Origin of the sequence: Chitinophaga vietnamensis (assembly GCF_902167635.1) — a bacterium.
Lineage (GTDB): Bacteria > Bacteroidota > Bacteroidia > Chitinophagales > Chitinophagaceae > Chitinophaga > Chitinophaga vietnamensis.
The window spans coordinates 519,044-634,386 of the sequence record NZ_CABHMS010000003.1 but is presented as its reverse complement, the minus strand read 5'-3'; the positions used below and the strand labels follow the sequence as shown (position 1 = coordinate 634,386).

General features: G+C 50.2%; 81 protein-coding genes (2 of these 81 running past the window's edge). 47 read left to right on the top strand and 34 right to left on the bottom strand.

Features of this window, described 5'->3' with window-relative positions:
- The 3 genes from FPG75_RS10645 to FPG75_RS10635 all read left to right on the top strand — a co-directional run.
- Window positions 1-387: the 3' portion of a 23S rRNA (pseudouridine(1915)-N(3))-methyltransferase RlmH gene (locus FPG75_RS10645; RefSeq protein ID WP_143306755.1), read on the top strand. Its footprint begins 87 nt before the window's first position; the window shows 387 of its 474 coding nt (coding positions 88-474); its start codon lies off the left edge, out of view; its stop codon occupies window positions 385-387.
- 29 nt (window positions 388-416) lie between these two features.
- Window positions 417-1,022, top strand: coding sequence for a rhomboid family intramembrane serine protease (locus tag FPG75_RS10640; protein WP_143306754.1), 606 nt, complete (start codon window positions 417-419; stop codon window positions 1,020-1,022).
- A 114-nt stretch (window positions 1,023-1,136) separates the two neighbouring features.
- Entirely contained in the window at window positions 1,137-1,823 is a 687-nt protein-coding gene (locus FPG75_RS10635) for a class I SAM-dependent methyltransferase (RefSeq protein ID WP_201747933.1), read from the top strand.
- A 47-nt stretch (window positions 1,824-1,870) separates the two neighbouring features.
- Here FPG75_RS10635 and tilS read toward each other — a convergent pair whose 3' ends face one another.
- Together tilS and FPG75_RS10625 are read right to left on the bottom strand one after the other, a co-directional pair.
- Window positions 1,871-3,214: a tRNA lysidine(34) synthetase TilS gene (tilS, locus tag FPG75_RS10630; RefSeq protein WP_143306753.1), complete on the bottom strand. Its 1,344-nt coding sequence runs from the start codon at window positions 3,212-3,214 to the stop codon at window positions 1,871-1,873.
- Between the two features lie 17 nt (window positions 3,215-3,231).
- On the bottom strand, window positions 3,232-3,543 hold the full coding sequence (locus FPG75_RS10625) for a tetratricopeptide repeat protein (protein ID WP_143306752.1): 312 nt from the start codon (window positions 3,541-3,543) through the stop codon (window positions 3,232-3,234).
- Window positions 3,544-3,666: 123 nt separating this feature from the next.
- Here FPG75_RS10625 and FPG75_RS10620 point away from each other — a divergent pair, with 123 nt between their 5' ends.
- From FPG75_RS10620 to ispE, 4 genes are all read left to right on the top strand, one after another.
- The gene (locus FPG75_RS10620; RefSeq protein ID WP_143306751.1) at window positions 3,667-4,407 is read left to right on the top strand and encodes an electron transfer flavoprotein subunit beta/FixA family protein; all 741 of its coding nucleotides are present in this window, start codon (window positions 3,667-3,669) and stop codon (window positions 4,405-4,407) included.
- Window positions 4,408-4,457: 50 nt separating this feature from the next.
- Complete coding sequence (locus FPG75_RS10615) at window positions 4,458-5,429, top strand: electron transfer flavoprotein subunit alpha/FixB family protein (RefSeq protein ID WP_143306750.1); 972 nt, start codon at window positions 4,458-4,460, stop codon at window positions 5,427-5,429.
- 227 nt (window positions 5,430-5,656) lie between these two features.
- A complete protein-coding gene (locus FPG75_RS10610; RefSeq protein WP_143306749.1) occupies window positions 5,657-6,256 on the top strand; it encodes a bifunctional nuclease family protein in 600 nt (199 codons plus the stop codon).
- Between the two features lie 63 nt (window positions 6,257-6,319).
- Window positions 6,320-7,147 carry a 4-(cytidine 5'-diphospho)-2-C-methyl-D-erythritol kinase gene (gene ispE, locus FPG75_RS10605; protein ID WP_236654211.1) on the top strand — a complete coding sequence of 276 codons (828 nt, stop codon included), beginning with the start codon at window positions 6,320-6,322 and terminating at the stop codon, window positions 7,145-7,147.
- A gap of 3 nt (window positions 7,148-7,150) precedes the next feature.
- Here ispE and rplT read toward each other — a convergent pair whose 3' ends face one another.
- Together rplT and rpmI are read right to left on the bottom strand one after the other, a co-directional pair.
- On the bottom strand, window positions 7,151-7,495 hold the full coding sequence (gene rplT / locus FPG75_RS10600) for a 50S ribosomal protein L20 (RefSeq protein WP_111593818.1): 345 nt from the start codon (window positions 7,493-7,495) through the stop codon (window positions 7,151-7,153).
- Window positions 7,496-7,540: 45 nt separating this feature from the next.
- Complete coding sequence (rpmI, locus tag FPG75_RS10595; protein WP_143306748.1) at window positions 7,541-7,738, bottom strand: 50S ribosomal protein L35; 198 nt, start codon at window positions 7,736-7,738, stop codon at window positions 7,541-7,543.
- A 432-nt stretch (window positions 7,739-8,170) separates the two neighbouring features.
- Between rpmI and FPG75_RS10590 the strand changes: the two genes are divergently transcribed.
- The 3 genes from FPG75_RS10590 (at window position 8,171) to FPG75_RS10580 (ending at window position 24,173) form a co-directional block, all read left to right on the top strand.
- Window positions 8,171-21,463, top strand: coding sequence for a T9SS type B sorting domain-containing protein (locus tag FPG75_RS10590; protein ID WP_143306747.1), 13,293 nt, complete (start codon window positions 8,171-8,173; stop codon window positions 21,461-21,463).
- Window positions 21,464-21,554: 91 nt separating this feature from the next.
- Complete coding sequence (locus FPG75_RS10585) at window positions 21,555-21,848, top strand: phosphoribosylpyrophosphate synthetase (protein ID WP_143306746.1); 294 nt, start codon at window positions 21,555-21,557, stop codon at window positions 21,846-21,848.
- Between the two features lie 66 nt (window positions 21,849-21,914).
- Window positions 21,915-24,173, top strand: coding sequence for a glycoside hydrolase family 20 protein (locus FPG75_RS10580; RefSeq protein WP_143306745.1), 2,259 nt, complete (start codon window positions 21,915-21,917; stop codon window positions 24,171-24,173).
- A 174-nt stretch (window positions 24,174-24,347) separates the two neighbouring features.
- On the opposite strand, the gene FPG75_RS10575 is transcribed toward FPG75_RS10580, so the two are convergent.
- The 3 genes from FPG75_RS10575 to serA all read right to left on the bottom strand — a co-directional run bounded on the left by FPG75_RS10575 (window position 24,348) and on the right by serA (window position 28,106).
- Complete coding sequence (locus FPG75_RS10575; protein ID WP_143306744.1) at window positions 24,348-25,898, bottom strand: S41 family peptidase; 1,551 nt, start codon at window positions 25,896-25,898, stop codon at window positions 24,348-24,350.
- A gap of 36 nt (window positions 25,899-25,934) precedes the next feature.
- Entirely contained in the window at window positions 25,935-26,732 is a 798-nt protein-coding gene (locus tag FPG75_RS10570; protein WP_143306743.1) for a hypothetical protein, read from the bottom strand.
- Window positions 26,733-26,870: 138 nt separating this feature from the next.
- The gene (gene serA / locus FPG75_RS10565; RefSeq protein ID WP_143306742.1) at window positions 26,871-28,106 is read right to left on the bottom strand and encodes a phosphoglycerate dehydrogenase; all 1,236 of its coding nucleotides are present in this window, start codon (window positions 28,104-28,106) and stop codon (window positions 26,871-26,873) included.
- A 312-nt stretch (window positions 28,107-28,418) separates the two neighbouring features.
- Between serA and FPG75_RS10560 the strand changes: the two genes are divergently transcribed.
- The gene (locus tag FPG75_RS10560) at window positions 28,419-29,636 is read left to right on the top strand and encodes a serine hydrolase domain-containing protein (RefSeq protein WP_236652761.1); all 1,218 of its coding nucleotides are present in this window, start codon (window positions 28,419-28,421) and stop codon (window positions 29,634-29,636) included.
- 85 nt (window positions 29,637-29,721) lie between these two features.
- Here FPG75_RS10560 and FPG75_RS10555 read toward each other — a convergent pair whose 3' ends face one another.
- Window positions 29,722-30,702, bottom strand: coding sequence for a cation diffusion facilitator family transporter (locus FPG75_RS10555; protein ID WP_143306741.1), 981 nt, complete (start codon window positions 30,700-30,702; stop codon window positions 29,722-29,724).
- 186 nt (window positions 30,703-30,888) lie between these two features.
- Between FPG75_RS10555 and FPG75_RS10550 the strand changes: the two genes are divergently transcribed.
- Both FPG75_RS10550 and FPG75_RS10545 read left to right on the top strand, forming a co-directional pair.
- Window positions 30,889-31,467 carry an HD domain-containing protein gene (locus tag FPG75_RS10550; protein ID WP_143306740.1) on the top strand — a complete coding sequence of 193 codons (579 nt, stop codon included), beginning with the start codon at window positions 30,889-30,891 and terminating at the stop codon, window positions 31,465-31,467.
- A 27-nt stretch (window positions 31,468-31,494) separates the two neighbouring features.
- Window positions 31,495-32,013: a hypothetical protein gene (locus FPG75_RS10545; protein WP_143306739.1), complete on the top strand. Its 519-nt coding sequence runs from the start codon at window positions 31,495-31,497 to the stop codon at window positions 32,011-32,013.
- Window positions 32,014-32,079: 66 nt separating this feature from the next.
- On the opposite strand, the gene infC is transcribed toward FPG75_RS10545, so the two are convergent.
- Together infC and thrS are read right to left on the bottom strand one after the other, a co-directional pair.
- Window positions 32,080-32,757: a translation initiation factor IF-3 gene (gene infC, locus FPG75_RS10540; protein ID WP_143306738.1), complete on the bottom strand. Its 678-nt coding sequence runs from the start codon at window positions 32,755-32,757 to the stop codon at window positions 32,080-32,082.
- Window positions 32,758-32,925: 168 nt separating this feature from the next.
- Window positions 32,926-34,866 (bottom strand): threonine--tRNA ligase, encoded by a 1,941-nt coding sequence (gene thrS, locus FPG75_RS10535; RefSeq protein ID WP_143306737.1) that lies wholly within the window; start codon window positions 34,864-34,866, stop codon window positions 32,926-32,928.
- Window positions 34,867-35,043: 177 nt separating this feature from the next.
- Here thrS and FPG75_RS10530 point away from each other — a divergent pair, with 177 nt between their 5' ends.
- Together FPG75_RS10530 and FPG75_RS10525 are read left to right on the top strand one after the other, a co-directional pair.
- Complete coding sequence (locus FPG75_RS10530) at window positions 35,044-35,664, top strand: phosphatase PAP2 family protein (protein WP_143306736.1); 621 nt, start codon at window positions 35,044-35,046, stop codon at window positions 35,662-35,664.
- A gap of 262 nt (window positions 35,665-35,926) precedes the next feature.
- Window positions 35,927-36,316 carry a hypothetical protein gene (locus FPG75_RS10525; RefSeq protein WP_143306735.1) on the top strand — a complete coding sequence of 130 codons (390 nt, stop codon included), beginning with the start codon at window positions 35,927-35,929 and terminating at the stop codon, window positions 36,314-36,316.
- 50 nt (window positions 36,317-36,366) lie between these two features.
- Here FPG75_RS10525 and FPG75_RS10520 read toward each other — a convergent pair whose 3' ends face one another.
- Both FPG75_RS10520 and FPG75_RS10515 read right to left on the bottom strand, forming a co-directional pair.
- Window positions 36,367-38,727 carry a TonB-dependent receptor gene (locus FPG75_RS10520; protein WP_143306734.1) on the bottom strand — a complete coding sequence of 787 codons (2,361 nt, stop codon included), beginning with the start codon at window positions 38,725-38,727 and terminating at the stop codon, window positions 36,367-36,369.
- Window positions 38,728-38,852: 125 nt separating this feature from the next.
- Window positions 38,853-39,437: a DUF3347 domain-containing protein gene (locus tag FPG75_RS10515; RefSeq protein ID WP_143306733.1), complete on the bottom strand. Its 585-nt coding sequence runs from the start codon at window positions 39,435-39,437 to the stop codon at window positions 38,853-38,855.
- Between the two features lie 113 nt (window positions 39,438-39,550).
- Between FPG75_RS10515 and FPG75_RS10510 the strand changes: the two genes are divergently transcribed.
- The 5 genes from FPG75_RS10510 to FPG75_RS10490 all read left to right on the top strand — a co-directional run bounded on the left by FPG75_RS10510 (window position 39,551) and on the right by FPG75_RS10490 (window position 45,730).
- Complete coding sequence (locus tag FPG75_RS10510) at window positions 39,551-41,533, top strand: ABC-F family ATP-binding cassette domain-containing protein (RefSeq protein ID WP_143306732.1); 1,983 nt, start codon at window positions 39,551-39,553, stop codon at window positions 41,531-41,533.
- Between the two features lie 11 nt (window positions 41,534-41,544).
- Entirely contained in the window at window positions 41,545-42,231 is a 687-nt protein-coding gene (locus FPG75_RS10505; RefSeq protein ID WP_143306731.1) for a response regulator transcription factor, read from the top strand.
- Between the two features lie 20 nt (window positions 42,232-42,251).
- Complete coding sequence (locus FPG75_RS10500) at window positions 42,252-43,643, top strand: HAMP domain-containing sensor histidine kinase (protein ID WP_143306730.1); 1,392 nt, start codon at window positions 42,252-42,254, stop codon at window positions 43,641-43,643.
- Window positions 43,644-43,714: 71 nt separating this feature from the next.
- On the top strand, window positions 43,715-44,416 hold the full coding sequence (locus FPG75_RS10495) for an efflux RND transporter periplasmic adaptor subunit (protein WP_161596752.1): 702 nt from the start codon (window positions 43,715-43,717) through the stop codon (window positions 44,414-44,416).
- Between the two features lie 9 nt (window positions 44,417-44,425).
- Window positions 44,426-45,730, top strand: coding sequence for a carbohydrate porin (locus FPG75_RS10490; protein WP_143306728.1), 1,305 nt, complete (start codon window positions 44,426-44,428; stop codon window positions 45,728-45,730).
- Between the two features lie 296 nt (window positions 45,731-46,026).
- Here FPG75_RS10490 and trhO read toward each other — a convergent pair whose 3' ends face one another.
- On the bottom strand, window positions 46,027-47,052 hold the full coding sequence (gene trhO, locus FPG75_RS10485) for an oxygen-dependent tRNA uridine(34) hydroxylase TrhO (RefSeq protein ID WP_143306727.1): 1,026 nt from the start codon (window positions 47,050-47,052) through the stop codon (window positions 46,027-46,029).
- Window positions 47,053-47,760: 708 nt separating this feature from the next.
- On the opposite strand from trhO, the gene FPG75_RS26305 reads away from it, so the two are divergent.
- A complete protein-coding gene (locus tag FPG75_RS26305; RefSeq protein ID WP_262712049.1) occupies window positions 47,761-47,883 on the top strand; it encodes a hypothetical protein in 123 nt (40 codons plus the stop codon).
- Window positions 47,884-47,947: 64 nt separating this feature from the next.
- Here FPG75_RS26305 and FPG75_RS10480 read toward each other — a convergent pair whose 3' ends face one another.
- From FPG75_RS10480 to FPG75_RS10465, 4 genes are all read right to left on the bottom strand, one after another.
- Window positions 47,948-50,467, bottom strand: a complete 2,520-nt coding sequence (locus FPG75_RS10480) for a DUF5686 and carboxypeptidase regulatory-like domain-containing protein (RefSeq protein ID WP_143306726.1) — start codon at window positions 50,465-50,467, stop codon at window positions 47,948-47,950.
- 78 nt (window positions 50,468-50,545) lie between these two features.
- Entirely contained in the window at window positions 50,546-50,905 is a 360-nt protein-coding gene (locus tag FPG75_RS10475; protein ID WP_143306725.1) for a hypothetical protein, read from the bottom strand.
- 97 nt (window positions 50,906-51,002) lie between these two features.
- On the bottom strand, window positions 51,003-52,187 hold the full coding sequence (locus FPG75_RS10470) for an O-succinylhomoserine sulfhydrylase (RefSeq protein ID WP_143306724.1): 1,185 nt from the start codon (window positions 52,185-52,187) through the stop codon (window positions 51,003-51,005).
- A gap of 21 nt (window positions 52,188-52,208) precedes the next feature.
- Window positions 52,209-52,628, bottom strand: a complete 420-nt coding sequence (locus FPG75_RS10465) for an OsmC family protein (protein ID WP_143306723.1) — start codon at window positions 52,626-52,628, stop codon at window positions 52,209-52,211.
- 164 nt (window positions 52,629-52,792) lie between these two features.
- On the opposite strand from FPG75_RS10465, the gene metX reads away from it, so the two are divergent.
- A complete protein-coding gene (gene metX / locus FPG75_RS10460; protein WP_143306722.1) occupies window positions 52,793-53,806 on the top strand; it encodes a homoserine O-acetyltransferase MetX in 1,014 nt (337 codons plus the stop codon).
- A gap of 123 nt (window positions 53,807-53,929) precedes the next feature.
- Window positions 53,930-56,821 carry a TonB-dependent receptor gene (locus tag FPG75_RS10455; protein ID WP_143306721.1) on the top strand — a complete coding sequence of 964 codons (2,892 nt, stop codon included), beginning with the start codon at window positions 53,930-53,932 and terminating at the stop codon, window positions 56,819-56,821.
- A 182-nt stretch (window positions 56,822-57,003) separates the two neighbouring features.
- Here the strand turns inward: FPG75_RS10455 and ychF are convergent, their stop codons facing one another.
- Window positions 57,004-58,107: a redox-regulated ATPase YchF gene (gene ychF, locus FPG75_RS10450; protein ID WP_143306720.1), complete on the bottom strand. Its 1,104-nt coding sequence runs from the start codon at window positions 58,105-58,107 to the stop codon at window positions 57,004-57,006.
- A gap of 83 nt (window positions 58,108-58,190) precedes the next feature.
- On the opposite strand from ychF, the gene FPG75_RS10445 reads away from it, so the two are divergent.
- The gene (locus tag FPG75_RS10445; protein WP_143306719.1) at window positions 58,191-59,423 is read left to right on the top strand and encodes a nucleoside recognition domain-containing protein; all 1,233 of its coding nucleotides are present in this window, start codon (window positions 58,191-58,193) and stop codon (window positions 59,421-59,423) included.
- 185 nt (window positions 59,424-59,608) lie between these two features.
- On the opposite strand, the gene FPG75_RS10440 is transcribed toward FPG75_RS10445, so the two are convergent.
- From FPG75_RS10440 to FPG75_RS10420, 5 genes are all read right to left on the bottom strand, one after another.
- The gene (locus tag FPG75_RS10440; protein ID WP_143306718.1) at window positions 59,609-61,015 is read right to left on the bottom strand and encodes a SusD/RagB family nutrient-binding outer membrane lipoprotein; all 1,407 of its coding nucleotides are present in this window, start codon (window positions 61,013-61,015) and stop codon (window positions 59,609-59,611) included.
- A 12-nt stretch (window positions 61,016-61,027) separates the two neighbouring features.
- Window positions 61,028-64,165, bottom strand: coding sequence for a SusC/RagA family TonB-linked outer membrane protein (locus tag FPG75_RS10435; RefSeq protein WP_143306717.1), 3,138 nt, complete (start codon window positions 64,163-64,165; stop codon window positions 61,028-61,030).
- Between the two features lie 108 nt (window positions 64,166-64,273).
- Window positions 64,274-64,771 carry a PH domain-containing protein gene (locus FPG75_RS10430; protein ID WP_143306716.1) on the bottom strand — a complete coding sequence of 166 codons (498 nt, stop codon included), beginning with the start codon at window positions 64,769-64,771 and terminating at the stop codon, window positions 64,274-64,276.
- 45 nt (window positions 64,772-64,816) lie between these two features.
- Window positions 64,817-65,119 carry a thiamine-binding protein gene (locus tag FPG75_RS10425; protein ID WP_143306715.1) on the bottom strand — a complete coding sequence of 101 codons (303 nt, stop codon included), beginning with the start codon at window positions 65,117-65,119 and terminating at the stop codon, window positions 64,817-64,819.
- A gap of 193 nt (window positions 65,120-65,312) precedes the next feature.
- The gene (locus FPG75_RS10420; RefSeq protein WP_143306714.1) at window positions 65,313-66,833 is read right to left on the bottom strand and encodes a bifunctional GNAT family N-acetyltransferase/carbon-nitrogen hydrolase family protein; all 1,521 of its coding nucleotides are present in this window, start codon (window positions 66,831-66,833) and stop codon (window positions 65,313-65,315) included.
- 156 nt (window positions 66,834-66,989) lie between these two features.
- On the opposite strand from FPG75_RS10420, the gene FPG75_RS10415 reads away from it, so the two are divergent.
- Both FPG75_RS10415 and FPG75_RS10410 read left to right on the top strand, forming a co-directional pair.
- Complete coding sequence (locus FPG75_RS10415) at window positions 66,990-68,195, top strand: glycosyltransferase (RefSeq protein ID WP_143306713.1); 1,206 nt, start codon at window positions 66,990-66,992, stop codon at window positions 68,193-68,195.
- Between the two features lie 52 nt (window positions 68,196-68,247).
- Window positions 68,248-68,658, top strand: a complete 411-nt coding sequence (locus tag FPG75_RS10410) for a helix-turn-helix domain-containing protein (protein WP_143306712.1) — start codon at window positions 68,248-68,250, stop codon at window positions 68,656-68,658.
- Here FPG75_RS10410 and FPG75_RS10405 read toward each other — a convergent pair.
- A complete protein-coding gene (locus FPG75_RS10405) occupies window positions 68,627-71,653 on the bottom strand; it encodes a PKD domain-containing protein (protein ID WP_143306711.1) in 3,027 nt (1,008 codons plus the stop codon). The two genes, FPG75_RS10410 and FPG75_RS10405, sit on opposite strands and share 32 nt — an antisense overlap.
- A gap of 376 nt (window positions 71,654-72,029) precedes the next feature.
- Between FPG75_RS10405 and FPG75_RS10400 the strand changes: the two genes are divergently transcribed.
- Together FPG75_RS10400 and FPG75_RS10395 are read left to right on the top strand one after the other, a co-directional pair.
- Window positions 72,030-73,370 (top strand): lipopolysaccharide biosynthesis protein, encoded by a 1,341-nt coding sequence (locus FPG75_RS10400; protein ID WP_161596751.1) that lies wholly within the window; start codon window positions 72,030-72,032, stop codon window positions 73,368-73,370.
- Between the two features lie 7 nt (window positions 73,371-73,377).
- On the top strand, window positions 73,378-74,235 hold the full coding sequence (locus FPG75_RS10395) for a beta-1,6-N-acetylglucosaminyltransferase (RefSeq protein ID WP_143306709.1): 858 nt from the start codon (window positions 73,378-73,380) through the stop codon (window positions 74,233-74,235).
- Window positions 74,236-74,371: 136 nt separating this feature from the next.
- Here FPG75_RS10395 and FPG75_RS10390 read toward each other — a convergent pair whose 3' ends face one another.
- From FPG75_RS10390 to FPG75_RS10360, 7 genes are read right to left on the bottom strand one after another with little or no spacing between them, the layout of a single operon-like run.
- Window positions 74,372-75,109: a class I SAM-dependent methyltransferase gene (locus FPG75_RS10390; RefSeq protein WP_143306708.1), complete on the bottom strand. Its 738-nt coding sequence runs from the start codon at window positions 75,107-75,109 to the stop codon at window positions 74,372-74,374.
- Entirely contained in the window at window positions 75,106-76,263 is a 1,158-nt protein-coding gene (locus FPG75_RS10385) for a glycosyltransferase family 4 protein (RefSeq protein ID WP_236652759.1), read from the bottom strand. Before FPG75_RS10385 ends, FPG75_RS10390 begins: the two co-directional genes overlap by 4 nt.
- Window positions 76,264-76,265: 2 nt before the next feature.
- Window positions 76,266-78,167, bottom strand: coding sequence for an asparagine synthase (glutamine-hydrolyzing) (gene asnB / locus FPG75_RS10380; protein ID WP_143306707.1), 1,902 nt, complete (start codon window positions 78,165-78,167; stop codon window positions 76,266-76,268).
- The gene (locus FPG75_RS10375; protein WP_143306706.1) at window positions 78,155-79,078 is read right to left on the bottom strand and encodes a glycosyltransferase family 2 protein; all 924 of its coding nucleotides are present in this window, start codon (window positions 79,076-79,078) and stop codon (window positions 78,155-78,157) included. The genes asnB and FPG75_RS10375 overlap by 13 nt, the downstream gene beginning before the upstream one ends.
- A complete protein-coding gene (locus tag FPG75_RS10370) occupies window positions 79,065-80,297 on the bottom strand; it encodes a glycosyltransferase (protein WP_143306705.1) in 1,233 nt (410 codons plus the stop codon). The genes FPG75_RS10375 and FPG75_RS10370 overlap by 14 nt, the downstream gene beginning before the upstream one ends.
- A gap of 1 nt (window position 80,298) precedes the next feature.
- Entirely contained in the window at window positions 80,299-81,453 is a 1,155-nt protein-coding gene (locus FPG75_RS10365; protein WP_236652758.1) for a sugar transferase, read from the bottom strand.
- Window positions 81,454-81,484: 31 nt separating this feature from the next.
- Window positions 81,485-81,877 carry a response regulator gene (locus FPG75_RS10360; protein ID WP_161596750.1) on the bottom strand — a complete coding sequence of 131 codons (393 nt, stop codon included), beginning with the start codon at window positions 81,875-81,877 and terminating at the stop codon, window positions 81,485-81,487.
- Between the two features lie 449 nt (window positions 81,878-82,326).
- On the opposite strand from FPG75_RS10360, the gene FPG75_RS10355 reads away from it, so the two are divergent.
- The 10 genes from FPG75_RS10355 (at window position 82,327) to FPG75_RS10310 (ending at window position 101,689) form a co-directional block, all read left to right on the top strand.
- A complete protein-coding gene (locus FPG75_RS10355; RefSeq protein ID WP_161596749.1) occupies window positions 82,327-83,565 on the top strand; it encodes a glycosyltransferase family 39 protein in 1,239 nt (412 codons plus the stop codon).
- 12 nt (window positions 83,566-83,577) lie between these two features.
- Window positions 83,578-84,759: a glycosyltransferase family 2 protein gene (locus FPG75_RS10350; protein ID WP_143306702.1), complete on the top strand. Its 1,182-nt coding sequence runs from the start codon at window positions 83,578-83,580 to the stop codon at window positions 84,757-84,759.
- 413 nt (window positions 84,760-85,172) lie between these two features.
- The gene (locus FPG75_RS10345) at window positions 85,173-92,171 is read left to right on the top strand and encodes a fibronectin type III domain-containing protein (RefSeq protein ID WP_161596748.1); all 6,999 of its coding nucleotides are present in this window, start codon (window positions 85,173-85,175) and stop codon (window positions 92,169-92,171) included.
- Window positions 92,172-92,558: 387 nt separating this feature from the next.
- The gene (locus FPG75_RS10340) at window positions 92,559-94,757 is read left to right on the top strand and encodes an exopolysaccharide transport family protein (RefSeq protein WP_143306700.1); all 2,199 of its coding nucleotides are present in this window, start codon (window positions 92,559-92,561) and stop codon (window positions 94,755-94,757) included.
- A 3-nt stretch (window positions 94,758-94,760) separates the two neighbouring features.
- A complete protein-coding gene (locus FPG75_RS10335) occupies window positions 94,761-95,804 on the top strand; it encodes an acyltransferase family protein (RefSeq protein WP_143306699.1) in 1,044 nt (347 codons plus the stop codon).
- Window positions 95,805-95,910: 106 nt separating this feature from the next.
- Window positions 95,911-97,335: an O-antigen ligase family protein gene (locus FPG75_RS10330; RefSeq protein WP_143306698.1), complete on the top strand. Its 1,425-nt coding sequence runs from the start codon at window positions 95,911-95,913 to the stop codon at window positions 97,333-97,335.
- A 21-nt stretch (window positions 97,336-97,356) separates the two neighbouring features.
- Window positions 97,357-98,076, top strand: a complete 720-nt coding sequence (locus FPG75_RS10325) for a TolC family protein (protein ID WP_143306697.1) — start codon at window positions 97,357-97,359, stop codon at window positions 98,074-98,076.
- Window positions 98,077-98,080: 4 nt separating this feature from the next.
- Entirely contained in the window at window positions 98,081-99,751 is a 1,671-nt protein-coding gene (locus FPG75_RS10320) for a hypothetical protein (protein ID WP_143306696.1), read from the top strand.
- Complete coding sequence (locus tag FPG75_RS10315; RefSeq protein ID WP_143306695.1) at window positions 99,741-100,898, top strand: acyltransferase family protein; 1,158 nt, start codon at window positions 99,741-99,743, stop codon at window positions 100,896-100,898. Before FPG75_RS10320 ends, FPG75_RS10315 begins: the two co-directional genes overlap by 11 nt.
- Window positions 100,895-101,689 (top strand): hypothetical protein, encoded by a 795-nt coding sequence (locus FPG75_RS10310; protein WP_143306694.1) that lies wholly within the window; start codon window positions 100,895-100,897, stop codon window positions 101,687-101,689. The genes FPG75_RS10315 and FPG75_RS10310 overlap by 4 nt, the downstream gene beginning before the upstream one ends.
- Window positions 101,690-101,768: 79 nt before the next feature.
- Here FPG75_RS10310 and metK read toward each other — a convergent pair whose 3' ends face one another.
- The 3 genes from metK to FPG75_RS10295 are packed head-to-tail and all read right to left on the bottom strand — an operon-like array spanning window position 101,769 to window position 105,267.
- On the bottom strand, window positions 101,769-103,025 hold the full coding sequence (metK, locus tag FPG75_RS10305; protein ID WP_143306693.1) for a methionine adenosyltransferase: 1,257 nt from the start codon (window positions 103,023-103,025) through the stop codon (window positions 101,769-101,771).
- Between the two features lie 21 nt (window positions 103,026-103,046).
- On the bottom strand, window positions 103,047-104,402 hold the full coding sequence (locus FPG75_RS10300) for a DUF4270 family protein (RefSeq protein ID WP_143306692.1): 1,356 nt from the start codon (window positions 104,400-104,402) through the stop codon (window positions 103,047-103,049).
- 46 nt (window positions 104,403-104,448) lie between these two features.
- On the bottom strand, window positions 104,449-105,267 hold the full coding sequence (locus tag FPG75_RS10295) for a glycogen/starch synthase (protein ID WP_143306691.1): 819 nt from the start codon (window positions 105,265-105,267) through the stop codon (window positions 104,449-104,451).
- Window positions 105,268-105,377: 110 nt separating this feature from the next.
- Between FPG75_RS10295 and panC the strand changes: the two genes are divergently transcribed.
- The 9 genes from panC to FPG75_RS10250 form a co-directional block, all read left to right on the top strand.
- Complete coding sequence (panC, locus tag FPG75_RS10290) at window positions 105,378-106,247, top strand: pantoate--beta-alanine ligase (RefSeq protein WP_143306690.1); 870 nt, start codon at window positions 105,378-105,380, stop codon at window positions 106,245-106,247.
- A gap of 134 nt (window positions 106,248-106,381) precedes the next feature.
- Window positions 106,382-106,726: an aspartate 1-decarboxylase gene (gene panD, locus FPG75_RS10285; protein WP_143306689.1), complete on the top strand. Its 345-nt coding sequence runs from the start codon at window positions 106,382-106,384 to the stop codon at window positions 106,724-106,726.
- Between the two features lie 46 nt (window positions 106,727-106,772).
- The gene (locus FPG75_RS10280; RefSeq protein WP_143306688.1) at window positions 106,773-107,783 is read left to right on the top strand and encodes a lysylphosphatidylglycerol synthase transmembrane domain-containing protein; all 1,011 of its coding nucleotides are present in this window, start codon (window positions 106,773-106,775) and stop codon (window positions 107,781-107,783) included.
- Between the two features lie 127 nt (window positions 107,784-107,910).
- The gene (locus FPG75_RS10275; protein ID WP_143306687.1) at window positions 107,911-109,320 is read left to right on the top strand and encodes a hypothetical protein; all 1,410 of its coding nucleotides are present in this window, start codon (window positions 107,911-107,913) and stop codon (window positions 109,318-109,320) included.
- An 84-nt stretch (window positions 109,321-109,404) separates the two neighbouring features.
- On the top strand, window positions 109,405-111,555 hold the full coding sequence (gene ppk1 / locus FPG75_RS10270; protein WP_143306686.1) for a polyphosphate kinase 1: 2,151 nt from the start codon (window positions 109,405-109,407) through the stop codon (window positions 111,553-111,555).
- Between the two features lie 170 nt (window positions 111,556-111,725).
- Window positions 111,726-112,622: a Ppx/GppA phosphatase family protein gene (locus FPG75_RS10265; protein WP_143306685.1), complete on the top strand. Its 897-nt coding sequence runs from the start codon at window positions 111,726-111,728 to the stop codon at window positions 112,620-112,622.
- A 61-nt stretch (window positions 112,623-112,683) separates the two neighbouring features.
- Window positions 112,684-113,499 carry a 3-methyl-2-oxobutanoate hydroxymethyltransferase gene (panB, locus tag FPG75_RS10260; RefSeq protein ID WP_143306684.1) on the top strand — a complete coding sequence of 272 codons (816 nt, stop codon included), beginning with the start codon at window positions 112,684-112,686 and terminating at the stop codon, window positions 113,497-113,499.
- 467 nt (window positions 113,500-113,966) lie between these two features.
- Window positions 113,967-115,109, top strand: a complete 1,143-nt coding sequence (locus FPG75_RS10255) for a saccharopine dehydrogenase family protein (RefSeq protein ID WP_143306683.1) — start codon at window positions 113,967-113,969, stop codon at window positions 115,107-115,109.
- 42 nt (window positions 115,110-115,151) lie between these two features.
- Window positions 115,152-115,343 carry the 5' end (the start) of a DUF1338 domain-containing protein gene (locus tag FPG75_RS10250; RefSeq protein WP_143306682.1) on the top strand. The gene runs 699 nt beyond the window's last position, so only the first 192 of its 891 coding nucleotides appear in the window; it begins with the start codon at window positions 115,152-115,154; its stop codon lies off the right edge, out of view.

Genomic DNA, 115,343 nt, shown 5'->3' with positions numbered 1-115,343 from the left:
TATGTTGATTTCGAAGTGAAGTTGATCCCCACGGTGAAACAGGCCGCCAGCCTGTCGGTGCCGGAGCTCAAAAAGCAGGAAGCTAAAATTATTATGGACCTTTTGCAGCCTACGGATTATCTGCTGGCGCTGGATGAAAAAGGTAAGATGATGACCACAGTGCAATTTGCCGATTTCCTGCAACAGCGCACCAATGCCGGCACGCGGCAGCTGATCATCCTGATCGGCGGCGCTTTCGGTATCGATCAATCCCTGCTGCAAAGGGCACAATTGCAACTATCGCTCTCGCCCCTCACCTTCCCGCACCAGCTGGTAAGGCTTATCTTCACGGAACAGCTTTATCGTGCTTACACCGTATTGAACCGCGAAAAATACCATCACCAATAATTATATTTACATCATAATCGAATTGGCCTATGTCTATCAGCCTTATTATTATCATCACCACATCGATCATCTCTTTTACTGCCCTCAATAATTACGAGCAGCTTGGCAAATTGAGCATGCAGCCTTATATGGTAAAGCGTTACCGCCAATACTACCGCTTCCTCACCTCCGGCTTTGTACATGCGGATATACAGCACCTGTTGTTCAACATGCTGACGCTGTATTTCTTCGGCCCGGCGATCGAAGGCGTATTTGAGCAGCTGTTCGGCAACAAGATATTCTTCCTTTTGTATTACCTGCTCGGCATTATCGTTTCTGATATTCCTTCGTATATCCGTCACCGTGACAACAGCTATTATTCGTCGGTAGGCGCCTCCGGCGCTATTTCCGCGATCATGTTCACCGCTATCCTGATCAACCCCTGGGCCACGCTGGGCCTGTATTTCGTGATCAAGATGCCGGCTGTTGTGTACGGCGTATTATTCCTGGCCATCTCCGCGTGGATGTCGCGCAAGGGCGGCGATAACATCAATCACGACGCGCATCTCTGGGGCGCGATCTTCGGATTGGTATTTCCTCTGTTGTTCCATCCGGAGCTGGGACCACGCTTCCTGGATCTATTGCTGCACCGCTAAAGCTATCTACTGCATTAAAAAATAAAATAATATCTAAAATCTCTTTATATTAGTGGTTCCAGGGCCGCCTGGCTATTTTATTACCTACAACTGTCATTAAAACCTAGCCATACTATGTCTTTGAACAGACAAGAGATTGCCACATCCCTGATTCAAAAGCACCAATTCAAAACCTATGTAGAGATCGGTGTATTCATTGGCGCCAACTTCTTCCCTATCAAGGCGGAAAAAAAGATAGCCATTGATCCTGACTACAAATTCAACTGGTTTAAAAAGTTGAAACGCGCGGTGAAGAACCCGTGCAATTTTCGTGCTTCCTACTATAAGATGGAGAGCGATCGTTTCTTTGAAAAGAAAGCCCTGAAGCTCTTCAACACCCGCCGTATTGATGTTTGCCTGGTAGATGGCATGCATGAATATCATTTCGCATTGCGGGATGTGGAGCATACCTTAACGCATCTTGCAGACAATGGCGTGATCATTATGCACGACTGCAACCCCGCAAACGCAGCAGCAGCTTGTTCTTTCAAGGAATGGCAGGCACGTGGCGGGAAAGACAACTGGAATGGCGATGTATGGAAAGCCATCGTGCACCTGAGAAGTACCCGCGATGATTTGAATGTATTTGTGCTCGACTGTGATTTCGGACTGGGCATTGTTACCAAAGGCAAGCCTGATGCCATGCTCTCCTTCACGCCCGCGGAGATCGGGCAATTCAGCTACGCCGACTTTGAACAAAACAGGGCCGCGTGGCTGAACCTGAAGCCGGCATCATTCTTCCATGAATATTTCGGGTTATAATCAGTAAGGGCTGAAAGTGCTTACCACAGCTACTTTCAGCCCTTGTTCTATTTTGCGGAGAGTTGAACGCTTAGCACCTGCGTGGCGCCTGCGCTAATCTTGAAGCGGTCGTCGATACGCATGCCTACTACCCACAGGATGCGCTTTTCGGATTCCAGCACCCACACATTTTCCTTTTGCGGCAATGATAATTTCTGGTCGATGAAGAAGCGGCTCAATTTCTTTTTCTTCGGCATGCCGAGCGGATAGAAATAGTCACCCGTTTTCCATTTACGTAATATCAACGGGAATCGCACTTTGGCGGCATCGAGCCAGGCGATATCGGCGGCGGCAGGAATACTGCCTGCCGTGGCCCGTTCCAGCAGCCTTATTTGCAATTGTCCTCCTTCAAAGTGGAGGTGCGCCGGCGCTTGATCGATCACCAGCAAGGGCGCTGCCGATGTTTGCACCGGTGTGATCAGCAGCCAGGCCCTGTTGCGCACAATGCGATGGGTGGCGGTTTCCACGTAGCGGCCGGATTCGCTGTGCAGCAATGCAAGCACCTGTTCTGTTTGTGCAGGAGAACAGCCGAAACAGCGTAACAGTTCCCAGGCAATAGTTTGCAAGGGTGCTACATGTTGCAGTTTGCGCACGGCGATCATCCAGGTATTGCCACTTTGCACCAACAATTTTTTCCTGTATTGCGCCAAGGATTGCTGGTAAAGGATTTCAGCCTCTTTCAAACGCTGGATGGTAGCGGCCATATTCTTTACGGCGCCGGGATATATCTCCTGTATCCGCGGGATGACCTGATGCCGGAAGAAATTTCGTGTATACTTATCCGTTATATTGGAACTATCTTCTACATAGGAAAGACGATGTAACATGGCATAGGCCAGCAGCGTATCTTTTTCTGCGAACAGCAGCGGGCGGATGATACGTTCCTGCCTGGGTAATATTCCATGCAGGCCCGCAATGCCGGTGCCTTTGGCGAAATTCATGAGCGCTGTTTCCACGCTGTCCTGCAAGTGATGCGCGGTAGCGATATAGTCGTAACCTTGTTCCTGGCGGATGTTCTCCAGCCATTGATAGCGCAGTTCGCGGGCGGCCACTTGTATGCTTACATGATGTTCATCAGCGTAAGCGCTGGTATCAAACCGGGTATGAAAAAAGGGCAGACCGAGTGTAGCCGCCAGTTCTTGTACAAACCGTTCATCGCGCAGCGACTCTGTTCCTCTCAGCTGGAAGTTGCAATGGGCCAGGCCCGCGGCGAAACCAGCCGCTTTAAAAAGGTGCGCCATCACCGTGGAGTCCACGCCGCCGCTAACGGCGAGCAATACTTTCTGTGAAGGATCAAACAGCCGTTGTTCCCTGATATATTCAACAAGATGTGTAAGTAGATATTGCGGCATTGAAATGTTTTGGGTGCTTAATATACCAGGTCTTCATAAGCTGATTGCAGCTCATTATAAGTATGGCGTTCATTGGCGGCTTTTGCCATGGCCATTCCTTTTTCATATACGGCGATGGCGGCGTTGTTATCGCCTGCACGTTCAAGTAATTTGCCGAGATGATAATAAGAACCGGTATAACCAGGTTCGTGCGCCAGCAATTCCTCGAAGAGGCGCCTGGCGGTACCGTCATCGTTCAGTTTGATGTATTCCAGTGCCAGTGCATGTTTCAGGAAGCTATCGTTCGGACTGCTTTCCAGGAATTGTTTAAGTTGTGCGATTCTGTCCATCAATATATTTATAATAATCTTAATAAGATTTACTGACGAAAATCATTCATAGCGCTGCGGTTGGCGTATATTAATTAGATATATTTGCTATTACCGCATTTTTAAACAAAACAGTTTACGGTTATGAAGATTTTAGTTTGTATCAGTAAAACACCCGACACGACTGCAAAAATAGCTTTCACGGACAATAACACGAAATTCAATGAGGCTGGCGTCCAGTTTATTATTAACCCTTATGACGAGTGGTATGCGCTGGTAAGAGCGCTGGAGTTGAAAGAAACGATCGGCGGAGATGTGCACCTGATCACGGTTGGCGGTGCTGATTGCGACCCGGTGATCCGCAAGGCGCTGGCATTGGGCGGTGATGAGGCTTTCCGTGTGAATGCCGACAGTGCCGACAGCTATTACATTGCGTCGCAGATCGCTGCGCATGCGAAAGACAAACAATACGACATTATCTTCACCGGTAAAGAAACGATTGATTACAACGGTTCCGGCATTGGCGGTATGGTGGCTGAACTGCTGGACCTTCCCTATGTTTCCATTGCGGCAAAATTTGAGTTGAATGGCAGCAAAGCCACGATCAACCGTGAAATAGAAGGCGGCGAAGAGATCTGTGAAGTGAGCCTGCCTGTTGTTGTTTCCTGTCAGAAAGGAATGGCAGAAGCCCGCATCCCCAATATGCGCGGCATTATGGCGGCAAGAACAAAACCATTGACAGTAGTAGAACCGGTAACAGCCGATACGCTGACCAGCGTAGTGAGCTTTGAGCTGCCTCCTGCCAAAGCAGGCGTGAGGATGATCAGCCCCGACAATGTAGCCGAGCTGGTAAAACTGCTGCACGAAGAAGCGAAGGTGATCTGATCGAGATGACCGATGGTACACTATTTCATCAATTTCTAATCAATGTATTCATGTCTATATTAATATTCGCCGATCAGGCACAGGGAAAGATCAAGAAAGCCGCGCTGGAAGCGGTACAATACGGCGCTAAAGTGGCCGCGCAACTGGGCACTACCGCTACTGCGCTGGTGCTGGGCGCTGCCGACAGTGCCGAGCTGGCCGCGCTGGGACACTATGGTGCAAAAAAAGTACTGCATGCCGCAGATGCGCGCCTGCACGAAGTAGAGAGCACGGTATATACCAAGATCATCGCGGAAGCAGCTACCAAAGAAGGCGCGCAGGTGATCATCTTTCCACATAACTTTGATGGCAAGGCGATCGCACCGCGCGTAGCAGCACGCCTGAAAGCCGGTCTGGTAGCGGGCGCCATCTCCTACCCTGATACCGCTAACGGTTTCGTGGTAAAGAAAAGCGTATTCTCCGGCAAGGCCTTTGCCAATGTAAGCATCACTTCCGATAAGAAGATCATCTCTATCATACCCAATACTTTCCCGGTGAACCCCGGCACAGAAAGCGCTGCTGTAGAGGCTTTCACGCCGGCGATCAACGATGCCGACTTCAAAGTGAAAGTAGTGAAGACAGAAACGGTGAGTGGCGATATTCCATTGACGGAAGCCGAGATCGTAGTGAGCGGCGGCCGTGGATTGAAAGGTCCTGAAAACTGGGGTATTGTGGAAGACCTGGCCAAGGCGCTGGGCGCGGCTACTGCCAGCTCCCGCCCTGTGGCAGATGCAGGCTGGAGGCCGCATCACGAGCACGTAGGCCAAACGGGGCTTACCGTGCGCCCTAACCTCTATGTGGCCATCGGTATCTCCGGCGCTATTCAGCACCTGGCAGGCGTGAATGGCAGCAAGGTGATCGTGGTGATCAACAAAGATCCGGAAGCGCCGTTCTTCAAAGCGGCCGACTATGGCATTGTTGGCGATGCCTTTGAGGTAGTGCCGAAACTGACGGCCGCCGTGAAGCAATTCAAAGGACAATAATCATTCTCGCAAAGATCGCTAAGGAGCAAAGCAGCAAAGGCGGGCTTCGCCCGCATCCGGGTAATCATCTGCATTACCATTTGCGCGCAAAGCGCCTTTGCTGCTTTGCTCCTTAGCGATCTTTGCGAGAACTACCCTATGTATTAATCATTACAGATTTTTTAGATAAGGAATATTTTTCTAACTTCACGGTCTTACAAACTATTCAGCGACAACGCAAGACAGATATGAGAAAAATAGAACTGGAAATAGTTGCTTTATCGCACAGCATTACGCAGACACATTCATATGCCGTAGTATTGGGAGAGGTAAATGGGTTACGCCGTTTGCCCATCGTGATCGGGGGCTTTGAGGCGCAGGCGATCGCAGTGGCGCTTGAAAAAATGCAACCCAGCCGCCCCCTCACACATGACCTGATGAAGAACTTCATGACCGCTTTCAACATTGAACTGCATGAAGTGGTGATCAGCAACCTCCAGGAAGGTATCTTCTATTCCAAGCTTATCTGTTCCAGCAACGAAGAAACAATAGAAATTGATTCGCGCACTTCTGACGCGCTGGCGCTGGCCGTACGTTTCGGCTGCCCGATCTACACATACGAGAATATCCTCAACAGCGCCGGCATCCTGCTGGACGACCCGGCAGGCAAGAAAGGCAACAAGCCTGTTACTCCTACCATTTCCGAACACGAAAAAGGCGCAGAAGATGATCTGAAAGCCATGAACCTGGATGAGCTGAACCAGCTGCTACAGGAAGTGTTGGAACAGGAAGACTATATCCGGGCCATCGCTATCCGCGATGAGATCAACAGCCGGAAAAGTAAATAGATTTTAATTGATACAGGACGGTGAATGGCGCCACAGATGCAGATCTGCGCGGCCATTACCTTTATGCAAGCACCCAGCAGTATGATCGTTTTTCCCAATTGCAAGATCAATCTTGGATTATATGTTACCGGTCGCCGCGCCGATGGCTTCCACGATCTGGAAACAGTGTTTTATCCCTTGCCGGTCAATGATGCGCTGGAAGTGTTGCCAGCACCGGCATTGCAGTTCAGCAGCAGCGGCATTGCCGTTCCCGGTGATGCGGCAGATAACCTGTGCCTGCGCGCCTTTCACCTGCTGCAACAGGATTTCCCGGACTTGCAGCCGGTTCAGATACATCTGCACAAGCATATCCCGATTGGTGCCGGTCTTGGCGGAGGCTCTGCTGACGCGGCTTTCATGTTACAATTACTCAATAACAAATTTCAACTCGGGCTGGATGAGCAACAGTTGATTGCCTATGCTGCGCAGCTGGGCAGTGATTGTGCGTTCTTCATTCCGAATAAACCTTGCTATGCTACCGGCCGCGGCGAAGTGCTGGAGCCAATAGCACTGGACCTTTCCGGCTATTCGTTCCTGCTGGTATACCCGGGCATACACGTTAATACTGCCTGGGCTTTCAGGCAGATGACGCCGCAAATGCCCGCGCATCCATTGAAAGAGATGATACAGCTGCCGGTGGCAGATTGGAAAGAAGTAGTGAAGAATGATTTTGAGGCGCCGGTGTTCAGCGCGCATCCGGTGCTGGGGAGTATCAAGGAAAAAATGTACGAAGGCGGTGCGATCTATGCAGCGATGAGTGGCAGCGGCTCTGCGGTGGTGGGCATCTTCCCTAAAAACAAAATAGCTGACATCCTGTGGGATGCCAGCTACCGGGTATTTACAATTAAGTAAGTCTTACTTTACAGAAGCAACCAGGCTTTTGAAAGTTTCTGGTTCGTTCATTGCCAGGTCAGCCAGAACTTTTCTATTCAGCTCAATACCTTTACCGGCTAATTTGTTCATGAACACAGAGTAGGTTAATCCTTCTGCTCTTACTGCAGCGTTGATACGAGCGATCCACAGCTGACGGTAGTTTCTTTTCTTCAGTTTACGACCTACATAGCTATAAGTGAGTCCTTTTTCGAGAACGTTCTTCGCTACTGTGTAAACATTTTTCCTTTTGCCGTAAAAACCTTTGGCTTGCTTTAAGATCCGTTTTCTGCGGGCTCTTGAAGCTACGGCGTTAACTGAACGAGGCATTTTGTCTTTTTTTTCTCAGGTTATAAAATTCGATTTACTTGTAGATTAGCGCAGGCAAAGCATTCTCTTCACCAGGTTCAGGTTAGCTTCGTGAACCAGCGTACTGCCTCTCAGGCTACGTTTTCTTTTGGTAGCTTTTTTGGTCAGTAAGTGACTTTTGAAGGCCTTGAACCGCTTAATCTGTCCGTTCCCGCCAATTTTGAACGTTTTCTTTGCACGGGAATGTGTCTTGAATTTAGGCATCTTACATCAAATTTGGTCTGCAAAGGTAGGGAAAATAAATCAAAATGCACAGCCCCACTGAAATTATTACCCCTCCCCACCCCAATGTGGATAACTTTTTCAAGCTTTTTCTAATCTTGTTTAAATAATTGACAATCAATTTTAACATATCTATAATATATCCCCAATTTGCCCTCCTGTCATATTACATTTAGTATCACTTTTTTTATTTCTGCATATTATCATTAATTTTAATCTTAAAATATTCACATATTTTAGCCATATCATGCTTAAATACCGGTCGCCTATGAAAACATTTTACACTCCTGTACAGTCAAGCCAGACGAAGGCTTTCAGTCATTTTTACCGATGTAAACGGTTGAGGAACACCAGGCTCTGAACGCCAAAAGCGCTATCAGCCTAATACTTTTTTCACTTAACCAGACTACACCTATGAAACGACTAATAGCCCTCCTATCACTTGTCTTCGCATTTGTGCTATGTACTCATAGCGTACGGGCGCAGACGGCGTTCATTAACTCACCTGATACCATCTGTGCCGGTAGCTTTGCTACGCTCAATGGTCTTATATGGGAAAACAGTGTTACTGTTTCCAAAATGACCTGGAGCGTGAACAATTCCGGTAACATGACCTTCATAGCGGGTAACCTTGGCACCATGTATCCGAACGACGGTAGCCTGAATAATGGTTATCCCGGTGTAACCGCCATGACGGTAAGGATCGACACCGTGGGTACCTATACCTTCCAGGTAGTGATTACCGATACCAAGGGAAGAACCTATACTACCTCTCATAAAATAGTGGTAAGAGATTGTACCATCAATCAGTGTAACAGCAATATCAAATCGAATGGTGTGGGCTTTGTGGAAGATTTTGGTACCGTGCCGATCGGCGGCCCCAGGCAGCGCAGCCCTTATGTAGACGGCGCTACCAACCCATACCTGTTCTCTCCTTCTGGTGATCCGGCGGATAACTACTATGCTATTTATTATACCTCGCAACTGAAATCCGACTGGGTCGATTTCGGTGACCATACACAAAATGGCGATGGCGTTACCACGCTCGGTGGTATGCTGGTATGTAATTCTTCCATCGAGAAAAAATCATTCTATAGAAGACAGGTAGATGGCCTCTGTCCGGGCTCCAATTATAACTTCTATGCCTTCTTCTTAAATATCAACAGTGCGCAAACCATCAACAGTATTTGCGCACGCGCATCTGATACCAAACCTAACGGTTATCACTATGCAGGTGTAACCTTCGTGGTGAAGGACCTCAGTGGTACCATCCTGAAAACATACAATACGGGCGACGTATCCATGAACCTCGCCGGCCCTCAATGGCAACGTTATGGCGGTACCTTTAAAACCACCACTGGTAGCGTTATCGTGGAGATTGTCAATAATAACTATGGCGGTTGCGGTAATGATATCGCGATCGATGATATTACCTTTGAATATTGTCCACCGAAATTCGTTACCCAGGTAGATGGCGTGCCTAACCTCACCACTGCCCGCGTGTGCGAGGGTGCGCCACTGTCGCTCACCGCGCAGTTCCTGCCGGCCGATTACTTTACCAACCCGATATATCAGTGGCAGATGAGCACCGACCAGGTAACCTGGACGACGATCACCAACGGGCCTAACGTAACAGGCGCCACCACTTCCAACTTACAGATGGGAAAAGGCTTCCTGGTGGGCAATCCGCTGGATTCGGTGTATCGTTATTTCAGGATGTCGGTAACAGAAAGCGGTAACCCTTCCACTTGCGCCGCGCCATCGATGACGATCAAAGTGACGATACTACCGGCGCCCAAGGTGACGGTATCGTCGGGGGAGGTCTGTCTTGGCGATGCCGTTACGCTAACGGCATCCGGCGGTTATTCGAAATACAACTGGGTGGTATCACCGCCTTACAGCGGCCCGAGCTACACCACTATCCCTACTACCACCACCACCTACCAGGCGGCGGGTATTGCTGTTTATGGTAATAATAAAACCTGTACCGATACCGGTCAGGCCACCGTTATCGTAGATACGTTACCGATAGTGAAGATCACCGCCACACCGCCCGCTATCTGCGCAGGCCAGGCAGTATCACTTTCAATCCCGAACTCCAATGCGCCATTTGATATTGTGTGGAGTTCCGGCGCTACTACGTATGCAAACAAGACCGTTACACTTGGTAATATCACGCTGAACACGCCTGGTACCACTACTTTCAATGTGCAGGTAACGAATAAGAAGTGTGTGGTGAAAGATCAGTTAGATGTGCAGGTATTCTCGCAGCCTACGGCTACAGCCAATCCGGACCTGGCAAATTGTAATTCCGGCACTTTCACAGTAACCGGTAATACGCCACCGACGGGACAGACAGGTGTATGGACCTTCCTTAACGGCGTGAACAAAGGCGCGCAGATCACCAATCCGAATGCTACTTCCACCACGGTGACCAACGTGCCGTCAGGAGATTCCGTAAAAGTAGTATGGACAGTTACCAACAGCGGTAAAACAGATTGTGTGGCTGCTGATACCATACGCTTGTGGAATGTACCGGCACTTACGCCGGCACAGGCGATGACGCCGATCGTGCAGTGTGGCGCCGCCAACAACAGCTTCAACCTGAATGCCACAGCGCCTGCGAGGGGCGAAAGCGGCAAGTGGACAGCGTTCGACGCCAACAACAATCCGGTTACTACCGTTATATTCGCAGATGCTACTAAATACAATACCGTAGCAACTGTCCCGAACACAACGATGCCGGCATCGTTCAGATTATTGTGGACGATCACCAATGGCGTATGTACCAACGTGGATACCGCTTCTGTATGGATGACGCTGAAAAAAGCGCCTACCGTGCAAGTGAGCACCACATCGGTTTGTAGCAATAGCAGCACATTTGATGTGAACTTCAGCAATGTGACCGGCACTATCAAGCAATATAGTGTTGCTGTGAATACCGGTTCAGCAGCTGCCAGGCAGATGCCGGCCTTCACCACTATAAACGGCAACTGGCCTGCCGCTCCGGCTACCAAGATCACCTTGCCATTACCAGCCAATACTCCATCCGGCAAATATGATTTTGTACTCTCTGTAAAAGAAGATACACTGCTAGGATGTACTTACAGTGTGCCATTCTCTCTTTCAGTAGAGACGCCATCGCAGACGCCTACGAAGGTGAAATCCAGCATTGATAGTATTTGTAAGTCGGGCAGCGCCACCCTCACTGTTACCGGCCAGCTGGGTACTGATTCCAACAATGTAGTTAACGCGAAATGGAAATGGTATACAGGTGCTTGTCCGGGCAACCCTGGCAGCGTGGCCGTAACACCCGCCACCAGCAATGCTGACGGTTCTATCGTCACCTTCAATAATATTACCGCCACTACTACTTACTATGTACGTGCAGAAACCAATGCCGGCGGCGCTTGCGGCGCCAGTGGCTGTGCATCTGCCCTGGTAGTGGTGATACCGCAACCGAATATTGCAGCTACCGGAGGTAATCTGGCCGCTTGTAACCAGACAGGCGGTTTTACGCTGAACGGTAACGCCACAGGCGTAGCGGGATTAAATGGTATGTGGACCTCTCTCAACCCGAGAGCGGTGATCACTAACCCTACCTCTCCTAACGGTACGGTGACGGTGCCAGTTGGCGATACTGCAACATTGGTATGGACGATTGCGAGTCCGCCCTGCCTGACCACCAGCGCGACTACCTTCATCAATAACTATGCAGTTCCGGCTGTGAGAACCGCGGGTACCAAGCAGGAAGTATGTAATCAAACTACTTTCACCATGAATGCCGGTGCGCCTACCGAAATCGGCGCTGTAGGTACCTGGACCGCGAATCCGGCTGCGGGTGTGACTATTACCAATATCAATGATCCGAAAACAACGGTAACAGTGCCAGCAGGCAGCGATGTGAAATTCACCTGGAGCATTGCCAATCCGAAGTGTTCGGCCAATGGTGTAGATACCGTTCATATCATCAACTATGTAACACCAGCCAAACAAACTGCCGGTACTAAACAGGAAGTTTGTGATCAAACTACCTTTACTATGAACGCCGGTGCTCCTACTGAGTTTGGCGCGATTGGTACATGGACTGCGAATGTGACTACTGGCGTTACCATCACAGATATACACAATCCGAAAACAACGGTAACGGTGCCAGCTGGCAGTGATGTGAAATTCACATGGACTATCACCAACCCGAAATGCGCCGCCAATGGTGCAGATACGGTGCATATCATTAACTATGTAACACCGGCCAAACAAGGTGCAGGCAGCAAACAGGAAGTTTGTAACCAGACTTCTTTCACCATGAACGCCAATGCACCTACGGAGTTTGGTGCGATTGGTACCTGGACTGCCACTCCTGCTGCGGGTGTAACTATCACCAATGTAAACGATCCGAAAACAACCGTAACGGTGCCGGTGGGCAGCGATGTGAAATTCACCTGGACTATCACCAACCCGAAATGCGCCGCCAACGGAGCTGATACCGTACATATCATTAACTATGTAACACCAGCTAAACAAAGCGCAGGCAGCAAACAGGAAGTTTGTAATCAAACTACCTTCACCATGAATGCCAACGCTCCTACCGAGTTTGGCGCGATTGGTACATGGACTTCGGATGTGACCACTGGCGTTACTATCACGGATATACACAATCCGAAAACAACAGTAACCGTTCCGGCTGGCAGTGATGTGAAATTCACTTGGACCATCACCAACCCGAAATGCGCCGCCAACGGAGCTGATACGGTGCATATCATTAACTATGTAACACCAGCCAAACAAGGCGCAGGCAGCAAACAGGAAGTTTGTAACCAAACATCCTTCACCATGAATGCCAACGCTCCTACCGAGTTTGGTGCAATTGGTACATGGACTTCAAACGTAACTACTGGCGTTACCATCACGGATATTCACAATCCGAAAACAACCGTAACTGTTCCTGCCGGTAGCGATGTAAGATTCACATGGACCATCACTAACCCGATCTGCGCAGCAGTAGGTGCCGACACCGTTCATATCATTAACTATGTAACGCCGGCCAAACAAGGTGCAGGCAGCAAACAGGAGGTTTGTAACCAAACATCCTTCACCATGAACGCCAACGCACCTACCGAGTTTGGCGCAATTGGTACATGGACCTCGGATGTAACTACTGGCGTTACCATCACAGATATACACAATCCGAAAACAACGGTAACCGTTCCTGCTGGCAGCGATGTGAAATTCACATGGACTATTAGCAACCCGAAATGTGCCGCCAATGGTGCAGATACGGTGCATATCATTAACTATGTAACACCAGCCAAACAAACTGCGGGCAGCAAACAGGAAGTTTGTAACCAAACTACCTTCACCATGAACGCCGGCGCTCCTACCGAGTTTGGCGCAATTGGTACATGGACTTCAAACGTAACCACTGGCGTTACTATCACGGATATACACAATCCAAAAACAACGGTAACCGTTCCTGCCGGCAGCGATGTGAAATTCACCTGGACTATCACTAACCCGAAATGCGCCGCCAACGGAGCTGACACCGTACATATCATTAACTATGTAACACCAGCCAAACAAGGTGCAGGCAGCAAACAGGAAGTTTGTAACCAGACATCCTTCACCATGAACGCCAACGCTCCTACCGAGTTTGGCGCGATTGGTACATGGACTGCGAACGTAACCACTGGCGTTACCATTACGGATATACACAATCCTAAAACAACCGTAACCGTTCCGGCTGGCAGCGATGTGAAATTCACATGGACCATCACTAACCCGATCTGCGCAGCAGTAGGGGCCGATACGGTGCATATCATCAACTATGTAACACCAGCCAAACAAAGCGCAGGTACTAAACAGGAAGTTTGTAACCAAACATCCTTCACCATGAACGCTAACGCACCTACGGAGTTTGGCGCTATCGGTACATGGACTGCGAATGTGACCACTGGCGTTACCATTACGGATATACACAATCCTAAAACAACCGTAACTGTACCAGCCGGCAGTGATGTGAAATTCACATGGACCATCACTAACCCGATCTGTGCTGCTGTAGGTGCTGATACGGTGCATATCATTAACTATGTAACACCGGCCAAACAAAGCGCGGGCAGCAAACAGGAAGTTTGTAACCAAACATCCTTCACCATGAACGCCAACGCTCCTACTGAATTTGGCGCGATTGGTACATGGACTTCAAACGTAACTACTGGCGTTACCATCACGGATATACACAATCCGAAAACAACGGTAACCGTTCCTGCTGGCAGCGATGTGAAATTCACATGGACCATTACTAACCCGAAATGCGCCGCCAACGGAGCTGACACCGTACATATCATCAACTATGTAACACCAGCCAAACAAGGCGCAGGCAGCAAACAGGAAGTTTGTAACCAAACTACCTTCACCATGAACGCCAATGCTCCTACGGAGTTTGGCGCGATTGGTACATGGACTGCGAACGTAACCACTGGCGTTACCATCACGGATACTCACAATCCGAAAACAACCGTAACCGTTCCAGCTGGCAGCGATGTGAAATTCACATGGACCATCACGAACCCGATCTGCGCTGCTGTAGGTGCTGACACCGTACATATCATTAACTATGTAACACCGGCCAAACAAAGCGCAGGTACTAAACAGGAAGTTTGTAACCAAACTACCTTTACCATGAACGCCGGCACTCCTACCGAGTTTGGCGCAATTGGCACATGGACTTCAAATGTAACTACTGGCGTTACCATCACGGATATTCACAATCCGAAAACAACCGTAACTGTTCCTGCTGGCAGCGATGTAAGATTCACATGGACCATCACTAACCCGATCTGCGCAGCAGTAGGTGCCGACACCGTTCATATCATTAACTATGTAACGCCGGCCAAACAAGGTGCAGGCAGCAAACAGGAGGTTTGTAACCAAACATCCTTCACCATGAACGCCAACGCACCTACCGAGTTTGGCGCGATTGGTACATGGACCTCGGATGTGACCACTGGCGTTACCATCACAGATATACACAATCCGAAAACAACGGTAACCGTTCCTGCTGGCAGCGATGTGAAATTCACATGGACTATCAGCAACCCGAAATGTGCTGCCAATGGTGCAGATACGGTGCATATCATTAACTATGTAACACCAGCCAAACAAAGCGCAGGTACTAAACAGGAAGTTTGTAACCAAACTACCTTTACCATGAACGCCGGCGCTCCTACCGAGTTTGGCGCGATCGGTACATGGACTTCCAACGTAACTACTGGCGTTACCATCACGGATATTCACAATCCAAAAACAACCGTAACTGTACCAGCAGGCAGCGATGTAAGATTCACCTGGACCATCACCAACCCGATCTGCGCTGCTGTAGGGGCTGATACGGTGCACATTATCAACTATGTAACACCCGCCAAACAAAGCGCGGGCACTAAACAGGAAGTCTGCAACCAGACCACCTTCACCATGAACGCCAACGCACCTACGGAGTTTGGCGCGATTGGTACCTGGACCGCGAATCCGGCCACTGGTGTGACGATCACGGATACGCACAATCCGAAAACAACCGTAACCGTACCAGCCGGCAGTGATGTGAAGTTCACCTGGACCATCACTAACCCGATCTGTGCGGCGACAGGTGCTGACACCGTACATATCATCAACTATGTAACTCCAGCTAAACAAAGCGCAGGTACCAAACAGGAAGTTTGTAACCAGACTACCTTCAACATGAACGCCAACGCACCTACGGAGTTTGGCGCCATCGGTACCTGGACCGCAAACCCTGCCGCCGGCGTAACGATCGTCGATATTCACAATCCAAAAACGTCTGTAACCGTTCCGGCAGGCAGCGATGTGAAATTCACATGGACCATCACGAATCCGAAATGCGCCGCTAACGGGGTAGATACGGTTCATATCATCAACTACATCAAACCGTCTTATCAAAATGCAGGTAGCAGTCAGCAAGCTTGCGACATCACTACCTTCACCATGAATGCCCTGCCACCGACCGAGTTCGGCGCCATCGGCACCTGGACGGCTTCTCCGGCTACCGGCGTTACCATCGTCAACAAAAACGATCCGAAAACGTCTGTGACCATACCGGCCGGCAGCACCGTGGTATTCACCTGGACCATCTCCAACCCGGTATGTTCTGCGGATAGAAAAGATTCTGTGAAGATCACCAGCTATATCAAACCAGTGGTAAGAGACGCAGGCAGCAACCAGCAAGCTTGTGATATCACTACCTTCACCATGAATGCCGAGAAACCTGCTGAATATGGCGCCATCGGCACCTGGACAGCTTCTCCGGCCACCGGTGTTACCATCGCCAATGCGAACGATCCGAAAACATCTGTAACCATTCCGGCAGGCAGCTCCGTGGTATTCACCTGGACCATCACCAACCCGGTATGTGCCGCTGATAAAACAGATACCGTCAGGATTACCAGCTACATCAAACCAGTAGTGAGGAAGGCCGGCTCCAACCAGGAAGCCTGCGATATCACTACCTTCACGATGAATGCCACCGCTCCGACAGAATTCGGCGCGATTGGTACCTGGTCTGCATCTCCGGCCGCCGGCGTTATCATCGGTAATGTAAATGATCCGAAAACAAGCGTCACCATCCCGGCAGGCAGCTCCGTGGTATTCACCTGGAGCATCACCAACCCGGTATGCGCCGCCTCTCAAGTGGATACAGTGAAGATCACCAGCTACATCAAACCAGTGATGAGAAGTGCAGGCACCGCACAGAAAGCTTGTGATATCAACACCTTCACCATGAATGCCACCGCTCCGACAGAATACGGCGCAGTCGGCACCTGGACGGCATCTCCGGCGACGGGCGTTACCATCGCGGACATTCACAATCCGAAAACAGCTGTAACCATCCCTGCCGGCAGCACCGTACTCTTCAAATGGAGTATCGCCAACAGCGCCTGTGCAGCGAGCAATTATGATACTGTAAGGCTCACCAGTTACAAAATGCCTGCGAAAGCCGTCGCTGGCCCTGCACAAGCACAATGTAACAATGCTGCCTTCACCATGAAAGCCAACGCACCGGTTGAATTTGGCGCCATCGGCACCTGGACCATCTCCGGCTCCGCTCCTGGCGTAGTGATCGCAGACATCCACAACGCCGCCACCGGCGTTACCGTTCCTGCCGGCGCCGCAGTAACACTGAAATGGACCATCTCCAACGGCACCTGCATCGCGACCACCGACAGCGTACTGCTCACCAACTACGCCCTCGCCGCCAATGCTAATGCCGGACCAGATCAGCGACTGTGTAACCAAACAGCCGACTTCATCATGGCAGCGAACGCGCCTGGCGTGCCTACGGCCATCGGCGCCTGGACAGACATCAGTCGCATACCAGGAAGAGCGACCATCAAATCGCCCAACAACCCGGCCACCGCAGTGACCGTACCAATCGGCGATACCGTGATCCTGAAATGGACCATCACCAACGGCGTATGCGCCAGCACCAGCAGCGTAGTGACCCTCATCAATTACCAACAGGCAAACACCGCTGCTGCCGGCCCTGACCAGGAAAAATGTAACAGCACTGCCGACTTCATCATGGCAGCCAACAATACCGGATCTTCCAGCGCCATCGGCACCTGGACAGATATCAGCCGCATCCCGGGACGCGCGGTCATCAAATCGCCCAACAACCCGGCCAGCGCAGTCACCGTGCCTATCGGCGACACCGTGATCCTGAAATGGACCATCACCAACGGTACCTGCGCCAGCACCAGCAGCGTAGTAACCCTCATCAATTACCAACAGGCCGATAACGCCAAAGCCGGCCCTGACCAACAGTTGTGCAGCAGCACGGCCGACTTCATCATGAAGGCCGATCCGCCCAGCGTGGCCTCCGGTAAAGGTTTCTGGTCCCTTGTAAAAGGTAATGCCATCATCAGACAGATCAACGATCCTAAAACAGGCGTGAATGTTAATATAGGCGACACCGTTACCCTGCGCTGGACCATCACCAACGGCTCCTGCTCCGCTACATGGGATGATGTAACACTTATCAACTACATGACACCGGCGCCCGCCAATGCCGGCAGCAACCAGGAACATTGCGACCAGGCCGCCTTCACTATGAATGCCAGCGCACCGGGCGTGCCAGGCGCGAAAGGCCTCTGGACCATCACCAGCGCTAACGCCAGCCTGATCACCATCAGCAACGTAAACGATCCGAAAGCAATCATCAACGTGCCAGCCGGCGAAACCGCCCAGCTCAACTGGGTAGTGAGCAACGGCGTGTGCGCCACCACTACTTCCAGCGTAACGCTGATCAACCGCAAACCCATACTGGGCAACAACATCACGGCTGATCAAACCGTATGTGCTTCCGAAACGCCTGCAGCCCTCAGCGGCAGCACCCTGAGCGGAGGCAACAGCAACTACACTTATCAGTGGCAGCAAAGCACCAGCGCTAACGGCACTTTCACCAACATCAACGGCGCCGTAAATGATACCTATCAGCCAGGCACACTTACACAAGACACCTGGTTCAGAAGACTGGTAACTTCCGGCGCATGCATCAACAACGCCAGCAACGTGGTGAAGATCACCGTGGTGCTCAAAGCGCCGGTAGTAGTAAGCACCCCTGCTTCCTTCACCACCGAATGCGTAAGAGGCGCCGACTACACCACCATGTTCGGTACGCCAGTGTTCAGCCACGCACCTTACAACAACGTGCCGCTGACCATCACTTACAACGATGTCACTACTGTGAACTCTCCATGTAACACCACTATCACGCGTACATGGACAGCCGCCGACAGATGCGGATTCACCGTAACGGCTTCACAAACCATCACCGTAACAGATACCAAAGCGCCTGTATTCAAAACAGCCGCTCCTGCCGATACCCTGGTAGATTGTGATAAAGTACCCGCACAGGTAAGCATGACCGCAACAGATGATTGTGCCGGAGATATCATCATACCAGTGGTAGAAGTAAGGAAAGATATACCAGGCGCCTGCAGCAGCAACTATCAGCTGATCCGCACCTGGACCGCCAAAGACGCCTGCAACACCGGCGTAACGCTCACACAGGTGATCACGGTGAAAGATATGACCGCGCCTGTCTTCAACATGAGCACACCAGCGGATACCACCGTAGATTGCGACAAGGTACCGAACGGCATGAACCTCACGGCTACCGACAACTGTACGCCTGGCATCATCACCGTTACACCGAAAGATTCCGTGGCGCACAGCGCGAACAATTGCGCCAGCAACTACCTCATCTTCCGTAAATGGACGGCCTTCGATCAATGCGGCAATGCCAGGGCTGTACAACAGATCATCCGTGTACAGGATACCACCAAACCAGTGTTCTCTATGCCTGCGCCGAAAGACACCACCGTGGATTGCGACAAAGTGCCGGGATGGCCGCAGATCACTGCCTCCGACAATTGCAGCGGCAACGTACAGGTGCTCACCAACACCAGAACCGTGAAAGTACCAGGTGCACCTTGTGCAAACCAGTACCAGGAAATCCGCAGCTGGACTGCCACCGACGATTGCGGTAACAGATCCTTCATGCAACAGGTGATCACCGTGCAGGATACCACCAGACCAGTGTTTACTGTACTGCCTCCGGCAGATACCACCGTGAGCTGCGACGCGATTCCTGCTCCTGCCCTCAATGTAGCAGTATCAGATAATTGCAGCAGCATCGGCAACGGCCTGAGCTTCACCCGCTCTACCGTGAAAGAACAGATACCGGGCGATTGCAGCAGTAACTACCGCATCATCCGCACCTGGACCGCTACCGACGCTTGCGGCAACGCTACTTCTATCAGACAGATGATCACCGTGAAAGACACCACCCGTCCTGTGATCGAGCCAGCGCCTGCCGATGTAGTGATCTACTGCCAGGATCAGATACCTGCACCACCGGTGCTCAACGCTACCGACAACTGCGATGGCACCTTCCCGAAACGTGCAATCTACAGCGAAGATCCGTTCGTGAAAGATATCTGTAACGGCTATACGATTATAAGGAGATGGACCATCACCGACGCTTGCGGCAACAAAGCCAACGACGTGATACAACGTGTGATCATCAAGCCTTGTGCGAAACCGCAGCTCAACGCTACCCTGCCGGTGAACTGCTCCGATAACCCGAGAGTGGCCCTGCAACCGGTAGGCGACGTATCGCTGCCAAGCTTCACGCTTGTAGCCGTAACACCTGCCAACGCAGTCACCGGCCTGCCGATCACGAAGAACAGCAATGTGTTCAACCTGAACGGCGCCACCAGCGCATCCTTCATCATAACAGACGGCAACACCGGTTGCTCTTCTGATACGATGACCTACAACCTGAAATACAACCAGAAACCAGTGGTGCACCTCGGCAACGATACCACCATCTGCGGCGGCAACAGCCTTGTGCTCGATGCAGGTGCAGCCAACTTCGCCTACCCGATCAAATGGTCTACCGGCGAAACAACGCAACGCATCAACATCACACAGGCGGGTACCTACTGGGTGAACGTCAGCAATGGCGAATGTTCTACCACCGATTCTATCCACGTAAGCCTCGTGCCTACGCCGCTGGTAGTGATCCCTGATACCACCATCTGCCGCGGCCAGACCGTGAAACTGGATGCTTATGTAAACGGCGCTACCTACCTCTGGAGCAATGGCGCTACTACCTCATCCATCCTCGTAGGCACACAGGATCAGTTCTGGGTGAAAGTAACGAAGAGCGGATGTATCACGATCGATACCGTGAAAGTAAGCGTGAACCCGCCACCAGACATTAGCCTGAGCCGCGACACTGCGATCTGCCCTGACCAGTCAGTGATGCTCACCGTGAACTCCAATGGCGGACGTATCCAGTGGCAGACCGGCGAAACCACCAACTCTATCGTGGTGAACAAACCAGGCGGATACTGGGTAGCTGTAAGCAGAGATAATTGCGTGGTGAAAGATACCGTGAACGTAAGACTGAAACCTGGCATCAAAGTAGACCTCGGACCAGACCGCAACATCTGCCCTGGCGCCATGGTAACACTCGATGGAACCACGCCGGACGCCGTGTCCTACCTCTGGAACGATGGCGATCCTAACCCGGTGAAACAGATCACCCAGGCCGGCAACTACAAACTCGCCGTCATGGATCGGTTCTGCCAACGCGTGATGATGGACAGCGTGAAAGTGAACGTCACCGGATTACCGAAGATCGACCTCGGCCCCGACACCACTATGTGTAAAGGCGAAACACTCGTGCTCCACGCAGAAGGCGGCGGCATCACCGGTGTACGTTGGGATAACGGTTCTTCTTCACCAACACTCAACGTAACAGAAGGCGGTACCTACACCGTAACCGTATTCAACGATTGCGGCAGCGCTACTGATAACATCACCGTAGCCTTCGTACAGTGCGATCCGAAACCACAGTTCCCCAACGCCTTCTCACCGAATGGCGACGGACGTAACGATGTGTTCAGGCCCATTGTACGCGGACCGATGTACAGCTACGAACTGCGCGTATTCAACCGCTGGGGTGAGCTGATCTTCATGTCCGACGATCAACACAGAGGATGGGACGGCACCTACAAAGGCCGGCCGGTAGAAGTAGGCACCTACGTATGGTGGCTCACTTACAAGAAATCTGCTGGCGGCAACGCCAATGTGCTGAAAGGCGAAGTAACAGTGATCCGATAAAATATCGATGTAAGAAGATGCCGGTCTGTTCAACAGGCCGGCATCTTTTTTTATTTTTATTTCACTATCTTGAAACGGAAATATGATTCTTATGAAAGTGTATGATACTGTAACAGCAGCCCTGCAAGACCTGCGCCTGCGCGGTTATACCGCCGACTTCAATATGCAGTTCGACTGCATTCAGATGAATGAAGAGAAAATAAAGCCGCAGGATTTCGAGATCGTTGAAACCTATCGCTTCGAAGGTAATACCGATCCAGGCGACGAAGCCATCGTATACGCCATCGAAACGAAATCCGGAAAGAAAGGTGTGCTGATGCACGGCTATGGCGCGTATGCAGAAGATATCTCCGAAGATATGATCCGCAAATTGAAATCAAAATAATACGGCTCACACGCCCTTGGTAAAAAAAATGTCCTGCCTTCACAGGACATTTTTTATTTTACCCCCATGTTTAAACGTTTTAGCGGTATATTATTACTGTTGATGACCAGTCTCGCCTTATCCGCACTGGCACAGCAATCCGGCAATCTCGACCTGATCCCCCGCCCTGTTGCGATCACACCTGGCAAGGGCGTTTTTGAAATGACCTCACATACCCGTGTGTATGCACCGTCCATTTTCAAAGACGTAGCTACGCTTTTCACAGATGCAGCGCATCTGCCCAAACCCTTGCCAGGCGGCAAGAAGGTGCTGCCGGCAAACAGCATCGCGTTCATCCCTGCCACGCTGAACAGTATCCCCGATGCTGACGGCTATCAGCTAAAGATCACGCCAACGAATATCTATGTCTCGGCGCGCACGCATGCAGGCGCGGTCAATGGTATGCAGTCGCTCCTGCAACTGATCCTGCTGCAACCAGATCCATCGAAACTGCCTTGCGCCGATATCGTGGATCATCCCCGCTTTGGCTATCGCGGCGTGCATCTCGACGTATCGCGTAATTTCTTCCCGGCCGCTTATATCAAGCGTTTCATCGATCTGATGGCGCTTTATCATATGAACACTTTCCACTGGCATCTTGTAGATGGCGCTGGCTGGCGCTTGCAGATCAAAAAATATCCGGCGCTCACGCAACAAGCAGCATGGCGCACGGCCGCCAACTGGAAATCCTGGTGGAACAATGGCCGCCGCTATTCGCAGGAAGGCGACCCCAATGCATATGGCGGCTACTACACACAGAACGAAGCCCGCGATATCGTTGCCTATGCGGCACAGCGCGGCATCACCGTGATTCCCGAGATCGAGATGCCCGGTCACTCCGAAGAGGTGCTGGCCGTGTATCCCGAACTGTCTTGCTCCGGTGTGCCTTATAAAAATTCAGAGTTTTGTATTGGCAACGATTCCACCTTCACCTTTCTGGAAAACGTATTGCTGGAAGTGATGGATATCTTCCCTTCTTCGTATATCCATATCGGTGGTGATGAAGCCAGCAAGAAAAGCTGGAAGATCTGCCCCAAATGCCAGCAGCGTATCCGCACAGAACATCTGAAAGATGAAGAAGAGCTGCAAAGTTATGCCGTTCGTCGCATGGAAAAATTCCTGCTGGCGCATCACCGCCGCCTGCTCGGCTGGGATGAAATACTGGAGGGCGGCCTCGCTCCTGCCGCTACGGTGATGTCGTGGCGCGGGGAAGCCGGCGGCGTGGCCGCTGCAAAGCAAGGCCATGATGTGATCATGACGCCGGGCAACTATTGCTACTTCGATAGCTATCAGGCCGATCCTGTTACACAGCCTGAAGCCATCGGCGGCTACCTGCCCACAGAAAAAGTTTACAGCTATGAGCCCGTGCCCGCCGAACTGCGCGGCGCCGCAGCGGCAGCGCATGTACTGGGAGCGCAGGCTAACATCTGGACAGAATACATTCCCAATTCCTATCACCTGGAATACATGGCCTATCCGCGCGTACTGGCACTTTCAGAGGTCGTATGGTCCGATACCCTGCGCAAAAATTATGAAGATTTTCATAAGAGACTGCAATCGCATTACCGGCTACTCCAACGGCTAAACGTAAATTATTATCGTCCTTCGTATAGCCTCACTATCCATCCGGAGATCGATCACGCAAATCATACTACTGCGATCACTTTCAGCACGGAACAATATCAGCCTGAGATCCGCTACACCCTGGATGGCAGCACGCCCAACAACCGCTCCACCCTTTACCAGGGCCGTTTTGAGGTGAAAGGCACTGCTACCGTCACCGCAGCCATCTTCAAAGATACCACGATGCCTGGCAAACCGGTTGTACTCCAGGTAGACGACCACAAAGCCATCGGCAAAAAAGTGATCTACCATCAGCCCTGGAGCAAGAGCTATCCGGCACAAAAAGAAGCCACCCTCGTCAATGGTTACCGTGGCTCACTTACCTATAACGATGGCCAGTGGCAAGGTTTCGTGAACGCCGATATGGATGTTACGATCGACCTGGATCAGGCAGAAGACCTGCAAAGCCTCTCTGTTGGTTTCATGCAGCTCACCGGCCCGGGCGTGTACATGCCGGCCTTCGTGGAAGTGCTGGTATCGGACGACGGCACCCATTTCAAAAAAGTACAGCAGGTAGATAACGATATTCCTGTTACAGATGCTGCCTTGTCATTCAAGGATTTCAAGTTCCGCCTCAGCGGCTACAAAGCCCGCTACATCAGGGTTCATGCGAAGAATGCACAGAAGGGATTTCTATTTGCGGATGAGATAATTGTATATTGATTGTCTGAACCAGGATTAAACGGATGAATAAGATTTTCCTGATTTAACGCGAAGATTTAAGCGAGGACGATTTAAACGAAGAAGCCCTTGAAGCGCTCAAAGCGCTTCAAGGGCTACAACCGCGTTGATCTTCGCGTTAAATCAGGAAAATCTTATTCATCCGTTTAATCCTGGTTATCTCATCTGTACCCTTCTTCCTACCATGCCGTTGAAGTTATTCTTCGGTGTAGTGCCAGGCAAGGCCTCCAGCTGTCCGGCGCCGGTCAGTTCAGTAGCCGCCATGCGGGTGCTGACATTGGAGAAGATGCCGGTGTTCAGGTAAGTGAATACCTGTCGCAGGTTCACATCAGAAGTGGTGTTACCCCAAGGCACATTTACATAGTCCACTGCGCGGGCATCCGGCGCAATGCCTTTATAGTAGCCACCCTGGTTATTAGCGTTCTGCGTTTCAAAGTTGATCGCGTAAAGATCGGCCAGGTATTTTTTGGCGTGGGTGCTGTCGTACATCGAGATGTTGAAATCGATGAACCCAACCGGCTTGCCGTAGGTAGTATCACCCACAAGCAATACCGACATATAAGGTTTGAGGTTATTAAGTGTAAGCTCGCTGGCGGATGCGGTGTTCCTGCTGGTGATGAAAAATACATGCTGCAAACCCAGGCCACCTGCCGGCGAAGGGAACTTCACCTGTGCATCCAGTCCGGTAGCGGCAAGGTTCTGCGTTAGCTTGTCGTTGTATTTGTAGTTATACATCACTTTGCCCGCTGCGGATGCGGGCGCGATGGCGCTGTCGAGATATTCTGCGGTGGTTACGGCGCCGCCGCCATTGTAGCGGAGATCCACGATCAGATTCGTGATACCATTAGCGGTGAACTTGGAGAAAAGCTGGTCCAGCGCGGTTTTGGTAAAGGTAGGCTGTCCTTTGGAGCTGAGCACACTGGAATAAGTGTACAGCACAAAGTAGCCTGTCTTTTTACCGCCAACATTATACACGGTATCAAAAGCTACCGGGTTGATGTTATAGGAGCCGGCATTCAATGTGGAGGTCATGCTGCTGCCATCATTGCGTTTGAAGCCGAGTGTAACGGTAGATGATTGGAAGATGGCATTGTACACTTCCTGCAAGAATGCATTGGTGTTAGAGAAATTGCTATTGCCATTCACCGAAGTGATCTCCCATCCTCTCGTCACTCCTATCTGGCCCGCAGGGCCGTTTTTATCTGCATATAAAATAAAGAGATGCAGCTTCCCTGTCTGATCCAGTGCCGGTGCGTATTCGAAGCCAAAATCGCCCGTTACACCGGAGGTGGCCATAAAATTCTGCGCGGATATGCCGTTCATAACTTTATTGGTGAGCGTACCGTTCCTGTCGAGGAAGCTATAGCGATCGTTGGTAGTATATCGTTTCATTACCGCCAGCAGGGTATCGGCGTTGGGATATTTACTGGCATCCAGCGGGTTCAGTGAAGGCACCATGTTATACCAGTAATAGGTAGGCAATCCGGTGGCAGCGTTTCTGCCGCCATCGCCGTAGGTCACCTGCATGATCTGGTACATCAGGTATTTGAGGGAGTCTTCCGGGGTCAGGGCGGTGCTGCCATTGCCGGGATTGGGGTTGCCGCCCGGGTTATCGTTGTGGTCCTTTTTACAGGCTGCCAGCAAACCCACGCACACAGCCGCTGCGAGCAAGGTTTTACGTCCTGTAGCAAATAATGTTTTGTGCATAGTAACGGTTAAGACTATATGAAAAATCGATGATCACTACTGATGTTTCGCCATCGTTTGTTTGGTCCAGAAATCTTTGGAGAAGAACAGATTTTCCATTGGCTGCCCACCCATCTGCTGTCCATAAATACCGCCGCCGTGCATGCCGCCGCCATTGCCTTTGTCTTTATCTTTGGCGGCAGCCGCTCTGTCTTTGGCTTCTTTCTCTTTCGCCTTGCGGTCTTCCCGGGTAAGGGCATTCACCCTGAACCGGTACGCCACTGGTTGGTCGCTGCTGGCGGAAAGTCCTACCAGCTTGAGCGGAATGGCCAGCTCGCACACCAGGTTATTGGCATCGTCAACAGAAGCCGCGGTACGGATACCGTAACTGTTCTGCACCGGGATATTACCATCCTGTACGCCTGCGATACCTTCTACATTGATCTCTTTCACATTGGCCAGGATGGCCTTCTTCCACTCGCCGGCGCTGCGTTGCAGCTGGGACTCCTGTGCGTCCGGTGCTGCTGCGTCTCCACATAACGGAAAAGTGATGGAAGATGTTGCTTTCTTCTTACCGCCCGGGTTGATGGAAAAGGTAAGGCCCGAGCGCATGATCTTCATCTGGCTCTGTTGATCAGGCACACTAACGATTACGTATAATTGTTCCGCATCGTTGGCTATCGTATAAAATAATTTGGTATCGTTATTATAGAACTGTAAAGGCTTGGGCCATTCTGTTGCCTTGCCGTCGATCTTGATCTCTGCGGGCGCCCATTTGTTACTGTCGCTATCCTGAGCATATGCCCCTGCAACACATAACACGGCCATCGCTCCTGATAATAGTGCACTTTTCATCTTTGCAAAAAAAATTTTCAGACAAGTTACTGAAAAAAGATGCTCATACAAAAACAGATCGACGAACAGGCGTTAAGTGGGGTTGAAATAATGAAAAAGCCCCTACGCTGGCGCGCGGGGGCTTTTTTTTAGACTATCTTAATACAACAAACGCGTCTTAATCGTGTGCTTCACATTCTTCAACAGCGCCACTGCTTCCTGCGACAGCTGCCTGTCTACGTCCAGCACCACATAACCTATCTGTTCATTTGTTTTCAGGTACTGCCCGAGAATATTGATCTTGTTTTCAGACAATGCCGTATTGATGGCAGACAATACGCCCGGCACGTTTTCGTGTATATGCAGGATACGGTGCGTGTGCTCGATCGCCGGTACGCTGATCGCAGGCACCGTGTGAGAACCAAAGCTGGCGCCCTTCTCGAGATAGTTAAGCAATTTGCTGCTCACATCCAGCCCGATATTATGCTGCGCTTCTTCGGTGCTGCCCCCGATGTGTGGCGTGAGGATCACATTGGACATTTTTTGCAGCGGCGAAGAAAATGCGGCGCCATTCTTTTCCGGCTCCACCGGGAATACATCGATGGCGGCGCCTGAGAGCTGACCTTTATCCAGCGCACGTTTCAGCGCATCGAGGTCCACTACTTCACCACGGGCATAGTTGATAAAGATGGCGCCTTTCTTCACATAGGAAAGGGTTTCATCATTGATCATATTGGCCGTTGATTTATTGGAAGGAACGTGCAGGGAGATGATATCCGCCTCGCCAAACAGTTCCTGGAGAGATTTGTACTGCACCGCGTTGCCCAGTGGCAGCTTGGTTTCTGCGTCGTAGTAGATCACGTTCATGCCCATGCCTTCCGCCAGCACGCTCACCTGGCTGCCGATGTTACCATAGCCGACAATGCCGAGTGTTTTGCCTCTCAGCTCATAGCTGCCGGTGGCCTCTTTCATCCAGACGCCGTTGTGTGCGGCGATGTTCTTGTCCATGATACGGCGGATGAGGATGATCGACAAACCTATCACCAGCTCGGCAACAGAACGTGTATTGGAATAAGGTGCATTGAATACGGCCACACCCGCCTCTGTAGCGGCTTTCAGGTCTACCTGGTTGGTACCGATACAGAAACAGCCAATGGCTTGCAGTTTCTTGGCGGCCTGTAATGCTTTGCGCGTTACCTGTGTTTTCGAACGGATACCCAGCAAATGCACATCCTTGATTTCTTTGATCAGATCGGCCTCGCTCAGCGCCCCCGACAACTTGCGGACCTTGTAGCCTGCCAATGTGAACTCGGCCATCGCGGCATCACTGATGTTCTCCAATAATAAAATACTGATCTTCTCCTTCGGATAACTTGTCAACTTTTGCTGGTCCATAATATTATTAAGAATTATATGTATTTCTTTAGTATGCAATTGGCTTAATAATTGCTGATTACGCGGGGAAAACAAGGCACAAACCTACTCGATGTTCCGGAATAATCAAATACTCACCCTTTCAAATTCGATATTATCAAAAAAAGCAGGCGCAGGCCGTCTTTTTTTGAAACTTATTTAGTCTTTCGGCTTAAAAACAGGTTAAAAGCAGGCTGGAGGGGATGTTTTATTTGGCAAACTATCACATTGATTATAAATTTAGCGCTTAGTTTTTTGGAGCGTAATTTTGAATTATAAGTAGTCACAACTTCAATGAAGCGATTGAAAGCAGTAAGTATCCTCATCACGATTGCAGGGATTGTAACAATATCGACAAGTTGCCAAAGCAACGCCGCTCGCAGGGCAGCAGCAGAAAAGAGAATGGCCGTTACAGACAGTTCTGTCTATACATTAGGATTATCGGCCGAAGAGAAAGAAGCAATCCTCCACGCACCGCGTACATTGCAGATGCAGCAGGACCTGAATGCATTCTATCATAACAAGCTCTTAAGAACCGGCTTCAATGGCTCCATGATCGTGGCCCGCAAAGGTGTGATCATCTTTGAACAATATCATGGCCTCGAAAATTTCCGGAGCAAAACAGCCATCATCGACAGCTCTTCCTTCCAAATGGCGTCTGTGTCCAAAACCTTTACCGGCGCCGCTGTGCTATGGCTCGCGGATCATGAGAAGCTGTCTTTGCAGGATTCCTTACAAAAATTTTTTCCCGAGTTCCCCTACAAAGGCATCACCGTACAAATGCTCCTGACCCACCGCAGTGGCCTGCCTAACTACCTTTATTTCTGCGACAGCCTCTGGAAAGATCAGGCAGCATTCATCACCAATGATGAAGTGATCCGGCTCATGGAAGCGCACAAACCACCGATCCAACACCTGCCCGATACGCATTTCCAGTATTGCAATACCAACTATCTCCTGCTCGCCTCTATCATTGAAAAAGTAAGCGGACAAAAATATGCTGACTTCATGCAGCAAACATTTTTTGAACCATTGGGCATGCACAACACCTTTGTATATGCGCCCAATACCGCCGCACGCGCGCATCAGACGCAAAGCCACAAATACAACGGGCAACTCGAACCTGATACCTACTTTGATGGCGTGATGGGCGACAAAGGCATCTACAGCTCCGCCCGCGATATGCTCAAATGGGACCAGGCGCTCTATTCCGGCAAACTGCTGAAACCTGAAACGCTCAAAGCCGCCTATACGCCGTATAGCCACGAGAAGCCCGGCGTCCGCAACTATGGCCTCGGCTGGCGTCTCATGGTATACCCCGACAGCTCAAAAAATATTGTCTATCACAACGGCTGGTGGCACGGCAACAATACCGTGTTCTATCGCTTTGTGCAAGACAGCACCACCCTTATCATCCTCGGCAATAAATACAACCGCGGTATCTATCAGGCCGTAAAACCTATCCGCGAGATCATCGGCCACGGCGACGGTGAAGAAGCAGGAGAAGAATAAATAATTACAGATTACGAATTAAGAATTACGGCCCGCCATGTGTGCACATGGCGGGCCGTAATTCTTAATTCGTAATCCCTAATTATTATGCGCCGTGTTTACGGTTAGGCAGCACATTCTCTCTCGACCATGCAATTTCGCCGGTAAAAGGATGACTGCGCACCGGGCATTCCGATTTTAAACAATAGTGGCAACAAGATGGGATGCAAGGATCCATGTGAATGAAAAATTCTACATCGGCATTGTCAAACTCTTTATTCACGAGAGTTTCCACGCGCTTCATCTCCTCATGCGCTTCGTTTAACTCCAGGTAATAAGGCAATGTAATGTGACAATCGATATGATAATTGTTGCCGTATTGCTGCATGCGCATGTTATGTACATCGATCCAGTTGGGGCGCCGGTGCGCGCCCAGTATGCGGATCACTTTGTCTATCACCTGCATATCCGTTTCGTCCATCAGACCTGAGATAGAGCGGCGCATCAGCTTATAACCATTGATGAGAATGAGCACGCCCATCACCACAGATACAAGGGGGTCCAGCCAGTTCCAGCCAGTGAAGTGAATCACCAACAGGGCTACGATCAGCCCGGCACTGCTGTATACGTCTGTCATGATATGTTGCCCGTTGCCGGTAATGGTGAGGGAAGACAATTCTTTTCCTGAACGCCGGAGATAGAGGCCCAGTAAGAGGTTGGCCGCAGTGGTAATGCCCAGTACCCAGATACCGCTATCCACCTGGTGCAGCTCCCGCGGGAAGATAAAATACTGCGCCGCCTTCACCAGGATGAGGATGCCCGCAAAAAAGATCATGGCGCCTTCAAAGCCTATCGAGAAAAATTCGACCTTGCCATGCCCGTAAGGGTGGTTCTCATCTTTGGGCATGCCCGCAAGATAAATACTGTAACTCGCAAAACCGCCAGCGACCACGTTGATAATGGATTCCAGCGCATCCGACAGGATAGCTACAGAATGGGTCATAAAGTAAGCTGCAAACTTGGCCCCGGTAAGTATAAAGCTCACCGCCAGCGACCAAAGAATGACGCGCAGTTCTCTTTTCAGCAATTGTTCAGATTTGAATGGATGTAAAGCGCAAAGATAGAGAAAATTGCAGGGGCGGCATGAGATGGCGCTATTAGAATTTTCTTAGAGCCCTCCACTTCTTAAAGATTAATTAATACAAGCCCCTATACATCTTCATAACTATTACCGAACTTGAAAGGGTCATATAACCCTCATCAATATACGAAAATGAATAACCAGGCTTTACAGGTCGTAAACGAGATCTTCACACTGTATGAAACCCTTGGCCATCATGAGTACGGCGAAAACGTATCGATGCTCATGCATATGATGCAGGCTGCGCTGATAGCAGAAAGCGCCGGCTTTGACGATGAAATGGTGCTGGCCGCCTTCCTGCACGATATCGGGCATTTCTTTGAGAATGAAGATCAGATGGAAGGATACGGTACCCGTGCCCACGACCACCTCGGCGCCAAATACCTCACCGAGCGCGGCTTTCCGGAGAGAATGGTGATGCTCGTTGCCAGCCACGTAGCAGCCAAACGTTACCTCACTTACACCGACAGCGCCTACTACGATACGCTTTCCGAAGCCAGCAAGAAAACGCTCGAACACCAGGGCGGCCCTATGACAGAGGCCGAAGCCATCACCTTCCGCAATGATCCGCTGTTCGAAGAATACATCCAGCTAAGGATCTGGGACGATATGGGCAAGGAAACCGATGTGCCGGTATTAGCCGAAGATATTGAGCGGATGCGCGGAAAAGCGCTTCGCTACCTCGAAGAGCATGCTACATTTGTACATTAGGCGCCTGCGCTTTAACTTGCTGCCCGTATGCAGCTGAGATCAGAAATATTAAAAGAATTTTCCAGGGAGCAGTCGCTACGTATCGCCGCGTGGATCGGCAACGATCCGCAGCGCTTTGCCGCGCTGATGCAGCTGTTCCTGCACGACGAATACCGCGTGGTGCAGCGCGCCGCCAGGATCGTGAATTTCGTAGCCGAAGCACATCCTGCCCTTGTAGCGCCATACCTGCCGGAGATGGCAGCCATGCTCGGAACGCCCGGACTAACGCCGGCGGTTACACGAAATATTGTGCGGCTGTTTCAGTTCATGCCCATCCCGGAAACGGTGCATGGCACTTTAATGAATGCCTGCTTTCAATTTCTGGAAGCGCCCGAATCGCCCACGGCAGTGAAAGCCTTCTCCATGACGGTACTCTCCCGCCTGGCCAAAGACTATCCCGATATCCGGAACGAAATTATACTGCTGATAGAAGACCAGCTGGAACACAATCCCAGCGCGGGTTTCAGGTCAAGGGCAAAGAAGGTGCTGAAAGAGATCAGTCAATAAAAAAGCAGCACAGCAGGTATAACCCCTGCTATGCTGCTTTTCTTGTCAAGAATATTACCTGCCCGCTTAAGCGTTATCTTCCGGTTTGCTTTCAGCAACACGCGGCTCTTTTGGCTCTCTGGGTTCTCTGGCTTCTTTAGGTTCCTTGGGTTTGCCTTCTTTCTTCTTCGCTGATTTAGGCGCGAAGATCGCGATCATGCGCTTGCCTTCCATCGTCGGCATCCCTTCCAGTCCGCCTACTTCGGCGAGTCTTTCCGCAAATTTCAGGAGTATCAGCTCACCGCGCTCTTTAAACATGATAGCACGGCCTTTGAACTGCACATAGGTCTTCACCTTGTTACCATCTTTCAGGAATTTCTCAGCGTGTTTGGCTTTGAAGTCGAAGTCGTGATCGTCGGTATTAGGCGTGAAGCGGATTTCCTTCACTTCGCTCTTGTGAGCGTTGGCCTTCATTTCCTTTTCCTTCTTCTTCTTTTCGTAGAGGAATTTATTATAGTCGATGATACGGCAAACAGGCGGAACGGCGTTGGGAGAGATCTCCACGAGATCGAGGCTCTGCTCTTCTGCCATGCGCAGTGCGTCTTCGGTTCTGTAGACGCCTACCTCAACATTGTCGCCTACAAGTCTCACCTCTGGTACACGGATCATCCGGTTAGTACGGTGTTCTTGTTGTTGTTCCCTGCGGAAATTGGGGTTTCTGCCCCGGTTGTTGTTGTTAAAACTTGGTTTGGGTCTGTTTTGCATTAAAAAAATAAAAGTTAATTAAATAATTGCCATAGTCCATGGTCCACATACCTTCCATGGACCAAAAACAATTCTATACAAATGTAATGTGAAAAATTCAAGCAATTAACATACCCGAAATCTGTAATGTTCGAAGTTTTATATACTTTTTTTCCACATTTATAAGGATCATTCGAATGGTTTTCTGTTTACCACTTCTTCGTTCACCACTGCGGTGAACTGTTCAAGGGTCATGGTTCCCAGGTCTCCTTTCGACTGGCGGCGAACCGCCACGAGGTTGTCGGCAGCTTCTTTTTCGCCAAGGACAAGCATATACGGGATTTTTGCCAGCTCGGCCTCGCGGATCTTTTTACCGATCTTTTCGCTCCTGTCGTCAATCTCAGCGCGAATTTCTGCTTTTTTCAGCAATTCTGCTACTTTTTCTGCGTAAGCCTGGCTCTTGTCGCTGATCGGCAGGATCTTCACCTGTGTAGGCGCCAGCCACAATGGGAACTTACCGCCACAGTGTTCGATCAGCACGGCGATGAAGCGCTCCAGTGAGCCGAATGGCGCACGGTGGATCATCACCGGACGATGACGCTGGTTATCGGCGCCAATGTACTCCAGTTCAAAACGCTCCGGCAGGTTGTAGTCCACCTGGATGGTACCCAGTTGCCACTTGCGGCCCAGGGCGTCTTTCACCATAAAATCGAGCTTGGGGCCATAGAACGCAGCCTCGCCGTATTCCACTACTGTAGGGAGGCCCTTCTCCGCAGCGGATTCGATGATCGCCTGTTCAGCCAGCGCCCAGTTCTCATCTGTACCAATATATTTGGCGCGGTCTTCTTTATCGCGCAGCGATACCTGTGCGGTGTAATTGGTAAAGCCCAGGCTGTTGAATACGTAAAGTACCAGGTCGATCACCTTGATGAACTCTTCTTTTACCTGGTCGGGACGGCAGAAAAGATGCGCATCATCCTGAGTAAATCCTCTTACGCGGGTGAGGCCATGCAGTTCGCCATGTTGCTCATAGCGGTATACGGTACCAAATTCTGCAAAGCGCACTGGCAGCTCCTTGTACGATTTCGGCGACGCTTTGTACAGTTCGCAGTGATGCGGGCAGTTCATAGGTTTGAGCATGAACTCCTCGCCTTCTTCCGGCGTATGTATTGGCTGGAAGCTGTCTTTACCATATTTCTCGTAGTGACCGGAAGTCACGTACAGGTTTTTATTACCAATGTGCGGCGTTACCACAGGCAGGTATCCGCTGGCCATCTGGGCTTCCTGGAGGAAACGTTGCAGACGTTCGCGCAGCAGCGCGCCTTTTGGCAGCCACATAGGCAGGCCCAGGCCCACCTTTTCGGAAAAGGTGAACAGTTCCAGTTCCTTGCCCAGCTTGCGATGGTCGCGCTTCTTCGCCTCTTCCACCAGGGTCAGGTATTCATCCAGTTCTTTCTGCGTAGGGAATGTGATACCATAGATGCGGGTAAGCATCTTGTTCTTTTCATTCCCGCGCCAGTAAGCGCCGGCGATGTTGGTGAGCTTGATCGCTTTGATGAAGCCGGTGTTAGGGATGTGCGGGCCGCGGCACAGGTCCGTAAATCCGCCCTGGGTATAGAAAGTAATGGAACCGTCCTGCAGATCGTTGATCAGTTCCAGTTTATATTCATCACCTTTTTCTGTGAAGTATTTCAGGGCGTCGGCCTTGCTCACCTCTTTACGCTGGTAAACGCTGTTGTGTTTGGACAGCTCCACCATTTTAGCTTCTACTTTTTTCAGGTCCTCATCCGTGATCGTTCTTCCACCCAGGTCTATATCATAATAAAATCCGTTCTCAATAGCGGGGCCAATACCCAGTTTCACGCCCGGATACAGGGCTTCCAGGGCTTCGGCCATCAGGTGCGCGGAGGAATGCCACATCGTAGCTTTGCCATCCGTGTCCGTCCACGTAAGCAGTTGGAGCGTGCCGTCCGTTGTGATCGGGCGGGTGGCATCGATTACCTGCCCGTCAACTTTTGCTGCCAATACCTTACGTGCCAATCCTTCGCTGATGGATTTAGCAATGTCCAATGCAGTTACCCCTTGTTCATACTGTCGTACTGCACCATCCGGAAAAGTGATATTTATCATACGTTTTACTGTTAGCGCCATCTGTTTTTACATGCGCTATATTTCCTTTATAAAATGGTTGCAAATATAGCTATTCACTTTTAGCAAACAGCCTTTTGCATTTCAGAATTTGTAATTTAAGTATTTTTCCGCGAAACATAATAGTCGCCGATGATGCAACTGCATTATATTTGCGCCATGCAAAAAAATCATCTGTTCCGTTACCTCCTGTTGGGGATCCTGTTGCTGGCGGCGCGTACCGGCCAGGCACAAAACATAGATATCAATTTGCTGGACGCCATTAATGGCCCAAGTACGCATGGTGATCAAACCTGCAAGTTCCTGACTGAAAGTACTTATCCGCTCAGCATCGCTACCACAGCGGGATTGTTTACGGCCGGACTGATCAGGCACGACAGTTCCCTGAAATGGTCGGCCTATCAGCTGGCTGCCACCCAGATAGTAGCCGCAGGCGCCGCCTTTGTACTCAAAAGGGTGGTGAACCGCGAGCGCCCTTACGACAAATATGATTTCATTGTTCGCAAGCAGAAAGCGGAGCCCTATTCCTTCCCTTCCGGGCACGCCAGTATTGCTTTTGCAACGGCTACCAGCCTTACCTTGCAATTCAAGAAATGGTATATCGCAGTACCTGCCTTCGTTTGGGCGGGCGCGGTAGGATACTCCCGCATGGAACTGGGCATGCATTATCCCAGCGATGTGCTGGGAGGCGCACTGGTAGGCGCTGGCAGCGCATGGCTGTGTTATGAAGGCAACAAATGGTTGCGCAAAAAACGCAGAACAAAGTTCTCCGCACAATAATTTTTCCGATTATTTTCTTTCATACTGATAATTCCCTCTACAGATTGATCTCTTCAAAATCAGTACTGTAGAGGGAATTATCGTTTTAGTACTTTTCGTATAGTCTTGAGAGATAGCCAATATTCTGGCGAAAAAGGCGTTTTGCAGATCGAAAATATTGACAGACATTCGTGGTAGAAAAACCAACAATTCTCCACACCAATTCCTGGAAATGCAGACAGGCAAAGGGTTAACAACATTGTTTATTCTTAACCAAAACAATATGACCAGAATGGAAGCACGTTTAGAGCTTTACGACATTTTCCGGAATGACCTGCATCTTTCCGACGACAAAGCCAGGCATCTTGTGAGTACGCTGGGCGATAGTTGCAGCGCAACAACTAAAGAGGAGCTTCGCATCCTTGCTGCTGATTTTCTTACCAAGGAAGACAGCAAAAAAATCGCAACCAAGGACGATATTCATGATGTACTGCTTTTGATGTCAAAAATGGAGACAGGCTTCACAGACCGTATCGGCAAACTGGAAACCAACATTGCCAAAGATCTCAGCAGCATCAAGGCCAACCTGCACCTGAATGTGATCACCTGTGTGCTCACCATTCTCGGAGGCCTCTACCTGATACACAAGTATCTGGGCAATACCGTTTCATAACCCGCTAACATTGTCTTCCTGTAGCATTCCAATATTGTCTGTCCTATTTTTTAAAACTTGAAGTTATATGTTACTGAAGGTATGATCGGAAATAGCGATACCTGCTTCGCCGATACCTTCACTGCTCCATCTAACACACCACCCTCCTGCTTGAAGTAGAGGAAATACGGATTCTTCCGGTTGTATACATTATAGATAGAGAACGACCAGCTGCTCCTCCAGCGCCGGTTCGGTTTTTTCGGTATAGGCGTGTACGTTGCCGCCAGGTCGAGACGATGGTAAGCCTCCATCCGGTAAGAATTGATCTGCCCGTAACCCTGCACCAGCGTGCCTTCCATAAAGTAAAAAGATTCCGGTAAGGTAGTGGTATTACCCGATCCGAAAATGAATACGCCCGATAAGGTCCATCTTTTATTGATATCGTAAGTACCTACGAGCGACAGATCATGACGCCGGTCGTATTTCGCAGGAAATTCCTTACCGTTGTTCAGCTGTGGAAATTGCCGCCAGGCCCAGGCCAGCGTATAGCCAATCCAACCGGTGAACTGCCCTTTCCGTTTGTTCACAAACAATTCCAGTCCGTACGATCTTCCCTTACCGAAAACAAAATCCTGCTCCGGATCTCTTAAAGAAGGCGTATACCCTTCCTTGTATTCTATCTGATTGGACATCTCCTTGTAATACGCTTCCACAGAGGCTTCCCAGGTATTATCGTTAAAATTGCGGAAATAGCCTGCACTATACTGCCAGGATATCTGCGGCCTCACCAGGTAAGTACTCGGCACCCATACGTCTGTAGGTAAAGTAGTTCCTGTATTGGATACCAGGTGAATGAACTGGTAATTGCGCGTTACCGATGCCTTCACGGAGTTTTTGTTGTTCCAGGCGTAACGCAGGATCAGCCTGGGTTCCAGGCCGCCATAGCGGCGTACCGGCTCCCATTTGCGATAGGTGACAGTATCCGTTTTGTGACCCGAAGCATCCATAGTATACCGGGTATAAGGCCCGATCTGCATAAATCCACTGTAACGTAAGCCGGCATTCAGTTGCAAGCTGGGCGATATCTCCCAATCATCCATGATGTACAACCCGGCTTCATGCGCATACTTCCGGAAAGTGTTGTCTGGCTTAAACTGCGTGGTATCCTGCCCTCCGCTGACGGTAGACGGTGTGAACTGGTGAAAGATGTAGTTACCGCCAAACTTGATATGATGTTTAGGGCCAGGATAGTAATCAAAATCAAGTTTGGCATTGCCATCGCTGATACCAGACAATAACTGGACCCTGAAATTTTTCTGCAGCGCATTAAATTCAAACTGGTATTTATTGTAGATGAGGGAAGTATTGGAAAAGAGTTTTTTACTGAATACGTGGTTCCAGCGCAAAGTGGCCGTGGTATTGCCCCAGGGGATATTGATACCGAAGGTGCGGTCGCCGCTGTTGAAATTGAACACATCTTTTCCCAGGTAACCACTCAGGTAAAGGCGGTCTTTCTCTGAAAAAATATAATTCATCTTCAGGTTCAGATCATAAAAATAATAACCCGAACCCTTATACGAAGTTCCATTTACATAGGGCTTGGTGACAAGATCAATATAAGTACGGCGGGCCGATACGATGAAGGAAGCCTTATCTTTTTTCAATGGACCTTGCAGCGATAGTCGTGATGCGATCAAGCCCAGTCCGCCTTCTCCCTGCCATTCCTTATTGTTACCTTCTTTCATGGAAACGTCCACCACAGAGGAAAGGCGGCCGCCATAGTTTGCAGGCATACCGCCTTTGATCAAAGTGGTGCTACGGATGGCATCGGAATTGAACACCGAGAAAAATCCGAAAAGGTGGCCGGTATTGTATACTGGCGCCTCATCCAGCAGGATGAGGTTCTGGTCGGGGCCGCCACCACGCACATAGAAACCGGCATTGCCCTCGCCCGCGGCCTGCACGCCCGGCATCAGTTGCAGGGCTTTCAACACATCTACCTCTCCCATCAGGGCAGGCAGCTTTTTAACATGGGAAGTGGCCATCTCCACTTTTCCCATTTCCGTGTTCTTGACATTGGCATCTTTTCTTTTGTCGCTCGTAATCACGACCTCCTTCGCCTGATACGACCGCGGCAGCATTTCCACATTTTGCATCACACTGCTATGTAAAGATACCGACACGGTACGTGGTTGATAACCGAGAAAAGTAACTTCTAATTGATAATCGCCCGCAGGCAAGGTGAGAGAATAAAATCCGTAATGATTGGTTTGCACGCCGGTAGTAGTACTTTGAACGTGGATAGTGGCGCCTGGCATGGATTCGCCGTTGGTACTGTCTTTCACATATCCGCTGATAGTGTAGTGTTGTGCGCTCGCTGTATGCACCAGGCATGCCAGTAGCAATAGAATAGCCGCGAATATGTTATTCATACAAAGATATGGTTATACAGTAAATCGTAAATCGGGGAAAAGATGCAACAAAAATTACACCATAAAAAATTTCCTGTTTGATGTATTTGTGAAATTTTCTCCGCTACGATTTACTGCGCCATCATCTATTTGTAGATCAGCGAATCGCTGGTTTCTCCGCAATGGAGCATCTTGCTGCCGAAGTAAGGATTTTCAATACCAGCCTTGTCGCTGAGCCAGTAGGCCCCTTTATCATCGAATGCCATCGGGCAATACTGATGATAAAGTGTATGGCCTTTCAGGCCGGTGTTTTTCACCAGGTCGTAGAGCATATCAGATACCATCTGGTAGGAAGCGCGTTTGCCATCGAGGGAAGGTTCGCCGCAGAGGCCTGTGAGCTCGGCGCTGATACTCCCTTTGATGCCGGTAATGTTACTGAGGCGGGCGCTATCCATCTGCAGGAGTTGCACCGGGAGGCTGTCGATATGCTGCCGGAGCACGGCCGCCGCAAGCGACGCTGCACCACTGTCGGATTTCACGAAAGCGGCGGTTAACTGGTGATAGGCACTCATGGCCGATTGCAGGGAATCGTAATAGACCTGGCTATAGGGCGCCTGCAAAGCCGCTGTGGATGCGGACGAATGCTCCTCCTGTTTCGGCGCCTGCTGCTGGCAGGAAAACAACACCGTAACGAGCAATAACCCCGCAGGTACGCATACTTTCAAATTCATAGTTCCTTATTTGTGCAACAAAACTAAAGGAATTGTCATGCATTGTAATGATAATCTCTTAATTATCCTTATAATCTTTATCTTTGCACGTTTTACTCAAGTTTTCATTTTTTATGTTGATAGGTATACAGGACATTACGTTCGAGTTTGGCTCCAGGGTGATACTGGAAGATTCTTCTTGGCACATTGAACCCGGCGACCGCGTAGGTCTCATCGGGTTGAACGGAACAGGCAAATCAACACTCCTGCGCATCATCAATGGCGAATATTCTGTTTCAAAAGGCAGTATCAATAAAAGCAAGAACGTTACCATCGGGTTCTTTAACCAGGACCTGCTCAGCTTTGAGACAGACGAATCTATCCTCACCGTGGGTATGATGGCCTTTGGCAAAGCGCTGGAGCTGGAGAAAGATATCGAGCGTATCACCAAAGAACTGGAAGAACACCAGAGCGACGCGCTGTTGCACGAATTCAGCGACAAACTCCATGAATTTGAAGCGCTCGACGGCTATAATATGAAACACAAGACCGCCCAGGTACTGGAAGGCCTTGGCTTCAGCACCGCCGATCTCGACCGCCCCTACAGCCAGTTCTCCGGAGGCTGGCGCATGCGCGTGCTCCTCGCCCGCCTGATCCTTCAGCAGCCCGATGTACTCATGCTCGATGAGCCCACCAACCACCTGGACCTCCCCTCCATCGAATGGCTGGAAAGGTACCTCATCGGCTACAATGGAGCCGTGATCATCGTTTCGCACGACCGCTACTTCCTCGATCGCATGGTGAACAAGATCGTGGAGGTATACCAGCAACAGCTGCATCATTACGCCGGCACCTATGCCGACTATGAAGTGGAAAAAGAACTGCGCCGCGAAATGCAGCAACGCGCATACGAAAACCAGCAGGATTATATCCGCCAGCAGGAACGTTTCATCGAACGCTTTAAAGCCAAAGCCTCCAAAGCCGCACAGGCACAGAGTATCATGAAACGCCTGGATAAACTGGAACGTGTGGAACAGGTAGATAATGGCCCTTCCAAGATCCGGATCAACTTTACCATCGATAAAACACCCGGTAAGATACTTGCCACCCTCACTAACGTGAGCAAAAGTTTCGGGAACAATGTGATCCTGAAAAATACCAGCGCGGAGATCAACCGTGGCGACAAGATCGCCCTGATCGGCGCCAACGGTAAGGGTAAATCCACGCTGCTGCGCATTATCGGCGGCATGGAACCTTTTGAGGGCGAACGCACTCCCGGCCATAACGTAGTAACCAGCTTCTATGCACAGCACCAGCTGGAATCGCTCGACCTTAACAGCGAAATACTGGACGAGCTTAAAAATGCCGGCAGTGGCCGCACCGAACTGGAATTGCGCCAGCTGCTCGGTTGCTTCCTCTTTACCGGCGACGACGTTTTCAAAAAGATACGCATCCTCTCCGGTGGCGAAAAAGCCCGCGTGGCGCTGGCGAAAACCATCATCAGCCAGGCCAACTTCCTCATGCTCGATGAGCCCACGAACCACCTTGACATGAACTCCGTGCAAATGCTGATCGATGCCCTCGCCAAGTACGAAGGCAGCCTGGTGCTCGTTTCGCACGATCGTTATTTCGTGAGCCAGACCGCCAACAAGATATGGGAGATCGTTGACGGTGAGATCAAGGAATTTAAAGGCACCTACGCAGAATGGGAAGAATGGAAAAAACGTATGGCCCTTCAACAGCAACAACAACAGCAGGCAGTAAAATCAACGCCTACAGGTGGCAATAACGCGAACGCAGATACGAAAAAAGATACCCGCCCGGCCGCCGCTCCTGCTGCGGCTCCCAAAGGCGCCATCAATAAAGAAGTGCAACGCGAACTGCAAAAACAACAGAAACAGTTCTCCCAGGTAGAAGGCCAGCTGGCCAGCCTGAAAGAGCGCAAAGCCAGCCTGGAAGCCAGTTTGGGAGATCCTGCCACTTACGGCGATAAAACCCGGTTCGCACAGGTGGAAAGCGAATACCAGGACGTACAGAAATTTCTGGAAAGAGCGAACCAACAATACGAAGAATTGTTTGAAAAGATCATGCAGCTGGAAGCAGCCCTGGTAAGTTAAAAAGCAGCATCATGCAAAAAATTCTCGTCGTAGAAGATGAAGTGAAGGTAGCGAATGCAGTAAAGAAAGGTCTCGAAGAAAACGGCTTTGACGTAGATGTGGCCTATGATGGCCGCATGGGTAAAAGTCTTGCCGGCACCAATAATTACGACCTGGTGATCCTCGACCTCAATTTGCCGCATAGCAATGGCTATGAACTTTGTGAGGTCATCCGCCGCAAAAATAACCGCGTACCCGTGATCATGCTCACTGCACTCGGCGGCATGGAAGATAAAATGCAAGCCTTTGAACTGGGCGCCGACGATTACCTGGTGAAGCCTTTCGATTTCCGCGAGCTGCTGGCCCGCATCCGCGTGTTCCTGAAACGCGCCGGCTCCGACGCCCCGCACAGCACGCAATACAAGATCGTGATCGCCGACCTCGAGATAGACCGCGAGAAAAAAGAAGTATCGCGCAGCGGCAAAAAAATCGCGCTCACCGCCAAAGAATACCAACTGCTCGAATTTCTCGCGCTGCACAAAGGGAAAGTAATATCCAAACTCACCATCGCGGAAAAAGTCTGGGATATTGACTTTGACACCGGCACCAACGTGATCGAAGTATATATGAACTTCCTGAGAAAGAAGATCGACAAAGACTTTGACAATAAACTCCTCCATACAAAAACCGGCATGGGTTATTATCTTTCCGAAGAATAAGCGCGCTCCTGCCCTGCTGCATGAAGATCAAATATAAAATAGCGATTTACTATACGCTGTCGGCCACGCTGATGCTGATCGCATTTGCCGTGCTGGCCTATTATTTCTCTGCCAAATCCCGCAGGGCGGAATACCGCGAGCGCATGGAATACCGCGCCAAATCCATCGCCAACGTGATCATCGAAGATGGCCACATTCAGGTGGACCTATTGCGGAAGCTCGACAGGACCACCTTCCAGGATCTCTACCGGGAATCCATCCTCGTATATAATACCAATTACGATCTGCTCTACAGTAATCTGAAAGATACGACCATCCGCACGCATCGCAGTTTGCTCAACTACATCAGGCAACACAAACTATATACGATCGACAATGGCAGTGAGGAGATGGTAGGCGTGGTCTATACAGAAGATAACGTGTCGGTGATTGTGATCGTCTCTTCCTTTGATAAATACGGGTTTCAGAACCTGCAGAACCTGAGCCGTATCCTGCTGCTGGAGCTGATCACCGCGCTGGTACTGCTGGTGGGCGTAGGCATCTTTTTCGCGCGCAAGATGGTACAACCGATCGACAAACTGGTGCAACAGGTAGATAGCATCAATGCCAGTAACCTGCAAGACCGGCAGGTGGCCGTGAAAGGGAAAGATGAAATTGCCAAGCTGGGCGCCAACTTCAACACCATGTTGCAACGCCTCAGCGAATCATTCGACCTGCAAAAAAGTTTTGTCAGCAACGCTTCGCATGAACTGCGCACGCCGCTGGCCTCCATGATCAGCCAGCTGCAGGTAACCCTCAGTAAAGAGCGCAGTAAAGAGGAATACCAGGGTGTGCTCTCCTCCGTACTGGAAGATGCCGAAAACCTTTCCGACCTCACCAATGGCCTGTTGCAGCTGGCGCAGTCAGAGATGCAGACCGAAAAATTCGTGCTGCGCAATGTGCGCATTGATGAGCTGCTGATGGATCTCGCCAATATCATCCGCCTGAAACAGCGCGGCAACGCCAGGATCGATATCCAGTTCAACAAACTGCCTGATAACGACTCGCTCGTAACCTGCTACGGCAACGAGAGCCTGCTGAAAGTGCTCTTCGTGAACCTGGTAGACAATGCCCTTAAATTCTCCCGGAATAATACCGCGCATGTATATATTGATTTCTTCACCCAGTATATCACTGTACAGATAAAAGACAATGGCATCGGGATACCTTCTGAAGAGATCAACAAGATATTTGAACCTTTCTACCGTGGGCACAATGCCCTCCAAACCCGCGGCCATGGCCTCGGGCTGTCGATCTGCAAAAAGATCGTGCAGATACACCAGGGCCATATTACCGTTACCTCCAATCCTAATGAAGGCACCACTTTCACTGTGATCCTGCCTCACCTTGAAGCCGTTTCAAATCAATTTTAATTTCATTTTAATCGCAATTAAAGACAGGTTTAAGCTTGCTTTATGACTTTTGCCGGATGAAACCGGGCATTATGCGAACTATGAATCGTCGGCACTTATTTATCAGATCGGATAAATACGCCAGCCCGTTCGTTCTCCTCACCTTATTACTGTTCGCTACCCTTATATGGAGCAGTTGCAAGCATCCTAAATTTGAAGATACTGAAGACAGCACCTTTGTATTGAGCGATACCATGTTGAAGAACATTCGCATAGATACCGCGCGGCGGCTCGCCATACAGCATGAGCAGCGCTTCTCCGGTAAGGTGCAAGATAACAAAACGCAAACCTGGGTAACGGTAGATGCAGCTGTGAAGGATGTAAACTGGATCAGGCAGGTAGCTGATGCAGATATCACCACTGCCAGCTATCCCGGCAAGTTATTCCATGGTCATATCGAGAAGATCTACGATAGTGCTGATACCGCCAAAATCACACAGGTCAGGATCTCGATCGACAACAGGCATATGCTGCTGAAACCCGCCATGGCGGTGACCGCAGCGGTAAAATACAAAAGCAACGATGAAAAAATAGCCGTGCCCTCTGGTGCGGTGATTTCCGATAATAGCAAGAATTATGTACTGGTATTCAAAAATGCCTTCAATGTAGCGCTCCGGCAAGTAGAGGTATCACAAACCGCCGGCGATACCACCTATCTCGATTCCGGCTTGCAATCTGACGAAAAAGTAATTTCTAAAAACCAGTTGCCGATTTACGACGCACTAAAAGACTAAACCGCCGCAATGAAGCAATTCTTTCTAACAGGCCTCCTGGTCGTGAGCACTGCTCACCTGTTGGCACAGGCAAAGACAGATACGCTGAGACTATATACCTTTCATTTCCAGCAAACGCTGGTAACGCAATGGCATCCTGACTTTCAGGCAAAATACAGTGGTGTCAACAGTTTCGTTCCCCATGAGCCTGGCGCCACTTCCATTACCAGCACTTTTTATGCAGGCGTCCGCCCATTAAAAAACCTCGAACTATATATCAACCCCGAATTGTCCGGGGGCAAGGGTTTAAGCCGCGCCACCGGTATCGCAGGCTTCCCGAATGGTGAAACCTTCCGTGTGGGCAGTTCCGAACCAACGATATACCTCGCCAGGGCTTATGGCGTATACACGTTGCCGTTAGGCCATGAAACAGAAAAGAGCGATGACGACCTGAATAACGTAGCCGGAGAAAGGCCATTGCATTATCTCCGCTTCATCGCAGGTAAGTATTGCCTGTCCGACTTTTTCGACCTGAATGCCTACAGCCATGACCCGCGCACCCAGTTCCTCAACTGGGCACTCGTAACTAATGCAGCCTGGGACTACCCTGCCGATGTACGTGGTTATACTGTAGCTTTCACCATACAGTACCGCAAGAATAACTGGATGCTGCAAGCTGCCACTTCGCTGGAACCCAAGACAGCCAACGGTCCTGCGCTCAACTATGATTATGGCAAATCTAATGGCCAGCTAATAGAGCTGACGCATACACATAAAATACATGAATATGAAGGGAATATCCGCGTGATGGCCTTCCTGAACCAGGCGCCGATGGGCAACTACCTGCAGGCTATCAAGCTGGATTCTGTTGACGTTACAGCCACGCGCCACAATGGCCGCACCAAATATGGCTTTGGCATCAACATGGATCAGAAGTTCACCAAAGATGGCGGCGCCTTCCTCAAGGCCTCCTGGAATGATGGCCGTAATGAAACCTGGGCCTATACGGAAATTGATCAAACGATCAGTGCAGGCTGGCTACAGAACGGCCGCTCCTGGCGCCGTGCGCAGGACAATGCAGGCATTGCATTCGTGGCAAATGGTATCTCCAAAGATCACCAACGCTACCTCGCTGCCGGCGGTGCAGGCTTCATGGTGGGTGATGGTCGTCTCAACTATTCACCGGAAATGATCGCTGAAATCTTCTATCAATTAAATATTACCCGGCTCCATATTGCTTTAAGCCCGGATTACCAATTCGTGCTGCATCCCGCATACAACAAGGATCGCGGGCCGGTAAACATCCTCGGCCTGAGAACCCGGGTACTGTTTTAATAACCTCCCTGAACATGCATCAAATTTTTAGTTCGCATATAGGTTGATAGAATGATCATGAAAGCAAGCAACGCAATCATGTTCCATTCGCTCCGCCCTGCCGAGAAGAAACAACGCGGGGCGGATTTTTTTGCTCAGGATTATATGATTAGAAAGGATTAACAGGATTTCTTTTATTATAAAGGATTAAAGGATTAACGAAGATTATATTGGAGATTGTATTATCATCCTCCATAATCTTCGTTAATCCTTTAATCCTTTATAATAAAAAAAGAAATCCTGTTAATCCTTTCTAATCATATAATCCTGAGCCCCCGGCGGCGCCGGGATTTATTAAACATCAAACCTTTGTCAATGCCTTTGCGCATTTCGGCTTGTGCTTCGGGAGGGAGTGCATGAGTGGTTTGGCAGGCTTCGGAGCAGCAGCCATCGTATTTTTTAGCGCAGCTCTCGCATTGAATGAAGAGCAGGTGACAGCCATCGTTGAGGCAATTGGTATGGGTATCGCAAGGGGCGCCGCATTGGTGGCAGTAACTGATGATATCGTCGCTGATGCGTTCGCCGAGGCGTTCGTCGAATACGAAATTTTTGCCTTTGAATTTGATGGGCAGTCCTTGTTGACGGGCTTTGTTGGTGTATTCGATGATGCCTCCTTCTAGGTGGAATACATTTTTGAAGCCTTTGTGCAGCATGTAGGCGGAGGCTTTTTCACAGCGGATGCCACCGGTGCAGTACATGATGATGTTCTTATCTTTCTGTTCGTTCAGCATGTCAACGGCCATGGGCAGTTGTTCGCGGAAGGTGTCGGAAGGCACTTCTATGGCGCCTTCGAAATGGCCCACTTCGTATTCGTAGTGGTTGCGCATATCCACGATGATAGTGTCGGGATCATCGGTGAGTTTGTTGAAGGCGGCGGCATCGAGGTATTGGCCGCGGTTGTCCATATCAAAGGAGGGATCATCGATACCGTCTGCAACAATCTTTTCCCTCACTTTGATCTTCAGTACGAAGAAAGACTTGCCGTCATCATCTACCGCGATGTTGAGGCGGATGCCATTAAGGAAGCTGATGGCGTATAATGTTTCGCGGAACGCCTCAAAATGATGTTCCGGCACACTGATCTGTGCGTTGATACCTTCGTGCGCTACGTATATGCGTCCGAATACATCGAGTGCAAAAAGCGAGGAGTAAAGTGAATCGCGAAAGGCCTGTGGGTCTGCGATTTTCGCGTACTGATAAAAGGAGACGGTAACGCGTTTAAATGTTTCTTTGGCCAGCCGTTCTCTCAGTTCAGCGGCGGATACTCTGTTGTGTAATACCATTTTTTGTTTTGAAATTTTAAGGACACTTGCCTGGTGAACAAAATTTCAAATCTATTCCCTTTCAAAGGGCCCAGATTCTTTGCAGGCCGCAAAGATACAACATCATCGCATATTTTCAGAGTCCGGCTAATAGTTCTTCATAGGGCACACCGAGTCCTGCGGCGTTACCCAAACAAAATACCATCGAGGCCAGGTAATATGCACCATTCAAGGCGGCAACGAAGTGGTTGTGTATTACGACCGCGCAACAGATAAAGTGTGGTTTTACTCCAAAGCCGGCAAGGTACAGTACTAGCCTGCGTTTTCACCAATCATACTAATATAATTAGTAACCCGTCAAGCAGAAAAGCCCCGGAACCTCAATGCAGTAAGATATCCAGGGCTTTTTCTACAACTTATATGTCTTGGGCAAATATACTAATATTTTTAGCATTCCAAAATTTCCGATAAAAAAATTCAGTTTTTTTATCTATAAAGATTAACATCTATGTGTGATGAAATCATACTCAATTGGCGAAGCTTTTTTGGGGCCTTCATCAGGATCAAATGTTCATAAAGTGTGAAAAAGTCATCTATAGTTTTATAACTATTTGATATTTATTGTATATAACTTTGAACCCAAGTTAGCGTACCCCGATTGGCATCAATTTTGAAAAATGGTTTGAGAAGCAAATCAAATTTTATTGTTTAACCCTTAAATGTTATGTTATGAGTGTTTACATTACTTATTTTATTTACGCAGTAGTTGGTATCTGGATCTATAGATTACTGGCTTATTTTTTCGACAAGAAAGAGATCAAAACAACAAGAAGAAGATCCGTGCGCATGTAATCAGAGACGTCGAATTTGAGAATGGTAGCAGGGCCCCTCTTTTCTCAAATTCGATCATTGTTGTTTAGTTATTAAAGCGGATCAGGTTTCCGAATATACCTCCGAAACCAAGCCTTACGCCCACCCGCGTATTGTCTTTGCTCTGATAGCCCGCAATCACATCTACCCTCAATACTTTCAGGATATTTTCCAGTCCTGCAAAAACTTCTACATAGTTATTGTCGCCGTTCACATAGAACGCGTTAGAACCCGCCACCAGGTTCCATTTCAGCCGGTTGAACCAAGGTATCTTGTTCGTCAGCAAACCATTGAAATGATGCTCTACATTGGCAGTGGCATAAAAGCCCGCCGTTGTGCTGTATTGATAGTACGGCGCCAGCTGGAAACTGTTCAGGTATTTGATATTGTAAAACGTTTGATTGCCGTTGAAATGCTGGTAATCCGGCAGCTGCACATTACGCGCATTCAGGAAACCACCGGCGCCCAAGCGGTAACGGAACTCGCCAAACAATTTGAAATTCATATTGTCTTTCACCGATACATCCCATTTATCAAAATCCACCACACTATTAACTATATCCGGAATCCCTTTGCTGTAGCCAATCTCGAACACCGGGTATTTTGATCCGAAAGGAATTTTTCTATCCGGCAGCTGCACAAAAGTTTGCCCGGGCTGGAAGCGATAGCTGATATCCAGCACCACCACACTATGCCGCTCAAATGGCACATGAGCCAACTCGTAAGGGTGATTGGGCAACCAGGCTTTTTTGTCGTTAGGGAAGATCACAAAATCAGCGGTATTCTCTACGGGCATGCGGTTCTCATATGTAAGGCCCGCGGTGAAACGGTTGTTCTGCTGAAACACACGGCTGTAGCGCAATTGCCCGAACCAGTTCTCATACAGCTTCATGTAATTTTCTTTGAACAACAGCGTATAAAATTCATTGGAGAGATTATCTATCGGATTATCCTGGTTGAATTGTGAAATGCGCTTCCCTCCTGCCAGCGTCCATTCATTGTGGCCATACCTGTTAAAAAGACGGCCGGCACTGTTGTATTTAATTTCCGTATAGGCGTTGAAGTGAGTATTACTGAATCCATAGCGCAGGTATGGCACGATACGCAATTGTTTTTCTTCTCCCAGATCAAAGGTCATGCTGGGTTCTATCGCTGCTACCAAACCCTCTACTGTATTGTATTTCAGCGCCTTCAACAATGATTTCATCCGGAACTGGTTATAGGCAATCGCGCTATCGCGCTGGAAGTAATAGTTATGCCGCACGCCGCCCCATAGCACGTCCATCAGCTTCACCGGCTTTTGTTTTTTCTGCAGGGAATCAATGTGGTGGCGCGACATGGCCGAATCGCGGGCGGCTTGCGCCGCACTGTCTTTTTCATGGTAGTCTTTTACTTCCGCCTCTTCCAAGGGCACCGGCCGGATGCTGTCCCAGTAAGGCGGGCGCTGCTTATCGAAAGCGGAATCATATTTCAGGAAAACCTTGTCGAAATATTTCGGCGGAAAGTTGGGATGCACGTTGTAATCCGTATATACGTTGACGAAATTACCTTCCATACCGAAGCCGAATTTCTTGAAAGTGAGATGCAGCAGCTGATCTTTCGTGCGCCATACTTCCGGCGTTACCGGCACATGTGTTTGCCGGATGCGCAAAGTGTCCATCAGTTCCAGCTGGTATTCGGAGGTGAGTATCAGATCGGTGCTGTGAATGCGCCAGTCTTCATCTGTAATAAAGATAAAACCGGAGAACAGCGGTTCAAATTTACGCCGGGGTATCACCGCGATCTTGTTGACCGTCTTTCCATCTTCCACAAAAGTACCTTCGAGCCGGTATTTATAATACAGCAGCGCGTTCTGCGCGATGGGCGAAATATAGCCGCGCGGCCCCATCTGCGTGATCACGGCAGACACATTATTGTCGTAGAAGCTGATGAAGGCGGGGAAGCTCAAACCGAAGCCCCCGCCGCTTTTGCGGGAGGATATCACTTCCAGTTTGACTTTATCGGGCAGGCGCGCAGATACTTTGGTCATGGACTCCGAGAGAAAAACCATTCCGCGCCCGAGGCTGTCTACCCCGGCATCTTTCTTATCGATCTTCTGCCCCATAAAGCGGTCGGGCATGCCTTTCATCTGGATGGTGCCTTTGCTGTAGGCCATGCAGGTATACTCCTTTACCTGTTGCTGGTAGAAGGACCGTTTTTTGATGGCCTGCCGGATGATGGCGTAGGCGGGATCTTCACCACCGGCTTTCACCACCACTTCCTTGATCTGCATGTTGACGGGTTGCAGGTGGAAGTCGAGCTGCGTCGTAGGTGCGTTGACGTTAACCTGCTGTTCTGTTTTACGGAAACCGATATACTGACATACAACGGTATACTGACCGGGAGCCAGTTCCAGCTGGTATTGACCGGAAGCATTGGTGGTAGTGCCATTGGTGGTTCCTTTGATCAGCACTGTTGCATAAGGGAGCGGTTGATTTTTATCGTCGGTAACACGTCCCTTGACAGTATTGGCATAAGTGCTGCCGGCAGCGATCAGGCAGAACAGGGTGATCAGGTATTTCATCATAGACCAAAAGTAGTAGTATGGCTTTTTTACCGGAAAGGCCACTCCGCATTTATCACAACTTTAACAGCACACGATAAGTTAGTGTGTTGTTACTTTCTTCGGAATACGTATATACGCTGCCGTTAGTGCGGCGAAACCGGATACCAGGCCGCCCACGAGGGCGCTCACTACGCCCATCAGCGGGGCGCTCTTTACTTTCAGGATGGTTTCGCTCATACGGTTGGCGAGGAGATGGTCATTACGGACATCCAGGTAGAAGGCCAGTGCCAGCCACAATACAAAAACCGATAGCAGCCCGTTAAAGAATGCCTTGCCGGGTGATAAGGGATACATTAATGTGATCAGGAAAGCGGCGAGCGGGGCGCTCCACCAGGGTAATACCATACCGGCCACATAGGCAAGTATCAGGATGAGAAGAAAATGGGCAAAGGATTTCATAAAAATTTACGGATTTGTGGATTTACGAATTTACGGATTTACGGATTTGAATCATCTCTTCAAATCCGTAAATCCACAAATCCATCCATAAATATTTCTATTTGCTTTTTTCCAGTGCTTGTTCGATATCGGCGATAATGTCTTTCACGTTTTCCAGTCCTACAGATATTCTGATGAGGCCTGGCGTGATGCCTACGCTAGCGCGTTCCGCATCGGTGAGTTTGGCGTGGGTGGTGCTGGCCGGATGAGAAGCGATACTCCGGCTGTCGCCCAGGTTAGCCGTGAGCGATAGCAGTTGCAATGCATCGAGGAAGCGCACGCCGCTTTGTATGCCGCCTTTCAGTTCAAAGCATACGATGCCGCCGCCGCCGCTCATCTGCTTTTTGGCGATGGCATATTGCGGATGGCTGGGCAGGAACGGATATTTCACGGTCGACAGATGCGGATTGTTTTCCAGCGCCTGCGCCAGTGCCAGCGCACTCTGAGAGTGGCGTTCCATGCGCACGAAGAGTGTTTCCAGGCTTTTGCTCAGCACCCATGCATTGAAGGGCGACATGGCAGGGCCGGTGCTTCTGCAGAAAGTATAGATCTCTTTGATCAGTTCTTTTTTACCGATGACGGCGCCGCCAAGCACACGTCCCTGGCCATCGATCCACTTGGTGGCCGAATGCGTTACCAGGTGGGCGCCCGCCGCGATAGGACGTTGCAGCACCGGTGTAGCGAAACAGTTATCTACGTTGAGAATGATGTTATGTTTGTTGGCAATATTGGCCAGCAGTTCCATATCGATGATCTCAAGGCCAGGATTGGAGGGCGTTTCCACGAAGATCATTTTCGTGTTGGGCTTGATCATGGCTTCAATACCACCGGGATCGTTCATATCGAAATAGGAATATTCAATGCCCCATTTCGGCAGGAACTTGGTGATCACGGTATGTGTGGAGCCAAAGATAGAGCGGGCCGACAGCAGGTGATCGCCTGCTTTGAGCAATGCCATGAAGCTGGCGAAGATCGCGCTCATGCCGGAAGATGTGGCATAGCCGGCTTCTCCTCCTTCGAGGGCCACCATCTTCTGCACAAATTCGTCTACATTAGGATTGCTGAAACGGCTGTAGATATTGAAGTCCGTTTCATCCGCGAAGGTGGCGCGCATTTCTTCTGCGTCGTCAAAACAAAAGCTGGAAGTCAGGAACATGGGTGTGGAGTGCTCCATCTGGTCTGTTCTGGCTGTCTGTATCCTTACTGCGTTGGTTTCCGGCTGGTATTGATTTTCCTGGTTCATGAATATGGGTGGTTTCTTCAATTATGCATTCACTTTCACTTCCCAGGTAAGTTTGGTGTTTGACTTACGCAGGGTTTCTGCTACAGAACAATATTTGTTCATGGAGAGTTCTACGGCTCTTGCAGCTTTGTCTGCATCTACATTACCGGAAAGATAGAAGACGATATGAGCGGTTTCCCAGAGAGAAGGTTCTTTGCCTTTTTCCCTGTCTGCTTCTATTTCGATACGGAAGTCGGTGATCTCCTGGCGTTGTTTCTTGAGGATCATCACTACATCGATGGCGGAGCAGCCACCAAGGCCCATGATCAGCATCTGCATGGGGCGGACGCCATTGTTCTTACCACCATTTTCGAGGGAGGAGTCCATCAGTACTTTGTGGCCGTTTTCGTCCACTGCTTCCATATTGAATCCGTCGTCTATTCTTTGTAATGATATCTTCATAAAAAAAATTTCTTACGTCAAAGATAACGGGTTTCCCGCAAAGACGCAAAGCAGCAAAGCAATAATGCAGCGAAGGCAAATCCGTTTCTGTTTCCGCTGCATTATTGCTTTGCTGCTTTGCGTCTTTGCGGGAAACTATTAGCTTTGCGAAAATTTCTACTGATTTGTCGGCAAAGGTATTTCATAGCAAAGTGGCGTTCCGCCTCGAATCCGGGGAGGTATTACCCGAAGTTCATATCGCCTATCACACTTATGGCACGATGCAGCCCGACGGGCGTAACGTGGTGTGGGTGTGTCATGCCTTGACGGCCAACAGCGATGTGGCGGATTGGTGGTCTGGCCTGATCGGCCATGGCCGCGCGATTGATCCTTCGAAGCACTTTGTGGTGTGCGCCAATATCCTGGGCTCCTGCTATGGCAGCTCAGGGCCGCAAACGATAAACCCCGATACGGGAAAGCCCTGGTACCGCAGCTTTCCGGCTATCACCATCCGTGATATGGTGCAGGCGCACATCCTGTTGCGTCAGCATCTCGGCATTCAACATATCGGGCTGCTCATCGGCGGTTCCATGGGAGGCTACCAGGTACTGGAATGGGCGCTCACAGAGCCTGCCGTCATCGACCGCCTGTTCCTTCTGAGCACCGGCGCAGCGGAAAGCGCCTGGGGTATTGCTATCCACACCGCGCAGCGACTGGCGATCGAAGCAGATGAAACCTGGCAACAGGATCATCCGCAAGCCGGCGCCAGAGGCCTCAAAGCGGCGAGGGCCATCGGTATGCTCACCTATCGCAACTATCAGACCTTTGTGCGTACACAGTCGGACCCCGACAAAGAAAAAACAGATGATTTCAAAGCATCTTCCTATATCAAATACCAGGGCGAGAAACTGGTGAACCGCTTCAATGCGCAATCCTACTGGTTGCTGTCGAAAGCGATGGACAGCCACAACATCGCCCGCGGCCGTTGTGAAGATATTGCCACAGCTTTATCACAGATCAAACAGCAAGTACTGCTGATCGGCATTACCAGCGATATCCTTTGTCCGCCTGAAGAACAGCAACTGCTCGCTGCGCATCTTCCCCATGCCATCTATCTCGAAATTGATTCTTCCTATGGTCATGATGGCTTCCTGATCGAGTTTGAAAAGATCGGTGCGATACTGACCGAATGGTGGTAAAAAATAAATAAGAAAAACGGCCCTGCGATACCGCAGGGCCGTTTTCTTATTTATAAAATCCTTATATTTAATCTGTCACAACCAAGGTCTACATCAAACACAAAACTTAAACCTCCACTGTGTATGAAAAGCACTTTACTCAAGGCTTGTTTGGGCTCCTTGTTACTGTTATTATCCCTATCGATGGTAATCCAGGCACAAACTCCAACAACCACAACACTTAGCGGTACTGTAACAGACAAGAACACTGGTACTCCTATGCCCGGCGTTACCGTTAGCATCAAAGGATCTACCGCCGGTACGATCACTGGCAGCGGTGGCGGGTTCCAGTTCAAAACCACGCATACCATGCCACTCACGCTGGTTTTCTCATATGTAGGCTATAAACCAGTGGAAACGGAAGTTACCAGCGCCGGCAGCAGCATCACGGTGCAGCTGGTGTCCACTGAAATACTTGGGCAGGAAGTAGTAGTAGCTGCCAGCCGCGTACAGGAAAGCATTCTGAAATCGCCGGTGTCCATCGAAAAGCTGGATTCCCGCGCCATCAAAGCCTCTCCCGCTCCTACTTTCTATGACGCCCTCGCCAACATGAAAGGCGTGGAGATGAGCACACAATCGCTCACCTTCAAATCCGTGAACACCCGCGGTTTCAACGCCAATGGGAACACCCGTGTATTGCAACTCATCGATGGTATGGATAACCAGGCGCCCGGCCTCAACTTCTCCGTGGGCAATATCGTTGGTATCACCGAGCTGGATATGGATAACGTAGAACTCATACCTGGCGCAGCTTCCGCACTGTATGGCCCCAATGCGCTCAATGGTATCGTGCTGCTCAACAGTAAAAATCCCTTCCAGTACCAGGGCCTGAGCGCGATCGTAAAATCCGGCGTGCTGAACGACAATGGCCGCACCCAAGCCACCACCGGCTATTACGACGTAGCCGTACGCTATGCCAAAGCATTCAATAACAAATGGGCATTCAAACTGAATGTTGGTTATATTAAAGCGAAAGACTGGCAGGCTTATGATAAGCGCGACCAGAGCCTGCTGAATGGCCACACGCTGCAAGACGGTACCAGGGCCAATAACGAAGGATACAACGGTATCAATACTTATGGCGATGAACATTATGAGAACATGTACACCACTGTTGGCGCACAATTAGCCAACCCCGCCAGCCCGCTCGCACAGCAGCTGGGATACCTTTCCAGCGTAGTATTTAAAAATACCATCACGCCACAGAAAATATTCGACGCCGCCATGCCCGGCGTTAACAACGCTTATGTAAGCCGCACAGGTTATGATGAAGTGGATGTAGCAGATTACAACACCAAGAACCTGAAATTCAATGGCGCCCTGCATTACAAGATCCATGAAAACCTGGAAGCGTTTATACAAGGCAGTTATGGTACCGGTACTACTGTGTACACCGGCGCCGACCGTTATGCGATCAAGAACTTCCGCATGGGACAATACAAGGCAGAGCTGAAAGGTTCCGACTTCTACGTTCGTTTGTACACCACACAGGAAAGATCCGGCGACAGCTATGCCGTTGGTACGCTGGCTTCCGGTATCAACGAAGCCTGGAAGAGCAGCCGGCAGTGGTACGGCGATTACTTCGGTAATTACACCACCAATTCCATCGGCGCCTTTGCACAGGCTTATGGCCAGGCCCTCGCAGGCGGCGCCACACCCGATGCTGCCTATGCTGCCGCACAGAATTTCATGAACACCCATCGTGCAGATATCGCCAATGCCGCGCGTGCCAAGGCCGACAGCGGTCGCTTGCTGCCCGGCACTCCCGGCTTTGATGCCGCTGCCGATAAAGTGAAAAACAAACCGATCCCCGGCGATGCCACGGGCGTAGGCGCACGCTTCACCGACAAAACCAATCTGTACCAGGCAGAGTTTATGTACAATTTCCACAACCTGGTGAAATTTGCTGAAATACTGATTGGCGGTAACTACCGTCTCTATACACTTAACTCTGAAAAAACCCTGTTTGCGCTGAAAGATAATGGCAATGAGTTCCGCATCAACGAATATGGCGGCTATGTGCAGCTGATGAAAACCTTGATAGACGATCATCTGAAGCTCACCGGTTCTTTGCGTTACGACAAGAACGAGAACTTCAAAGGCCAGTTCAGCCCGCGTTTATCAGCCGTGTACACGTTCCTGGAAACGCACAATATCAGGGCATCTTATCAAACGGGTTTCCGTATTCCTACCAACCAGGATCAATATATCGACCTCGTAACGCCACAGGCGCACCTGATTGGCGGCCTGCCTTTCCTCCGCGATCGCTATGGATTGAACCAGGGGCCGGTATATACGCTGGAATCTGTACAGGCTGGAAGTCCCAAGCAATACACCTTCCGCGATTTCGAACCGGAGAAAATCCAGGCGTATGAAGCAGGTTACAAAGGCCTCTTCGGTAACAAACTGCTCTTGGACGCCTATGTATATTACAATACCTTCAAGAACTTCAATGGCCCGCAAATACTGGTGAAGCCAGGCGCCAGCGGCAATACGATCTTTTCGGTGCCGGTTAGTCTGGATAAGAACATCAAATCCTGGGGATGGGCCCTCGGCCTGGATTACTCGCTGCCAGCGAATTTCGTGGCAGGCGGTAACGTATCGTACAATGAATTGCTGGACCAGCAAGATCTTGGCAGTTTCATCCCGATGTATAACACGCCAAAGATCCGTTACAACCTGTATGTGGGCAACCGCAACATCGCGAAAAGTAATATAGGCTTCAACGTTACCTGGAGATGGCAGGATGCCTTCCTCTGGCAATCTACTTTCGTGAACCCTATCGTGAATGTGATGCAGCAAGGCAATATGCCTGCCTATGGCACACTGGATGCACAGGTGAGTAAACTGTTCCCGAAGATCAAGACTACTTTGAAGATTGGCGGCGCCAATGTACTCAACAAAGCATATATACAGTCATGGGGTAACCCCACCGTAGGTGCGCAATGGTACGCCTCTCTGGGTTATAACCTTTAGAAATTTAGGGATGGGAGAATTTACGAATGTAAGAATTTAGGGATGTAAGAATTTAGGGATTTGAGAATTTACGAATGTAAGGATTGTATGGATGTTATGTTGTTTAAAATATAACGTCGATACAATCCTTACATTCGTAAATCCTCAAATCCCTAAATTTTTGTTGTAACCTTCGTTAACGGCTATACGTTGAAACGGAAGTGCATCACATCGCCATCGGCTACGATATATTCTTTGCCTTCAATGCGGAGGCGGCCGTTATCGCGGGCGGCGGTTTCGGAGCCGTATTTTACGTAATCATCATAGGCGATCACTTCTGCCTTGATGAAGCCTTTTTCAAAATCGGTGTGGATCACGCTGGCGGCCTGCGGGGCTTTCCAGCCTTTGTGGATCGTCCAGGCGCGCACTTCCTGTACGCCGGCGGTGAAGTAAGTGATGAGTTCCAGCAGCTCGTAAGCGGAGCGGATCAGGCGGTTGAGGCCTGGCTCGGTAAGACCGTATTCAGAGAGGAACAGTTCTTTATCTGCCGGTTCTTCCATTTCGGATATCTGCGCTTCGATAGAGTTGTTCATAACGATCACCTGGGCATTTTCCGCTTTCACGGCTTCCTGCAAGGCTTGTGAGAACTTGTTGCCGGTGTGGATGGAGCCTTCATCTACGTTAGCCACATACAGTACGGGCTTTTCGGTGAGGAGGAACAGATCGGCGATTGCGCTGCGGTCTTCCTTGCTCAGGTTCAGCTCACGGATATTGCGGCCTTGTTCCAGGTGGGCCTGGCATTGTTTCAGTATTTCGAATTCTCTTTTTGCTTTCGGGTCGCCACCGGTTTTAGCCATTTTCTCGGTGCGGGAGATTTTCTTCTCTACGCTTTCGAGGTCTTTCAGCTGCAACTCGGTATCGATGATATCCTTATCGGCTACCGGGTTGATAGGGCCTTCTTCGCGGAGGATGTTATCATCTTCGAAGCAGCGGATCACGTGTACGATGGCGTCCACTTCGCGAATGTTGGCCAGGAACTTGTTCCCAAGTCCTTCCCCTTTGCTGGCGCCCTTTACAAGACCGGCAATATCTACAAATTCAATAGTGGTAGGTACTACGCGATTCGGTTTCACCAGCTCTTCCAGTTTCTGGAGGCGGGCATCCGGAACGTCTACCAGTCCTACATTAGGTTCTATTGTACAGAAGCGGTAGTTGCTGGCCTGCGCCTTGGCGCTGTTGCTCACCGCATTAAACAAAGTCGATTTCCCTACATTCGGCAATCCTACAATTCCTGCTTGCAAAGCCATTTTTAAAAATTTGCGCAAAGATATGCTTATTTGTTGATTATCTTCACTGAAAATATAAAAACTGATCACCAATAAAATAACACATGGCTCTTAACTACGTCTGGCTGGCATTCTTTCTTATTTCCTTTATAGTAGCGGCTTTCAAGACATTTTTCCTCGGCGATACGGTTGTTTTCGGGCAGGTGATGAACGGGATGATGTCCAGCGCCAAAACCGGCGCAGAGATATCTATCGGGCTCATTGGTGTCATGACCTTCTGGCTGGGCATCATGCGGGTAGGTGAAGCTGGCGGCATGATCGCCAGGTTTTCCAGGCTGGTGAATCCTTTCTTTTCCAAGCTGTTTCCACAGATACCCAAGGGCCATCCGGCTATGGGTTCTATGCTGATGAATTTTTCTGCCAGCGCTCTGGGCATGGACAATGCCGCCACCCCGATGGGCCTCAAAGCCATGAAGGAGTTGCAGGAGCTGAATCCGCATCCGGAAGAGGCCAGCAATTCACAGATCATGTTCCTCGTACTCAACACGGCCGGCGTGGTCCTCATTCCTACCTCGGTGATCGCCCTGCGCATGTCTGCCGGCGCGGCCAACCCTGCGGATGTGTTCATCCCTATTCTCATTTCTACTTTTATCGCCTTCATCGCAGGTATGTTCACCGTGGCCATCTACCAACGTATCAATCTCTTTAAACTGCCGGTGCTCGTATTTCTTGGGTGCTTCGCCTTACTGGTAACGGGCCTTTACTACTGGGTAAAGAGCATGCCCCCGGATCAGATCGGACCTAAAACGGCCAGTCTGGGTGGCGGTATCATCTTCGCCATCGTTGTGATATTCCTTGGTTCGGGCATCATCAAAAAGATCAATGTATATGATGTGTTCATCGAAGGCGCTAAAGAGGGCTTCAATATTTCGGTCCGCATCATCCCTTACCTGGTGGGCATACTGGTGGCGATCAGCGCCTTCCGCGCCACCGGCTGTATGGACTACCTGGTGAACGGCCTCAAAATATTCTTCGGCTGGCTCGGCCTCAACACTGATTTCGTACCTGCGTTACCGGTAGCCTTCATGAAACCGCTCAGCGGCGGCGGCTCCCGCGCCCTGATGGTAGAGATCATGACCCGCGAAAAACCCGACTCCTTCGTTGGGCGCCTGGTGAGCATCATACAAGGCACCACTGAAACCACCTTTTATATACTGGCCGTTTACTTCGGCTCCGTGAACATCAAGAAAACCCGCTATGCCCTGGCTGCCGGCCTGATAGCGGATTTCTTCGGTATCGTATCGGCGATATTGCTGGGCTACTTATTTTTCCATTGAGCTCATGATTATTGAGCTCATGATTAAAGGATTAAAAGGATTAGCAGGATTTTTTTACAGGATTAATAAAGATTAAAAAAGGATTCGCGAAGATCAGTTCGATTTGATCTTCGCGAATCCTTTTTTAATCTTTATTAATCCTGTAAAAAAATCCTGCTAATCCTTTTAATCCTTTAATCATGAGCTTATTGATCCCACCACACGTGGTCCGTCAGCTGCACGGTGGGGACGTTTTTGCTGTTGCGGCCTTTCTCGGAATCGGGATAGGCCAGGCGGCGGATGAAGGCGTTGCCCAGCAGCGCGCCAACGGGCAGGTTGAAGTTTTTGTATTGGTAGTCGTAGCGGCGGCCGTCGTTCCAGGCGTCGGGCATGAGGAACTGGGCGACGTACTTTTCTTTGAGGATCAGGTCGAGGGTGATGTTGGCGGCTCCTACGGCAACGATCGGATTATTCGTATAGGCGTCACGTTTAGCGGGATCTACGCCGAGTTTGTCCATATGCGCTTTGATGCCGGCGAGGTAGGCGCTGTAGGCGCGGGCCTTGTCGTTGCTGCGGAAGGCGGCTTCGGCTTCAATGAAACGGCACTCTGCGTTGGTGGCCACCATCAGCGGCGCGCCGGGCTTGGAATAGAAACCTCTGTCCGAGAGGTAGCACAGCTTGCCGTCGGTATTGGAGCTGGTGCCGCCCGCGCCATTTACGGTGCCGCGGTAGTCGCCGTAGATGGTAGTGTCCGTGATCAATGGCAAACGTGGATCTGCTACGCCGAAGGTGGCGCCGTTCAATGCCTTGATGAAATGATCGCTCATCCAGCCGTCGAGCAGGTTACTGTTATTATTGACCACAGCCTGGTTCCAGGGACTGAGCGACTGAAACTGCGTGAGTTGTGCATCGTCTGAATTATTCGTATAGCCGTTGGCGATAGCGGCCAGGATAGCGGCTGCATCATACTTCGATTTTTTAGAGATATGGTTTAAAATCCTGGCTTTCAGCGTATAGGCCGTTTTGATCCAGGCAGCGCTGTTACCGCCGTGGAGCAGGTCTTTCACCGGATCGAGCACATATTTGGCATCGGTGCGCTTCAGCTGCGTGATGCCATCATCGAGTAACTGAAGGCAATATGTGTACAGGCTGTCATCGGCTGTGTAGGCGGGTTGCAGGTATTCCACGTTGAAAGCCTGCGTATAGGGCGCGCTGCCCCAAAGGTCGTTCACCATCTCCAGGTTCAATGCCATCAGCACTTCGCCAACACCAACGTGCTGCGCAGCGCCGAGGTCTCTCCCCTGCTGTATCATATCTTTTATGTCGGTCATGTTGTGATACAGGTTTTTCCAGGTGCCGCTGTAGTCAGTGGCTTCATACACGTCGGCGGCGCTGGCGGCCCTTGGCGAAGCCAGGTATTGCATATAGTATGAGGTGATATTGCTCACCCGGTAAATATTGAAAGCCGTATTATACGTGGTAGCCGCCAGCGATCCGTTGATCGGCGGTTTGGTGGCCTGGTTGGGATTGTCGTTGATATCCAGGTTCTTGCTGCAAGCTGCAACACATAATACCAGCAATGCGCTATATAATATATGGAGTGTTCTTTTCATGATCATCCGTTTTTAGAAGGTAACATTAAGCGTGGCGAGGAAACCCTTGGTAGTAGGGTAAGTGAACCCTGCAAAGGCATCTACGTTACTGGCGGCATTGAAAGAGCTGGCCTCCGGATCAAAGCCGGTATATTTGGTATGCAGCCATAGATTAGTACCTGTGAGCGTAAGCGTGGCGCCGGAGATGAAATGCGTACGGGCCAGCATAGCGGGCGGCAACTGGTATGTGAGACTGATCGTCCTCAGGCGGATCCACGATGCATCTTCGATAAAGTTCTCCGTTACCGCACGGTATACCAGGCGATAGTAACCAGCGCCATAATTACGGCCATCAGGCCCTACCCCTTGTTGCAGATATACTTTAGTGGTGTTAGGCGTACCATCGGCATGTACACCGCCGAATGTTACCTGGTCGGCGCGATTGCCTGTGATGGCCGATTCGCCAAAGGATGCCATGAAGTTGGCCAGCTGGTTATATTTTTTCACACCCTGCCGGGTATCGAACAAAATAGACAAAGACAAAGGACCATAATTAAAGGTATTAGAGAGACTGCCGATCCATTTAGGTTGTGAGTTGCCCAGGTACTTCTGTGCAGAGTTCACCAGCGGGAATCCTGCTTTGGCGCCGCTGTTGCCGATCACCACCGGTTTGCTGTAATCGATCAGGATCGGATTTTCTTTGTCGCTGCCGTAGTAACGCAGATAGCTGGTACCGAAAATAGCGCCCACCGGGTATCCCGGGATGTACTTCATCGTAGGACTGGAACCTGCGTATCCACTTTGTGTGGCTACCGGTACTTCGGTGAGGTCGCGGCCGAGGCTCAACACTTCGTTACGGTTGGAAGAATAGTTGACGCGCATATCCCAGCTGAATTTCTTTTGCTGGATGAGCGTGGCGCTGAGCGACAATTCCACGCCATGGTTGCGGATAGAGCCGGCATTGGTATATAACTCATCGTAGCCGGTGCTGTTGGATAGTTTCACCGGGATGAGGAGGTCTTCACTTTTGGAAGTGTACCAGGTAACGTCAAGGCCTATACGATTATTCCAGAAACGTAATTCGGTACCTGCTTCAAAGGTGTTGGTAAATTCCGGTTTGAGATGTGGATCACCGCGCCGGTCCGCACGTGTCCAGCCGATCACGCTGCTGCCAATCGGGCCACCAGTGAGGGGTACAAAGCCGGAGTTGGTACTGTAGGGTACCGCGTCTTTACCCACTTTCGCATACGACACACGTAATTTACCATAAGAGAAAATATTCGTTGGCGCCTTGAGGTGTTCACTGAACACGTACGACAAACTGGCAGATGGATAGAAGAATGCGCGATGGTTAACCGGCAAGGTAGAACTGATATCTGTTCTACCGGAGAGGGTGAGATAGAGATAGTGATCCCAGGCCAGTGACCAGTCTGCGAAAAAGCCCATCAGGTAATAGTTTTCGAGGTATTGTTCGGTGACTACTTTCTTGGCGTTCTGTAAGATGAGCAGGTCAGGGATATCGAGCGTATCTGCTTCAGTAGAAACGCGTTTGATTTTTTTGTCGAAGATATCCTGGCCTATTTTCAGATCGGAACTAAGGCGGGAGCCGATATTATTTTTGAAGTTCACCATGAGTGTAGAGCTGAGAGAACGCACTTTAAGATTGTACTCATCTACAAAGCCTGCACCGTTATCACCGTTGGGCACCTCGCCCACCGCACCTTTGGGACCTGGCGCAGCGTGGGTGCGTGCGTCGGTAAAGAAATCAGTACCGGCGCGGTAAGAGATATCCACCCATTTGAATGGTGAATACAGGAAATGCACATTACCGATCATGCGGTTCACATTATCTTCAAAGCGGTTGGTATACAATTCATAGATTGGGTTATCAGTGGAGCCATAGGTTTTTTGTGTGCCATCGGGCTTGATGTAATCGCGCATATCCCAGCGGGGCGCCCAGTAGATCATCTGTTCACCGTAGCGGTCGGGGTTGGCACGATTGCCCCCTGAATTGATATAGTTAACGGAAACGCCCATACGAAATTTGTCGCTCAGCTTTGCATCGCCGCTCACGCGGGCGGAGTAGTTCTTATAATTGCTGAAAGGCAGGATACCGTTTTGATTCAGTTGAGAGATGGAAGCTGCATACACCAGTTTTTCCGAACCGCCGCTGAGGCTCAGGGTGTTGCGGAATTGTTGCCCGGTATTGTAGGCCTGGCGGTAGTTGTTGAAGAGTTCCGCGGGATGTGTAGAATCCAGTTTGCGGGCCTGCTCTACAGTGGGGCCCCAGGAGGGCCAGAAGCTCTGGTTATCATAAACGCCCATGTTGCCTTGCGTGTAGGTGCTTTGTACGTCGGGCGTTTTACCTACGCGGTCGAAGCCGTAGGAGGTGCTGTAGCTGAGGCGCAGGCGGCCGGCCTTGCCGGATTTGGTGGTGATGATGATGGCGCCGTTGGCGGCACGCAGGCCGTACAGGGCGGTGGCCGCGCCACCTTTCAATACGGAGATGCTTTCGATATCATCAGGATTGATATCGGCTGCGCGGTTACTCATGCCGCGGTTGTCGGCGCCGCCAGTGGTATAGGTATCATTGTCGATGGTAACGCCATCCACTACGAAGAGCGGCTGGTTATTGCGAAGTGGGTCAGCGGAGTTGATGCCGCGTATCACAATACGGGAACCCTGGCCGGGTGCGCCGCCGGTGCTGGATATCTGCACGCCTGCTACTTTACCTTGCAGGGCATTCACTACATTCGATTGTTTTGACTGCACAAGATCTGCGCCGCTAACATCCTGTACGGAGTAGCCGAGGGCGCGCTTCTCTTTTCGTATACCCAGCGCCGTTACCACCACCTGGTCGAGGCTATGGCTATCGGGCTCCAATGTTACCTGAATGTTTTGCTGGTCTTTCACGGCCACTTCTTTGGAGAGGTAGCCTACGAAGGTGAAATAAAGAATGGCATTACTGCCGGGCACTTCTATGCGGAAGCTGCCATCGGGTTGGGTAATGGTACCTCTGGCGCTTCCCCTGAGCTGAATGCTCACACCCGGTAAGGCTTCGTTGCTGCCGGCAGCAATAACGCGTCCGGTCACCACACGGCCCTGGGCTATCATTTGATGTGGAAGGAACAGGCAGGCACACACTATCACCATAGTGTAGATAAGCTTCATAGCTTTAGATTTTGGTTTGTAAGAAAGTGCTTAAATATACTTCAATAAAAAATCAAAGTCAATAAACCCTGCGGGCAATAAAAAAGGTGAAGCGATGCTTCACCTTTTTTATTCAATGGCGTTAATGATCTTGTTGACCGACCGGACAAAATCGCCGGGATCGGAAGGGCTGATCACCCATTTGGCGTCCTGCGATTCAATGAGCACGAGGCTTTGCATATTGGTGCACCAGCGTTTGTAGCGACCTATTTCAGATGATTGATAACTACCAAGGTATCCAAACAAGCCGCCGCTGCCAAACAGGCGGATGCTCTTACCCAGCTCTTCCTCATCGATGCTGCGCAGGCGCAATACATCAGCTAATGGAATGTTGATGCTGTGCAGGCGGCCTTTCATGATGATAGCATCATCAGTGAGCAGGTAATACTTCGGACTGAAGCCCCAGGATAACAGCACCGCAGGGATGAGCACGAACAACAATATGGTGGTAGTGACGGCCGTATGGGAAATATCGGTGATCTGGCGGACAGCAATAGCCAATACCAGCATGATGATGATGTTGGTGATGAGCTTGCAGGTATTGTCCATGGTAGCGGCGTAGCGCATGAGTGATACTGTTTGGTTATCAAAAAGAAAGGTAGGTAAATTTATTTATTGTCCGGCATCATACTTGGCGGTTTTTTCTTCGATCGTCACATCCTCATCTTTCCTGATCTGCATTTTTATATACACCAGCAATTGTGATGCGCCCGCTTTAAAACATACTTCCTGGGTTTGTTTCACTACTGCCATGAGCTCGTCATAAGTACCTTCCATGACCGTTTCAAAAGGGCATACCCTGTACTTCACGCCGGATGCTTTTATCACGGCGATGGCTTCGTCTACCACGGCATATACCTGCTCCGAAGGCACAGAAGGCAGTATTTGAAGGGCTAAATTGATCTTCTTATCCATTTTCATTATTTACTGGTTATTAATTCATTACAAAGATTGTTTATCGGATTGATTTAAGCGAAAGGAAGGTATTTTTATAAAGATAGATGGAAAACAAGGCTATTTGCAAACACTATCTTTCAAGCAATGGTATCATCATCCATCTACATCTCTCTAAAAATCAGCCATATAACGTTAACGTATATACGCAGTTTTACTCCTTCTTCCATTTTACTTCATACAGATCATTTCGTATATCCTTGATCGTTTGTACGCTGCCGAAAGTGTGCAGTTCTTTCAACAACACCAGGTCCACATCTGCGATCACTACCATCTCGGTATTGGGTGTTGCATCGGCTTTGATGCCTGTTACCGGGAATGCAAAATCCGAAGGTGTGAGCACACAAGACTGCGCATATTGCAGGTCCATATTATTCACCTTCGGCAGGTTACCGATACATCCGGCGATGGCTACATAGCATTCGTTCTCTATCGCCCTCGCCTGCGCGCAGAAACGTACACGGTTGTAGGCATGTTGGGTATCTGTCATGAAAGGCACAAACAATATCTGCACGCCTTGTTGTGCGAGCACCCGGGAAGGTTCCGGGAACTCTATATCGTAGCAGATCTGTATGCCTATCTTGCCGCAATCCGTATCGAACACTTTGATCTCGGAACCACCTTTGATACCCCAGGCCTGCACTTCGGCAGGTGTGGGATGTATCTTGATATACTGTTCATGCGTGCCATCGCGGCGGCAAAGATAAGAGATGTTGTACAACACTTCGTCGATGATGATCGGCATGCTGCCGGAAATAATATTCACGTTGTAAGACACTGCATGCTTGCGCAGCACTTCCAGTATCTGAGCCGTATAGCGCGCCACCCCGCGGATGGCCCCTGCCGGATCGAGCTGGTTGAACTCCGCCATCAACGGCGCATTGAACAACTCCGGAAACACCACGAAGTCGGAACCATAATCACTCACCGCATCAATAAAGTACTCCACCTGCTGCAGGAAACCATCAAGGCCGCCATAGTCGCGCATCTGCCACTGCACCAGGCCGATGCGCACGGTAGACTTGTTATACCGGATCGTATCCTGGTCGGGCTCATAATATATATTGTACCATTTCAGCAAAGTGGCGAAACCTTTGGAAGCCTCATCATTCGGCAGGTAATTGCGCAGTATCTTCTTCACCTGGAAATCATTGGAGAACTGAAAGGTAAGCGTAGGATCATATATTTCTTTGTCGCGCACTTTTTCAATGTACTCGCGTGGTGACATTTTGTCGGCATACTTTTCATAATTCGGGATACGCCCTCCCGCTACGATACCTTCCAGATTCAATTGCTCGCACAAACTTTTGCGGGCATCATACAAACGGCGGGCAAGCCGCTTGCCGCGATAGTCCGGATGCACAAACACTTCTATACCATACAGCACGTCGCCTTTGGGATTGTGCGTACTGAAAGTATAGTAACCGGTGATTTGTTCATAGGTGTGATTATCACCGAATTTATCATACTCCACGATGATCGATAAAGCTACTCCCACCACTTTATCATTGACCGTTACGGCGATCTGTCCTTCCGGGAATATATCGATCAGGCGTTGCAGTGTGGGCTCGCGCCAATAGCTGCCGGCCATATCCGGGTAGGCAGACACCATTGATTCTTTCAGATCAAAATAATCTTCCGCTGTAAGATTTCTGATAGCAACTGTTTCTGGCATAACACAATGATTATTCTCTCTTTAAGTTAATCTATTTCGTCCGAATAAAGTTTTTTTGCTACAGCGCGGATATTTCATTTACTTTACATCTCACACCGATTTTACCCATCCATCCTCTGAGCAGCCGCCATTTTTTATCCAAGCTCATTCAGCACTATGCCTGTACATAACCGCGATATTGTTATCATTGGTCTGCAACCCTGGCATACCAAGATCGGTAGCAACTGCAAAAATATCGCACGTGAATTTGCGCGTCATAACCGCGTGTTATACGTGAACATGCCCCTGGACCGACGTACCCTGCTCAAAGCGCACCACAACCCGGAAGTGCAGCACCACCGCCGGGTGATCAAACGCAAGGAACCCGCCATCGTGCGCATCAGTGAAAACATGTGGAACCTCTTTCCGCCAGCATTGATGGAATCGGTGAACTGGGTGCCCGCTACTCAGGTGTTTAAAATCTTCAATAAAATAAATAACCTGCGCTTTGCCGCCTGCATCAAACAAGCTATCAAAGAACTGGGGTTCAGGGATATCATCCTGTTCAACGACAACGATATCTTCCGCGGCTATTATCTCAAAGAACTGCTACAACCTGCTGTATACCTGTATTATAGCCGCGACTACCTCGTAGCGGTAGACTATTGGAAGAAACACGGCCGGCAGCTGGAACCGGAGCATATCGCCAAGGCGGATGTAGGTGTGGCCAACTCTCAATACCTCGCCAACCGTATGAAATCGTATAACCCTAACAGTTATTATGTGGGCCAGGGTTGCGACCTCTCCCTCTTCGACCCCGACAAAGTGTATGCGAAACCGTTAGACCTTCAGCCGATCAGCGGTACCATCATTGGTTATATCGGTGCGCTCACCAGCCTGCGGCTGGATATCCCGCTGCTGACGGAGATGGCCGCCGCCAGGCCGCAATGGCAATTTGTGCTGGTGGGTAATGAAGATGATGATTTCCGGCGCTCGGCCTTGCATCAGCTGCCGAATGTATTTTTCACCGGTCCCAAACCGATGGAGGAACTGCCGCCCTACCTGCAACATTTTGATCTATGCATCAATCCACAACTGGTGAACGACCTCACTATCGGCAACTATCCGCTGAAAGTAGATGAATACCTCGCGATGGGTAAGCCGGTGCTGGCCACCGCTACCCCTACCATGGAACTTTTTGCCGAACATGTATACCTGGCCAATGGCCTCGCAGCTTATCTTTCACAGGCAGAAAAAGCGCTCGCGGAACATAACAGTCGCCTCGCCGCAGCCAGACGGCAGTTTGCGCTGTCGCATACCTGGGAAAATTCGGTAGCAGCGATCTATGCGGCGATTGAAGCGTTTGAAAAGAGAAGCCCTTGAAACGCTTTGAGCGCTTCAAGGGCTTCTCCGCCTAAATGCGTAACTTAGCCATATGAAACTGCCTAAAAAAATCATGAACCGCAGCCAGGAGATCTTCCAGGATTTTCTGAAAGAGATAGATATACACCTGCAGGAGATTGAAGCGGGCACACAGGTAGAGATGTACCATATCAAAGACCTGGCGGCCAGGCTGTATATTCATCCCACACATCTGAGCAATGTGATCAAGATGGAAACCGGCCATGCTCCCTGCTACTTTTTTGAGGACAAGCTGGTGAAGATCGCCAAAGAGATGCTGGCTACTTCCGACTTGTCCGTAGCGCAGATCGCCTATCGCCTCACTTTCGATCCTTCCAATTTCAACAAGTTCTTCAAACGCTTTGTGGGCGTAACGCCCGCCGTATGGCGCCAGCAGCGGGCCGCTGAAAGCCTTACAACTTCAGCAGCCGCCCTACCCATTTGAAATTATTCTCCCCCTTCACTTCCACGAAATAGATACCGGTAGCCAGGCTGCCAATGTTGAGGTCTATGTTCAGCGTATTGGTAATGGCATAAGCCCCTTTGATCACCGCCATGCCGCGGGTATTGTAGATGGTTACATAAGCCATCTTGATATCGTGGTTATTGATCTCCAGCTTCACATGATCTCTCGTGGGATTGGGATACAACCTGATGGTGACGGTGGTATCATCCGGCGGATGCACATCGCTGGGGTCTATGACCTTTACCTGTTTGGTGGCTGTGCCGGTAAGACTGTCGTTGTCTCTCACTACTAACTGGTACGTATATACGCCTTTGGCCACTACCAGGGCGCTGGTATGCGCTCTGTCGGGCGCCAGTATCGTAGATGCCGGACCGGCGATCTGCGTCCAGCTATAGGATACGATGCTGCCATCCGGATCATAGGAGGCGCTGCCATCGAGGTTGATGGTATTGTTGGGCAGTATAATGGTTTCCGCAGCGCCGGCGATGGCCACCGGCGGCTTTTTCCCGCCTGCGGACGATTGTACGGTTACGGTAGTGGTAGCGGTATCGGTAAGGCCGCCGTTGTCTGTGACTACTAACCGGAACGTATATACGCCTTTTACCAATCCGGACACCATTGGCTTGGCGATGGTTGCATTGTTAAACACTGCGGTGGAAGGTCCATTCAGCATGGACCAGCTATAGCTGGCGATGCTGCCATCGGGGTCCATAGAGGCGCTGCCGTCCAGGGTAACCGAATTGACCGGCAGCGTGATCACGATATCCGGACCGGCATTCGCCTGTGGCGGGATATTGCCGGTACCGGTACGGTATTCGTAAGCGCCTGCGTCGAAAGCCTTGCCCTGCGGGCGTGACACGCCGTCGAAATCAGTTTTCAATCCCAGCGTAGTGGAGAGATCGAGGCCTTTGTCTATCAAGGGCGAAGTAGCTTGCAGATGAAAATCGCCGGCGGCAGGGTTCACGAATTTCGCATCGGCGATATTGGTATAATATAGATTGTTCTTGTAATCGTATTTGATAGGCGCCGATCCTACGATGTAGTAACCGTTGAAAGGCTTGTCCTGTGCGGCGCCAGAGGGCGACACGCATACATTGTTGTAGAATTTATGGCCTTCACCTACGCCGGGAGCATATACAGTGCCTGCGCGGGTAACGTTGATGAAGGTATTATTATATACATAGGCAGTAACGGAATCGAACACAGGGCGATCGGCCACGGTGAAGCCATCCCAGGTGAGATTGGCCACCACATTGTTATAGGCCTTGCTCAGGCCCGAGCCAAAGAAACAGATGCCGGAGGCATAGCCGCCGTTAAGATAGTTATCGTACACTTCCATGCGGCTGCCGGGGTTCATGAGGATACCATAACCATTGAGATCATCATGACGGGTGCCATAGTTGATCACTTTATTATGATGCACTTTGTTGTTGCCGTCGTAGGCCATCCCGATCTGGATGCCATCGCTGCCGGTGTTTTCGAGATAGTTATCGTATACTTCCAGGTTTTCGATGTGATGCGAACGGATGTTATTGCCGCAGGGCAGATCGAGCAGGTAGTGTGAGTTGCCGATATAGAAACCTTCGTACTGGCTGGTGATGCATTTAAGATGATGTACGCGGCAGTTGCGCATTACATAGCCGCCGGTTTCCCAATACTGTGGCGTGGCGCAGTCCTGCGTGGTTTTGGCCACGAAGAACATGCCGGCGTTATGGATGTAAATATTATGCACGTCGAAGTCTGAGCTGCCATTGGTCCAGTACATGGCAAACATCCCTTCGCCTTTGCTGTTGCTGCCCAGGATATCGAAGCCGTATTCGAGGTTGGGAGCGCCGGTGCCGGCAAACTCCACGTAGCGGCAGTTTTCAAGGTCAACGGTGGTGGAGTATGAGGTGCTGGTATTGTTGATACCGAAACGTACGAGGCCGCCGCAGTTGATGATCACGACAGGTTGTGCAGCGGTGCCGCTGAGGTTACCGAGCATCATACCGGTATAATCGCCCGGCGGGATACAAAGGGTATCACCGGGGTTTACACCCAGTTGAGTATTGGCATTGGGATAATAGAAGCCGGGAGTGGCGCCGGTATTGGGTTGCAGGGTGATGCGGCGGCCGGGCGTGGCGGGCGTGCTCACAGCCGTGCCGCGGGTGTACTGCAACATCCATTCATAAATGTTCTTTCCGTTTTCACGATAAGCGGGATCATAGGCTTTTGTCCAGGCATCGTGGCCTGATACATTAAATATGGTAAGCCGGGCTTGCGGGTTGGCAGCCGGGCGGTAAGCATTGATATATTGCACCCATCTTTTAGAATAATCAGATGGCACGGTGGGGTCGCCATCGTTGTGAAAGGCCCATACGGGCAGGTTGTTGGCGGCGATGGTATCCGCTACGGGCACACCGGGATCATAGTTACCAGCTACAGGTACGATAGCCGCGAGGGTGCCGGCATCTTTATTATTAAGACTGGAAAAGCCCCAGGTGGCGCCACCACCGCGGCTCAGGCCAGTGAGGTACATACGGGTGGTATCGATGCGGTAATGTTGTTTGGCGTAGTTGATCAGTTGCCACATCTGTATTTCCTGCGGGATGCCGTTGAACTGCGGACAAAGCACGATGAAAGAAAATGATTTTCCGTTGGCGTTGACGCTGGCTGGAAACCCGCCACTGTTAATGAGTTTGGGGATGCCGGTATTGGTTAGCCTGGTGATCTGTTGTGCGGAGCCGTCCCCTTCTTCGCCGATGCCATGCATGGCAATAAGCAAGGGATAAGTGTTGTTGCCGGAGTTATAGCCTTGCGGCAATGATTCCATCATGCCGCCCATATTGGGGTAGTTCAATGTGCGGGGCGTGAGCGGGCCCTGCTGGCCCATCGCTGCCTGTGTAAAAAGGAGTATCATGATCGCACCCAACAGCCGCATTCCGTTTACACACACCCATTTCAATCTTACATTGAAAGTCGCGAGGTTGTTCATAAAAGTATGGTAAAGTTGTTCAGATAAGTAAACCGTTTTAAATGATAAAAACTGTTCTACTGCTACAAAGTAAAAACAAATTATTCAACAAATAGTAATTTTTTTTCATATATATAGTAGCAAAAAATAAAGCATAAATTTTTAATATATTCAATTCACAGAACATCAACATATTATTTTAATTTTTTATTAGATAAATAATTCATCTATTTATAAAAAAAGGTTGTATATTGCGTCCTGTTACGTGGAAAGCTACTTATCTCCACATTTAACCTCAACTATATCCTGTCCATAAAAACCAGCAAAACATTTATTATTATCTACGGCCGGCATATGCGGAATGATCGTGCATATACCTGCCGCAACATATGTTATTATGGGTTTCAGGTTGTTGTCGGTGGTCAGGAATCATCATTTTCAATCCTTGCTGGGTAATGTGATCTCTGCCTTCTTTAATGTACTTTCCTTTGCAGTATTGGTGCGCATATTACCTGCGGGCGATTTTGGCGAGTGGGTATTATTCATGGGTACTTTCAATATCATCGACCAGGTGCGGACAGCCTTACTGCAATCGGGCCTCATCCGCTTCTATGCCGGCACTGATCCCGGCAAAGCGCGCCAGGTATGCGGGGCGGCCTGGTATGTGGCCATCGCGCTCACAGTGGTCACACTGGCTATTAACGGCATCGTATTGCTGGCCGGCTTCCACTTTTTTAATGCCACCTGGATATTCCTGCTATCACATATCGGCATCCTTTTTTTGCTGGCGCTCCCACTCAACTTTGCCAGCTGGCTGCTGCAAGCCAGGCACCTGTTCGACAAGATCGTGCACATCCGCCTGATACAGAACAGCAGCTTCCTCCTGTTCCTCCTGGCCTTACACCTCCTGCACCGTGTGAGCATCCCTACCGTGCTGTATGCCTACTGCCTCGCGCAACTGGCCACCAGCCTGTATTGCATGGCACAGGGCTGGACGGAGCTGCGCAGCATCTTCTTCAAAACAAAGGAACAGGTGCATGCACTTTTCGTATATGGCAGACTGATAGTAGGCAGCATGCTCAGCTCCGGCCTCATCACCTATTCCGACAATTTCCTGATACGCACCATGATCAACCCCGCTGCAGTAGCCATTTACAGCATCCCGCAAAAGTTCATGGAAGTGATAGAGATCATCCTGCGCAGTTTTGTGGCCACCGCGCAACCAACGTTGTCGGCCGCCGTGAACCGCAACGACTGGCCCGCCGTAGCGCGCGCCTTCTGCCGTTATACCGGCGCCGTCACCATCATCATCCTCCCCTTCATCATCGGGCTGATCATCCTCATACAACCCCTTATCATCATCCTTGCCAAAAAGAATTATCTCGACGCCACTCCGCTGGTACTCATCTTTCTTTGTTCCGCCATCTTCTACCCGATCGACCGCTTCACCGGCGTAACACTGGATATGATCAACAAGCCACAGGTCAACTTTTACAAGAACCTGGTGAAAGTAAGCATCAACATAGTTGGCGACATCCTTTTCATTTGGATGTTCATGGACCTGCGCGCCGTAGCAGCAGTATCTTTCCTGAACCTGTTGGCTGGCGTGGCTTTCGGCTACTTCTTTCTGAAAAGATACGTGCGCTTCACGGTAACGGATATACTAAAACAAGGCTGGGCAGAATGCAGAAATATGACTGGCAAATTATCCCTGAAACTACAACTCGTTAAAAAATAGCTTTTACATGCGCCTCGCATTTATCATTCTTGCGTACAACAACCCTGAACAGCTGAAACGGCTGATCAGCAGGCTGTCACATCCCAAAGTGGACTGTTACATTCACATCGATGCCAAATCAGACATCGCTCCTTTTCTCCCGCTTGCGGAACAGCCGCAAGTATACTTTCTGCCGAAGCGCACCCGTGTAAACTGGGCCGGCTTCGGCACCGTGCGCGCTACGCTCGACGGCCTCAAAGTGGCCCTGGAAGCGGAACGCAGATATATGTCCATCAATCTCCTGAGCGGCGCCTGTTACCCGCTCGTGAGCATGGATGAACTCTATACCTTCTACAGCCAGCACCGCGGCCAGCAATTCCTCGATCTCTTTCCCGACGAAGAAGTACGCGCTACCAGCAGCAAAATGGAACGCTACCATTTTGTAGACATCCAGTTCAAAGGCAAATATTTTCTGACCAACCTCTTCAACCGCCTCATGCCCCGGCGCAAACTGCCCCTGGGGATGCGCTTCTATGGAGGATCCGCATGGTGGTCCATCACCGAAGAGTGCGCCCGCTTCTGCCTCCACTTCGCCCGGCAACACCCTTCCGTGATGCAATATTTCCGCTACACCTGGGGCTGCGACGAATTCGTATTCCAGACCCTCATCATGAACGATCCCGCCATGCGCGCCACCGTAGTGCCTAACAACCACCGATACATCGACTGGAGCACCAAAGGATCGCATCCCAAAACATTTACCAATAGCGACTTTCCAGCCATCATGCAATCAGGAAAATTCTTCGCCCGCAAGTTCGATATGGCGAAGACCCCGGAGTTGATGGATAAGATTGATGAGCGAATTTTGTCTTACTCAGGATTATAATGATTGGAAGGATTATCAGGATTTTTTTTCAGGATTAATAAAGATTAAAAAAGATTCGCGGAGATCAAATCGAAATGATCTTCGCGAATCTTTTTTAATCTTTATTAATCCTGAAAAAAAATCCTGTAATCCTGCATTATAATCCTGTAATCCTGAGCCTGGATTTGACTATACTGCGGCATATATCCGCGAAGGCGCGGGCAGCGGCGGCGAGTTCGGCGCCCATGGAGCGTTTGGGGAAGTGATGGTATACCATTTCTTCGCTCCAGGGAGCGAGGAAATATTGCATGAGGGTAGCGTCGTCGGGGTTGATGAGGTAGTCGAAGCTGCCCTCCCACTCTATGCGTACGGTGTGCAGGTTGGGATGCGTGCGCTCCATCATTTTGTAGCCGATAGAGTTTTTAGGGAAGTAAGCCTGGAACAGCTCTCCGAAATCGAAGTTAACGGGGAAGCCTATACGTTGTTTATCTACCAGTACCAGTTTGTTGTCGATTTCCAGCAGTACCCATTTGTGGGACTTTTTAGGATAGAGATGCTCGCCCAGCAAAGAGGGCGTTTCGATGTAGCCGCGTTTGGCCACCCGGAACTGTTCTTGCAGAAAGGCATGCGGGTCTTCGACATGTTCGAGCACATGATTGCAAATTACGTAGTCGAAGGCATGATGATCGAATGGCAAGTGCTCGCCATCGGCGGAAAGGAACTGCTGGTTGCGCAGCACTTTGATATCGCCGCTGCGGTGCGTGTTGTCATCGGCGTATTTGTCGACCACTACATTCGAGCGTGGATGCGGATTGTGGCCGCCGCCCACTTCCAGTACGCGGTCGTGCTTTTTTACGTGTATATCGAAACGTGAGGCAGGGTTCCTTGTTTTCATGTTGATGCAAAAATCTTTTTTTGGTAATACAGTTGTGTGTATACGGCTTCTACTTTTTCGGTCATGGTGGTGATGCTGTATTCGCTGCGCACCTTGCGGAGCGCGGCTTCCTGCAGGCGTGCGCGGAGGCTGTTGTTGTGCGCCAGTTTGAGGATGGCGGCCGACAAGGCCACCGTATCTTTCGGCGGGATGAGCAAGCCGCTCACCTCGTCATCAATGGCTTCACGGGTGCCATCTACATCGGTAGCAATGATGGCGCGGCCCATGGCCATTGCTTCCAGTACGCCGATGGGAAAGCCTTCCCACAGGGATGGCAGACAATAGATATCGATGGCTTTAAGCACTTCGGGAATATCTTCGCGGAAGTCGTCGAATATCACGGCGCCTTCCAGTCCGAGGTCGTTCGCAAGCGCTATGGCAGCGTGTTTCAGCTCCCCTTCGCCTACCATGAGCAGCTTGAGGCGGGTCTCCTGCCCGGCTGCCAGTGCAAAGGCGCGGATCATGCCAAGGGGATCTTTCTGTAAGGTCATCCGCACAATAAATCCTATCACAATATCATCTTCCGTAAATCCAAAACTTCTTCTCAGGCGATGCCCGGAGATACTGTCGGGGTTAAAGCGGCCCAGGTTGACGCCGTTCCTGATCACGATGGAACGGAAGCGGCCAAAGGCTTTAAGGCCGGTTTGCCGGTTGGCTTCCGACACGGTGATGTTTACCATCGTGCGGCGTGTGATGAACTGTTCCGCCGCCATGCGGGCACGGCGTGTGAAGAAAGAAAGATCGTTGTGGAAGGACCAGCCATGTACGGTGTAGATCGTGGGAATGCCCAGCGAGCGGGCCATCCACAGCACATTAGTATTGGCGCGGGAGCCATGCACATGTACTACGTCGATACGATGATCGATGAGAAACTGTCTCACTTTCCGCCATACGCGGACATCAAAAGACCTTTCGGTGGGAATGATATAGGCCGGTACCTGCATCTGCCGCAAGGCAGTGATCATAGGCCCGTCGGTGAACGATAGTACAATAGGCTCGAAGCGTGACTTGTCCATACAGGATACCAGGTCCAGCACATGCCGTTCCCCTCCACCTACCTTTCCCTGATGGATCGTTTGTAATACCCTTATTTTCCTGTTCAGATGCATGTTCATGATTACAACGGTGACATCCAGCGGCTGTACCACAACTGGAATACCAACAGGTTCCAGAGTTTCTGGTGATTCACCTTTTCGCCGGAGAGATAGCGGTTCAGCAGCGATTGTATGCTGTCTGCATGAAAGAGACCCGAGTGTTGTAACTGTTGCGGCGCCAGATAATGTTGCATCTGTTCGCGCAGCTCTTCTTTGAACCATACCTGCAAAGGCGCTATGAACGGACGTTTGGGCCTGTCCATCATCGATGCCGGGATGTACTTGTGAACAATTGTTTTGAGGATGTATTTATTGATGCCGTTCTTCATCTTCAGTGAAGCCGGTATGCGTGCAAGAAATTCCAGCAGGCGATGATCGAGCATCGGCTCTCTCCCTTCGATACTAACGGACATGGTTGCACGATCTACTTTGGTGAGGTTGTTATCTACCAGGAAGGTCTTGTAATCCATAGCCAGCAGGCGGTTCAGGGGATCGTTGACCGTTTGCAGTTCGCCATTGAGATCGAATGCCGTTTTATAATGCATGGGCGTGGCAGTGAGATAACGGCGAATTTCAGTGTCTGTAAGATGTTGGCTGATATATTTGAGGGCGGCTTCCGGTTTCCCGTTGCGCCAGATGAGTTTCATTTTTTCATACCGTGTGGCGAAATTATATTGCTTGTTGAAATACGGTACCGCTTCGGGATTGATCAGGCCCATTGCCTTGCCCAGCAAGGCTTGCAGCGCATGCGGCATCTGCGTGGTATAGCGCAGCGATTGCCCGAATTTACTGTAGCCGGCAAACAGTTCATCGCCGCCGTCAGCGGAAAGTGCCACTTTCACTTCACGGGCAGCCAGCTGACTTACCAGCGTAGTAGGCACAGTGGAGTTATCGGCAAAAGGCTCATCGTAGATTTCAGGAAGGCGGTGCAGGATGCCCAGCGCATCGGATGGACCAATGATCCATTCGTGATGATCGGTGCCGAGGTGCTGCGCAATACGGGCGGCTTCGCGGGATTCATCCCACTGTTCTTCCTTATAACCGATCGTGAAAGTTTTGATCTTGTTGGTAGAGGAGGATTGCAGGATGGCCGCCACGCTGGAGCTATCGTAACCGCCGCTGAGGAACACACCCACCGGCACATCAGCCACCATACGGTATTTGTAGGCGCTGTGCATGAGGCTTTCCGTTTCATCGATGATCTCCTGTTCGCTCATATCGGTGAGTGGCTGGCGGTAGGCGCGCAAGGCGCTCCAGTATTCATGTTCGGTAACGGTACGCTTGGCCAGCTGCAACTTAAGCAGGTGGCCGGGCCGCAGCTTCCAGGTATGACGGAAGATCGTGTATGGCGCCGGAATGTAGCTATATTGCAGGAACAAGGCCAGGCTGTTCACATCGATCTTTTTTTCAAAGCGGGGATGCTGGTGGAAGCTCTTCAACTCGGAAGCAAACAACAGGAGGTTGTCGTTCCAGTAGTAATAAAGCGGCTTAACGCCGGCGCGGTCGCGGCCCAGCAGCAGCTCTTCCCTTTGTTCATCATAGATGGCGAAGGCAAACATGCCGATGCATTTATCGAGCACTTTTTCCTGCCAGCAGTGAAATCCTTTGAGCAGCACTTCGGTATCGGAACCGGAACTGAATTTATAGCCATGTTGCAGGAGCTCCTGCCGTATCTCTTTATAGTTATAGATCTCGCCGTTGAACACGATGGTATAGGCGCCGAAATGCATCGGCTGATGGCCTTGCGGCGAGAGGTCGATGATCGACAGGCGCCGCTGTCCGAGGCCTACGGTGGCTATTTTCGGAAGATATACTTCATAGCCGGCATCATCAGGACCGCGATGCGTCATCGCATCAGTCATCTCCTGAAGTATAGCCGTTCCCGTTAGCCGGGAGAAATCTGCAAATCCTGCTATGCCGCACATGTTTCGGATTTTAAATACAGGTTGTTAAGATGCCAGGCAATGCCATTCCAGAAAGCCTTCAGGTGCGCCTTTTCTCTCTTCAACAAAAATGATAAAGTATGTTTGGGTACCGTGAACACGGTGAAAAATAAAAGAAAGAGCCAGAGCTGATACCATCGTACATTACGCCGCATGAACAGTATCCTGTTGCGGGTGAGGTAATAGGTTTTCAGGGGGCTGTTCTTGCCGGTGGTCATTGATTCTTTATGATAGATGAGCGCTTCCGGCTGATAATAAATCTGGTAGCCCTTCTGTTTGAACTGTGCACACCAGTCGAACTCCTCATAATATAAAAAGTAGATCTCCGGCATCAGGCCTACCTGCGCCACCACGCTGCGTTTCATCATCATGGCGCCGCCGTGTGCGTAGGCGGTAGCACTGAAAACATTATATTGTCCTTCATCCTTTTCCTTGCAGCCGATCATTGCGTTGCGACCTGTGAGCACATCTACTTTTTTATATCCGGCATATTCGATGATGCCGGGATGAAAGTAGTAATGGAATTTCGGGCTCACGATGCCGGCATCGGGATACTGCGAGAAGATATCCAGCAAGCTGGATACCAGTCCGGGCGTGAACTCGGTATCGTTGTTGACGAGGAAGAAATACTCTCCGGCGGCAGCTTCGATGCCGAGGTTATTGCCGCCGGCAAATCCTCTGTTGACAGGGCTTTTCACGATCTTCACTTCGGGGTATGCCGCCACAAAATCAGCGCTGCCATCTTCCTGTGAGGCATTATCTACCACGATCACTTCCAGCCGCGGATATTGATGCTGCCGGATAGATGCGAGCAGTGCAGTGGTAACAGCTGCATTGTTATAGTTGACCGTGATCACGGACACCAGTGGCGATATGTGATTATCCTTCTGCATCCAGTAATGGGTTATCGATGGTGGTTTTAGAATGGCTGGTATGGATGAAGGTGTTATCGGCGCCCTTCAAACGAAATACCAGCGCGATCATGATGCCCATCGCGCGGGGCAGGCTGATCAGGGCCTGCACAAAATATTTCGAGAAAAATTTCCGCGGGATGGGCAGCAACAGGCACAGGGCATTGATCAGCCACAATACGATCCAGTATAGGGCAGGGATAAACAGGAAGCGCTGAAATATCAAATAGAGTATAGGCATAACCGTTATAGCCGCCAGCAATAGCATACGTGGCGGCATGAGGTTCTGGCAAACCGCGAGATTGAAGTAGTCGCGGTTGCCCTGCAGCAAAGCTTTCCAGCCTTTAGCCCAATAGCGGCGCAGGTATTTGAACTGGCTGGCCAGCCATCGGCGGCGCTGGTTGGTGAAGGCGGCGGGGTTATCTACTTTCTCATCATAGATAATTGCTTCTTCGAGGTATTTGATCGGCTGCGGCCGGATGCCCGGCGCAGCGGCGAATATTTTTCTGTCGGCGATCACCAGCTGCAACACTTTATCAAATCCGCCGGTAGCTTCCACTTCCCGGATGGCGGCCTTCAGCAAGGCATATGGGAAGGCCATGCCGGAGCCGATCAAGGAGGCCGACAAACCCAGCACACTGTTGCCTCTGCGGTAGATATGATTGGTGATGATCTCGTTCGCCGTATCCAGGATAGCAAAGGGCGTATCAATATTCTTGGCCACTCTCCTCGCCTGCAACACCTGTGTGCCATTGAGAAAAGCATGGTTGATCCTTAGCAGGAAATCGCGATGCAGGAGGTTGTCCGCATCGCAGATCAATGCGATGTCATAGTTATCATTCAGCTGGTCCATGGCGGCATTCAGCGATTTAGCCTTGGTACTTTTTTCAAACGACACGGGTATCACACGGGCGCGGGTATCCTGCAAGGCCAATAAGGTAGCGGGTTGCAGGGAATCGGCGATCACAACGATGTCATATGACAGTGCGGGGTATTGCAAACTTTCATAGTTCCGTACGGTAGAGAGGATGATAGCGTCTTCCTTGTAAGCCGGCACCAGTATGGCGATGCGGCTGTAACGCGCTACTTCCTGCGGGTTCGCCTTCTGCCGTTTTGCCAACGAGGCCGCCAGGCAGAAATACAAATTGTATCCTACACAAAGGGCCGGGAAAGCGAAGATGATAATTTCAAGCACCAGCATGTTATACGTTTTCTTTTTGCACGAGCGCAAAAGGCGTATTCATCATGATCCACATATCATAAGCAAATGAATGCCTGTTAGCGTAGCTGATATCCAATCCTATTCTCTCTTCTACCGACATATCTTTCGTTCCTCTTTTACTGATCTGCCAAAGGCCGGTGATGCCCGCAGGCGCATTGAAGCGCTGCGCCCAGTCGTCGGTAGTGAGTGCCGCCGCTTCGTACAGTGGCAGGGGGCGGTTACCAACGAGCGACATATCTCCTATGATCACATTCCATAATTGCGGTATCTCGTCCAGGCTGGTATTTCGCAAAATGGCGCCCAGCTTGGTAATGCGGGGATCGTTGCTAACTTTATAAAATACGGCGCCGCCTTCGTTGTTGTTATACTGGTTCAGATGTGAGAGCTTTTGGAGTTGTTTATCTGCATCTGCCACCATCGTTCTGAATTTATAAAATTTGAAGATGCGGTAATTCTTTCCCGCACGTTTGGCCGCATAAAATATAGGTCCTTTCGATTCCAGTCGGATCAACAAAGCGATGAGCAACAATACGGGAGATAATAACAGCAGCAGCGAGCCGGCAGCTGCAATATCCAGCGTACGTTTCATGAAATGGCTGAAAGCCTTGCCAGCCTTCTCTTTCACAGGAGTGGCCAAGGTCTCCTGCCGGGTAAAGTGACTGAGGTATTTATATTTACTGATAAAGGATATCTTGCTATCGAGCGTTTGCGTGAGGCAGTCGCGGGTGATCACCTCATCAATAAAACGGTGTTTCTTTGCAAAAGCGCGCAACTCTTCTGATACCTGTTCAGCATACAAAAGGAAAGGGATAGAGCGCATGATCTGATTATCGCGGAAATAATGTTCCCATTGCGTACATTCCAGTTCATAATTACTGTTGAAGCGGTAGATGATTACCGCGGGTATTTTGCGGAAGATGCTGAGCACTTCGGAAATGGCCGACTGTGCGGCGTGAATATCCGGTACCACCAGGTATTTATAGTGACCAGGTGCATCTTTTACATCCACATAAGAGTTCCCTACGAAGATGACAATTTTTTCGGGGCCCAGCTGCCGTATAACAGCACTGTCGTTTTTTATTGCTACAGGCTTCAGTGTAGCGGCAGTTGTAAAGCCAGGTGTAATCGTTTCCATACTTTCAATTTGGCATGATGATGTAGGCGGTTCAGGACATCGCTGCTACCAGGTGACCACTGAGGATATCTGCTACAACGGCAGACAACTGCATAGGATCGAAAGGTTTGCTGAAGAATGCCTGTACATTGTGATGTTGGTTGATAGACGCTGTTGTTTCCGCATCATTGGCGGCAGTAAGCACTACTACAGGAATATCCCGGTAGAGATTACTGGAAGATAAAAAACTGATCAGTTCGAAGCCGTCGATATTAGGCATCTGCAGATCGGTGATGATCAGATCGGGGGTATTCCCTTTCGTGAGCCAGGACATTGCCACCAGGCCATCCTGCGCTGATACGACATGATAATTTTTGCTGAAAACAGCCTCCAGCAAGAACCTTATAGGCATGCTATCATCAATGATCAATACTTTCTTTTTCATTCCACCTTCTTTTTTAAGCGGTTTTAAAATTGGCATGGTGCAACACAAATGCTGTGTATAAACCATAGAAGGTTTTAGATGGGATAAGGCAACGGGCTTCGGTTAAAGGTGGTTCTTCGGAGGATACTTGCGGAGATACAGTTGGCATCTCAGGGTCTCAGGTTGTTATATGGTTCATGTCACAACCAGGGCAAACTTACTGATTTTTTTGTCATTCAGTTAGAACGAGCGTAAAATTATAATTCTTTGTTATCTGCAAAATAGTTTTTTGGTAAAGATTGATTTTTTATCCGTGAATGCATCAAAATCAAGCGTAAGTGCAGAAAGCGGAAAAAAATTCGACGAAAGTGGTTTTCAGCTTTTGAAATGATGCCATGTATTCTCTAATTTTACCTCCCCGTAAAATACCTGATGCCAATTTATATAACTCCCAAACGCTCTTGCCCGTCATGGAAAAGAAACTGCTGTTAGCACTAGGGATAGGCGGATACGCGCTGCTATTGCTGATTACCTGTCTACATCATCAACCGCCGTTATTCGACGAGCCCCTGTTTATTCCTAACGTACATCTCTTTGAACAATATGGGTTATCGAGAGAATTTTTAGTGAAGATAGACAACCAGGCGCCGGGACCTTTATATCAGTTCATACATTATCCCTTGCAACCGCTTACACATTTACAAACGCCGGGTATCCGGCTGGTGAATACGGTGTTACTGGGCGGGATGATAATATTATTAACGTATAACCTTTCCCGTTACCGCCGTATCCCCTTGCGGGATGCCTGGTTGCCGGCCCTGGCTATCATGGCCGTGCCGATGGTATGGCAGGTAGCCGGCATGGCGCTCACAGAGATACCGCCGATGTTCTTTGCATCGCTGTCGATCTGGTGGCTGCTGCTGGCATTGCAGTGTTCCGACTGGAAAAGCTTTCCTTTCGCGATATTGGCGGGCGTGGCGCTGGGTTTCGCGATATTGGGCCGTTCTCCTTTCCTGATGATGGCGCCCGCCAGTGCGCTCTTATTATTATATCATGTCAAAGACGGCAGGCGCTGGATGCTGATACTTATATATACCGGCTGCGCCCTCGCGATGTGCGTACCGGTATTCATCATCTGGAAAGGCCTGATGCCGCCGCAGCAAGCGGTGATCAGCGCGGGCGGCATCAAGCCATGGCATGGCATCCTGGCCTTCGCCTATGGCGCGCTGCTCACGATCATCATTGCGCCACAGTGGTTCGTATATAACCGGCGCATCCTGTTCGCATTGATCGCAGCTTATATTATTTTATTAATAGCGAACATCTCGGTGCTGCATTATGAATATGCGCCTTTAAGTGAAGCATTGGGCAAGGTGATGCCGGTAAAGCTCATGCAGGTATATCCTTATGTGATCTCTCCCCTGCTGGCTACGGTGGCTTTGTATTTTCTTTGTTGTTCCGCCTGGCAGGCATGGCTGCACCGGACGGACAATGTATTCCTGTTCCTGCTGGCAGCAGGCATCCTGGTGCTGGCCACCAGCTTCAAGGTAACGCATTTGTTCAGTTCCCGTTATGTAGCGCAGGCCGCGCCCTTCTTCGTGTTGGTGCTGGCGGGCTACGACCGTATCAGCTATAACAGGTGCCTGCGGTTTGCAGTGGGTATGTGCATCGGATTATTATCACTCGAAACATATTTCTTATTCAGATAGACCAATGCAAATATGAACAACTGGAAACTAATTTGCCTGATCAGTTTCGCTACGGTGTGCTACGCCTACATCGGATATGCGTTACTGTTATATATGGCAGTAAAGGTGAAGCGATGGATATCGCCGCCGAAAGCCTTTCCCGGCAAGGACTTTGAGCCGCATGTCACCTTTATGGTGGCGGCTTATAACGAAAGCGCCTTCATCCGGCAGAAGATCGCTAATACTTTAGCGCTGGATTATCCCGCGGAGAAGATGCAGATCGTGTTTGTCACTGATGGCAGTACCGACAATACCAACGACATCATCCGCGCACATGAAAAGATCAAGCTGTTGTACCAGCCAGCGCGCAATGGAAAGACGGCCGCCATCAACCGCGCCATGGAACAGGTTTCCACGCCTTTCGTGATTTTTTCGGATGCCAACACCTTATTGAATAAAGAGGCAGTGAAAGCGCTGATCAAACATTTTGCACTGGAAGACATTGGTGCAGTGGCGGGAGAAAAAAAGGTGACCCTGGCTGCCAATACAGGCACGGAGGGCGCCGGCGAAGGCATGTACTGGAAATACGAATCCAAATTAAAACAATGGGATGCAGAGCTGTACAGCGTGATGGGCGCGGCCGGAGAGCTGCTGGCAATACGCACCAGCGCCTATGCGCCTATCCCCGCAGATACCATCCTTGATGATTTTATCATCTCTTTCAACATCAACCTGCAAGGCTATAAAGTACAATACGAACCGGCGGCCTATGCCATGGAAACACCTTCTGCCTCCCTCGCGGAAGAATATAAACGTAAGGTGCGCATTGCTGCCGGCGGCTTTCAGGCTATCAGCCGCCTGCTTCCCTTGCTGAATATTTTCCGTTATCCGAAAATCACCTGGCAATATGTATCGCACCGCGTGCTGCGCTGGACGCTGGCGCCGCTATGCCTGCTGCTGCTATTGATCAGTAATACCATATTGGTAATTAACGGCGACGGCTATACGTATATGATACTTTTCATATTGCAGCTGGCATTTTATGCCGCAGCCTTCACCGGCTATCTTTTAGCCAAGCAGCAATTGAAAGTGAAATACTTCTATATACCTTTTTATTTCGTATTCATGAATATTGCCGTATATAAAGGGTTTGCGCGGTTTATACAAGGCAGGCAATCTGCCGTGTGGGAACGTTCGCAACGCGCGATGGCCTGACAGAAAGCACATTTTATCTATCGCTCTCCGGGGCGATAGATAAAAAACACTTTCACCATCTGTTTCGTAACGTTCACTAAAAAAAAGTGACCGTTTACCTAAAAAGACAACTGGATTACAGCAGCCGCTGTAAATTAGCGGGCAAAACCGGATATACCAATACCTGTTGACCATCATTCAGCAGGTGATTGTCAAGTGCCACGGTACTTCAGTTATATCTTACCAAATAATTTCACGCCTTATCCTTCGTTAAAGCCAACAACCGGTTGGAGAATATTTCGATCCCCACCCACTGATTTTTTCCATCTCCTCTGAAATTCATGCGTTATCGTGTAGCCATTACCGTATGCCTGCGCGCTAACGAAATACGTAACAGCGCTTTAACTGTCCCTGTTCCATAAATCATGAATTTTATGCAAAGATTTTTACACATCATGCTCGGTATTATGCTGCTCTCCGCCCGTGTGGCGCTGGCGCAGAGTGTACTGAACCCCTACGACCCCATCGTGAGGTACTACACCGGTATGACGCTGCCACAGCAGCCTCCGGATGGACAGATCGGCAAATGGATCTGTACAGACCTCAGCAAAAACATGCCCTACAACTGGCACACCGATTCACTGAAAGCCTACATCTACAAGGGTATGGCCTTTCGCCTGCAATTTCCGAAATCGTATAATCCCGCTGCCAACGACGGAAAAAAGTATCCCGTTTTTGTATTCTTCCACGGACGCGGTGAAGCCGGACCTATCACCGACAATGAACTACAACTTTATCATGGCGGCTACATCTTCAGTGGCGCCGTTGTGAACGGCACTTTCGATGGCTTCCTGCTCTATCCGCAGAACCAGGGCGGTTTTTTTGGTACGCTCGACTACGACAAAGTAGCCGATATCCTCAATTACATGGCGGCCAATAACAAGGCCGATCTTACCCGTGTGATAGTGAACGGACTTTCCAGCGGCGGCGCTGCCACCTGGGATTTCCTCAACCGTTACCCGCAGCTCACTGCGGCCGCATTACCGATGAGCGCAGCCGCCACTGCCCAACTCAGCCAGGTAAATTCTTATAAATTCACGCCGGTATGGTTGTTCCAGGGCGCTGTAGATGCGGCTCCCACACAGTATACCGCCGACCAGGTAGTGGCCAATGCAAGAGCCGCAGGCGCGAACATCACCTACACCGTTTATCCCGGCGTAGGCCACGGCACCTGGTACCTCGCCTGGGCCGAACCGGATTTCTTCCCGTTCATGAACCGCGCTAATATCCTCAATCCATATCCCCTGTATGGCCGCTCGCAGTTCTGCGCGGAAGATACCATCAACATCACCGTAGGTATCACGCCCGGGTTCGACAGCTATCAATGGAAACGGAATGATACCATCATCAACGGCGCTACCGGTAATTCGATCAACGTTACTTCATATGGCGCCTATGCCGTAAAAGCGCTACGGAACGGCGTTTGGAGCGATTGGTCGCCCACCCCGCTGGTAGTAGGCCTCAAGCCGCCTACCGTTACGCCGCCCATCACCACCGCAGGCCTCATGAGCAATGTGATACCCGCCCCCGATGGCAATACCAACGTCAGCTTGCAGCTGCCCAAAGGCTACGTGCACTATGAATGGCGCAATGCAGCCAATACCGTAGTAGATACCGACGCCGTATTCACCACCAGCACCGCCGGCGCCTATACCGCCAAAGTAACAGAACTATATGGCTGCTCCAGCAATCCCACCGCACCTTTCCTTGTGGTGAATGCCAATGGCCCCAATGGCCCTGACGGCATCCGCGCACTAACGGCAACGGCTATATCAAAAACACAGTTGCGCCTCGACTGGACCGACAAGGCCAACCCCCAATACAACGAAACATTTTTTGAAGTATACCGCGGCGCCCAGCCTGGCGGCCCTTACAAGCTGGTAGGCAAATCGCCCGCAGATACTGTTTATTATATCGACAGCAATCTTCAACCCAACACCAATTACTATTACCGCATCCGTCCGGTGAACAACAACGCCGCCGGCCCCTTGTCGGCAGAAGTGAAAGGCGTGACCATCCCTGATAACACACCGCCTACCGCTCCCGGCAACCTCGTGGTAAATGGCGCTACCACCCGCACCAGCGTACCGCTGGCATGGACGGCCTCCACCGACGATGTAGGCGTAGCCGGATATGATGTATATGTAAACGGAGTGAAAAGCTACAGCGTAGATTCTTCCACCCGCAGCATCATTGCCTATGGCCTCACACCGCGCCAGACCTACACCTTCTACGTAGTAGCCCGCGATGCTTCCGGCAACGTATCCGTGCCGAGCAACCAGGTATCTGCCAACAGCGTGAACAATGGTCTCAACTACAAATATTACGAAAGCTCCTGGGACATGCTGCCCGACTTCAACGCACTGACGCCTGTTTACGTAGGAGTAACACCAACGCCTACACTGAGCGTAGCCAGGGCCGCTAATAATTTCGGTCTCCTCTTTGAAGGATATATCAACATCACTACCGCAGGTACCTATTATTTCCAGCTCAGCTCCGACGATGGCAGCAAGCTGTATATCAACACGCCTTATAACTATGGCGCCACGCCGCTGGTTAACAACGACGGCCTGCACGGCACCGTAGCGCAAAGCGGCAGCATCTACCTCAATGCAGGCATCTACCCCATCGCGATCGCTTACTTCCAGAAAGGAGGCGGTTCTGCCCTGAGCCTGCAATGGAAAACAGGCAGCAGTGGCACTTACGTTAACGTTCCTGCATCTGCATTTGCTGATACCTTCACGCCCGCAGGCAGCACTGCTGCCGCGCCATCCTTGCTGGGAGCAGTTTCCGGCGGTTACAACCGTATCAACCTGAACTGGACCGATAACAGCACCAATGAAAGCGGGTTTGAAATTTATCGCGGCAACACCGCCACCGGCGCCTTCACCAAAGTAGGTCAGGCCGCTGCCGGCGCTGCTGCCTTTACTGATAGCCTGCTCAACGCCAATACACGTTATTACTATAAAGTAGCATCTATCAATCAATACGGTACCTCTACCCTGAACACCGGCGCACCTTACGGCGCGATCTGGCCTTTCAATGGAGATGTGAATGATATCAGTTACAATGGCAACAATGGTACGGCTGGCAGCAGCCTTACTTTTAGCAGTCCGGGTAAAGAAGGCGCCAAATGCCTCTCCCTCGATGGCACTGCCAACGGTTATGTAGGCATCGGCGCAGCCGGCACTACCGGCTTCCTCCACGATGCCTTCAGTGCAAGAACAGTGGCCATGTGGATCAAACCGAACAGTGTTTCCGGCAAGCGCATCCTGATCGATATGGGTGGCAGTACCAACGGCATCGCCCTCCGCCTCAATGGCAATGTGCTGGAAGGCGCAGTGGTAGGCAGTTCCAGCAGCACCAGAAAAACAATTGCCGCCAGCGCCACCATCAGCAATAACGTATGGACACATATAGCCGCCGTATATAATGGCAGCTCATTGAAACTGTATGTAAATGGCTTGCCTGCAGGCTCCACTACCTTCTCGTCCAGCATCGGCGCCAGCAGCGACGCTGCCGCCATCGGCAAATATATCAGTCAGAATGCCTTTGCAGACAATACCAACGTATTGAGCTTCTCCGGTAACATTGACTATACCACTATCATCAACGCTGTTCTGAGCGATAGCGATATCGTTAAACTGCGGGACAATATTTATCCTGTACCCACTGCCGTCACGGATACGCTGCCGGCGCCACCGGCAGCACCGACGGCAGCCACAGCCACCGCAGCAGCGCAGCGCATCAACCTCAGCTGGACAGATACCGCCACCAACGTAACGGGCTTCGAGATATGGCGCTCTGTAGGCAACAACACGAGCTTCCGCTTCCTCGCCAATACCAACGCCCTTGCAAGAGGCAATAGCAGCGGTACTTTCAGCGATACCAGCATCTTCGCCAATCAACAATATTCTTACCAGGTAAGAGCCCTGAATGCAGGCGGCAACTCTGCATGGTCTAATATCGCCAGCGCCACCGCGCTCAATAATCCGCCGGTGATACAAGCCATCCCCGACCAGACTTCCCGCTACGATGTAAGCTCGATGATACCGGTCATCGCCAGTGATCCCGATGGCGACTCTCTCACCTATACATTGGTGAACATGCCGCCTTTCATCACGCTCGTACAAAATGCGAATGGTTATTTCCTGAATGTAGCGCCAGCGCTCTCACAACAAGGCACTTACTACAATATCAAGGTGATCGTGACAGACGGCCATGGTGGCTCCGCACAGGCAGTGTTCAATCTCATCATCAACGATAACTACAGCCCGGTGATCGATAGTGCCAGCAATGTGACCATGAATGAAGGCGACAAACAACAAGTCACACTTACGGCTACCGATCGCAATCCAGGCGATTCACTCACCTGGACCGGCGTGAACCTCCCTGCTTTCATCACCGTCAACAGCAATAACGACACCTGCATCCTCAACCTGAAACCAGGCTATATCGATGCCGGCACTTACAACGTGAAAGTGCAGGTTAGCGACAACAAAGGCGGATTCGATACCAAAACATTTACGCTGGTGGTGAATAAAGTAGACCCCAACAGTAAAGTGTTCGTGAACCTCAAACTGTGGACAGACGCGCCTTCTCCATGGAACAACGTTACGTCTTCCACCTGGAGCAACCTGAAGAACGACAAAGGTGCGCTCACATCTATCAACGTGAACATACCAGGCAGCTGGTATGCCATGTATGCAGGAGGCCCAACCACCGGCAATAACAGCGGCGTAGTACCGGATGCCGTGATGCAGGAATACCTGTTCTTCGGTAACAAGCCTGGCTACTTCAGCGGTCCTGACTCTATTATCGGCAATGTCACCGGCCTCGACACTTCCAAAACATACACATTTAAATTCTTCGCCAGCAGCATCTGGAACCAGCAGGCAGATAACGGTACTACCACGTTCCGCATCGGCAATACTACTGTACCGCTGGCTGTACAGAACAATACGACCAATACTGCCAACATCTATAACGTAAAACCTGATGCCGGCGGCAATATCACGTTTGTGGCCAACCGCGCGCCAGGTACTGCTGTGGGTTATCTCAACAGTGTGGAGATAGACGTTAACTATGACGATGGCAATCCGCCAGCCGCTCCGCGCAATCTGGCAGCTACACTGGCCAATGGCATCGTACAATTGAACTGGACCGATGTAGCTTACAATGAAACCGGTTATGAGGTATATCGCAGCACCGACAGCGCCGGCGCATACACGCTCGTGAAAACGGCAGTACCTAACACGGCCAGCATCATAGATTCATCTGCCAGCGGCAACAACAGCTATTACTATAAAGTGAGAGCTGTTAACAATGCAGGCGCTTCTGCTTACAGCAACATCGCAGCGATCACGGTGCCCAACAAGATACCGGTGCTCGATTCGATTGCGGATGTGAAGATGAAAGCGCAGGATGTATTTACTGTGAGCCTCCACGCCGTGGACGATTCAACAGATACCCTGCACTTCACCGCTACCGGCCTGCCTCCTTTCGCCGCCTTCGGCGATAATGGTAACGGCACCGGTACCATCACTTTCAGTCCTACTAATGATAATCTTGGTTCGTATGTGATCACCGTGAGGGTAAGCGATAACCACGGAGGCAGCAGCAGCCGTACTTTCCGCCTGTTCGTAAACGACCGCAATACCACGCTCACTTATTTCAACATTGCAGAAATTTACCCGGCGCCTGCACCCTGGAACAATATCAACAACTATCCGTATGCAGGCACCTATGTGAGCAATGCGCTCGATGAAACCGGCACGCCCAACGGCATGACCTGGAGCATCAACGAAAACTGGACCTGGGCCGCACGCACCGGCGTAAACACCGGCGAAAGCACTGGTATCTATAGCGATCTCGTGCTCAAAACATCCTGGTATGAAAACAGTACCAATGGCAGAACCATCGTGATCGGCGGCCTCGATAACAACAAACGCTACAACTTCGTATTCTTCAATAGCCTGGCCTATGGCTCCGATGCCACCACGCTCTTTACCATCAACGGCACTACCGTTTCGCTCAACGGTATGTACAATACCCGCAAAACGGTACAGATCAATGGTATCACGCCTTCGAACGGACAAGTGTCCATCGTGATGCAGAAACCGCTCAACGCGCTGGCCAATTCCAATGCCTACCTCAATGCGATGGTAGTAGAAGCCTATCTGCCTACCGTGCCTTTGGTAAGTCCGGCCGGATTGAGAGCCGACGCCATCAACGGCACCAAAGTGGCGCTGATGTGGGCCGACCGCTCCACCGGCGAAACCGGCTTCCAGGTGTTCCGCAAGACATCTGCTACCGGCACGGAAACACAGATCGCCAGCCTGCCCGCTGGTAGCACCAGCTACATCGATTCCCTGCTCACGCCCAACCAGCAATATTTCTACCGGGTGAGAGCTGTGAAAGGCAGCACCTTGTCTGACTACAGCAACATGGCGTCTACCACTACCTTCGCCCTGAACCTGTACGTGAAGTTCAGCGATACCACCTATGCTCCCGCGCCCTGGAACAATACCAGCAAACGCCCGGCAACAGGCGCTTACATCAGCAACCTCGCAGATGATAACGGTAACCGCACCAATGTGGGCATCACTATCATCAACAATTTCGCAGGCATGTATGGCAACCCCGGCATGACCACCGGCGGCCGCAATGCAGGCATATACCCGGATGTAGTGATGAAGGAAAACCTCGTGCTCTTCCCCGGCCAGCAGGCTACCATGAAGATCACCGGGCTGAATCAGTCGATGAGTTACAACCTCACGTTCTTCGCGAGCGCCATCGACTGGCTCGATCTCAACACACAATACACGGCCAACGGCAACCGCGTAACCTGGCTCAACGCCTCTATGGACACCACTGGCGCCGCTACCATCTACAACGTGACGCCTGACCAGAACGGCGAAATCGCGCTCGCCGTCAACCCCGGCCCCACCGCCAGTTACGGCCTGCTCGGCGCGCTCGTGATACAAGGCTATACGCCACCGGTGGGCACTACCACCGGCAGCACCCTGCAGCCGCTCAAACAAACCAAGGTAGCAGGCGGCAACACGCCCGTGCACGCAGCGCCTGTGGAATCCGCCAGCGAAACCTTTGGCGAAACCAGCGTGTATCCGAACCCCTTTGTCAATCAACTCAACCTCGATATAGAGATGAAACGTTCGTCCAGCCTGTTCCTCGAAATCTTCGATCTCAACGGCAGAGCGCTGTACCGCGAACTCATCACCCACGTGCCGCAAGGCAGGTCTACATTGAGGATCAATACCGGCAACAAAATAACCGTAGCAGGATATTACCTGCTAAGAATAACAGACGACCAGCGTAAACAGAAAGTGTTTAAGGTCATTAAAAATATGTGAGAATTTTTTGATTTACGGATTTCTTGATTGCGAGGGACTGAAGCCCACTACCAATCAGGAAATCCGTAAATCCTCACATTCCTAAATGAATATGTGAGAATTTTTTGATTTACGGATTTCTTGATTGCGAGGGACTGAAGCCCACTACCAATCAGGAAATCCGTAAATCCTCACATTCCTAAATGAATATGTGAGAATTTTTTGATTTACGGATTTCTTGATTGCGAGGGACTGAAGCCCACTACCAATCAGGAAATCCGTAAATCCTCACATTCCTAAATGAATATGTGAGAATTTTTTGATTTACGGATTTCTTGATTGTGAAGGGTCGAAGCCCGCCACCAATCAAGAAATCCATAAATCCTCACATTCCTAAATTTAACCGATATGGATGTAATCTATTTTCTAAAGGCACTACTGAAAAAGAAATGGCTGATCATCATCAGCTCTGCAATGGCTGTGGTGGCGGCTTTCTTCTTTACCATGCACAAACCAAGGTTGTTTGTTTCCACTGCCCAGATGTCAACCGGTCTTACCCTCACCGATCAGATCAAACTACGCGATGATCATATCGATATGTTTGCGGTAGATCAGAAATTTGAAGGGCTCACCTCCACCATCACTTCTCCCATCGTCATCTCCCTCCTCTCCTATGATCTGCTGCTGCATGACATGGATGGCAAAGCCACGCCCTTCCGCACTCTCAAGGAAACGCAGCTCAGAGACCCGGCATACCGCAGCATGGATAAACAATCCGTGATCAGGATATGCCGCCAGAAATATGATTCGCTCCAGATGCTCAGTTCTTACAGAACAGACGAAAAAAATATTTTAGAGATACTCAAACTCTATGGCTACGATTATGAGTCTATCCGCAAACAGTTGACAGTGGCCCGTTTGAACCGGACTGATTATATCGACTTCACTTTCCGCTCCGAACATCCGGACCTCTCGGCATTTGTGGTCAATAAACTGTACAATGAATTTACCCGCTACTATCGCGGGCAACGCTCCGAGCAAACCGTGGAGAACGTAGAAACATTCGCCTCGCTTGTAGAGCAAAAGAAAAAAGAACTGGACCAGAAAGTGGAAGCGCTGCGCGAATACAAATCCTCCGAACGCATCCTCAACGTAGACCAGGCCAGCGGCAGCGAAATGGAGCTGATCAAGGGTTTCGACAAAAGCCTCTTTGATGAGAAGGCCAACCTCAACACCTTACAGGCGTCATTGGAAAATATCAACAACCAGATCAGCATCGCCGGCGCGGGTAAGCCGGTATACAATACCAGCAGCAATGGCGATATCATCGCCCTGCGCAAACAGATCAACGATCTCAACGAAGAATATATCAAGAAAGGCTCCAACGACGATGCGCTCGCCGCGAGAATAAAGTCCTTGCGCGCACAACTGCAAAATAAACTCGACAATGTAACCGTGGCCAGTGGCCGCGAAACCACCAATATCGACGAACTGCGGCAGAAGAAAGGCAGCCTGGAAGCACAGATCAAAGCCACCACACAGAATATTGCCAACCTGCAATCACGCATCTCCAGCCTGCGCGGATCGCTCGGCTCCTATGCCAGCAAAGAAGCCACCCTCAGCTCTTTGCAGCAAGAAGCTACGATGGCGCAGGAAGACTACAACAAGCTGAAAGAAAAGCTCAACGCTGCCGTTGATAACCGCTCCGCGCCACAGGATGGCTTTAAACAGAGTCTGGTGGGCCAGCCCGCCATCAAACCGGAATCCTCCAAAAGATTAATGGTAATGGGCCTCTCCGGCATATCCGTATTCTTTCTCGTTACCCTGGGTATCCTCTTCCTGGAATTTATCGACTCTTCTTTAAAATCACCTTCCATCTTTGAAAGGTCGGTGCCGTTGAAACTGATCAGCACCATCAATCACGCAGATCTTCGCAGGTACAGCATCCTGGAGATCTTACAGAAGAAAGATGAACCGAAGAAAGAAAAGAAACAGCGGCAAAATACTTTCCGCGAGTTGCTGCGCAAACTGCGCTACGAAGTAGAGCACAGCGGCAAACAGGTATTCCTCTTTACCAGCACGGAATCGCAACAGGGCAAAACCACGCTCACACAAGCGCTGGCCTATAGCCTCAGTCTTAGCAACCGCAAAGTTTTGATCATCGATACCAATTTCTGCAATAACGACCTCACCGTGCAGCTGGATGCCAAACCCACGCTGGAAGGCTTTTCGCTGCCAAGGGAACAATATTCCTTCGATAAGATACACGATATCGTTACCACCTATGCGATCGACGGCGTGGAGGTGATTGGATGTAAAGGTGGCGACTATACGCCGTCGGAGATACTGCCGAAAGATAACCTGCTGAATTACCTGCCGGATCTCAAGGCACACTACGATTTCATTCTGCTGGAAGGCGCGCCCCTCAATGATTACACCGATAGTAAAGAGTTGGTGAATGAGGTAGAAGGCGTGATCGCCGTCTTCTCTTCACGCACTACGATCAATCAGCAAGACAAAGAATCTATACAGTTCCTGCAAGGCCTGGGCGATAAATGCCTCGGCGCCGTATTGAACAATGTAAGGGAAGACTATCTTGAATTATAACCCATGCCAACTGCCAACACGATAACCACTGCGCGCCAGAGCTGGATCGACTATGCCAAAGGTATCGCCATCATATTGGTGGTGTACCGGCATATGTTGTTCGGCTTGCAAAATGGGGGCCTTGTGGTGCCGCAGTGGATCGTGGATGGTAACAATGCCTTGTTCAGTTTCCGGATGCCTTTGTTCTTTGCATTGTCTGGCCTGTTCTTCCGGGCGGGGCTCCGCAAACGCGGCCCCGCAGGCTTTCTGGCCAACAAGGTAAACACCTTATTGTATCCCTACCTGTTATGGGCCGTGATACAGATCACCTTGCAGATCGTTTTTGCCCGCTATGCCAATGCGCACCGCAGCTGGCACAGCTACCTGGATATTTTCGTGCAGCCGCGCGCGTTAGACCAGCTCTGGTACCTGTTTGCATTGTTCAATGTAACAGCGCTGTACCTCTTCACCAGTGTGGTGCTAAAATGCAACGATCGTCTGCAATTATTTACCGGCCTGTGTTTGCTGGCATTGGCGCCGCTGGTAGTACAAATGAGCGCATGCTATGATATCTGCCTGCATTACGTCTTCTTCGCCGCCGGCTGCCTGGCGGCGCCGCTGCTGATGCAGGAACAGGTACAGGAGCGGCTTGCATCAGGAGCGGGATTATTACTGCTGCTGCCGCTGTTTGTGCTGTCGCAATGGTACTTCCTGTATCATCAGCAGATGAACCTTTACCTATATGCACTGATTGCATTGGCGGGTAGTTTATTTATGGTGATGCTGTCGGCCTGGCTGGCCAGATACCGCGTCCTGCGCTGGTTAACGGCGATCGGCCACTATTCGCTGTACATCTACCTGCTGCATGTGATGCTGGCTTCTATGATCCGCTATGCCCTGCTGAAGAGTGACCTGCTTAGCAATGTGCCTTTGCTGCTGCTGGTGCTCATCGGTACCTCCATTCCTTTGTCGGTGCTGGTGTATAAAACCTGTATACAGTTAAAACTGGGTTTCCTGTTCAAGGGGCCATTGCCAGCAAAACGTATAGCCTATACCGTTAATGTATGAAGAAAGAAAGTAAAAATATCAACGCGAAATATCACAAACTGCTGATCAATATCTTTTTTGTATTGGTGATGACGATGATGTTTGTAAAAATCATGTTTTTGTAGCTATGCAGATCACCAGGCAACATACCACCAATATTATCTGGGCGCTGGCGCTGATAGCAGCCGTGCTGGCCATTTCCTGGGTATCCTCGCAGGATTTCAAATCCGGCGTGCTGGTGCTGGCAGGTATCCTGGGCGCCGCGCTCAGCGTGCTTTGCTTTCGCAGTCCGCAGCTGGGATTTTATATCACCATCACCACGGTGATCGTGGTACGTTTTTTTGCGAGGGTTTATGGAGAAGACCTGCCCGTAGGCGCCGCCACCGACCTGATGATGGGCAGCTCCATCATTGGCCTGATGCTGCGGAAAGGCCCGCGGGAAAAGAGCGGCATGAACTTCCTCAAAGAGCCGATCATGCTGCTGCTCTATGTGCAGTTCCTCTATGATATCATACAGGTGTTCAATCCCAACAGCTATAGCAAAGAAACCTGGGTGCTGTATATGCGCCTGATGATACGTTACCTCATGTTCCTCGTGCTGGTGATACAGGTTTTCCGCAGCATGACCGACGTACGGCGTTTTTTCCGCTACTGGCTGGGGCTGTCCACCTTTGTGGCCTTCTATGGCTGCATACAGGAATGGTTTGGCCTTATGCCTTTTGAACTGGCCTTCCTCCTGCGCACGCCGGAGGCGCTGAATACGGTATTGATCAACGGGCATATGCGCATCTTCTCCACCATGTCGGACCCCGCAGTGATGGGGCTGATGATGGCCCTGGGCGCGATCCTTTGTTTAATACTGCTCACTGCCAGCAATAGCGTTGTTTCTCCCAAAAGAAAAATATGGCTGGCGATATCCCTCCTGCTGCATCTGCTGGCCTGCGCGTATTCCGGCACCCGCACGGGTTTCGTGATGGTGCCCGCCGGCATGCTGGTATTCCTGCTGGTGAACCTGCACAAACGTAACGCCATTATTGCGGCCATGATATTCGGTTGTTTTGGCGCGGCATTGTTGTTTGGTCCTTTCTATGGCAATGCCACCATCAACCGCGTGCGCAGCGCCTTTGTAGGTACGCAGGATGCTTCGCTCAATGTACGTGAGGTGAACCGCCATCACATACAACCTTATATCTATGCGCATCCTATCGGCGGCGGCATCTTCACGGCTGGCGGCGAAGGCAAAACTTATAACCCCGGACACCCGCTGGCAGGCTTTCCGCCCGATAGCGGCTACCTCCGCGTAGCGCTGGAACTCGGCTGGATCATGTTGCTGCTCACCTGCATTTATTATTGCGTGCTGCTCAGCTATGCCATCAGCAATTATTTCCGTGCCACAGAGGAGCTCGACAAACTGCTGCATATCAGCATCACCTGTATGCTCTTTGCCGTTACCGTTTCTATGTACTCGCAGGAAGCCGGAGGCCTGATGGAATCAGCCTTCTTCACGAATGTGCTGGCAGGTATCGCCATCAAATCAAAATATCTTCTGTAATTATTTTTTAAATGAGATAGTATGAAAAAGCTGTTACTTTTTGTTTTATCCCTCACCACCTTTCTGATGGCAAGCGCACAACAGAAAGATTCTATCGACCTGGCCACTGTACAAAGCAATCCCGCACTGGAAGCCCGTTTCAAGCAAACGCTGGTAGCGCTGGCACGCAACAACCCCAACCAGGATGGCTACAAAGCCAAAGAAAAGATCAACAAATATGAAATACAAAATGCCAAAGCCGCCTGGCTCAATCACTTCATGGCCGCCGCTAACGTTAACGAATATAGTCTGAAGAACAGCAGCACCATCAACGGACAAAACTACTACTACCCGAAATATAACCTCGGCTTCAGTATCTCTCTCGGCGACCTGCTCACCACTCCCAACAATGTGAAGATCGCCAAAACTAACCGCGAAGTGATAGAAGCCTTGAAGGAAAAGGATCTCCGCGATGCGCGCACGAATGTATTAAAACAGTACGAGACCTATATCGCCAACAAAAAATTGTTTGAGCTACACCTGCCCCTGCTGGAAGATGCCTACAGCAATTACCAGTCACAGGAAAAGAAATTCTCCGCCGGCGAAGTATCCATCGAAATATACAACAGCGCCTACCGCGTTTATAACGCCGAAATGGTACAGAACGTAGTGCTGGCCAAGAATATGAACGAATCCAAGATAGACCTGGAAGGCGCCATCAATATGCCTTTGGAGGCCGCGCTGCAACTACTGAAACAATAACCGGATGAATCACCAACAGCAAAGATCTCTTTCTCCGTTCTATATCGCATCCGCTGTTTTTACGCTGCTGATGCTGTTCTCCTGGTACCGGATCAGCCGCCTCACCGGCGGCATGTTCTGTTATTCGCTGGATGATGCCTTCATTCACATGGCCGTTGCCAAAAACTTCGGGCTGCACGGTGTTTGGGGCATCACGCCCGATGCCTTTGGCTCTGCTTCTTCTTCACCACTGTATACGGTGTTGCTGGCATTACTTTTTCGTATAGGCGTGCACAGTTATCTGGTAGCCCTCTTCATCAATGTGGGAGCGGCTTTCCTGCTATTGTTTTCTGTCAACCGCTTGCTGGAAAAATATAACATGCCCTCCCGCGCGCGCACCATCGTACTGCTGCTGCTGATATTTTTGTTGCCGCTGCAAGTGCTGGTGATCACCGGTATGGAACATGTGCTGCATCTCTGGTTTGCTTTGCTGTTTCTGCAAAGCGTAGCGGAACTGGCCCAGGCTACCAAAGCTACTACGCGCCAGATACTTGCCTGTAGCGCTTTTGCGGCCCTGATGGTGAGCGCCCGTTTTGAGGGACTGTTCATGTTGGGTACTGCCTGTCTCTTGTTGTGTTACTACCGTAAATGGCGCCCCGCTGTGATCATCGGCGTAATAGCAATTGCTCCTCTATGTCTTTTCGGGTTGTTGTCTGTGTTGCATGGCGGTGCGATCCTGCCCAACTCCGTGCTCCTGAAAGGCAGTGGCAGCGCAGGTTTGGGGCAACGCCTGCAAGAGATACTGGTATACCGCCTCATGTATGGCAATAATACCATGATGAATCTTTTCCAGAAAGAAAAATTATTCGCCGGCATTCCTTCCATATCCGGTACGGCGGTAGTACGGTTGATCGTGATCGTGCCATTGTTGGTATTATTAGCGAAGACGAAGGAAGATGATAAACGAAACGGCGGCGCCATCATCATGGGCGTGATCTTCAGCATCAGCTGTATCCTGCACCTGGGGCTGGCTGCCGTGGGATGGATGTTCCGCTATGAAGCCTATCTCATCGGTCTCGCGCTGATCATCTCTTCCATATTACTGTATCAACAATGGCCGGTATATAAAGCCACGATAGGGCAATTCGGATGGCCGCGCAGGATCATACTGCTGGCGCTCGTGTATTTTGTTTGCAGCCCGCTCATCGTGAGAACCCTCGCGGGTTACCGCTTCATGCACCGCGCCTGCCGCAATATCTATGAGCAACAATACCAGATGGGGCTGTTCCTCAACAAATACTATCCGGGTGTAACTGTGGCCGCCAACGATGTAGGCGCCGTGAGCTTTTTGTCTGGCAGCCGCATCATCGATATCTGGGGCCTCGGCAACAACGCCATTGCTAAAAGCCGCCTCAAAGGCGATTATTCCGCTGCCTGGCTCTTGCAATTCTTACAACAGGAGCATACGAAGATAGCCGTGATCTATAACGACTGGTATGAGCCGGCGCTCTATGGCAAATGGACGGAAGCCGGCAGCTGGACGATCTCCGACAATGTGATCTGTGGCGGCGATAAGGTCACCTTTTACGCACTGGACCCGAAAGACGCGCCCCTGCTGCAACAGCGGCTGGCCGAGTTCAAAAAGGAACTGCCTCAAACGGTGCTCGCTCAAAATACCCTTGCACATGACCAATAACCCGTATATACGCAGTCTGGACGGCGTAAGGGCCATCGCTATCTCCGGGGTGATGCTCTTCCACTGGGATATCCTCCGCTTCGGATGGGTGGGCGTGCCGCTCTTCTTTGTGCTGTCGGGCTATCTGATTTCCGGTATCCTCCTCCGTGAAAAGCAGCGCCCGGACAGCCTCGCCGCCAAGCTGAAAAAATTCTGGATCAGGCGCGCCCTGCGCATCTTCCCATTATATTATGGGTACCTGTTGTTGTTTGTAGTGATATTCCTCGTATGGGGCTATCCGGCAGATTACAAACAGGAACTGCCCTGGCTGCTCACCTACACGTATAACTATACCGCCTTTCATGGCGTGCCTTTCAGCCCGGTGTACAGCCACTTTTGGTCTTTGTGCGTGGAAGAACAGTTCTATCTTTTCTTTCCGCCTGCCGTATTGCTACTAAGGGTATCGCAGCTACGAAAACTCACCATCGCCATGCTGGTAGCGGGCCCTTTGTACCGTTTGTTGTTTTCACTTTACCTGCGGCACATGGGACAGAGCGATACTGTCGTGTATGATGCTGTTTTTTGGAGCACGCCTTCCAACCTGGATGCCTTCTTTACAGGCGCCGCCATCCATCTCTTTGAGCTGCCTGCACGTGTGAAGCGGCCCCACTGGCTCTTCGCCGGCGTCCTTGCGGCTACATTGCTGGCGGGCGGCATCAATTATCTCAGTATCAAAGACAGCTTCAGCGCCAGTGTGCCGTATATCAGTCAGTTAGGCTTTATCATGCGGCATAGCGGCCATTGGCAGGAAGTATGGTACAATTGCTTTTTCTTTCCGCTGGCAGGCGCGCTCCTGCTGCTGATGGTATCGCCGTACCGGAACCCTTTACGCAATGCCTTGCAACACCTTTTCGAAAGCCGGCCGCTGGTGGCCGTTGGAAAGGTATCTTATGGCATGTACCTTTATCACTGGATCATCATGGAATTGATGTGGCAGCCCTTCCTCAACAGGCAGCAAGGCCCCTTTAAATATCTCTATTTTATTGTATTCTTTTTGGTGGTGTACGCTGTTTCGTATATCAGTTACCGTTGGTTTGAACAATGGTTTATACAGCTGAAAGACAAGCTCACCGCCGCTCCTGCCCTCATAACCCGACAGCAAGCATGACATTCATGAAACTTTTCGTACTGCTGTACACGTTAGCACAGCAGCAAACACTTTACAGCAAAACAAATGATGGGGAGTTCCATAAAGTGATCGTTACCCATAGTATTTACGGGCATCAGTCGCCCGCTATCATTTACCTGCCTAAAGAGGCGCTGGGCTATAATGCGCCGCGGTTGCCGCTGATCATCTCATTCCATGGCCGCAGCGGCGCCGGGCATGATATTACTAAAGTATTCCGTGAAGGCGTATTGCGGCAGATCAAAGAAGGGAAAAAGATAGAGGCCTATAACCGCATCGATCACAAGCTGTATAAATTTATTGTGATGACGCCCTTGTCGGAAAACTGGTCCTTTGCCGCCGATGGCCTCAACTGCATCCTCAACGATGTGTTGAAACGATTCCCCATCGATTCCACACGTATGTATGTAACAGGCTACAGCGCTGGTGGCTGGTCTTCGATGATGGCCATCACCGATTCGGCGGTGGCGCCGCGTATAGCCGCTGCCGTGCCCATGTCGCCCTCCGCGATCGATGAGCAGCATGTAAAACAATTTAAAGTAACGGCAGAGAACAACGTGCATGCCTGGTATTTTGCGGGCACCGGAGAAACCTTATTCCTGCAGAATGCAGAGGCTTATATTGATAGCACCAAACACTACAAACCAGGCCTGACAAGGTTTACCAGGCATGCCATGGGGCATGGCGGTTTCTACAAGTTCTATACGCCCGACTATCGCGAAGGCGATATGAATATTTATGAATGGATGATCATGTTCAGAAAGCATTATTAGCATTTAATTGATCGATCAATTAAATGAAACAAAAAAAGGGACCGCGAATCGCGGTCCCTTTTCAATATGCTAAAGTTGCTTATAATTTGAAAGCAGCTTTCACTTTATCTACGTAGTCCAGTTTCTCCCAGGTAAACAGTTCCACTTCTACCTTCTTCTCATTCTTCTTACCTCTGTTGAAAACCTTGGTAACGGTTTGTGGTTCGCGGCCCATGTGACCATAAGCGGCAGTATCGCTGTAGATCGGGTTGCGCAGCTTCAGGCGCTGTTCGATCGCATAAGGGCGCAGGTCGAAGATCTCTTCTACCTTCTTCGCGATCTCGCCGTCGTTCAGTTGTACTTTGGAAGTGCCGTAAGTATTTACATAAACACCGCAAGGCTTAGCTACGCCGATCGCGTAAGATACCTGAACCAGTACTTCGTCGCAAACACCGGCAGCTACCAGGTTTTTGGCGATATGACGGGTAGCGTAAGCCGCAGAGCGGTCTACCTTGGAAGGATCTTTACCGGAGAAAGCGCCACCACCGTGTGCACCTTTACCACCGTAAGTATCTACGATGATCTTGCGGCCGGTAAGGCCGGTATCGCCGTGCGGGCCACCGATCACGAATTTACCGGTCGGGTTGATATGATGCTGGATATCGAAACCTTCGAACAGTTTTTGCAGTTCAGGTTTCAGCTGTGCTTTTACGCGCGGGATCAGGATGTTGATCATATCATCTTTGATCTTGGCGAGCATCTTATCGTCTGCATCAAAATCATCGTGCTGGGTAGAGATCACGATGGTATCGATCCTTAAAGGCTTGTTATCGTCAGAATATTCGATGGTTACCTGTGATTTCGCATCGGGGCGCAGGTAAGTGATATCTTTGTTTTCGCGGCGCAGTACAGCCAGTTCCAGCAGCAGCTTGTGTGCCAGGTCCAGTGCCAGCGGCATATAGTTCTCAGTTTCGCGGGTAGCATAACCAAACATCATACCCTGGTCGCCAGCGCCCTGCTCTTCCGGAGATTTACGGTCAACACCCTGGTTGATATCAGGTGATTGCTCATGGATAGCAGACAGGATACCACAGGAGTTTGCCTCGAACATGTATTCGCTCTTGGTATACCCGATCTTGCGGATTACCTCACGGGCAATATCCTGTACATCCAGATATGCCTCAGATTTCACCTCACCTGCCAGCACCACCTGACCGGTGGTTACCAGTGTTTCACAAGCTACTTTAGAGGTTGGGTCGTATGCCAGGAAATGATCAATCAACGCGTCTGATATCTGATCTGCTACTTTATCAGGATGTCCTTCTGAAACCGATTCAGATGTAAATAAATAAGGCATAAAAAACTCGGATTAGCAGTTTTATGGTTTAGTATAAATGATTCTCAACTTGATGCTATACTGGGAATTGCCGCTGCCACCCGCTTTCACACGGGGAACGTCCATCACCAGTGGTGAATAGCCTTCCAGTTTGAACCCATTGTTCGTTTCAGTCTTTTTAATGAGCAATTGTAAATAACGGGCGAGGTTAAATTTGTACTGTGCAATCATTACACCGCCAAAATTAGTAACAACCTGCTTTTTGCCGCCGAAGTAATCGGAACCGCCGCTATAATCTACCGGGAGTTTGGTGGAGTCTCCGTTAGTGTATTGTCTCAAAGTTAAGGTATTTGGCTCAACAAAAATATCATTTCTGTCAGGTTGCCCTACCGTTACCTGTGTGATCACCAGCTCGGCTTTGTTGATCAAAGCATTCGGGAAATTTTCCAGGCCTGGTATCTTGATGCGGGTAAATACGCCCGGATTGGTTTGCAGGAACAGGATGCTGTCGCCTGCCGGGTTATTGGTGTTGATATATTTACTGGCTTCAGAACCGTTGTAGTTACGCAGGAAGAAGGTGGAGTGCGCGCTGTTCAAGCTGTTGAACGCGAAGGTTGCTCTCAGGGAATCCTTTGTGCTGTTCTTGTAGAATACCGTCAGCTTGGTGTTCGCATTGTTCATGTCCACATAGATCATGTTCTTGTTGTTGGCAGACATGGTGTCGGGCATGATGGCGAAGCCTTTCAGGTAAGCACGGAAAGCGGAATCGTTTTTGAAAGCGCCATCCGCTGTTTGTGCCAGCAGGTCGTTACCAAAAGCGGAGCTGAGTTTGATACGCAGCTGCGCGGTCTCTTTAGTGCCGTAGATGCTTACGGAGTCGCGGAGGCCCAGGGGCGTAACGGTAGCAGTACCCAGCAATTCGCCCGGGTTATAGCTCAGTGGCTTGTTATACCGGTAGTTGGAATCGATTTTGAAACCAGGTTCGTTCATGCGGTACACGCGGAAGGTCTGCGAAGAGGCAGAGTCGCCGATGTAGCCCATATAGCTCACGGAGAGCACCACGGAATCCAGTGTCTGGCCGGTACCTGCGAAAGTGAAACCGCTGGAAGGCAGGCCCACCTGCATGTACAAGGCAGCTGTTGTTTTACCGAATACCTGGTCGGCTGTGATAGATCCAAGGATCCTTTTGAAATACGTATATCCGTTGATGATAGATGAGTCGTACGTCAGGATGTTATTGGCAATGATACCATTGATGGTAGTATCTTTTGCATTGACGAAGTCGCCGGGAGGAATAAGGTTGTTACCGAGAATGGTAGACTCGTTACACCCGGAGGATGTATACAATACAGTAAAAAAGGCTGCTACGAAGCTGAGGTTCCTGAAATTGATCTTCACGCGTTATGGTGTTTAATTGTGTGGCCGGACAATCGTTAATAAATGGCTATTTACCTAACAGCTGGTTGTAGAGCGCCAGGTAATCGGCCAGATCTTCATTATCTTTTTTGAAAGGCAGGATAATCTTACCCTTTTCAGCCTTTACTTCGTCTACTACTTTCTTTTCCAGTTTGTCGGCGGCCAGCACCACCGCATCTGCATATTTAGCGGCGCCTCTGTTGAGGGCGGTGTTGGTTCCGTCTTTGAACAGCTCCATGTCTTTCTCCTTGATCTGGTTACTGATGGTGGCTTTCTTCACAAAAGTTGTTCCCAGTTTTTCCTTGAAGGTGTTGGGAGAAAGTGAATATACGATTTTGCTGTTCGCAAAAACGGGTTCTTTTTTGTAGGCAGTTTTCAGATACATGGGGATGAGGGAGGTCATCCAGCCGCTACAGTGGATGATATCAGGAGGCCATCCGAATTTCTTCACGGTTTCCAGGGCGCCCTTGCAAAAGAAAATGGCACGGGCCGCATTGTCGTCAAAGAACTCGTCGTTCTCATCGGCAAAAACAGTCTTACGCTTGAAATAATCTTCGTTATCCAGGAAGTAGACCTGCAATCGGGCATTCGGCAGTGAAGCCACCTTGATGATCAGGGGGTAATCATCCCCGTCGATCACAATGTTAATACCCGACAACCTTACCACCTCGTGTAAACGGTGTCTTCTCTCATTAATAATTCCAAATCTAGGCATGATCACTCTCACTTCCAAGCCGGCCTCATTGGACTTAATTGCCATTTTATTGACCATCGCCGCGTACTCGCTCAGTTCCAGGTAAGGCGACATCTCTTGGGCAATAAAAAGAATTCTTTTCTTTGTGGACATTTAACGCTGATTATTAATGCAGTAATTTTTAATTTGGCTTGCAAAATTACGGATTTTTTACGGAATATTGGCCAATCTGTCAGTTTTAACATCCTTTTAAGCAATGTTTTATGTATCTATTTAAGCGCAGTAATGACCTGAAAAAGCACCTGGACCTGGTAAGAAAAAGCGGCAAAAGCATTGGTTTTGTGCCAACTATGGGAGCCTTGCACAACGGGCATCTGTCACTTATTCAGGCGGCAAAAAAAGAAAATGATATTGCCGTTTGCAGCATCTTCGTCAACCCGACCCAATTCAATGATCCGAAAGATTTTGAAAAATATCCCGTCACCATCGAAGAAGACATCAAAAAATTGAACGATGCATCAACAGATATACTTTTTTTACCTTCTGTAGATGAAATGTATCCCGAAGGCCTCTCCGGCGGCCTCCATTATGACTTTGGCGATCTCGAAACCATACTGGAAGGCAAATTCAGGCCAGGCCATTTCCAGGGCGTTGGCAAAATAGTACACAAATTGCTCGATATCGTTCAACCCGCTAAACTGTTTATGGGGCAGAAAGACCTCCAGCAATGCCTTATCGTACGTAAATTACTGAAAATCATCGACTCTCCGGTAGAATTAGTGGTTTGCCCCACAGAACGCGAAGCCAGCGGCCTCGCCATGAGCAGCCGTAATGCCCGCCTGTCGCCCGCCGCACGTAAAAAAGCCGTCGCCATCTACCAGGCACTCGAACACCTCAAACAACAATTCGGGAAAGGCCTTCACTTCCTCGAAGGCGCCCACGATGCCTTCGACGATCTCAAAACACAAGGCTTCGATCCCGAATACGTAGATATCCTCTCCCTCGATCCCGATGGCAACCTCCACCCGCTCAACCAGCCGCCAGCAGACAACGACACCATCGTTGCCGCCATCGCCGCCTGGCTCGACGGCGTTCGCCTGATTGATAACATGATCATCCGGGGGAATATTTGAGGATTTTTTGATTTACGGATGTGAGAATTTATGGCCAAGCTGAAGTGCGCCGTAAATTCTCACATCCGTAAATCAAAAAATCCTCAAATATTCCATAGCTTTGCAGACGCTCCTCACAAGAGCATTGTACAGTTATGCAAATTGAAATATTAAAGTGTAAGATTCACCGCGCGGTTGTTACGGAAGCTAACCTGCAATATGTTGGAAGCATTACTATCGATGAAGATCTGATGGACGCCGCAGGACTCATAGAATACGAAAAAGTTCAGGTACTGAATGTCAATAATGGTGAACGCCTGGAAACCTATGTTATCAAAGGTAAACGCGGCTCCGGCGTGATCTGTATGAACGGCCCCGCAGCCCGCCTCGTTGCCCCGGGAGATATTGTGATCATTATTTCCTATGCCACCATGGACTTCGAAGAAGCCAAAAAATATAAACCTGTTGCCATCTTCCCGAAAGAAGGAAACAAATTATAATCCCGGCAGTCACTGATTACTGTATCATCCTAAACTCTTTTTGGCTATGCCCAAATTGCTTAAGAACATTATTAAGTTTGTTTGCTTTTTCGGCATAGGCGTGCTGCTGATCTGGCTCGTAACACGTCAGATCAGTCCGGCCCAATGGGTGGACATCAACGAGGCCTTTCACCGCGCCAACTACTGGCTCATCATCCCCGCACTCATACTGGGTATCGCCAGCCACTGGCTCCGCGCCACCCGCTGGAAGCTGCTCATGAAACCATTGGGCTATCAACCCAATACTTTCAACACCTTCTTCGCCGTGATGATCGGCTACCTCGTCAACCTCGGCGTACCCCGCCTCGGCGAAGTGACCCGCTGCGGCGTATTGGCGCAGTACGAAAAGGTGCCGGCCGACAAACTCGTTGGCACCATGATCGCGGAAAGAGCGGTAGACCTGCTCTGTCTCATCTCTCTCATCGCGCTCACCATCCTCACACAGATCGATGTGCTCGGCGCTTATGTGAACCGTGAATTTTTTTCCAGGATACAGGACAAACTGTCCCATGCAGATGCCAAACAACTCCTGCTGCTGGCCGCCATCATAATAGCGGGCGTACTGGTCCTCATCTGGCTGCTGCGCCGCTTTGCGCGCTCCAAAGCTGCCATCACCATGAAAGCCTTGCTGAGAGGCGTGGTAGAAGGCATCCTCTCTATCGGCAAGATGGAAAATAAATGGTCCTTCATCCTGCAAACCATCCTCATCTGGGGCTGCTATCTCTCACAAGTGTATATCGGATTTTTCTGCTTGCAGGAAACCAGTCATCTTACCATTGCTGCCGCATTAGCCGTGCTGATGATCGGCAGCCTGGGCATGATCGTTACGCCTGGCGGCATCGGCGCTTACCCTCCGCTCGTACAAGGCACCCTTAAATTATATGGCATCCACTATGCCGTAGGTTTTGCGCTCGGCTGGATCATATGGGCCGCACAAACGCTGCTGGTGCTGATCCTCGGCTTTGGCAGCTTCATCGCATTGCCGCTGTTCAACAAGAACCGCCAGGGAAAAATTTAGCTATTTGATTATTTTGATATTTTGTTATTTGGATATTTTGTTAATCGGATATTTTGTTATTTAGCATTCGGGAAATATTTCTTCGAGGCGAAATATCCAAATAACAAAATAGCAAAATATCAAAATAATGCGCCCGCTTATACCTAGCCTACATCGCCCCGTTTTCGTTTTCCTGTTGCTGCTTACTTTGTTGAGCCGGTTTATTGTCAGGTATTTTTTTCATATCACTTTTGATGCGGCCCATGTGCATATGGGCTGGCAGCTGCTTTCACCGGAGCTATTGCAACATAGGCTGCTGCAAAGTCTCTGGTACCTGCATAGCCAGCCGCCGCTCTTCAACCTGCTCACGGGCCTTGCCTTGAAATGCTTTCCCGTACATTATGCGCTGGCATTGGAGTACCTGTTTATGTTGATGGGCTTCCTGCAAACCTGGCTGCTGTACCGCTCCCTGTATGAGCTCTGTACGCGCCGCTGGCTGGCGGCCGCCATTGCGGCTTATTGCTGCATCTCCCCCGCTTTCCTGCTGTATGAAAGCTGGTATTTTTACGCCATGATGGCCATGTGTGGGCTGTCGTGGTCCATGTGGTGCCTGATACGCTACCTGCAAACAGAAAAATTCGTGTGGGCGTGCGCGTTATTCGGCCTGCTGGCAATGCTGAGCCTTACGGTAAGCATGTTCCACCTGGGCTGGATACTGCTGGTAGTGTTGCTTTTATGCTTCCTGCAAAAGGCGCTGTGGCGGAAAACCTTGCTGGCAGCCATTTTCCCATTACTGGTGGTAGCGGGATGGTATGGTAAGAACGATTATCTCTTTGGCGAATTTACCGGTTCCACCTGGATGGGCATGAACATCTCACGCATCATGCTGCCGGTGTCGAAATCGGCGCCGCTGGCTGTTAAAGATGATACTACGCGGCATATTGCGGCGATTGGCCCTTTTCACTGTGTGAGCGACTATGCCCCCTGGCTGCCGGCAGACGCCCGCTACCCCGATATTCCTGCATTGCACGAAGCGACCAAGCCCGATGGCACCTGTAACCTTAACCACCTTCAATGCATCTGGATCGCGCAGCGCTTCAAAGCCGCCTCCCTGGCTGAACTGAAGGCGCATCCGCGTAACTATGCAAGCTTGGTGATGACCGCCCATGCGCTGTACTTCGCGCCTGCCAGCGAATACTTTCACCTGGCCGCTAATCGCAACAAGATCGCCGGCTATACGAAATTGTTCAACCTGGGGCAACACCCTATCTACAAAAATTATGTTTTCGTGTCCAGCGCCGTATTGGCCCTGCTTTATGCGCTGGCGTTTTCCGTACTGGCGTTACAGTTATACCGCCGGCGGAAATCCGCCACCGGCTGGCATTGGCAGGAAACCGCGGTGAGCTATGCCGCCTTCAATATCCTGTTCTTCCTGCTCATAGGCAACCTGCTGGAACTGGGCGAAAATATGCGCTTCCGCTTCCAGGTGATCCCCCTGTTCCTCTTTGTGCTCCTGTATTTGCTTTATAAGTTTAAAAAACAGCCGACAATTCATTAACTTTAATTTAATACGATATGTTCATCTAAAAATGTAACATCGTATCTTCAATGATGTGAATATTTTGAATGTAAATTAGTTTGTATGCGTTTGCAGAATGGTGAGAACCTGGAAAACATTATGACATTACCCGCTGTTATACCACAAAAGAAAGCGACCCGGAAAAAGGCGCCCGTAGCCAAAAAGAAGATGATCGCCCGGGATATCAGCTGGCTGGCCTTCAACGCCAGGGTGCTGCAGGAAGCCGCTGACGTTACTGTTCCCCTCCATGAAAGGATCCGCTTTCTCGGCATCTTCTCCAACAACCTCGATGAATTTTTCCGCGTAAGGGTGGCTACACTCAAACGCATGATGTCTTTCGGCAAATCTGCCAAAATGCATCTCGAAGAGAACCCCGATAAAATACTGGACGAGATACAAAGCACTGTAATCGAGCAACAGCGCGAGTTTGACAGGGTATGGAAAGATATCGTGGCGGAGATGGAAGCCCAGCATATCTTCCTCCGGACTGAAAAACAACTGAACAAGGAACAGCAAAAGTTTGTGCTCAACTACTTCAATGAACAGGTGCGCACAGCCATCATTCCGCTGATGATCGAAAGTATCCAGCAGTTCCCTATCCTGCGTGATAAATCCATTTATCTTGCGGTAGTACTGGCGCGGCAGGACAACTCCGTACGACAGAAATTTGCGCTGATAGAGATCCCGACCACCGTGCTGCCCCGCTTCATTGTACTGCCGGCCAAGGAAGGCGAGCATGATATCATCCTGCTGGAAGACCTGATCCGCTTCTGTTTACCAAATGTATTCTCCTATTTCGGCTATGATAAATTTTCTGCCCACATCATCAAAGTAACACGTGATGCGGAGCTGGATATCGATAACGATATCTCCGACAGCCTGATCCACCAGATCGAGAAGGGGCTGAAAGACCGCCGCAAAGGCAAGCCGGTACGCTTTGTATACGACAAAGATATCGACCCGCTGCTGCTGGAATACCTGATGCGGCGCCAGGGCTTATCCGGCAAGGATAACCTGATCCCCGGCGCGCGTATCCACAATTTCAAAGACTTCATGGATTTTCCGGAATCCATCTTCCCGCCACACCTGCACCGCAAAACCTTTATCCATCCGCTTTTCCTGAATGCCCCCAGCGTGATGCACGTGGTACAGCAACAGGATGTGATGCTGCATTTCCCCTACCATTCTTTCGATACCATCATCGACCTGCTGCGTGAAGCGGCCATCGATCCCAATGTATCGTCTATCAAAATAACTGCGTATAGGCTTGCCCGTAATTCCAAGATCGTGAATGCGTTGGTGAATGCCGCCCGCAACGGCAAGTCTGTTACCGTGGTGCTGGAACTGCGCGCCCGCTTTGATGAAGCGGCCAACCTGGAATGGAAATCCAGGCTCGAAGAAGAAGGCGTGAAAGTGTTCCTCGGCATCCCGGATATGAAAGTGCACGCGAAGCTCTGCGTGATCAAAAAACGGATCGGCACCAAAACCATCCAGTGCGGTTTTGTAAGCACCGGCAACCTCAACGAAAGAACAGCCCGCGTATATGGCGATCATTGCCTGCTCACCACCAACCGCACTATCATCGCAGATATCAACCGTATCTTCGCGTACCTCGAAAGTCCGCGGCATGATGTGAAGATCCTGGAAGGATGTAAAACCCTGCCTGTGAGCCCGCTCAACATGCGCAATACTTTCCTCCGGCTGATAGACCGCGAGATCAAGAATGCGCGTCATAAGAAGAAGGCCAGCATCATCATCAAGATGAACTCCCTTTCCGATGCCATCATGATCGGCAAGCTGTACGAGGCCGCCAAAGCCGGCGTAGATGTGAAAATGGTGATCCGCGGTATCTGCTGCGCCTATACCGAAAATAAAAAGTGGAAGAAAAATATCACAGCGGTGAGCATCGTGGACGAATACCTGGAACATGCCAGGGTATTCATTTTCCATCATGGCGGACAGGAAAAGGTGTACATCGCTTCCTGCGACTGGATGGTACGCAACCTTGATCACCGCGTAGAAGCGGCCGTGCCTATAACGGATCCGGCTATACGTAAAGAACTCGCCGATATCATGCAGATACAGCTTAGCGGTAACGTAAAAGCGCGTATTCTTGATAACGAACAGAAGAACGAGTATAAGAAAGAAGGAGATAAAAAGATCAGAACACAGGTAGAGATATACAAATATCTCCATGAAAAAAAATATGATTGAGATAAATTACGGATTACGAATTAAGAATTACGGATTTGTGGGGAAGATTCGCGATGAAGCCTTTAAAGTGCTCCAAGAGCTTCTTCGCGAATATCTTCCCCACAAATCCGTAATTCTTAATTCGTAATCCGTAATTTTTATACTTTTGCCTCTTTAACCAAAACGATCAGATGAAGCTAGCTGCGATAGATATAGGCTCAAATGCTGCCCGGTTGCTTATTTCAGAGGCATCTCCCAATAGTGCAGGCGCCATGGACTTTACCAAGGTGAACCTCATAAGGGTACCACTGAGGCTGGGCTTCGATGTGTTTGCCAACAGCACTATTTCTGAATCAAGGGCCACACATCTGATCAATACGATCAAGGCTTACAAGCTCCTGCTGGACGTTTACGAAGTGAAATACCTGAAAGCCTGCGCTACGTCAGCCATGCGCGATGCCTTGAACGGCCCTGAAATTTTACAGGAAGTAAGGAACCAGACCGGCATCGATGTCAAGATTATTACCGGACAGGAAGAAGCATCTTACATTTATGAGAACCATGTAGCAGAGCATATGGATGCCACCAAATCCTATCTCTACATCGATGTAGGCGGCGGCAGCACTGAACTTACATTCTTCAGCAACAAGCAACTCAAATTCAAAGAGTCCTTCAATATCGGCACCATCCGGCTCCTGCACAACCAGGTAACAGAAGCCGCCTGGCAGCAAATGAAAGACTTCCTCAAAACGCAGCTCAAAGGCAGCGGCCCTGTAATCGCCATCGGTTCCGGCGGTAACATCAACAAAATATTCTCGCTCTCCAAACGTAAAGAAGGCAAGCCCTTGTCGCTCGAAACGCTGAAAGACTACTACAAAGAATTCAGCAGCTTCACCGTAGAAGAACGCATACATCTCTACAACCTGCGCGAAGACCGTGCAGATGTAATTGTGCCGGCACTACAGATCTATGTGAATGTAATGCGCTGGGCAGATACGCCGGAGATATACGTGCCGAAGATCGGTTTGGCAGATGGTCTTATTCATGCGCTGTATGAAGAGATCGCGGCCACCGTTAGCCAGCCATAAAAAACATTTCCTTTTTACTGTTTATATCGCCACCTTTGCGCTAAACGCAAAAGGAACTGCTATGTCAGTGAATAAAGAAATCAAGCGCATCACCACGCATATACTGCAGAAGATGAAAGTAGACGGCGAAAAGATCTCTATGCTTACCGCCTATGATTATTCCATGGCCCGCATCTTTGATGATGCCGGCATAGATATATTGCTGGTAGGCGACTCTGCCTCCAACGTGATGGCCGGCCATGAAACCACCTTACCGATCACGCTCGACCAGATGATCTATCATGCTGCCTCTGTTGTGCGCGCCATCAAGCGTTGCTTCGTGATCGTAGACCTGCCCTTCGGCTCCTACCAGGGTAATTCCAAGGAAGCGCTCAACTCCACCATCCGCATCATGAAAGAAACCGGTGCACATGGTATCAAGATAGAAGGTGGAGAAGAGATCATCGAATCGGTGAAACGCATTATCTCCGCGGGTGTGCCGGTAATGGGCCACCTGGGCCTTACCCCGCAATCCATCTACAAATTCGGCACTTACGCTGTAAGAGCTACCGAAGAAGCGGAAGCCAATAAACTCATCAACGATGCCAAACTGTTGCAGGAAGCAGGCTGCTTTGCTATCGTCCTGGAAAAAATCCCCGCGCAACTCGCGAAGAAGGTAGCAGAAATCGTGGAGATACCTATCATCGGTATCGGCGCCGGTAAATATGTGGATGGCCAGGTGCTGGTGATGCACGATATGCTGGGCATCAACAAAGAGTTCAAGCCGCGCTTCCTCCGCCGCTACCTTGATCTCTACACCCAGATCTACGACGCCACACAGGCCTATATTCACGATGTGAAATCCAAAGATTTTCCGAACGAAAACGAACAATATTAATTACGAATTGCGAATTAAGAATTACGGATTTGTGGGGAGATATTTGCGAAGAAGCCCTTAAAGCGCTCAAAGTGCTTCTTCGCAAATATCTCCCCACAAATCCGTAATTCTTAATTCGCAATTCGTAATTTTTTCTTTACATTCGTTCCTCGATGAATCACCTGTTAAACATACAGCTTTCTCTTCTCTCTTATCTGCGGAGCACCTGCTCCCACGTGCCATGATAGGCATGAGGTGAATCTCTTCCTTATTTTTTTACTGTGATACGTATGACCTGCGTGGTAATTATTTTTTATAATTACTGTGCGGCAGCATGATTTGTTTGGTAAATCTTGTTGCATACCGGCCTCTTATATCAGAGAATGGCTGTGTCATGTCCATACGGTTCAGCAGTGATGGTATTTGTTTATTCACTGATCCGCACCGCGGCAAAGGCGGTGCATATAATTAATAATTCCTCACAGATTATGAAACGTGTAATGATTATCGGCGCCGGCAAGATCGGCGAAACAGCCGCTTTCCTGCTGCAACAGTCCGGCGATTACCAGGTAACCCTGGCAGACAACAACCCCTCGCTCCTCGATAAATGCCAGGAGCCCGGCATCCACAAAATCCAGGTGGATGTGAATGATGCCGGCGCGCTGCAACAGGCCCTGGAAGCGCAGGACATCGTACTCAGCGCCTGCCCCTTCTTCCTGAACGTGAAGATCGCTACCGCTGCCGCCAAAGCCAATACGCACTATTTCGATCTTACAGAAGATGTGGCCACCACCAATGCTATCCGGGAGATCGCACAAAAAGCAAGTGTGAGCTTTATGCCGCAATGCGGGCTGGCGCCGGGTTTTATCAGTATCGCCGCTTATGATATCGCCAAACAGTTTGACACCCTCGATGCCGTGAGACTTCGTGTAGGCGCACTGCCGCAGTTCCCCACCAACAGCCTGATGTATAACCTCACCTGGAGCACCGATGGCCTGATCAACGAATACTGCAATCCCTGCGATGCCATCTACGAAGGCGAACGCAAGGAAGTAATGCCCCTCGAAGGCTATGAACGCTTTGCGCTCGATGGCGTGGAATATGAAGCCTTCAACACCTCCGGCGGCCTCTCTGCCCTGGCGGAAATCCTCGATGGCAAAGTGTATAACCTCGATTACAAGACCGTGCGTTATCCCGGCCATTGCCAACTCATGAAGATATTGCTCAATGAGCTCAAGCTTAATAAAAAGAGAGATGTTTTGAAAGAAATTATGGAAGATAGCATACCTTTCACACCGCAGGATGTAGTGCTGGTATTCGTTTCCGTGTCCGGCACCATCAAGGGCCGTTCCGTGCAGCGCTCTTATTCCCGCAAGATCTATAACCAGGAGATTGCCGGAAGAGACTTCACCGCTATACAGCTCACCACTGCAGGCGCTGCCTGCGCGGTGATCGACCTGCACGCAAAAGGCCAGCTGCCCGCCAGCGGTTTCCTGCGCCAGGAAGACGTTTCCTTCAAAGAGCTGATCAACAACCGCTTTGCTGTGTACTATCGGGCTGACGCGCCTACAGGGCTTAACAACGAAATACCGGTGGCCATATCAAGCCCCGTAGCGGCGGGAGCCCGGTAGAAATAACTAAATATCAAAATAAAAAAATAACCAAATTCCAACATGCTAAGTGACATTCTTCAAGGCCTGATGAGCCGCTACCAGGAGCGGGTACCGGATGTGGCAGCCGTGATCGCCGCTATGGTAAAGGAAGGCATTATCAGTAATGCCAACGATATTGAGAACGATCATATCGCCTTCAGGACGATGGGCGTGCCTCACCTCGGCGTACAGTCGCTGGAGAAAATATTTCTC

What these genes read in the sequence shown, in the direction of transcription:
- FPG75_RS10640 (WP_143306754.1), top strand. Translation starts at nt 417, where the DNA reads ATGTCTATCAGCCTTATTATTATCATCACCACATCGATCATCTCTTTT.
- FPG75_RS10635 (WP_201747933.1), top strand. Translation starts at nt 1,137, where the DNA reads ATGTCTTTGAACAGACAAGAGATTGCCACATCCCTGATTCAAAAGCAC.
- tilS (WP_143306753.1), bottom strand. Translation starts at nt 3,214, where the DNA reads ATGCCGCAATATCTACTTACACATCTTGTTGAATATATCAGGGAACAA.
- FPG75_RS10625 (WP_143306752.1), bottom strand. Translation starts at nt 3,543, where the DNA reads ATGGACAGAATCGCACAACTTAAACAATTCCTGGAAAGCAGTCCGAAC.
- FPG75_RS10620 (WP_143306751.1), top strand. Translation starts at nt 3,667, where the DNA reads ATGAAGATTTTAGTTTGTATCAGTAAAACACCCGACACGACTGCAAAA.
- FPG75_RS10615 (WP_143306750.1), top strand. Translation starts at nt 4,458, where the DNA reads ATGTCTATATTAATATTCGCCGATCAGGCACAGGGAAAGATCAAGAAA.
- FPG75_RS10610 (WP_143306749.1), top strand. Translation starts at nt 5,657, where the DNA reads ATGAGAAAAATAGAACTGGAAATAGTTGCTTTATCGCACAGCATTACG.
- ispE (WP_236654211.1), top strand. Translation starts at nt 6,320, where the DNA reads ATGCAAGCACCCAGCAGTATGATCGTTTTTCCCAATTGCAAGATCAAT.
- rplT (WP_111593818.1), bottom strand. Translation starts at nt 7,495, where the DNA reads ATGCCTCGTTCAGTTAACGCCGTAGCTTCAAGAGCCCGCAGAAAACGG.
- rpmI (WP_143306748.1), bottom strand. Translation starts at nt 7,738, where the DNA reads ATGCCTAAATTCAAGACACATTCCCGTGCAAAGAAAACGTTCAAAATT.
- FPG75_RS10590 (WP_143306747.1), top strand. Translation starts at nt 8,171, where the DNA reads ATGAAACGACTAATAGCCCTCCTATCACTTGTCTTCGCATTTGTGCTA.
- FPG75_RS10585 (WP_143306746.1), top strand. Translation starts at nt 21,555, where the DNA reads ATGAAAGTGTATGATACTGTAACAGCAGCCCTGCAAGACCTGCGCCTG.
- FPG75_RS10580 (WP_143306745.1), top strand. Translation starts at nt 21,915, where the DNA reads ATGTTTAAACGTTTTAGCGGTATATTATTACTGTTGATGACCAGTCTC.
- FPG75_RS10575 (WP_143306744.1), bottom strand. Translation starts at nt 25,898, where the DNA reads ATGCACAAAACATTATTTGCTACAGGACGTAAAACCTTGCTCGCAGCG.
- FPG75_RS10570 (WP_143306743.1), bottom strand. Translation starts at nt 26,732, where the DNA reads ATGAAAAGTGCACTATTATCAGGAGCGATGGCCGTGTTATGTGTTGCA.
- serA (WP_143306742.1), bottom strand. Translation starts at nt 28,106, where the DNA reads ATGGACCAGCAAAAGTTGACAAGTTATCCGAAGGAGAAGATCAGTATT.
- FPG75_RS10560 (WP_236652761.1), top strand. Translation starts at nt 28,419, where the DNA reads ATGAAGCGATTGAAAGCAGTAAGTATCCTCATCACGATTGCAGGGATT.
- FPG75_RS10550 (WP_143306740.1), top strand. Translation starts at nt 30,889, where the DNA reads ATGAATAACCAGGCTTTACAGGTCGTAAACGAGATCTTCACACTGTAT.
- FPG75_RS10545 (WP_143306739.1), top strand. Translation starts at nt 31,495, where the DNA reads ATGCAGCTGAGATCAGAAATATTAAAAGAATTTTCCAGGGAGCAGTCG.
- infC (WP_143306738.1), bottom strand. Translation starts at nt 32,757, where the DNA reads ATGCAAAACAGACCCAAACCAAGTTTTAACAACAACAACCGGGGCAGA.
- thrS (WP_143306737.1), bottom strand. Translation starts at nt 34,866, where the DNA reads ATGATAAATATCACTTTTCCGGATGGTGCAGTACGACAGTATGAACAA.
- FPG75_RS10530 (WP_143306736.1), top strand. Translation starts at nt 35,044, where the DNA reads ATGCAAAAAAATCATCTGTTCCGTTACCTCCTGTTGGGGATCCTGTTG.
- FPG75_RS10525 (WP_143306735.1), top strand. Translation starts at nt 35,927, where the DNA reads ATGACCAGAATGGAAGCACGTTTAGAGCTTTACGACATTTTCCGGAAT.
- FPG75_RS10520 (WP_143306734.1), bottom strand. Translation starts at nt 38,727, where the DNA reads ATGAATAACATATTCGCGGCTATTCTATTGCTACTGGCATGCCTGGTG.
- FPG75_RS10515 (WP_143306733.1), bottom strand. Translation starts at nt 39,437, where the DNA reads ATGAATTTGAAAGTATGCGTACCTGCGGGGTTATTGCTCGTTACGGTG.
- FPG75_RS10510 (WP_143306732.1), top strand. Translation starts at nt 39,551, where the DNA reads ATGTTGATAGGTATACAGGACATTACGTTCGAGTTTGGCTCCAGGGTG.
- FPG75_RS10505 (WP_143306731.1), top strand. Translation starts at nt 41,545, where the DNA reads ATGCAAAAAATTCTCGTCGTAGAAGATGAAGTGAAGGTAGCGAATGCA.
- FPG75_RS10500 (WP_143306730.1), top strand. Translation starts at nt 42,252, where the DNA reads ATGAAGATCAAATATAAAATAGCGATTTACTATACGCTGTCGGCCACG.
- FPG75_RS10495 (WP_161596752.1), top strand. Translation starts at nt 43,715, where the DNA reads ATGCGAACTATGAATCGTCGGCACTTATTTATCAGATCGGATAAATAC.
- FPG75_RS10490 (WP_143306728.1), top strand. Translation starts at nt 44,426, where the DNA reads ATGAAGCAATTCTTTCTAACAGGCCTCCTGGTCGTGAGCACTGCTCAC.
- trhO (WP_143306727.1), bottom strand. Translation starts at nt 47,052, where the DNA reads ATGGTATTACACAACAGAGTATCCGCCGCTGAACTGAGAGAACGGCTG.
- FPG75_RS26305 (WP_262712049.1), top strand. Translation starts at nt 47,761, where the DNA reads ATGAGTGTTTACATTACTTATTTTATTTACGCAGTAGTTGGTATCTGG.
- FPG75_RS10480 (WP_143306726.1), bottom strand. Translation starts at nt 50,467, where the DNA reads ATGATGAAATACCTGATCACCCTGTTCTGCCTGATCGCTGCCGGCAGC.
- FPG75_RS10475 (WP_143306725.1), bottom strand. Translation starts at nt 50,905, where the DNA reads ATGAAATCCTTTGCCCATTTTCTTCTCATCCTGATACTTGCCTATGTG.
- FPG75_RS10470 (WP_143306724.1), bottom strand. Translation starts at nt 52,187, where the DNA reads ATGAACCAGGAAAATCAATACCAGCCGGAAACCAACGCAGTAAGGATA.
- FPG75_RS10465 (WP_143306723.1), bottom strand. Translation starts at nt 52,628, where the DNA reads ATGAAGATATCATTACAAAGAATAGACGACGGATTCAATATGGAAGCA.
- FPG75_RS10455 (WP_143306721.1), top strand. Translation starts at nt 53,930, where the DNA reads ATGAAAAGCACTTTACTCAAGGCTTGTTTGGGCTCCTTGTTACTGTTA.
- ychF (WP_143306720.1), bottom strand. Translation starts at nt 58,107, where the DNA reads ATGGCTTTGCAAGCAGGAATTGTAGGATTGCCGAATGTAGGGAAATCG.
- FPG75_RS10445 (WP_143306719.1), top strand. Translation starts at nt 58,191, where the DNA reads ATGGCTCTTAACTACGTCTGGCTGGCATTCTTTCTTATTTCCTTTATA.
- FPG75_RS10440 (WP_143306718.1), bottom strand. Translation starts at nt 61,015, where the DNA reads ATGAAAAGAACACTCCATATATTATATAGCGCATTGCTGGTATTATGT.
- FPG75_RS10435 (WP_143306717.1), bottom strand. Translation starts at nt 64,165, where the DNA reads ATGAAGCTTATCTACACTATGGTGATAGTGTGTGCCTGCCTGTTCCTT.
- FPG75_RS10430 (WP_143306716.1), bottom strand. Translation starts at nt 64,771, where the DNA reads ATGCGCTACGCCGCTACCATGGACAATACCTGCAAGCTCATCACCAAC.
- FPG75_RS10425 (WP_143306715.1), bottom strand. Translation starts at nt 65,119, where the DNA reads ATGGATAAGAAGATCAATTTAGCCCTTCAAATACTGCCTTCTGTGCCT.
- FPG75_RS10420 (WP_143306714.1), bottom strand. Translation starts at nt 66,833, where the DNA reads ATGCCAGAAACAGTTGCTATCAGAAATCTTACAGCGGAAGATTATTTT.
- FPG75_RS10415 (WP_143306713.1), top strand. Translation starts at nt 66,990, where the DNA reads ATGCCTGTACATAACCGCGATATTGTTATCATTGGTCTGCAACCCTGG.
- FPG75_RS10410 (WP_143306712.1), top strand. Translation starts at nt 68,248, where the DNA reads ATGAAACTGCCTAAAAAAATCATGAACCGCAGCCAGGAGATCTTCCAG.
- FPG75_RS10405 (WP_143306711.1), bottom strand. Translation starts at nt 71,653, where the DNA reads ATGAACAACCTCGCGACTTTCAATGTAAGATTGAAATGGGTGTGTGTA.
- FPG75_RS10400 (WP_161596751.1), top strand. Translation starts at nt 72,030, where the DNA reads ATGGGTTTCAGGTTGTTGTCGGTGGTCAGGAATCATCATTTTCAATCC.
- FPG75_RS10395 (WP_143306709.1), top strand. Translation starts at nt 73,378, where the DNA reads ATGCGCCTCGCATTTATCATTCTTGCGTACAACAACCCTGAACAGCTG.
- FPG75_RS10390 (WP_143306708.1), bottom strand. Translation starts at nt 75,109, where the DNA reads ATGAAAACAAGGAACCCTGCCTCACGTTTCGATATACACGTAAAAAAG.
- FPG75_RS10385 (WP_236652759.1), bottom strand. Translation starts at nt 76,263, where the DNA reads ATGAACATGCATCTGAACAGGAAAATAAGGGTATTACAAACGATCCAT.
- asnB (WP_143306707.1), bottom strand. Translation starts at nt 78,167, where the DNA reads ATGTGCGGCATAGCAGGATTTGCAGATTTCTCCCGGCTAACGGGAACG.
- FPG75_RS10375 (WP_143306706.1), bottom strand. Translation starts at nt 79,078, where the DNA reads ATGCAGAAGGATAATCACATATCGCCACTGGTGTCCGTGATCACGGTC.
- FPG75_RS10370 (WP_143306705.1), bottom strand. Translation starts at nt 80,297, where the DNA reads ATGCTGGTGCTTGAAATTATCATCTTCGCTTTCCCGGCCCTTTGTGTA.
- FPG75_RS10365 (WP_236652758.1), bottom strand. Translation starts at nt 81,453, where the DNA reads ATGGAAACGATTACACCTGGCTTTACAACTGCCGCTACACTGAAGCCT.
- FPG75_RS10360 (WP_161596750.1), bottom strand. Translation starts at nt 81,877, where the DNA reads ATGAAAAAGAAAGTATTGATCATTGATGATAGCATGCCTATAAGGTTC.
- FPG75_RS10355 (WP_161596749.1), top strand. Translation starts at nt 82,327, where the DNA reads ATGGAAAAGAAACTGCTGTTAGCACTAGGGATAGGCGGATACGCGCTG.
- FPG75_RS10350 (WP_143306702.1), top strand. Translation starts at nt 83,578, where the DNA reads ATGAACAACTGGAAACTAATTTGCCTGATCAGTTTCGCTACGGTGTGC.
- FPG75_RS10345 (WP_161596748.1), top strand. Translation starts at nt 85,173, where the DNA reads ATGCAAAGATTTTTACACATCATGCTCGGTATTATGCTGCTCTCCGCC.
- FPG75_RS10340 (WP_143306700.1), top strand. Translation starts at nt 92,559, where the DNA reads ATGGATGTAATCTATTTTCTAAAGGCACTACTGAAAAAGAAATGGCTG.
- FPG75_RS10335 (WP_143306699.1), top strand. Translation starts at nt 94,761, where the DNA reads ATGCCAACTGCCAACACGATAACCACTGCGCGCCAGAGCTGGATCGAC.
- FPG75_RS10330 (WP_143306698.1), top strand. Translation starts at nt 95,911, where the DNA reads ATGCAGATCACCAGGCAACATACCACCAATATTATCTGGGCGCTGGCG.
- FPG75_RS10325 (WP_143306697.1), top strand. Translation starts at nt 97,357, where the DNA reads ATGAAAAAGCTGTTACTTTTTGTTTTATCCCTCACCACCTTTCTGATG.
- FPG75_RS10320 (WP_143306696.1), top strand. Translation starts at nt 98,081, where the DNA reads ATGAATCACCAACAGCAAAGATCTCTTTCTCCGTTCTATATCGCATCC.
- FPG75_RS10315 (WP_143306695.1), top strand. Translation starts at nt 99,741, where the DNA reads ATGACCAATAACCCGTATATACGCAGTCTGGACGGCGTAAGGGCCATC.
- FPG75_RS10310 (WP_143306694.1), top strand. Translation starts at nt 100,895, where the DNA reads ATGACATTCATGAAACTTTTCGTACTGCTGTACACGTTAGCACAGCAG.
- metK (WP_143306693.1), bottom strand. Translation starts at nt 103,025, where the DNA reads ATGCCTTATTTATTTACATCTGAATCGGTTTCAGAAGGACATCCTGAT.
- FPG75_RS10295 (WP_143306691.1), bottom strand. Translation starts at nt 105,267, where the DNA reads ATGTCCACAAAGAAAAGAATTCTTTTTATTGCCCAAGAGATGTCGCCT.
- panC (WP_143306690.1), top strand. Translation starts at nt 105,378, where the DNA reads ATGTATCTATTTAAGCGCAGTAATGACCTGAAAAAGCACCTGGACCTG.
- panD (WP_143306689.1), top strand. Translation starts at nt 106,382, where the DNA reads ATGCAAATTGAAATATTAAAGTGTAAGATTCACCGCGCGGTTGTTACG.
- FPG75_RS10280 (WP_143306688.1), top strand. Translation starts at nt 106,773, where the DNA reads ATGCCCAAATTGCTTAAGAACATTATTAAGTTTGTTTGCTTTTTCGGC.
- FPG75_RS10275 (WP_143306687.1), top strand. Translation starts at nt 107,911, where the DNA reads ATGCGCCCGCTTATACCTAGCCTACATCGCCCCGTTTTCGTTTTCCTG.
- ppk1 (WP_143306686.1), top strand. Translation starts at nt 109,405, where the DNA reads ATGCGTTTGCAGAATGGTGAGAACCTGGAAAACATTATGACATTACCC.
- FPG75_RS10265 (WP_143306685.1), top strand. Translation starts at nt 111,726, where the DNA reads ATGAAGCTAGCTGCGATAGATATAGGCTCAAATGCTGCCCGGTTGCTT.
- panB (WP_143306684.1), top strand. Translation starts at nt 112,684, where the DNA reads ATGTCAGTGAATAAAGAAATCAAGCGCATCACCACGCATATACTGCAG.
- FPG75_RS10255 (WP_143306683.1), top strand. Translation starts at nt 113,967, where the DNA reads ATGAAACGTGTAATGATTATCGGCGCCGGCAAGATCGGCGAAACAGCC.